The sequence below is a fragment of the Pseudomonas sp. FFPRI_1 genome (assembly GCF_055384485.1).
Window position 1 is genome coordinate 1125001 of sequence record NZ_AP029168.1, and the last position, 112738, is coordinate 1237738.

The window sequence follows — 112738 nt, forward strand, 5'->3', positions numbered from 1 at the left end:
AGGGTGAGGTCGGCAGTTCGAATCTGCCCAGACCCACCAATTTTGTTATGGGGCCATAGCTCAGCTGGGAGAGCGCCTGCCTTGCACGCAGGAGGTCAGCGGTTCGATCCCGCTTGGCTCCACCATAAACTGCTTCTGAAAGCTTAGAAATGAGCATTCACTTTGAATGTTGATTTCTAGTCTTTTGATTAGATCGTTCTTTAAAAATTTGGGTATGTGATAGAAAGATAGACTGAACGTTACTTTCACTGGTAACGGATCAGGCTAAGGTAAAATTTGTGAGTTCTCTTTTAATTAAGAATGCAAATTTTCGGCGAATGTCGTCTTCATAGTATAACCAGATTGCTTGGGGTTATATGGTCAAGTGAAGAAGCGCATACGGTGGATGCCTTGGCAGTCAGAGGCGATGAAAGACGTGGTAGCCTGCGAAAAGCTTCGGGGAGTCGGCAAACAGACTTTGATCCGGAGATGTCTGAATGGGGGAACCCAGCCATCATAAGATGGTTATCTTGTACTGAATACATAGGTGCAAGAGGCGAACCAGGGGAACTGAAACATCTAAGTACCCTGAGGAAAAGAAATCAACCGAGATTCCCTTAGTAGTGGCGAGCGAACGGGGACTAGCCCTTAAGTGGCTTTGAGATTAGCGGAACGCTCTGGAAAGTGCGGCCATAGTGGGTGATAGCCCTGTACGCGAAAATCTCTTAGTCATGAAATCGAGTAGGACGGGGCACGAGAAACCTTGTCTGAATATGGGGGGACCATCCTCCAAGGCTAAATACTACTGACTGACCGATAGTGAACTAGTACCGTGAGGGAAAGGCGAAAAGAACCCCGGAGAGGGGAGTGAAATAGATCCTGAAACCGTATGCGTACAAGCAGTGGGAGCAGACTTTGTTCTGTGACTGCGTACCTTTTGTATAATGGGTCAGCGACTTATTTTCAGTGGCGAGCTTAACCGAATAGGGGAGGCGTAGCGAAAGCGAGTCTTAATAGGGCGTCTAGTCGCTGGGAATAGACCCGAAACCGGGCGATCTATCCATGGGCAGGTTGAAGGTTAGGTAACACTGACTGGAGGACCGAACCGACTACCGTTGAAAAGTTAGCGGATGACCTGTGGATCGGAGTGAAAGGCTAATCAAGCTCGGAGATAGCTGGTTCTCCTCGAAAGCTATTTAGGTAGCGCCTCATGTATCACTGTAGGGGGTAGAGCACTGTTTCGGCTAGGGGGTCATCCCGACTTACCAAACCGATGCAAACTCCGAATACCTACAAGTGCCGAGCATGGGAGACACACGGCGGGTGCTAACGTCCGTCGTGAAAAGGGAAACAACCCAGACCGTCAGCTAAGGTCCCAAAGTTATGGTTAAGTGGGAAACGATGTGGGAAGGCTTAGACAGCTAGGAGGTTGGCTTAGAAGCAGCCACCCTTTAAAGAAAGCGTAATAGCTCACTAGTCGAGTCGGCCTGCGCGGAAGATGTAACGGGGCTCAAACCATACACCGAAGCTACGGGTATCACGTAAGTGATGCGGTAGAGGAGCGTTCTGTAAGCCTGTGAAGGTGAGTTGAGAAGCTTGCTGGAGGTATCAGAAGTGCGAATGCTGACATGAGTAACGACAATGGGTGTGAAAAACACCCACGCCGAAAGACCAAGGTTTCCTGCGCAACGTTAATCGACGCAGGGTTAGTCGGTCCCTAAGGCGAGGCTGAAAAGCGTAGTCGATGGAAAACAGGTTAATATTCCTGTACTTCTAGTTATTGCGATGGAGGGACGGAGAAGGCTAGGCCAGCTTGGCGTTGGTTGTCCAAGTTTAAGGTGGTAGGCTGGAATCTTAGGTAAATCCGGGGTTCTAAGGCCGAGAGCTGATGACGAGTTACCTTTTAGGTGACGAAGTGGTTGATGCCATGCTTCCAAGAAAAGCTTCTAAGCTTCAGATAACTAGGAACCGTACCCCAAACCGACACAGGTGGTTGGGTAGAGAATACCAAGGCGCTTGAGAGAACTCGGGTGAAGGAACTAGGCAAAATGGCACCGTAACTTCGGGAGAAGGTGCGCCGGTGAGGGTGAAGGACTTGCTCCGTAAGCTCATGCCGGTCGAAGATACCAGGCCGCTGCGACTGTTTATTAAAAACACAGCACTCTGCAAACACGAAAGTGGACGTATAGGGTGTGACGCCTGCCCGGTGCCGGAAGGTTAATTGATGGGGTTAGCTAACGCGAAGCTCTTGATCGAAGCCCCGGTAAACGGCGGCCGTAACTATAACGGTCCTAAGGTAGCGAAATTCCTTGTCGGGTAAGTTCCGACCTGCACGAATGGCGTAACGATGGCGGCGCTGTCTCCACCCGAGACTCAGTGAAATTGAAATCGCTGTGAAGATGCAGTGTATCCGCGGCTAGACGGAAAGACCCCGTGAACCTTTACTATAGCTTTGCACTGGACTTTGAATTTGCTTGTGTAGGATAGGTGGGAGGCTTTGAAGCGTGAACGCCAGTTTGCGTGGAGCCATCCTTGAAATACCACCCTGGCAACTTTGAGGTTCTAACTCAGGTCCGTTATCCGGATCGAGGACAGTGTATGGTGGGTAGTTTGACTGGGGCGGTCTCCTCCTAAAGAGTAACGGAGGAGTACGAAGGTGCGCTCAGACCGGTCGGAAATCGGTCGTAGAGTATAAAGGCAAAAGCGCGCTTGACTGCGAGACAGACACGTCGAGCAGGTACGAAAGTAGGTCTTAGTGATCCGGTGGTTCTGTATGGAAGGGCCATCGCTCAACGGATAAAAGGTACTCCGGGGATAACAGGCTGATACCGCCCAAGAGTTCATATCGACGGCGGTGTTTGGCACCTCGATGTCGGCTCATCACATCCTGGGGCTGAAGCCGGTCCCAAGGGTATGGCTGTTCGCCATTTAAAGTGGTACGCGAGCTGGGTTTAGAACGTCGTGAGACAGTTCGGTCCCTATCTGCCGTGGACGTTTGAGATTTGAGAGGGGCTGCTCCTAGTACGAGAGGACCGGAGTGGACGAACCTCTGGTGTTCCGGTTGTCACGCCAGTGGCATTGCCGGGTAGCTATGTTCGGAAAAGATAACCGCTGAAAGCATCTAAGCGGGAAACTTGCCTCAAGATGAGATCTCACTGGGATCTTGAATCCCCTAAAGGGCCGTCGAAGACTACGACGTTGATAGGTTGGGTGTGTAAGCGCTGTGAGGCGTTGAGCTAACCAATACTAATTGCCCGTGAGGCTTGACCATATAACACCCAAGCAATTTGCTTAAGAAGCGAGTTGCGGTGTGTGAAGACGAAACAAACCGAAAGTTTGCGAACACACAAAGCTATTACATACCCAATTTGCTGATACGTCGAAAGACGGCTCAGTACCCGAATTTCTTGACGACCATAGAGCGTTGGAACCACCTGATCCCATCCCGAACTCAGAAGTGAAACGATGCATCGCCGATGGTAGTGTGGGGTTTCCCCATGTGAGAGTAGGTCATCGTCAAGATTAAATTCCGAAACCCCAATTGCGAAAGCAGTTGGGGTTTTGTTTTTGCGCGAGATAAAAGCCGCAGGAGATCGATGCCTCGGGTGACACTGTCCGGCTGCCAGCATCCGGTGACAGTGCTAAGGTTCGGCCCTAGCTTTTTGCATTTTCCAAGGAAGCCGTTATGCCGGACACCTCGTCCCTCAACCCTGGTTTCATGGTGGTTCACGGAAACCGCCTGGACGAGTTGCGCAGCCTGGTAGTCAGCTGGATGCGGCGTTACCCACTGGCGCCCCTGGAGAATGAAATTGCCCTGGTGCAGAGCAATGGCATTGCCCAATGGTTGAAGCTGGCCCTGGCAGAAGACCCGGAAGACGATGACTCCGGCGGTTGTGGCATTGCTGCTGCGGTGGATGTGCAACTGCCAGGCAGTTTCATGTGGCAGCTGTACCGCCTGGTGCTGGGGCGAGACGAGATTCCCCCCAAGTCCCTACTGGATAAAGCCCCGCTGACCTGGCGCTTGATGCGCCTCTTGCCAGCGTTGATCGATGAGCCCCATTTCGAACCGCTGCAGCGCTTTCTGACCCACGACAGTGACCTGCGCAAGCGCTATCAACTGGCGGAGCGCTTGGCTGACCTGTTCGACCAATATCAGGTCTATCGAGCCGACTGGCTGGAGGACTGGGCTGCCGGCCGCCATCAACTGCGCAACGTCCGCGGCGAAGCCAAGGCCCTGACCCCTGCCAACTGCTGGCAAGCCGAGTTGTGGCGGGCGCTGCTTCTGGACGTGGGAACCGAAGGCATGGCCCAGAGCCGCGCCGGAGTCCACCAGCGATTTATCGAACGGATCAACAGCCTGGAGCTGGCTCCTGCCGGCATGCCATCGCGAGTGATCGTGTTCGGCATCTCGTCATTGCCGGCCCAGGCCCTGGAGGCGCTGGCTGGATTGGCCCGTTTCAGCCAGGTGCTGCTCTGCGTGCACAACCCGTGTCGCCATCACTGGGCGGATATCGTCGCGGACAAGGACTTGCTGCGGCATCAGTACAAACGTCAGGCACGCAAGGCCGGCATGCCCCATGCACTGGACCCGCAAACCCTGCACCAGCATGCCCACCCGCTGCTGGCCGCCTGGGGCAAGCAGGGACGGGACTACATCAACCTGCTGGACAGCTACGACGACCCCAACAGCTATCGTTCGGCCTTTCGCGATGGACGGATCGACCTGTTCAGCGAAAACCAGCCCGGCACCATGCTTCAACAGTTGCAGGACGACATCCTCGAACTACGCCCGCTCAACGAAACACGTGAGCGCTGGCCCGAGATCGATCTCCAGCAAGACCAGTCAATCCGTTTTCACATAGCCCACAGCGCCCAGCGTGAAGTGGAAATCCTCCATGACCAACTGCTCGCACGCTTCAGTGCCGAGCCAGGCCTGCGGCCCCGCGATGTGATCGTCATGGTTCCGGATATCGACAGTTATGCCCCCCATATCCGCGCGGTGTTCGGTCAGTTGGAGCGTGATGACCGCCGCTTCATTCCCTTTACCCTGACTGACCAGGGCCAGCGTGGTCGCGATCCGCTGTTGATTGCCGTGGAGCACCTGTTGAAGTTGCCGGACAGCCGCTTCCCGGTCAGTGAGATCCTCGACTTGCTGGATGTGCCGGCATTGCGTGCGCGTTTCGGCGTAGATGAAGCCGACCTGCCGACCCTGCATCGCTGGATCGAAGGCGCCGGCATCCGCTGGGGGATGAATGCCGAGCAGCGCGCCGAACTGGGGTTGCCCCAGGAGCTGGAGCAGAACAGCTGGCGTTTCGGCCTGCGACGGATGCTGCTGGGCTATGCCGTCGGCCGCTCCGATGCCTGTGACGGCATCGAGCCCTATGACGAAATCGGTGGCCTGGATGCAGCCCTGATCGGCCCTTTGGTCGCGCTGCTCGATGCCCTGCAGAGCGCTTACCAGCAACTCACCCAGCCAGCGCTACCCGCACAGTGGGGGGAGCGTTTGCAGCAGTTGATCGAACAGTTCTTCCTGCCCAGCACCGAGCATGATGACTACCTGCTGGGCCAGCTTGAAGACCTGCGGGAAACCTGGCTGGAAACCTGCGAATCGGTGGGCCTGCAAGAGGAGTTGCCGCTGACCGTGGTGCGCGAAGCCTGGCTCGCGGGGCTCGACCAGGGGCGTCTGTCCCAGCGCTTCCTCGCTGGAGCGGTGAACTTCTGCACCCTGATGCCGATGCGCGCCATCCCCTTCAAGCTGGTGTGCCTGCTGGGCATGAACGATGGCGACTACCCACGGGCCCAGCCGCCCCTGGATTTCGACCTGATGGGCAGCGATTATCGTCCTGGCGACCGCTCACGGCGTGAGGACGACCGCTACCTGCTGCTCGAGGCCCTGCTTTCGGCTCGGGACCAGCTCTATGTCAGCTGGGTCGGTCGCAGTATTCGTGACAACAGCGAGCGTCCGGCGTCGGTGCTGATCGGTCAGTTGCGCGATCACCTGGCCAGCGGCTGGCGGCTGCCGGATCAATCGGCTCCGCTGCTGGACGCATTGACTCAGGAGCATCCGCTGCAACCCTTCAGTGGTCGCTACTTCCACGATGACGATGCGCTCTTCAGCTATGCCCGGGAATGGCAGGTCCTGCACCAGGCGCCCCAGGAGACTGGCGCGGTTGAACGGCTGGAGCCCTACATTCAGGACGAGCCCCTGAGCCTGGCTCAATTGCAGGATTTCTTGCGCAACCCGGTGCGGCACTTCTTCAGCCAGCGGCTCAAGGTGTTCTTCGAAGCCATGGAAGCGCCACTGGCAGATGAAGAACCCTTTGTCCTCGACCCCCTGCAACGCTACAGCCTCAGCGACAGTCTGCTGGAAGCCGCACTGAGCAATACCGAGCACGCGGAACAGGCGCTGCAGGCCCAGGCGCAAAGGCTGCAAGCCAGCGGCCTGCTACCCATGGCCGGTTTCGGTGAATGCCTGCAGCGCGAACTGATGGAACCGCTGCCGGACCTGTTGCAGCGCTACCGGCAATTGCTCGAACTGTGGCCAACACCCGTCACCAGCGCCTTGCCGGTCAGCCTGGAGTTGCAGGGTGTGCGCCTGGAAGGCTGGCTGAGCAGCCTGCATCAGCGGGCGGATGGAGGACTGCTGGCAGTGACCACGATTCCCAATGGCATCGGTACCCTCAAGACACGCAAGTGGCATCGCTTGATCAAGCCCTGGATCAACCACCTGCTGGCCTGTGCCAGCGGCTACTCCCTGACCACCGCGCTGGTGGCCAGCGATGACAGCCTGTTGCTGCCTCCGCTGGAGCAGGATTGGGCACGCAAGATCCTCGGCGACCTGTTGCTGGCCTGGCAGTCGGGCATGCGTCAGCCCTTGCCGGTGGCGGTCAAGACCGCCTTTGCCTGGCTTGGCCAGAGCGATCCGGACAAAGCCGCGGCCGCAGCCCGCAAGACCTACGATGGCGATGGCCAGAACAGTGAGGGCGAGCGTCGCCAGAGTCCGGCGCTGGCTCGACAATTTGCTGACTACAACGCCCTGGTCGCCGACGAAACTTTCAGCGCCTGGGCCGAAACGCTCTATCGTCCCCTGCTGGATGCCCCCTGGCGTTCGGCCCTCGGCGAGGAGGCCGGTGCATGACGCAACAAGCTCCCCTGGCCCTGGCCTTCCCCCTGCACGGCAGCCAATTGATCGAGGCCAGTGCCGGTACCGGCAAGACCTTCACCATCTCCGCGCTCTACCTGCGCCTGGTACTGGGACACGGTGGCGAGTCCGCAGGCTTCGGCCGCGAACTGCTGCCACCACAGATTCTGGTGGTGACCTTCACCGACGCGGCCACCAAGGAACTGCGCGAGCGCATCCGCACCCGCCTGGCGGAAGCTGCGCGATTCTTCCGCGATGAAACGGCAGCCCCCGATGGCCTGATCGTCGAGCTGCGCGAACAGTACCCCGCCGAGCAGTGGGCCGCCTGCGCCAACCGCCTGGACATTGCCGCACAGTGGATGGATGAAGCCGCCGTCTCGACCATCCACAGCTGGTGCCAGCGCATGCTGCGCGAGCATGCCTTCGACAGTGGCAGCCTGTTCACCCAGACCTTGGAAACCGATCACAGCGACCTGTTGGGACAAGTGCTGCGCGATTACTGGCGGCTGTTCTGCTACCCGATGCAGGGCGATGCGCTGAACTGGGTGCGCTGCAACTGGGTGGGGCCGGCCGAATTGCTGCCCCGGGTCCGCGCAATGTTCGGTAGCGAGCGTCGAGAGCCATCGGCACAGAGCCCGAGCGAGTTGATCGAGGCTTGCCTGCAGGAGCGCCGTGAAGCCTTGCTGCAGCTCAAGGCGCCTTGGCGCCAATGGGCGCAGGAACTGCGGGATATCTGCCTGCAAGGCGTCGCCAGCAGAAGCGTCGATGGCCGCAAGATGCAGGCCCGCTTCTTCGAGCCCTGGTTCGAGAAGATCACTGCCTGGGCCGAGGATGAGAGCGTCGAGCAATTGGACATCGGCACGGGTTTCACCCGCCTGACTCCCGACGGCATGAGCGAGGCCTGGAAGGGGGAAGCCCCCCGTCACCCGGGGCTCGACGCCATGGCCGGGTTGCAAGCCAGCCTCGACGCCTTGCCCAGCCCCGATGCCGCAGTACTGCAGCATGCCGCGCAGTGGGTCGGTGCGCGTTTCGAAGAAGAGAAACGGCGCCGCGCCGAGATGGGCTTCGACGACATGCTGCTGCGCCTTGACCAGGCCTTGCAGAATGACGCGGGCGAGCGCCTGGCCACGTTGATTCGCGAGCAGTTCCCGGTGGCCCTGATCGACGAATTCCAGGACACCGACCCGGTGCAGTACCGGATCTTTGAAAGCATCTACCGCATCGAGAGCAACGATCCCGAGACCGGGCTGTTCCTGATCGGCGACCCGAAGCAGGCGATCTATGCCTTCCGTGGCGCCGACATCTACACCTACCTGCGGGCGCGTCAGGCCACCAGCGGCCGCCTGCATACCCTGGGTACCAACTTCCGCTCCAGCCAGGCCATGGTCAGTGCGGTCAATCATGTGTTCCTGCAGGCCGAACAACGTCAGCAGGGGCGCGGCGCTTTTCTGTTTCGCCAGGCCGATGGCGAGAACCCGGTGCCGTTCCTGGCGGTGGCTGCCCAGGGGCGCAAGGAGCACCTGCAGGTTGACGGGCAACCGGTGCCGGCGCTGAACTTCTGGCAATTGCCGTCGGACCAGCCTCTGTCCGGTGCCCAGTATCGGCAGCATCAGGCCGCGGCCTGCGCCAGTGCGATTGTCCAGTTGCTCAACGGTGGTCAGCAGGGCCGCAGTGGTTTTGTTCGCGCTGAGCAACCGCTCAAGGGCCTGCTGCCGGCAGATATCGCGATCCTGGTACGCGACGGCAAAGAGGCCCAGGCGGTGCGTGGCGAATTGGCCGCCCGCGGGGTACGCAGTGTGTACCTCTCGGACAAGGACTCGGTGTTTGCCGCCCAGGAAGCCCGGGACCTGCTGGTCTGGCTCAAGGCCTGTGCCGAGCCGGATGTAGAGCGTCCGCTGCGCGCGGCCCTGGCTTCCCTCACGCTGAACCTGCCCCTGGTGGAACTGGAGCGGTTGAACCAGGATGAGCTGGCCTGGGAAGCCCGGGTCATGCAATTTCGCGGATACCGGGCGATCTGGCGCAGCCAGGGTGTATTGCCGATGCTGCGGCGCCTGCTTCACGACTTCCAGCTGCCCCAGGCGCTGATGATCCGCAGCGACGGCGAGCGGGTGCTGACCAACCTCCTGCACCTGTGCGAATTGCTGCAACAGAGCGCCGCTGAACTGGACGGTGAACAGGCCCTGATCCGCCATCTGGGCGAGCACCTGGCGTCGTCCGCTCAGGCGGGGGAGGAGCAGATCCTGCGCCTGGAAAGCGATGAACAACTGGTCAAGGTGGTGACCATCCACAAATCCAAGGGCCTGGAATATCCCTTGGTGTTCCTGCCGTTCATCTGCTCCACCAAGCCGGTGGACGGCAGTCGCCTGCCGCTGCATTACCACGACGCTGCGGGCAAGGCCCAGGTCAGCCTGCGGCCGACGCCGGAGCTGATCGCCCAGGCCGACGAGGAGCGCCTGGCGGAGGACCTGCGCCTGCTCTACGTGGCCCTGACACGAGCCCAGCATGCTTGTTGGCTGGGTGTCGCCGACCTCAAGCGCGGCAACCACAACCGCTCGGTGCTGCACCTGTCGGCCCTGGGCTATCTGCTGGGCGGGGGAGCTAGCTTGCCCGAATCCACCGGGCTGTTGCGCTGGTTGCTGGATGTTCAGCAAGGCTGCGAGGCGATTGGCGTCGGCGAGTTGCCGGCGGCCGACTCTCAGCACTTTCATCCGCCACGCAGTGCCGCCAGCCTGCTGGCTCCGCTGGTTCCGGCCCGGCGCGCGGCAGAGAACTGGTGGATCGCGTCCTACAGCGCCCTGCGTATCAGCGATACCCTGGGCGCCGGCAGCCCCGCGGCACCGGAAGACCCCCAGGCGCAGAAACTCTTCGACGACGAGCGGCTGGACCCCGAAGCCCCCCGGGAAGTGGTCGCCAGCGGCGGTGACATTCACCGTTTTCCCCGCGGACCGAACCCTGGGACCTTTCTCCACGGCCTGTTGGAGTGGGCCGGGGAGGAGGGATTCGCTGCCGCACCGGCGGTACTCGAGGATGCCGTTGCCCGGCGTTGCAACCGCCGCGGCTGGCAAGGCTGGATCCCGACCCTGAGCGACTGGTTGCAGCATCTGCTGCAGACGCCCCTGGCACTGGGCGATGGGCAACCGCCGGTGGTGCTTGGACAGTTGACCCAGTACCGGGTGGAGATGGAGTTCTGGTTCGCCAGCCATAAGGTCGACGTACTCAAGCTTGATGAACAGGTACGTGAGCAGACCCATCAGGGCGCTCCCCGAGTGACCGCCGAGCCGGTGTTGCTCAATGGTATGTTCAAGGGCTTCATCGACCTGACGTTCGAACACCAGGGCCGCTACTACGTGGCCGACTACAAATCCAACTGGCTGGGCGTGGACGACGCGGCCTACACCGAGCAGGCCATGGAACAATCGATTCTCGACAACCGCTACGACCTGCAATACGTACTGTACCTGCTGGCCCTGCACCGGCAGTTGAAGGCGCGGTTGGCCGACTACGACTATGACCGGCACATGGGCGGCGCCTTGTACCTGTTCCTGCGCGGCACTCGCGCCGCCAGCCAGGGCGCCTATTTCGCCCGGCCGCCACGGCAGTTGATCGAGCGCCTCGACCGCATGTTCCAGGGCCAGCCCGAGCCGCCCAAGGCCGAGCCCGCCTGGGAGCAGGGAGTGCTGTTATGACCGAGGACCTGTTTGGCGCATTGGCCGAGCCGTCTGCGCCAGTGCCTGCGTTTGACCTGGCGCCGCTGAGCCGGGCCGAGGACCTGCTGCAGTTGCTTGAGCGCTGGGTCGAGCGGGGCTGGTTGCGTTCCCTGGACCAGGCCTTTGTCGGTTTTCTCCATGAGCTGGACCCAGGGTGCGATCCGCTGGTGCTGATGGCTGCGGCCCTGACCAGCCATCAGTTGGGTCATGGCCATGTCTGCCTGGACCTGTTCGAAACCCTCAAGGAGCCGGATTTTGCCCTGTCACTGCCTCCGGAAGGGGAGGCGCAGGGCGGCGCCCCGGTGCTCCCCTCCCAGGTGCTGGCAGGCCTCGAGGGCGCCCACTGGTGCAAGGTCCTGGCCGGCAGCCGGCTGGTAGCCCTGGCGGCGGATCATGCGGAACATTCCCGGCAGCGTCCCCTGGTGCTGTCGGGCAAGCGCTTGTACCTGAGGCGGTACTGGGCGTATGAGCGGCGCATCGACAATGCCCTGCGCCAGCGCCTGGCCCTGGTCGAGCCAACCCCCGAGAATCTGGCCGGGCGTCTCGACGCCCTGTTCGGTGTGGCCAAGCCCGCAGGCCCTGTCGACTGGCAGAAGCTCGCCTGTGCCTTGGCCACCCGAGGGGCCTTCAGCATCATTACTGGCGGTCCGGGCACCGGCAAGACCACCACCGTGGTACGCCTGCTGGCGCTGCTCCAGGCGCCGGCGGTGGAGGCTCGCAAGCCGCTGCGCATCCGCCTGGCGGCACCGACCGGCAAGGCCGCGGCGCGCCTGACGGAGTCCATCAGCCTGCAGGTGCGTTCGCTGTCGGTGGCGGATGAAGTGCGGGAGATGATCCCCAGCGAAGTGACCACGGTGCACCGCTTGCTGGGCAATCGCCCCGGTACCCGGCATTTCCGCCATCACGCCGGCAACCGCCTGCCCCTGGATGTGCTGGTGGTAGACGAAGCCTCGATGATCGACCTGGAAATGATGGCCAACCTGCTGGATGCCCTGCCGGTGCATGCGCGCCTGGTGCTGCTGGGGGACAAGGACCAACTGGCCTCGGTGGAAGCCGGAGCGGTCCTGGGCGACCTGTGCCGGGACGCCGAAGCCGGCTGGTACAACCCGCAGACCCGTGCCTGGCTGGAAGCCGTCAGTGGCGAGCAGCTTGCTGCCAGTGGCTTGCAGGAGGACACCGGGCACCAGCATCCGCTGGCGCAGCAAGTGGTGATGCTGCGCCACTCCCGGCGTTTTGGTGAAGGCAGCGGGATTGGCCAGCTGGCGCGTTGGGTCAATCAGCAGCAGGCCGATGAAGCCCGGCGCCTGCTGGCGGCCCGCAGCCACGCCGACCTTTATGGCCTGAGCCTCAAGGGCGAACAGGACCGCGCCCTGGAGCGACTGCTGCTGGAGGGCCACGGTGAGGGCCCCCAAGGCTATCGTCACTACCTGAATGTACTGCGCAGCCAACGCCCGCCCGTCGGCACCGCCCTGGAAGACCGGCGCTGGACCGACTGGGCGCGCAACGTCTTGCAGGCCTTCGACCGCTTCCAGTTGCTCTGCGCGGTACGCAAGGGCCCCTGGGGTGTCGAAGGCCTGAACCTGCGGATCACCCAGGCCCTGTTCAAGGCACGGCTGATCGACAGCGACCAGCAATGGTACGAGGGCCGGCCGGTGCTGATGACCCGCAACGACTACGGCCTGGGCCTGATGAACGGCGATATCGGCATTGCCCTGAAGCTGCCGGAGCAGCAAGGGCAAGAGGCGGGGCGCCAGGTGCTGCGTGTGGCCTTCCCGCGCAACGACGGCCAGGGCGGGGTGCGGCTGGTGCTGCCGAGCCGGCTCAATGATGTGGAAACCGTCTACGCCATGACTGTGCACAAGTCCCAGGGCTCGGAGTTCGCCCACACGGCGCTGATTTTGCCCGATGCCCTGAACCCGGTGCTGACCAAGGAGTTGATCTACACCGGCATCACCCGGGCCAAGGATTGGTTCAGCCTGATCGAGCCCCGGGCAGGGGTATTCGAAGAGGCCGTGCGACGCAGGGTCAAGCGGCTCAGCGGGTTGATGCTGGAGCTGGATTGAAACGCATGACTTTGGGATTTTTCCAGCACCGTTTCAGGGCTCTGACCTCGCTGCGATTTCCCCGGCTGTGCTATCGTTGCGGCATCATTTCCGTGAAAAGCAAAGAGAATCCCTGCATGGACGTGGCTGTCTTGAGGACAGAGCGCATTTTGGGGTGGAGGCAGTGTGTACTGTCGACCCTTCTCTGCCTGTTCAGCCTGTTTGCCATTGCCCAGTCGGAGCCGCAAGCCCCGGCCAGCCTGGCCGAGCAGCGAGCCAGGGCGGTGACGCAAGTGGTGCTGGGGATCCTCAGCTACGCTCGCTGGCCGGTAGAGCCGACCCAACTGCGTCTGTGCGTGGTGGGCCCCACTGAATACACCGACGATCTGCTCAAGGGCACCACCCAGGCCACGGGGCGCCCGGTTCTGGTGCGCCGCCTGCTGGCCGGCAACCCGGCGCTCGCCACGGAGTGCGATTCGGTCTATGTCGGCAAACTGACCAATGACGAGCGCACCCACCTGTTCAACTCGTTGACCGGCAAGCCGGTATTGAGCATCAGCGAGGGCGGCGACCAGTGCACCGTCGGCAGCTTGTTCTGCCTGCGGGTCAGCGACAGCCAGGTATCGTTCGAGGTCAACCTGGACTCCGTGGCCCGCAGTGGGGTGAAAATCCACCCCAGCGTGCTGCAACTTTCCCGTCGTCGCCCGGCGGCCCCATGAAACTGTTCAAATCCAACGCCCGCCCGACGCTGCGGTCGGTCATCGGCCGAGGCCACTTGATCGTGGCCCTGCTGGCGATCTCCATGGCCAGCCTGTCCCTGACCTTTCTCGGGGTCCTGGCGTTGCGGGTGTATGCCGATCACAACCTGCACCTGATCGCCCGCTCCATCAGCTACACCGTGGAAGCCGCCGTGGTGTTCAACGACAGCGTGGTGGCCACCGAGGCCCTGGCCCTGATCGCCTCCACCGAGGAGGTGGCCGATGCCAAGGTGTATGACAGCCAGGGCCAGTTGCTGGCCAGTTGGCAACGCCCGGAAAGCGGCTTTCTGACCACCCTGGAAATGCACATCGCCAGCGCGTTCCTGGAAAAACCCATCAGCCTGCCGATCCTTCACCAGGGCCGGGAGATTGGCACCATCAACGTCACCGGCCATGGTGGCAGCTTGTTGCGCTTCCTCTTCAGCGGGCTGGTAGGGATTGTGCTGTGCATCGCCCTGAGCGCCTGGCTGGCGCTGTACCTGGCACGCCGCCAGCTGCGGGGCATCACCGGCCCCCTGCGCAGCCTGGCGGAGGTGGCCCACGCCGCCCGACGCGAACGGGCCTTCGACCAGCGGGTGCCGCCGGCGCAGATTGCCGAGCTGGATAACCTGGGCAACGACTTCAATGCCTTGCTCGATGAGCTGGAGGCCTGGCAGACCCATCTGCAAAGCGAGAATGAAACCCTGGCCCACCAGGCCAGCCACGACAGCTTGACCGGCCTGCCCAACCGGGCATTTTTCGAAGGCCGGCTGATCCGTGCCCTGCGCAGTGCCAACAAGCTCAACGAGCGCATGGCAGTGCTGTTCCTGGACAGCGACCGGTTCAAGGAAATCAACGACAACTTCGGTCACGCAGCCGGTGATGCGGTGCTGGTGGCGGTGGCCACGCGAATTCGTGCGCAACTGCGCGAGGATGATCTGGTCGCGCGCCTGGGCGGTGACGAGTTCGCCGTGCTGTTGAGCCCTCTGCATCGGGTCGAGGATGCCCAGCGCATCGCCGACAAGATCATCAGCAGCATGGAGATGCCGATCCCGTTGCCCGGCAGCCTGTCGATCCTGACTTCCCTGAGTATCGGCATCGCCGTGTACCCGGATCATGGCGCCACTCCAGGCAGTCTGCTGAATGCCGCAGACGCGGCGATGTACCAGGCCAAGCGCGGTGCGCGAGGCGGGCAACACACAGTGGGGGCGGAGCCCCCTATCGTTCAAGTTCAAAACAGGAGCTAATTCCCTTGTTCTCATTGACGCAACGTTCGGTTCGACTGTTCAGCACCCTGCTGTTCATGGCCCTGCTGGCCCTGGCCGGCTGCCAGAGTGTGCCGCCCAAAGGTCTGACCCCGAAACAGATCGCGGTACTGAAACAGGAGGGCTTCGAACTGACGGATGAAGGCTGGGCCTTTGGCCTGTCGGGCAAGGTGCTGTTTGGCAGCGATGTGGAAACCCTGAACCAGGCCAGCACCGAGATCGTCCAGCGCATCGGCAAGGCGCTGCTCAGTGTCGATATCCAGAAGGTTCGGGTCGATGGCCACACCGATGCTTCGGGCAAGGAGGCCTACAACGTGCAGCTTTCCGTACGTCGGGCCAAGAGTGTGGTCAAGGTGCTGACCCAGGTGGGCATGCGCGAAGAGAACATCCAGTTGCGCGGTCTGGGCAGCAGCGAGCCGGTGGCGTCCAACAGCACCGTGGCCGGGCGCACCGAGAACCGTCGGGTATCGATCGTGGTGATTGCCGACTGATCGGTGCCGCGCATCGTCGCGGCTGCCCTCGGCAGCCGCTAGCGGCCCGGAGCCGGCACGTCGCCTATGCCGTCGGGCAGGTTGGGGCCGATCTGGATCATGCCGGCGGACACCCAGGGCACCGTGCTGAACCCCCATTTCAGCGCCCCCCCGGCGTCAGCCAGGTCATAGACCCGGCTTTCACCCAGCAGCCTGCCGTTGCGCGGGTCTACAGGCGATAAAAGCCCGGAACCTCCCAGCGAGCGTACTGGATGGGTTCGGCCGTCGGATCCGGATGGTATTGGGTATGGAACATGCCAGGCAGGATCCGCAAAGGTTTGAATTGCTGGATCCGCTAGCAATCGTTGGGGCTGATCTCGGGAGCGTGAACGGTGCTTGCCAGGCCGGTTTCCCACCACTGGGATGCTGGCCCTAGTCCGGCGCAGGAAACGAGTGCACCTAGGGCGGGCAGTGAGCGCCGGGCGAGTCCTTGCCGTTCGGTTATCCAGATCGGTTGTGCCACGCATCTCGGCTTAGGGGGCGGCGAACTGCATCGTCCGGCTGTCGCCCATGAGCAGTGGCTGATTTTGCTCGGTCACTTGGCGGATGTAATCCCATAGCAGCGTGATGCGCTTCAATTTGCGCAGGTCCTCGCGGCAGTACATCCAGAATTGCCGGGTCAGATTGATCTCCCCGGGCAGTACCGGCAGCAGGCGCGGGTCCTGAGCCGCGAGGAAGCACGGCAGGATCGCCAGGGAGCGCCCTTGCTGCGCCGCCACGTACTGGGCGATGACGCTGGTGCTGCGCAGGTGGGCGCTGGCCCCGGGCACCACATTGGCCAGGTACAGCAGCTCGGAACTGAAGGCCAGGTCATCCACATAGCTGATGAATTGATGCTCGCCCAGATCGGCAGGGCGGCGGATCGGCGGGTGGCGGTCGAGGTACTCCTGGGTCGCGTACAGCTGCAGGCGGTAGTCGCACAACTTGCAGCACACGTAGGGGCCATGTTCCGGTCGCTCCAGGGCGATGACGATGTCCGCCTCGCGCTTGGACAGGCTGATGAAATGCGGCAGCGGCAGGATATCCACCGAGATCGCCGGGTAGTCGTCGAGAAAATGGCTCAACTGCGGAGTGATGAAAAAACTGCCGAAGCCTTCGGTGCAGCCCATGCGCACATGCCCGGAAAGCGCTACGCCAGAACCTGAAACCTGCTCGCAGGCCATGTGCAGGGTGCTCTCGATGGATTCGGCATACCCCAACAGGCGCTGGCCCTCGGCGGTCAGGACAAAGCCGTTGGTGCGGGACTTTTCGAACAGCAGGGTGCCCAGGGCGGTTTCCAGGGAGCCGATGCGTCGCGACACCGTGGTGTAGTCCACCGCCAGGCGCTTGGCGGCGCTGCTGGCCTTGCGGGTGCGGGCCACTTCGAGGAAAAACTTCAGGTCGTCCCAGTTCAGGGTGCTTAGCGAGGTGATGTTTTTTTGCATGATGGACCGGTTTTTATGTGCGTTCTTATTAGGAATTTGCACATCTATACTCCAAAAACCGTCCGATACCAACTCGCGACAGCCCCTCTCTCAAGGCCAGCCAATGCCTTGGTTCCCTGCATAAGAACTCAAGAAGTCAGGAGACCCCATGAACGCATCCCTCAAGCCCGGCGGCACCACCCTGCAACAGGTCAAGTTGCTGATCGACGGTGAATGGGTCGAGTCCCAGACCCAGGAATGGCACGACATCGTCAATCCGGCGACTCAGGAAGTGCTGGCCAAGGTGCCCTTTGCCACCGCCGCTGAAGTCGACGCCGCGATCGCTGCCGCCCAGCGCGCCTTCCAGACCTGGAAACTGACCCCGATCGGCGCGCGGATGCGCATCATGCTCAAGCTCCAGGCTTTGATCCGCGAGCATTCCAAACGCATTGCCGTGGTTCTCAGTGCCGAGCAGGGCAAGACCATCGCCGACGCCGAGGGCGACATCTTCCGCGGCCTGGAAGTGGTGGAGCATGCCTGCTCCATCGGCACCCTGCAGATGGGCGAGTTCGCCGAGAACGTCGCCGGTGGTGTCGACACCTACACCCTGCGCCAGCCGATCGGCGTGTGCGCCGGGATCACCCCGTTCAACTTCCCGGCGATGATCCCGCTGTGGATGTTCCCGATGGCCATCGCCTGCGGCAACACCTTCGTGCTCAAGCCTTCCGAGCAGGATCCGCTGTCCACCATGCTGCTGGTGGAACTGGCGGTGGAAGCCGGGGTGCCGGCCGGCGTGCTCAACGTGGTGCACGGCGGCAAGGAGGTGGTGGATGCCCTGTGCACCCACAAGGACATCAAGGCGGTGTCCTTCGTCGGTTCGACCGCCGTCGGCACTCACGTCTATGACTTGGCGGGCAAGCACGGCAAACGCGTGCAATCGATGATGGGGGCGAAGAACCACGCCGTGGTCCTGCCCGACGCCAACCGTGAACAGACCCTGAACGCCCTGGTGGGCGCAGGCTTCGGTGCGGCCGGCCAGCGTTGCATGGCGACTTCGGTGGTGGTGCTGGTGGGGGCTTCGAAGCAGTGGCTGCCAGACCTCAAGGCCCTGGCGCAGAAACTCAAGGTCAACGCCGGCAGCGAGCCGGGCACCGATGTCGGCCCGGTGGTCTCCAAGCGGGCCAAGGCGCGGATTCTGGAGCTGATCGAAAGTGGCGTGAAAGAAGGCGCCAAGCTGGAGCTGGACGGCCGTGGGATCACTGTCCCGGGCTACGAGCAGGGCAACTTCATCGGCCCGACCCTGTTCTCCGGGGTGACCACCGAGATGCAGATCTACACCCAGGAAATCTTCGGCCCGGTGCTGGTGGTGCTGGAGGTCGACACCCTGGATCAGGCCATTGCCCTGGTCAACGCCAACCCCTTCGGCAACGGCACCGGCCTGTTCACCCAGAGCGGCGCGGCGGCGCGCAAGTTCCAGAGCGAGATCGACGTCGGCCAGGTGGGCATCAACATCCCGATTCCGGTGCCGGTGCCGTTCTTCAGCTTCACCGGTTCCCGCGGTTCCAAACTCGGCGACCTGGGCCCCTACGGCAAGCAAGTGGTGCAGTTCTACACTCAGACCAAGACCGTCACCAGCCGCTGGTTCGACGATGACAGCGTCAACGACGGTGTGAACACCACCATCAGCCTGCGTTGAGGAGCCTGACATGAACATTGCATTTATCGGCCTGGGCAACATGGGCGCGCCCATGGCCCGCAACCTGATCAAGGCCGGCCATCAGTTGAACCTGTTCGACCTCAACCAGAGCGTGCTGGCGGAGCTGGCGCAACTGGGCGGACGCGTCGCAGCCTCGCCCAAGGCCGCCGCCGAAGGCGCCGAACTGGTGATCACCATGCTTCCGGCTGCGGCTCATGTACGCAGTGTGTGGCTGGGTGAAGACGGGGTGCTGGCGGGTATTGGCCGCGGCGTTCCAGCGGTGGATTGCAGCACCATCGACCCGCAGACCGCCCGTGAGGTGGCCGCCGCCGCCGCCAAGCAGGGCGTGGCCATGGCCGATGCGCCGGTATCCGGTGGCACCGGCGGTGCCCAGGCCGGAACCCTGACCTTCATGGTCGGCGCCGGCGCCGAACTGTTCGCCACCCTGCAACCGGTGCTGGCGCAGATGGGCCGCAACATCGTGCACTGTGGCGAAGTGGGCACCGGGCAGATCGCCAAGATCTGCAACAACCTGCTGCTGGGGATCTCAATGATCGGCGTCAGCGAAGCCATGGCCCTGGGGGATGCCCTGGGCATCGATACCCAGGTGCTGGCCGGGATCATCAACAGCTCCACTGGCCGTTGCTGGAGTTCCGACACCTACAACCCCTGGCCGGGCGTGATCGAGACCGCTCCGGCGTCCCGCGGCTACACCGGCGGCTTTGGTGCAGAGCTGATGCTCAAGGACCTGGGGCTGGCCACTGAAGCCGCGCGCCAGGCCCACCAGCCGGTGGTGCTCGGTGCCGTGGCCCAGCAGCTGTACCAGGCCATGAGCCAGCGCGGGGAAGGTGGCAAGGACTTCTCGGCCATCGTCAACAGCTACCGCAAGCCGCAGTGATGCGCTGGCTGTCGGCCGCGACGGCTGTGACGAGGGAGCTTGCTCCCGCTGGTTTGCGCAGCAAACCCAGAGTCGCAGCCGATTGACCTGTGCCGGCGGGCCACCCTGACAGCTGCTCTTGGGGGCCGAGGCCCCCGGGAGCAAGCACCCACGCCACATCACATGGAATGCAGCCCCTTCAGCCGGGGCATTTGCGGGAACCTGCGTCGGGTAGGTTCCCGCTTTTTTTTGCCTGGCTCAGTTCGGCCGGCTGGCAGCGGAGACGGCGGGAGGGTTGAGGCGGGTGTCGAGGCCGAAGCGTTCCTGGATCACCACCTGGTACAGCCCCTTGGCCAGCAGCGGATTGATCAGGATGTTCCAGCTGTGCCGGGACACCGACGAGGGCACCAGCACGAACGGGTGGTCCGCCAGCAACTGGTCGACGAACTTCTGCTGGCCGGCGCTGGGAATCCCCGGCACCAGCCAGTTGGGGTTGGGAATACTGTTTTCATCGAGCCGGTAGATGGCCGACGGGTCCTGGATCAGGGCGCCGGTGAGCACGTGGGGCACGCTGTCCAGGGCGGAAAAGCCCTTGTGCACCGCCACTTCGAGAATCGCTGTGGCGGGGTCGGCGCTGGCGTACACCGCTTTCACTCCCTTGGAATTCCAGCGGCCGCCGCACAGCTCGGCACCGATGCCGCTGTCCCAGCTGTCGGCGTGCCGGGCGGCGTCCAGGCGCCAGAAATGAAGGGTGCTGCTGCCCGGCACCGTGATCACTGATAGACCCCGTATTCCAGGCGGGTGAGGAACTCGTCCACCAGTTCGAAGCCGATGGGGTTGGTCAGCAGGTCCACCGGCTTGTGGCCGTCCAGGCCCATCACCGGCTTGGCCATCCATTCCTGGGCCTCTTCACTGCTGCCGAAGATGTCCTCGGCCTTGGCCAGCACCTGGGCAAAGCGCACCGCGCGGGCGCTCTGTTCCGGGTTCAGCGGCTCGTCAGGGGTTTTCAGGCGCCGATGCAGGGTGCGCTCGGAGAGGCCGATGATCTTGGCCAGGACCTGTTCGTCCTTGAGCATGGGCACCGAGGAGACGAACTTGATGATCGCCGTCAGCGGGATGCCTTCCTCGGTCAGGCGATAGATCGAGATACGGTCGTCAAAGCGTGCCCGGCCACCCAGGAGGATGTCCGAGGACTGCTCTTTCAATACCAGTTTGCCTCGCCGCTTGAGGGCGATGCCGGTGCCTGTCAGCGCAACCATGAGTGCTGCTCCTGCCTTTGCCATTTGGCAGGGATTATATAGACATTTGGCAGAAGGCGCAGAATTGAATCGCAACACGGCAAGGGGAGCCCGGCTGAGGCGGGCTCCCGCTGGTGCTACGCGGCTCAGGCGAAGACGAAGTACTTGCGCACGGTCTCCACCACTTCCCAGGTGCCTTTCATCCCGGGTTCGACCACGAAGATATCGCCGGCCCGCAGGTGGATAGGGTCGCGGCCGTCCGGGGTGATCACGCAGTAGCCTTCCTGGAAGTGGCAGTACTCCCACTTTTCATAGGCCACCCGCCATTTGCCGGGGGTGCAGATCCAGGTGCCCATGATCTTGCTGCCATCCTCGCTGGTGTAGGCGTTGAGGTTGACGGTGTGCGGATCACCTTGGAGTTTTTCCCATTTGCAGGCGTCGAGGACCGGCAGCGGATGGGTATCGCGAAGAACGGTAATGGGTTGCGACATGCTGTGCTCCTAGCGGGCAGAGAACTGAAGCCGCACCCTATAGCGCCCGGCGGGCAGGGGGTTGTCTGTTCTCGACCTCGGGGTATCCAGAAGCGCAGTTGCTCAGTGTGGCGCGCGCCAGGGCAGGCTGGTGGCCGGAGGGCAGGGCGGGGAAATCGGGCCTGCAAGATTCATCCGGCAAAGGCCATTTTATTGGCAGGATGTGCGAAATATCCGAAGCTGCCCGGGTGATTTTGCAAGAATCTTTACCGGTTTCGCTCGTATCATTCAGCTCGGAGTGACCTAAGAGCCGCACGAATGGAAAATACACCACGCTGGTGGGATATCAGCCCGCCCTTGAGTACCGCGACCCCGACCTGGCCGGGCGATACGCCGTTCCAGGAAGAGCGCGTCTGGCAGTTCGGGCCCGAGTGCCCGGTGAACGTCGGCCGGGTGACCCTGTCGCCCCACACCGGTGCCCACGTCGATGCACCCTTGCACTACCGGCCGGACGGCCTGCCCATCGGCGAAGTGTCCCTGGAGCTCTACATGGGGCCATGCCGAGTCCTGCATTGCCTGGGCAGCGGTGCCCTGGTGCAGCCCGAGGATCTGCTCGGGCGCCTGGACAACCTGCCCCCGCGGGTGCTGCTGCGCACTTATCAACAGGCGCCGCTGAGCACCTGGGATCCGCACTTCACCGCCGTCGCCCAAGCCACCGTCGATCTGCTGGCCGGCCTTGGGGTACGCCTGATCGGCATCGACACCCCGTCCCTCGACCCCCAGCAATCCAAGACCATGGATGCTCACAACGCTGTGGCCCGGCATGGCATGGCGATCCTGGAAGGGGTGGTGCTCGATGAGGTTGCCGAAGGCGACTACGAACTGATTGCCCTGCCACTGCGCTTCGCTCACCTGGACGCCAGTCCGGTGCGGGCGATCCTGCGCCCCTTGGCTGATTGATTCCTACAATAAATACACAGCTGGCCGTTCTCCGGCCGTGCTCGCCCCGCTCGGGGCAGCACACCGGCGCACGGTAACCGCTGCCTGAGGCGAGGAGCCCACGCGATGAGCCAATGTCCCTATTCAAGCAACCCCCCGGCGGAATGGCATAACGCCGAGCTGAATTTTTCCGACGCCATGAGCTACGGCGACTACCTGGACCTGGGGCGCATTCTCAGCGCCCAGCATCCACTGTCGCCGGACCACAACGAGATGCTCTTCATCATCCAGCACCAGACCTCCGAGCTGTGGATGAAACTGATGCTGCACGAGCTCAAGGCCGCCCGTGAACATGTGCGCCAGGGCCAGTTGCCCCCGGCGTTCAAGATGCTGGCCCGGGTTTCGCGGATCTTCGACCAACTGGTGCATGCCTGGGCGGTACTGGCCACCATGACCCCTTCGGAATACAAGTCGATCCGGCCGTACCTGGGCCAGTCCTCGGGGTTCCAGTCGTTCCAGTACCGGGAAATCGAATTCATCCTCGGCAACAAGAGCGCGGCCCTGCTGCGGCCCCACGCCCATCGTCCCGAGCTGCTGCAATCGCTGGAAGAGTCGATTGCCACTCCGTCCATGTATGACGAGGCGATTGCCCTGATGGCCCGCAGCGGCCTGAGCATCGATCCCGAGCGCCTGGCGTTGAACAGCACCAGCCCCACCCAGCACGACCCTTCGGTGGAAGCCGCCTGGCGCGAGGTCTACGCCAACCCTTCGGCCTATTGGGACCTGTACCAGTTGGCGGAGAAATTCATCGACCTGGAAGACTCGTTCCGCCAGTGGCGTTTCCGCCACGTGACCACGGTGGAGCGGATCATCGGCTTCCAGCCGGGCACCGGCGGCACCGAGGGCGTGGGATACCTGCGCAAGATGCTCGATACCGTGCTGTTCCCCGAGCTGTGGCGAGTGCGCTCCTCGCTCTGATCAGCAAACGCCCCGCCAGCCGGGGCGTTTTCATTTGCCGGCCGGTCTCTGCACCTCTGACGCCCTACTCTAGGCGCTGCCACAGGCGGCGATCGGCTGCGCCGTAGACGCGCTCTTGAGGCCTGGCAGGTCCGTCGGACCGCGGCAGCGGCTACAGAGATCGTTGGCGAGCGTAGCGCTCTGGGGATAAGGTGGTCGCCTTCGGCGTAATATTTTTACTTCCTACGGCAGACCGCATGGCCCAGACCTTCGAACTTGAAACTCTGAAGATGCAACTCAGCGACCCGGAGTTTGCGCCCCTGGATCTGCATCAGCGCATCCAGCGCGCCTTGCGCGGGCTGATCCTCGATGGCGCCCTGGGCCCGGGGGTGAAGCTGCCGGCGACCCGGGCCCTGGCCAAGTCGCTGGCAGTATCCCGGGACACCGTGGAAAACGCCTATGTGCAGTTGCAGCGCGACGGTTTCATCCTGCGCCGCGAAGGCTCGGGCAGTTATGTCTGCGAAACCATCGGGGCCCAGTTGCGTGGCACGGCCCGCCGGCGCCAGCACCTGCAGGGGCGACCGGACAAGAGTCCGGAGCCGGGAGCGGGCCTGAGCCGGCGTGGCGCGGCGCTGTTGGAGAGGGGCGGCGTCAGCGATCAGCAGGCGGTCACGGCCTTCGCTACCGGGCTGCCGGAAACCCGCAGCTTCCCGGTGGAGGTCTGGGAGCGCCTGCAACGCCAGGCGTTGAAGGATTACCGCGCCAGCGTGCTGCTGCATGGCGATCCCCAGGGGGCGCTGCCCCTGCGCAAGGCGATTGCCGCCTACCTCAATCTGGAGCGCGGGGCCAAGGTGCAGCCCGAGCAGGTCCTGGTGCTGAGCAGTACCCGCCAGGCGCTGTTTCTGTGTGCGCAACTGCTGGTGGACGCTGGCAAGCCGATCCTGATGGAGAACCCGGGCTACTTCGGTGCGCGCAAGGCCTTCGAGGCTGCCGAGGCGCGGATCGTGCCCATAGACGTCGATGCTCAGGGCATCCGCACCGACCTGCTGCGGGCCGACCGCAGTGGCGCCCGGTGCGTCTATGTGACGCCGTCGCACCAGTACCCAACTGGCGCCACCCTGTCCCTGGAGCGCCGGCTGGAGTTGACCCGTTGGGCCGCCGAGCACGATCGGTGGATCATCGAGGACGACTACGACAGCGAGTTCCACTACGACGGCTTGCCCACCGCCTGTGTCCAGGGCCTGGACCCGTTCCGGCGCACGCTGTACATCGGCACCTTCAGCAAGACCCTCTATCCAGGGCTGCGCATGGGCTACATGGTGCTGCCCGCCGAACTGCTGGGGGCCTTCGCTGGCGCTCGCAGCATCATGGACGGGCACACGCCGCAGATCCTCCAGCTGACCCTGGCGCGGTTCATGGAGGAGGGGCACTACAACGCCCATGTGCGGGCCATGCGCAAACTGTATGCGGGGCGCCGGCAGGCCATGCTGGAGGCCGTCGGCCGGCATTTGCAGGGCATCGCCAGGGCCCTGCCACCACCGGGCGGGTTGCAGATCCCGTGCTTGCTGGAGCCCGGCTGGAGCGAGGCGCTGACCCAGCAACGTGCGGCCAGAGCCGGCATCCAGCTGCCGGGGCTCAGCCGGCTTTACGCGGGGGAACAGAAACAGCAGGGTTGGCTATTGGGTTATGCCTCCCTGAGCGCCCATGAGATCGAGACGACAATGGCGCGCCTGGCTCGGGCATTGAGAAAACCCTAGCCCGGACCAGAAGGGCGCCCTGGCGCAGCCGGCTCTTCCTGGCGTCATCAGGGCTTGGCGCGGCCCATCTCCAGGGCGCTGCGTGGCCCCAGGATCACCAGGTGCACGGTCAAGCCAGCGACCAGCCCCCAGAAGGCACCGCCGACACCCAGCAGGCTGACGTTGGCCGCAGTGGCGAGGAAGGTGATCAGCGCGGTTTCCCGGGTGGCCGCATCGGCCATGGCGTTGGCCAGGCTGCCGCCGATCGCCCCCAGCAGCGCCAGGCCCGCCAGGGTGGTGATAAAGGCCTTGGGCAAGACCATGAACAGGGTCGCCAGGGTCACCCCGAAAGTCCCCACCAGCAGGTAGAACACCCCGCAGGCGATACCGGCGATGTAGCGCTTGCCCGGGTCCGGGTGGGCATCCTCGCCGGTGCAGATGGCCGCGGTGATCGCTGCCACGTTGAAGGCGTGGGCGCCAAACGGCGCCATGATCAGCGAGCCCAATCCGGTGACCGTGAGCAGCGGGTTGGCGCTGGTCCGATAGCCGTCATTGCGCAGCACCAGCATGCCCGGCATGTACTGGCCGGTCAGGGTGATGACGAACAGTGGCAGGGCCACGCCGAGCAAGGCCGGCACGGAGAATTGCGGTGCGGTGAACAGCGGGACGGCGAAGCTCAGGTGCACGGTGGAAAAGTCGACCCGTTCCTGGACGATCAGCAGCGCCAGGCCGATGAACAGAATGCCCACCACGGCAAAGCGCGAAGTGAAGCGCCGCAGCACGGCATAGGAGAGCACCAGCACTATCACCAGCAGTGGATCGGCGCTGGCACCGCCAAAGGCATTGATCCCGAATTGCAGCAGGATGCCCGCCAGCAGGCCTGCCGCGATGCCCTTGGGAATCATCCGTACCAGTTTGTCGAAGGCCCCGGACCAGCCCAGGACAATGAACCCCAGGGCCGAAACCAGGTAGGCGCCGATCACCTCGGCATAGGGCGTGAAGGGCATCACCGTGGCCAGGAAAGCCGCCCCGGGTGTGGACCAGGCAGTGATGATCGGCGCCTTGTAGCGCAGGCTCAGCCACATGCCGGAGAGGCCCACGCCCACCGACACGGCCCAGACCCAGGAGGTGGTCTGGGCCGGCGTCAGGCGTGCCAGTTCAGCGGCCTGGAACACCAGGATGAACGTCCCGCCATAGTTCACCAGCACTGAAATCAGTGCTGCCAGGGTGGGTGAGAAAACATCGGCCGCTCTAAGGCCTGCCGCGGGTCTGTTCATAAGCCACTCTCCATCGAGGAACAGGCTCCCTGGCCCAAGCGCCGGGAGAGGCTCGATTCTAGGTAGCGGGTGGACTATTGTTTCAGGCCGCCTTGCTACTTTCTGGCAGACCACTTTAGTGGCGCCGACAAAAAAGCCCGGCCTTGGAAAAGGCCGGGCTTTGAGCGCTGGCGCGAACCTGCTGGTTTAGCGCAGGGCGGGTTGTTGCGTCTTCTTCGACCGGCTCAGGAGGTAGAAGCCTCCAATCACCAGGACCCACACCGGGATTGCGTACACCGAGGCGCGGATCCCGGGAATCATCCACATCACGCCGACGATCATGACCATGAACGCCAGGCACAGGTAGTTGCTCAACGGCGACCAGAAGGCCTTGAACCCCGGGACCACGCCCTGCTCGGCCATGGCCTTGCGAAAGCGCAGGTGGGTCAGGCTGATCAGCGCCCAGTTGATCATCAGCGCCGCCACCACCAGGGCGAACAGCAACTCCAGGGCCTCATGGGGCGCCAGGTAGTTGACCAGCACGCAGAGCAGGGTGATCAGTGCGGAGATGCCCAGGGCCAGGACTGGCACGCCCTGCTTGTTGAGCTTCATCAGCGCTTTGGGCGCGTCGCCCTGTTCGGCCAGGCCGTAGAGCATGCGGCTGTTGCAGTACACGCCGCTGTTGTACACCGACAGCGCCGCGGTCAGCACCACGAAGTTGAGGATCTGCGCTGCCGCATCGCTGCCGATCAGCGAGAAGATTTTCACGAACGGGCTGCTGCTGTAGGCGTCGCCGCCGGCGTTGAGGCTCACCAGCAAGTCGTCCCACGGGTACAGCGAGAGCAGTACGGCCAGGGCGCCGACGTAGAAGATCAGCACCCGGTAGACCACCTGGTTGATGGCCTTGGGGATCACCTTGCGTGGCTCGCTGGCCTCGGCGGCAGTGATGCCCACCAGCTCCAGGCCACCGAAGGAGAACATGATGAAGGCCATGGCCATCAGCAGGCCGCTGCCGCCGTTGGGGAAGAAGCCGCCGTGGGACCAGAGGTTGCTGACCGAGGCCTGGGAGCCGCCGCTGCCGCTGAACAGCATGTAGCAGCCGAGGACGATCATGCCAACGATGGCCACCACCTTGATGATGGCGAACCAGAACTCGGCCTCGCCGAAGAACTTCACGTTCATCATGTTGATCAGGTTGACCAGCACGAAGAACACCGCGGCGCTGACCCAGGTGGGGATCTCCGGCCACCAGAACTGCACGTACTTGCCCACCGCGGTGAGCTCGGCCATGCCCACCAGGACATACAGCACCCAGTAGTTCCAGCCGGCGAGGAAGCCGAAGTAGCCGCCCCAGTACTTGTGGGCGAAGTGGCTGAAGGAACCGGCCACCGGCTCTTCGACAATCATTTCTCCCAGCTGGCGCATGATCAGGAAGGCGATGAAACCGGCAATCGCGTAGCCGAGGATCATCGAGGGGCCGGCGGATTTGAGCACCCCGGCCGAGCCGAGGAAGAGTCCGGTGCCGATCGCCCCGCCCAGGGCAATCAACTGAATATGGCGATTCTTCAAGCCACGCTTGAGTTCACCCTGCTTCAAGGTTTGATCCACTAATTGCGCTCTCTTCTAGTTGTTATCAGGAGCGATCCCGTCGTTTGCGGGACCGGTCGCGGCCATAGGTTGACGGGATCAGATATTACTCTCGGTGAACCGCTCGTAATACAGCTGAACGCGGTTAAGTTGCTGTTCTTGCAGCCAGATCCGGATTGAATCGACCATCGGCGGCGGCCCGCAGACATACAGGTCGGTGTCGGTATCGCGCAACTCGCTGCTGTCGAAGTGCTCGTTGATGTAGCCGCGCTTGCCCGGCCATTCCGGGTCAGCATCGCTGACCACCGGGGTGAAGCGGAACGCCGGCAGGCGCTCGCCGTAAGCCTGGATGCGTTGCAGTTCGCACAGGTCGCGGCTGCTGCGCACGCCGTAGTACAGGTGCACCGGTTGCCGGCAGTCCTGCTCGACGATCTGTTCGAGCATCGCCAGCAGGGCGGACAGCCCGGTGCCGCCGGCCACCAGGATCAGCGGGCGGCTGATCTGGCGCAGATAGAAGGCGCCCAGGGGCGCTTCCAGCTCGATGACGTCGCCCACCTGGCAACGCTCGCGGATGTAGTTGCTCATCACCCCGTCGGGCAGCAGGCGGATCAGGAACTGCAACTGATTGTCCGCTGCCGGCCGGTTGGCGAAGGAGTAGGCGCGGCTGCTGCTGGTGCCGGGGATGCTCAGGCGGGCGTACTGGCCCGGGAGGAAATCCAGTGGCGCCTGACGGCTGCCCAGGTCCAGGTGCAGGATCGCGGTGCTGTCCGACACCTGGCGCACGTCGATCACCGAGCCCTGCAACTGCACCGGGTCGGCGCTGTGGCACAGGCTGGAATCGAAATCGAAATAGAACGCCGCATCCGACTGCACCCGAGTCTGGCAACTGAGCATCTTGCGCTGCTCCAGGTCCTGGGCGGACAAGGCTTCCTCGTCCACATAGTCCTGGCTGTACTGGCCCGACTCGCAGCGGCCCTGGCACGTGCCGCAGACCCCTTCGCGGCAGTCCAGGGGGATCTTGATGCCGTTGCGCAGGGCGGCGTCGAGCAGTATTTCATTGGCTTGCACCGGGAAGAACAGGGTCTTGCCGTCGGCAAAGCTGAACGCGACCTTGTGCGTCATGGGTGAATCCCCGTGGTTCAGAGGTGGTAGAAATCGAGCACCGAGTTGATCGTGTCGTTGAGCAGCAGCACATGCTTGCGCTGGATCAGCCAGCTGTCGCCGTGGGGCTTGAGGTCGTAGGTGGCGTGGCCGTAGAAGTCTTCGGAAGTGGCCAGGCGATAGAACAGCGTGTGCCAGTTCAGGCGCACCTGCAGGTGGCCGTGCTCGCCCTCGGTGATCCGCAGGTTGTTCACCAGGTGCAGGGTGCGCGGCATCGGGATGGTCGAGGCCGCCTTGCCGGTGCGCAGGCGGAACACCCGGTCCTCCAGGCCTGAGCGGTTGGCGTAGTAGATCAGTGACATCTCGCGTTTCGGGTCCTGGGTGTAGACGTGCTCGGAGTCCCATTGCGGCAGGTGGAACTCGCTGTCCACGGCGAACAGCGCCAGGTAGGCGTCCCAGTCCTGGGCATCGCACAGCTCGGACTTGCGGTAGAAGAATTGCTCGATCTGGTACTGCAATTGCGCATTCATGCTCATACCTCACGCAGTTTCAGGGGCTGGCGCTGCAGGCCCTCGAGGAGGAATTTCTGCCAGTTCTGGTGCTGGTTGACGTACAGCCCCTCGTGGGTGATCTCGGTGCCGGTCATGGCCGGCTGGATGCCCAGGTTTTCGCTGTTGGCGGTGGGGCCGGTAACCCAGCGGTGCTGGCCGCGGGAGATATCGCTCCAGCGCTCCAGGCGCCCCTGGAAGCCGCGCTGGGCTTCGCGAAACTCCACCAGGTCGTCGGGTGTGCCCATGCCGGAAACGTTGAAGAAGTCCTCGAACTGGCGGATGCGGTTTTCCCGGTCGGCGTCGCTCTCGCCCTTGACCCCGATGCACTGGCTGATGATTTCGGTCTTGTTCCAGGCGATGGGGCGGATGATCCGCAGCTGCGAGCTGATCTGGTCGAGGAAGAACAGGCTCGGGTAGATGTTCAGGTTGCGTAGGCGGTGCATCATCCACTCGGCCCTGGGCTGGCCGTATTCCTCCACCAGGCGCGGCATGATGCTGGCGTAGCCGGAGCGCACCGCCGGGTTGGGCATCTCGCTGAACAGCACGCTGTGGCCGTTCTCGAAGGCGAACCAGCCGTCGTCGGTGTTGGCGTCGCCGGCGCCGAGCTTGCTGTAGTCCAGGGTCGCGCTGCTGCCGGTGCCGGCGTCGCTGTTGACCTGCTGGCGGTGTTGCACCGTGGCCACGTAGTTGTAGTGCACGGTGCTGACGTGATAACCGTCCAGGCCGTTCTCGTTCTGCAGCTTCCAGTTGCCGTCGTAGGTGTAGGCGGACTTGCCCGGCAGCACCTCCAGTTCACCGCTGGGGGACTGGGCGTTCATCATGTCGAAGAACACCTTGGCATCGCCGAGGAAGTCTTCCAGGGAGTTGTCGGCGGCCACGTCCAGGCTGATGAACACAAAGCCCTTGTAGCTCTCGATGCGTGCCTTCTTCAGGCCGCGGGTCGCCTTGTCGAAACCCTCGTCGTATTCCCCGGGAGCCTTGACCTTCACCAGGCGCCCGTCGCTCTTGTAGCACCAGGCGTGGAAGGGGCAGGTGAAGGTCGACTGGTTGCCCTTGCCGACCCGGGTCAGGGTGGTACCGCGGTGCTGGCAGGCATTGATCAGGGCGTTGAGCCGGCCCTCGCCGTCGCGGGTGATGATCATCGGCTGGCGCCCGGCGCGCAGGGTGATGAAGTCGTGAGGGTTCGCCAGCTCGCTTTCGTGACAGGCGTAGATCCAGTTCTTTTCGAAGATCAGCTCCATCTCCAGGTCGAACAGCTCGGGTTCGGTGAACATCTCCCGGGCGATGCGGAACACGCCCTCGGCGGGGCGAAAGTCCAGGCAGCTGTCGATGAAGCTTTTCCATTGTTCGAGGTTTCTTGCACCACTCATGGGTCGGTACCTTTCTTGTTCAGGCCAGTCGGGTGCATTCATTAGAGAGAGTGGAGGCCTTGGGTGGCTATCCGCTTAGTCGGCCAAGGCCATCCATAAAATTGCCGGGGGAGCGGCCCCGCAGGGAAAGGGCGGCGTTGGGTAGCATCTACCCAGAATCGGGCGGGCGGCTCAGCGGTGGCTGCACGGCGGTGCGCTGATGGGCTAGTGTGAGCACAGCCAGTGAGGACGACAGGGCCTGGTTATCCACTTAGTCGGCGATTGCTATCCACTGGGTTGGCAGCATCGCCGGCTGGCGCAAAACTTGCCCTGTCACACCGGACGCGCCGTCAGAGCGCGCTGAATAAAAATTGCCGTGGGTGCGCCGTGATGAATAGCAAGGCTGATGGGCTGTTGCGCGAAATTCGTATCGATCGCTATGACCTGGAAGGGGCTCGCAGTTGGATGGCGGGCATTTGCGGGCCTCACCGCCTGGTGACCTCGAACCCGGAGCGGATCCGTTTCCACCACAGTGCCAATGTGCTCAGGTCCCGCTCCACGACCCTGGGCATCATCGAGTACGGCACCGATGTCCGGGTGGACATCGAAGACCCCGAACGCTTCAGCAGCTACAGCCTGAGCCTGCCGTTGTGTGGCGAGCAGGAACTGAACAAGGACGGGCGCCGGCTGCGTTCGGACCGCGACCTGGGGGTGATCATCGCCCCCAACGAAAGCCAGGTGCTGGCCATTTCCGGTGATTGCCGCAAGCTCCAGGTGGTGATTTCCCGGCCGGCCATGGGCGAGGCCCTGGAGGCCCTGCTGCAGCGCCCGGTGCAACAGCCGCTGCGCTTCGAGCCCGGGATGGATGCGTTGCACGGTGCGGCCGCCGCCTGGTGGCGCATGGCCCAGCACTTCATTGGCGAACTGGCCCAGGGCAACGAGCTGTATGAGCAACTGGCCTTTACCCGGGAAATCGAAAGCTCGCTGATCAAGGGCCTGATCCTGGCCCAGCCCAACAACTACTCCGAAGAATTGCGCACGATGCTCGGGGTCAAGCTGCCCCATTACCTGGTGCGGGCCCGCCAGTACCTGCATGAGCACGCTCGCGAGGCCTTGCACCTGGAGGACCTGGAGGCCGCCGCCGGGGTTTCGCGCTTCAAGTTGTTCGAGGCGTTTCGCAAGTATTTCGCCCTGTCGCCCATGGCCTATCTCAAGCGCCATCGGTTGAACGGCGCGCGCCAGGAGATTCTCGAACAGGGCGCGGCCCGCAGCATCTCCGAGATCGCCCTGGGCTGGGGCTTCACCCACCTGGGACGGTTTTCCGCCGAGTACCGCAAGCTCTTCGACGAAGCGCCGAGCGCCACCGCCCAGCGCCATCCGGCACGACGCCCGGCGGGTTTCTAGGCCGCAGGCGCAGTGGCTACTTGCGCAGCACCAGGTCCAGCAGGCCGTCCTGTTCCTTGATCTTCTGCAGGACGATTTCCGAGCGGATGTCGGTGACCCCGCTGGCGCGGTTCAGGTGATTGACGATGAAATCCGAGAAGTGCTTGAGGTTGCGTGCCTGGATCCGCAGCACGTAGTTGCTGGCACCGGTGATCACGTAGGCGGCCACCACTTCCGGCCACTGCTGGACCTTGCTGATGAAGGTCTCGTGCCAGCCTTCCACGTCCTGGCGCAGGGACACATGGACGATGGCTTCCAGTTCGATGCCCAGGCGCTCGGCGTTGAGCTGGGCGCGGTAGCCGCTGATGATCCCCTCGGCTTCGAGCATGCGCAGCCGACGCAGGCAGGCCGACGGCGAGAGGGCGACCTTTTCCGCCAGTTCCTGGTTGCTGATGCGCCCGTCCTGTTGCAAAAAGTGCAGGAGGCGCAGGTCGGTGGAGTCGAGGGTCATGGCTGGCATAAATCCGCGTTTTTTATTGGAGGATTAGAATTTTATTCGAGATTAGTACGGGAACGCGCCGCACTTTGCACGAAAATTCTCTACGGCTTCGTTCATTATTTCCTGAGTTTTCGGGTTGCCCAGACCCCGTGCCCACCCCCTGCAAGGCGGGCATGACATTGACCAAGACAGGACCTCCAATGATCAATAAAAACCACTGCCTGACGCTCGATGAACAGGACCCCCTGGCGCCGTTGCGCCAACAGTTTGCCCTGCCCGACGGGGTGATCTACCTCGATGGCAACTCTCTCGGCGCTCGGCCCCTGGCTTCCCTGGAGCGGGCCCGGCAAGTGATCGAGCAGGAGTGGGGCGATGGCCTGATCCGCAGTTGGAACAGCGCCGGCTGGCGTGACCTGCCCCAGCGCCTGGGAGATCGCCTGGCGCCGCTGATCGGAGCCGGGGCCGGCGAAGTGGTGATCACCGACACCACCTCGATCAACCTGTTCAAGGTCCTTAGCGCCGCGGTGCAGGTGCAGGCCGAGCGCGCCCCGCAGCGCCGGGTGATCGTTTCTGAAAGCAGCAACTTCCCGACCGACCTGTACATCGTCGAAGGCCTGACGCAGCTGTTGCAGCGCGGCTATTCCCTGCGCCTGGTGGACAGCCCGGAGCAGATTCCGGCGGCCATCGACCAGGACACCGCGGTGGTCCTGCTGACCCACGTCAACTACAAGACCGGCTACATGCACGACATGCAGGCGCTGACCGGGCTGATCCATGAAGCCGGTGCCCTGAGCATCTGGGACCTGGCCCACTCCGCCGGCGCGGTGCCGGTGGCGCTCAACGACTCCGGGGCCGACTACGCCATCGGCTGCACCTACAAATACCTCAATGGCGGCCCCGGCTCCCAGGCCTTCGCCTGGGTCGCGCCGGCGCTTTGCGACCTGGTCACCCAGCCGCTGTCCGGCTGGTTCGGCCATGCCCGGCAGTTCGACATGGCCACCCGCTATGAGCCCAGCAGCGGCATCGCCCGCTACCTGTGCGGCACTCAGCCGATCACCTCCCTGGCGATGGTCGAGTGCGGCCTGGAAATCTTCGAACAGACCGACATGCAGAGCCTGCGCCGCAAGTCCCTGGCCCTCACCGACCTGTTCATCGAGCTGGTGGAACAGCGCTGTGCCGGTCACGACCTGAAGCTGGTCACGCCCCGCGATCACGCCAAACGCGGCAGCCATGTGAGCTTCGAACACCCCGAGGGCTACGCGGTGATCCAGGCCCTGATCGCCCGGGGCGTGATCGGCGACTACCGCGAGCCGCGGATCATGCGTTTTGGCTTCACCCCGCTGTACACCCGCTTCAGCGAGGTCTGGGACGCGGTGCAGATCCTCGGTGAAATCCTGGATCAAGAAACCTGGGCCCAGGCGCAGTTCCAGGTGCGCCACAGCGTGACCTGAGACGCCGCCGGACCATCCAGCCGCCGGTGGCGGCTGATGGACGGCAACAACCCGCCAGGCGCGGCGCAAGGACATGCCGCCACCTCGAACGACGCGTGCACACAACAATAAAGAGGCACTGAACTTGACCACCACCAACAAGGGTTTCGAAGCGATTTCCAATCGTGAGCAGGGCCTCAGGCGCCAGCTCACCGCAGGCCAGATGAGCATGATCGCCATCGGCGGGGCAATCGGCACCGGGCTGTTCATGGGCAGCGCCTACGCGATCGGCTACGCCGGGCCCAGCGTGCTGCTGAGCTACGCCATCGGCGCCCTGATCACCCTGCTGCTGATGGGCTGCCTGGCAGAGATGACCGTGGCCCATTCCACTTCCGGCTCCTTCGGCGCCTACGCCGAGTTCTACATCAGCCCCCTGGCCGGTTTCCTGGTGCGCTATGCCTACTGGGCGGCCATCGTGCTGGCGGTGGGCGCCGAGGTCACGGCCATTGCCATGTACATGAAGTACTGGTTCGCCAACGTCCCGGAATGGGTGTGGATCATTTCGTTCTCCAGCATGCTGATCCTCCTCAACGCCATCAGCGTGAAGACCTTCGGCAACTTCGAATACTGGTTTTCCACCATCAAGATCGCCGCCATCGTCGGCTTCATCCTGCTGGCGGTGTACGTGGTGTTCGGCTCCGGCAACCCCGACTACGGGGTGCACAACTACAGGGCCCACGGCGGCTTCTTCCCCAATGGTCTGCAGGGCATGTGGATTGCCGTGATCGTGTCGATCTTCAGCTACCTGAGCGTGGAGATGATCGCGGTGGCGGCCGGCGAGGCCGAGGATCCGCAACGGGCGGTGAAACAGGCGTTTCGCGCCACCATCGTGCGCCTGGTGGTGTTCTACCTGCTGACCCTGGCGCTGATGCTGGCCATCGTGCCCTGGGTCCAGGCGGGCAAGGCCCAGAGCCCGTTCGTCACGGTGATGCAGACCATCGGCATTCCCGGGGCCACCGGGGTGATGAACTTCGTGATCCTGATTGCCGCCTTGTCGGCGATGAACAGCCAGCTCTACATCACCACGCGGATGATGTTCAGCCTGTCCCGCGGCGGTTATGCGCCCAAGTCCATGGGCGCCCTGAGCAAGAGCGGGATCCCGCTCAATGCCCTGCTGCTGTCCAGCTCCGGCATCGCCCTGGCGACCCTGATCAACGTGCTGTACCCGGAAAGCTCTTTTGCCCTGATGATGGCGATCTCGATGTTCGGGGCGATCTTCACCTGGTTCATGATCTTCCTCACCCACTACTGCTTCCGCCGCTATCACCAGCGCCACGGCGAGCAGCAGTTGTCGTTCCGCATGCGCCTGTTTCCCTACAGCACGTTGCTGGGGCTGGTGCTGATGGGGGCGGTGATGATCACCACCTTCTTCACCGAGGCGTTCAAGATGACCCTGGTGTTCGGGGTGCCGTTCCTGCTGTTGCTGACCCTGGTCTATTACCTGTGCTTCAGGAAGCCCAGGGCGGTCGCCGCGCTTTCCGAGGTTTGATGCGCCGCTTCCCGGGCAGCCCTACAGGCTGCCCAGGGGGCACTCCTCGCGGGCCTGCTGGAGGTCGGCTTCGAAGCTGCCGAGCCGTGCCTGCAACTGCTGCAGGGCACTGATCTGCAGGTTCAGCTCGTGCCTTTTTGCTGCCACGGCGGCTTGGGCCAGGTCCCAGGGAAATCCCTGTCCCTGATGAGTGGCGAACACTTGCTGCAACTCCCTGAGCTTGAAACCCAGCTGCTGCGCGCACTTGATGAACAGCAACTGCTCGACGCTCTGCTGGTCATAGAGCCGGTAGCGACCCTGGCGCTGTGGGGCCGGCAGCAGGCCGATGGCTTCGTAGTGGCGGATGCTCTTGATCGTGGTTCCGGACAGATGCGCGGCTTGGCCGATGTACATGAAGGCTCCTTTTTCAGTACCGCAGTTGTGTCGCCGGTCAGGGGCGGCGTCGGGCATTATCCGGCAGATTCAGAGCCGGGCAAGGTGTTGCGCCTGCAGCAGCCAGTCCGCCTTGCGTCCCTCGCTGGCGCCGAGCACCGGGCCGAAGGTCAGGGTGCGCAGCGAGCGGATGCCGCAGAAGGCCAGGGTGGTGCGGCGCATCTGCTGCAGGCCGGGCATGCGGTAGAACCACCGGTAGTACCAGGGCGGGGTGTCCATGGTCACCAGCAGGTGGGCGGTGCGGCCCTTGAGCAACTGCTCGGGAAAGGCCTTGCCGGGGCGGTACTTGAAGGCGAAGCCGGGCAGCAGCACGCGGTCGAGAAAACCCTTCAGCAGCGCCGGAATCCCGCCCCACCAGATAGGAAAAACCCAGACCAGATGCTCGGCCCAGAGAATGTCGGCCTGGGCTTTCTGCAGGTCGCTCTCCAGGGGTTGGACCTGCCGATAGCCCTCATGCAGCACCGGGTCGAAGCGCAGGTCGCCGAGTTTCAACTGGCGTACCTCATGGCCGAGCTGTTGCGCCGCCACTACATAGCGCTCGCTGAGCGCCGCGCACAGGCTGTGTTGGGAAGGGTGACCGAGAATCACCAGGATGCGTTTGCTCATTGCCTTGGTCCTTGGGACATAAAGTCCAAGGCTAAAGTCTGCCCCTAGGGGGAGAGTCAAGGCGCCAGCAATGCACGGCACAGGCCCTGGGCATACAGCGGCAGGCTGTCAAAGTCACGGGCGCACAGCAGCAGCCGGCGCCGGGCCCAGGCCTCGCTCAAAGGGCGCGACTGCAGCGCCAGCTCAGGCTGGCGCTGCAGGGCGGCCAGGGGCACCACCGCCAGCCCGGCCCCCCGGGCCACCATGCGCAGCACCGCGTCGAAACCTTCGGCACGAATGCGCAGTTGCATGCGCCGGCCCAGGTGCAGCGCCTGTTCTTCCAGGTACACCGCCAGGGCGCTGTGGCTGGCCAGGCCGACAAAGTCGTGGGCCAGGCTGTCGTTGAAGCTCGGTGCCGGCTGCGCACTCAGGGGATGATCCGCAGGCATCGCCAGCACCAGGGGATCGTCGCGAAAGGCGCGTGTCGCCAGGCCCTGGGTGTCCACCGCGTCGGACACGATGCCCAGGTCCGCCGCGCCCTGGCGCAAGGCGTGGGTGATGCGCTGGCTGGGCAGCTCCTGCAGTTCGATATCCACATGGGGGTGGCCTTGCAGGAAGTCCGCCAGCAACTCCGGCAGGTATTCGCTCAGGGCCGTGGTGTTGCACAGCAGGCGCACCTGGCCCTTGACCCCCTTGGCGTATTCGCCGAGGTCCTGTTGCAGGTGCTCGGCATACCGCAGCAGGGTCCGGGCGTGCTGGGCCAGGGCCTTGCCGGCGGCGGTCGGGCGGATGCCGCGACGCCCGCGCTCGAGGAACTCGATGCCCAGGGACGCTTCCATGGCCCTGATCCGTGCGCTGGCGGCGGCCAGGGACAGGTGGCTGCGAGCGGCCCCGGCGGTGATGTTGCCGGCCTCGAGAATGTTCAGGTACAGCCGCAGGTCGATCAGGTCAAAGTGCATGGGACATCCCCCGGGGAATGGTCTGCCGTAGGAGCCGGCTTGCCGGCGAAGGGGCCCGGGAGTTTTGCACAGGTCCTAGAAACGCCTTCGCTGGCAAGCCAGCTCCTACGGAGGTTATGGGCAACAGGTTTTCGTATGAGCCTATTGCTGTGCAAGAGGCTGGCTCAGTATATGGCAGATTTTCAGGGTCTCGCCCGGGGTGCAGCATAGGCCCATGAACAGCTCACTCGCGTTTTATCAGAACCTAGGATCCGCCCTGTCCCTGCTGGTGATCGGCACCTTCCTGCTGGCCGGCATGGTCAAGGGCGTGATCGGCCTTGGCCTGCCCACCATTGCCATGGGCTTGCTGGGCCTGGCTATGGCGCCGGCGCAGGCTGCGGCCTTGCTGATTATCCCGGCGACCCTGACCAACCTCTGGCAACTGGCCTTTGGCGGGCATTTGCCAGCCTTGCTCAAGCGCCTGTGGCCGATGCTGCTGGCGATTTTCGTGGGCACCGGCGCCGGTTCCCTGTGGCTGGGGATCGAGGGCGGGCAGTGGGTGGTGCGGGCGTTGGGGGCGGCGTTGCTGTTGTACGCCTTGAGCGGCCTGTGGCTGCCGACCCTGCGGCTGGCGCCGTCCCGGGAACGCTGGCTGGCGCCGCTGTGCGGCCTGGTTACCGGGGTGATCACTTCGGCCACCGGCGTCTTCGTGATCCCGGCGGTGCCCTACCTGCAGGCCCTGGGCCTGAACAGGGATCAGCTGGTGCAGGCCCTGGGGCTGTCGTTCACCGTCTCGACCCTGGCCCTGGCGGCCGGCCTGCTGTGGCGCGGCGCCCTGGGCGGGGCCGAGCTGGGGGCTTCACTGCTGACCCTGGCCCCGGCGCTGCTGGGCATGTGGCTGGGGCAATGGCTGCGCCAGCGCATCAGCGCCCTGCTGTTCAAGCGGGTGTTCTTTGTCGGCCTGGGCCTGCTGGGCGGGCACTTGCTGATCAGCGGCTAGGCGCAGAAGGGCTGAGCATGTCGATCTGGCGGATCTCGAAGTCCTGCTCCAGGTAGTCCATGCGGGAGTCGAGGAACTGCCGCATGTGCGGCAGGCTGGAGTGCTGGTCCAGGGCAGCCTGGGAGGCCCAGACCTCATAGAAGATGAACCGGCTCGGGTCCTGGCGGTCGCGCAGCATGTGGTATTCGATGCAACCGGCTTCGGCGCGGCTGGCAGCCACATGGCCGAGAAAGAACGCTTCGAAGGCTTCGGCGCGCTCGGGGCGGGTCTTGGCGTGGAGGATGAAGGCCTGGGGCGTGGTCATGGGGCGAATGCTCGTGGTGGCAATAAGAGGCGAAAATTCTAAGGCAACAATCCGTGGTCGATTCGTGCGTTTGAGTCAAATGTATTTTGAACAACCCGGGCTTATTCCCGAGGCCGTCCATCGTTAACCTGCCGCCATCGTTTTCAATCTTTGCGACCCGCCAAGGCCTGGGTGCCGGCAGGTCCTACCCGATGAGGCTGGATCATGAAAAAAGTATTGCTGCTCAATGGCGCGAAACAGTTCGCCCACTCCGATGGCCGCTACAACGCCACCCTGCATGACACCGCCCTGGCGGTATTCGACCGTGGCGGCGTGGAGGTCAAGGTCACCTCTATCGATGAGGGTTATGACATCAAGGAAGAAGTGGCCAAGTTCCTCTGGGCCGACGTGATCATCTACCAGATGCCCGGCTGGTGGATGGGCGCCCCGTGGATCGTCAAGAAGTACATCGACGAAGTCTTCACCGAAGGCCATGGCAGCCTCTACGCCAGCGACGGCCGGACCCGTTCCGACGCCTCGCAGAAGTACGGCAGCGGCGGCCTGATCCAGGGCAAGCATTACATGCTCTCGCTGACCTGGAATGCCCCGCAGCAAGCGTTCGACGACCCCAGCGACTTCTTCGAGGCCAAGGGCGTGGACGCGGTGTACTTCCCCTTCCACAAGGCCAACCAGTTCCTCGGCATGACCGGTCTGCCGACCTTCCTCTGTGTCGACGTGATGAAACGCCCGAACATCGAGGGCGATGTGCAGCGTTACGAGGAACACCTGAAGGCGGTGTTCAATCTCAAGGGCTGAATCCGGCTACTATTGAGTGCCTTCAAACCAGGTGTGGCCAGAGCGCGGGATGGCTCCCGCCTCGCGTCAGCCGCGTTGCCTGCAGAGCTGTCCGGCCGCGGACAGCGTGCCGGCAGGTTTGGGCGCAGCGCCCACGCCACAGCCATGCACCGCTGATGAGAGGACTCATGTGAAAGCCAGATCCGACGAACTGCAGGTCTTTGTCTGCGTCATCGAGTGCGGTTCGATCTCCGCCGCCGCCGAGCAGTTGGCCCAGACCCCTTCGGCCGTCAGCCGCACCTTGTCGCGGCTTGAAGCCAAGCTCGACACCACGCTGATCAACCGCACCACGCGGCGCATGGACCTGACTGAAGAGGGGCGCTATTTCTTCGAGCAGGCCAAGCTGATCCTCGACCAGATGGACGAACTGGAAGAGCGCTTGTCCTCGCGCCAGCGCAACCCCGCGGGCCGCCTGCGAATCAACGCGGCGTCGCCCTTCATGCTGCATGCCATCGTTCCCTACGTGGCCGAGTTCCGCAGCCTGTACCCGGATATCCAGCTGGAACTCAACAGCAACGACCTGATCATCGACCTGCTGGAGCAGAGCACCGACATCGCGATCCGCATTGGTGTGCTGGCGGACTCGACCCTGCACGCCCGCTCCCTGGGTTGCAGCCCCCTGCATATCCTGGCCAGCCCGGCCTACCTGGCCCGCCATGGCACGCCGCACAGCGTGGCGGAACTGGCTGGCCACACCCTGCTGGGGTTCACCCAGACCGAGACGCTCAACCATTGGCCGTTGCGGCATGTGCATGGTGATCGCTGGCAGATCCAGCCGGGCATCAGCGCGTCCAGTGGCGAAACCCTGCGTCACCTGGCGCTGGAAGGGCAGGGCATTGCCTGCCTGTCGCATTTCATGACTGTCGACGACATTCGTGCCGGGCGCCTGCAACCGCTGCTGGCCTCGTTCAACAGCGGCTATCGCCAACCGATCAACGCGGTGTACTACCGCAACTCGCAACTGGCCCTGCGCATCCAGTGCTTCCTGGATTTCATCCAGGCCAAGCTGGCGGACTACGCCAGCCCCGAGTTCCAGGGCTGAAGACCCCGGTCCCCGCCGGCCGCGGCCCCCTCTGGCAACCGATGCCTTGTAGGAGCCGGCTTGCCGGCGAAGAGGCCCCCGAGTTTTGCACAAATCCAGAAATCGCCTTCGCTGGCAAGCCAGCTCCTACGGTGGCCGCCCGCAGCGGATCCCTCTGGCAACCGATGTCTTGTAGGAGCCGGCTTGCCGGCGAAGAGGCCCTCGAGTTTTGCGCAAGTCCCGAGATCGCCTTCGCTGGCAAGCCAGCTCCTACGGTTTCGGTGGCCGCATGCAGCGGATCCCTCTGGCAACCAATCCCTCGTAGGAGCCGGCTTGCCGGCGAAGAGGCCCTCGGGTTTTGCGCAAGTCCCGAAATCGCTTTCGCTGGCAAGCCAGCTCCTACGGTCATCCATGTTGGTGGGTTGGGACGGGTGTACTGCGTTTGGTGATTGCTCAAACCCAGGTTCCGGGCCTATGTTCTTGCCGTTCAATAACAAGAAAAGGAAGGACCTCATGCGCATCCTGTTATTCAAGACCCTGGCCCTGACGGCCGCCATCGCCGCCAGCAGTTCGGCCTTCGCCGTGACCCTGGAAGGCGGGGCGGTGGCGGCACCCAACCAGTACGGCGCCGAGGTCGCGGCGCAGATCCTCAAGAAAGGCGGCAATGCGGTGGACGCCGCAGTGGCCACGGCTTTCGCCCTGGCCGTGACCTACCCCGAGGCCGGGAATATCGGCGGTGGCGGTTTCATGACCATGTTCATCGACGGCAAGCCGTACTTCCTCGACTACCGGGAAACCGCGCCCAAGGCCGCGACCCGCGACATGTACCTGAACGAGAAGGGCGAGGTGATCGAGAACCTGAGCCTGGTGGGCGCTCGCGCCGCCGGCGTGCCGGGTACGGTGATGGGCCTGTGGGAGGCTCACCAGAAGTTCGGCAAGCTGCCGTGGAGTGAGTTGATCACCCCGGCGGTGGGTTATGCGAAGAACGGTTTCAAGGTCGCCGACAAGCAGTACCAGTACCGCGAAGATGCGCTGAAGCTGTTCAACGGCACCACCAACTTCGGTGACTACTTCGGCAGCATGAAGCCCGGCGAAACCTTCCGCCAGCCCGAGTTGGCGGCGACCCTGGAGCGCATCGCCGACCAGGGCGCCAAGGAGTTCTACAGCGGCAAGACCGCCGACCTGCTGGTGGCCCAGATGCAGGCCGACAAGGGCCTGATCACCAAGCAGGACCTGCAGGACTACAAGGTCCAGTGGCGCCAGCCGCTGCAGGTGACATTCCGTGGCAACACCCTGTACACCGCGCCGCCGCCCAGCTCCGGCGGGGTCGCCCTGGCGCAGTTGATCAGCATCAAGGAAGCGCGCGCCGCCGACTTCAAGGGCGTTGAGCTGAACTCGGCCAAGTACATCCACCTGCTGGCGGAAATCGAAAAGCGCGTGTTCGCCGACCGCGCCGACTACCTGGGCGATCCGGCGTTTTCCGAAGTGCCGGTCCAGCAACTGACCGACCCCGCGTACCTGAAAAAACGCGCCGCCGAGGTCAATCCGAATGCCATCTCGCCCACCGAAAATGTGCGCCCGGGGCTTGAGCGGCACCAGACCACCCACTTTTCCATCGTCGATGCCCAAGGCAACGCCGTGAGCAACACCTACACCCTGAATTGGGACTACGGCAGTGGCGTGGTGGTCAAGGGGGCGGGCTTCCTGCTCAACGACGAGATGGACGACTTCAGCGCCAAGCCCGGCGTGGCCAATGCCTTTGGCGTGGTGGGCGGGGACGCCAATGCCATCGCCCCGGGCAAGCGCATGCTGTCGTCCATGAGCCCGAGCCTGGTCACCCGTGACGGCAAGGTCACCCTGGTGCTGGGTACGCCGGGTGGTTCGCGGATCTTCACCTCGATCTTCCAGGTGCTGAACAACCTCTACGACTACCAGTTGCCTCTGGAAAAGGCCGTGGCCGCGCAGCGCGTGCACCATCAGTTGCTGCCCAAGGACACGATTTACTACGACGCCTACGCGCCGCTCACCGGCAAAGTCGCCGACCAGTTGAAAACCATGGGCTACACCCTGGAAGACCAGGGCTGGGAAATGGGCGATATCCAGGCGATCCGAGTCAACGGCACGCAGCTGGAAACCGCTTCCGACCCTCGCGGTCGGGGTGTCGGCCAAGTGGTCAAGTAAGCTTCTGACGCAGCACACAGCAGCCCCTCGCCCAGATTCTTGCGTGGCGAGGGAGCTTGCTCCTGCCGGAGTGCATGGCACTCCCTAAACCGATCTGGCCCGCACGCCGCCATTTACCTCCCCCCGACGTTTACCCAGCCCGCGCTTCCACAACCCTCCATCAGTCGACACTGGCCGTCACCAGCCCGATTCCGTACCATGCGCCGCCTGTTTTTTTGCCATCCCCTGCGACCGCTCCTGCCGGTCCGCGTAGTAGGTCACTCATGAACGCAAAACGTCTGCGAGCCGATGTCCTGGCCGGGCTCACCACCTCCTTCGCCTTGCTTCCCGAGTGCATCGCCTTTGCCCTGGTAGCCCACCTCAATCCGCTGATGGGCCTGTACGGCGCCTTCTTCATCTGCACCCTGACCGCCCTGTTCGGTGGCCGCCCGGGGATGATTTCCGGGGCCGCCGGCTCGATGGCGGTGGTGATCGTCGCCCTGGTGGTGCAGCACGGGGTGCAGTACTTGCTGGCTACCGTATTGCTGGGGGGGCTGATCATGGTCGCCTTTGGCCTGTTGTGCCTGGGCAAACTGGTGCGCATGGTGCCGCACCCGGTGATGCTGGGCTTCGTCAACGGCCTGGCGATTATCATTGCCTTGGCCCAGCTGAAGCATTTCAAGAGTGGCGAGCACTGGCTCAGCGGCCAGCCGCTGTACCTGATGGGTGGCCTGGTGTTGCTGACCATGGCCATCGTCTATCTGTTGCCGCGGCTGACCCGGGCGGTGCCACCGGCCTTGGTGGCGATCCTCGGGGTGGGCCTGCTGGTGTACCTGCTGGGCCTGCCGACCCGCATCCTGGGGGACATGGCCCATATCGCCGGTGGGCTGCCAAGCTTGTCCCTGCCGGACCTGCCCTGGACCCTGGAAACCCTCGGCATCATCGCTCCCTATGCGTTCCTGATGGCGATGGTTGGCCTGCTGGAAACCCTGCTGACCCTCAACCTCACCGATGAGATCACCGAGCGCCGTGGCTACCCGGACCGCGAATGCGTGGCCCTGGGCGCGGCCAACATGGTCTCGGGCGCCTTTGGCGGCATGGGCGGCTGCGCGATGATCGGCCAGACCGTGATCAACCTCAGTTCCGGCGGCCGTGGGCGTTTGTCGGGAGTGGTGGCCGGTGGGCTGATCCTGCTGTTCGTCCTGTTCCTGTCGCCGCTGATCGAGCACATTCCCCTGGCGGCGCTGGTGGGGGTGATGTTCGTGGTCTCCCAGCAGACCTTCGCCTGGGCGTCCTTGCGGGTGATCAACAAGGTGCCGCGCAGCGATGTGCTGGTGATCCTGGCGGTCACCGCGATCACCGTGTTCACCGACCTGGCCACCGCGGTGCTCTGCGGCATCGTCATCGCCGCCCTCAACTTCGCCTGGCAGCAGGCGCGGGAGCTGTACGCCGACAGCCACCTGGAGGCCAACGGCAGTAAGCACTATCTGCTGCACGGCACCCTGTTCTTTGCCTCCACCACGGCGTTTCTCAACCAGTTCGACCCGGCCGGCGACCCGCAACGGGTAACCGTCGACTGCCGGCACCTGAGCTTTGTCGACTACTCGGCCATCGCCGCCCTGAAGACCCTGCGTGAGCGCTACGCCAAGGCTGGCAAGCAACTGCGGGTGCTGCACCTGTCGGAGCGCTGCAAAACGTTGCTCAAGCGTGCCCGGGTACAGCACGACTGAAGGCTATGGGATCGGCCGCCCTTGGGCGGCCGTGGATGAAAATACGCCCTACCGATTTTCATAAGCCGAGCGGTTTCTTAGCTGTTTGCGACATCGCCTGCCTCGTTACGAAAATTAGTTTCACTTGGTTTGAACATCACTCTGTTAAGTGATTAATGAATTTCACAACCATTCGAAAGTGACGCTGTTTTCAAGGAGGACGCCATGGCTCCCGCAACGGGTTACTGGCTGCTGGGCTACGCCGCAGTCGCCATCATCGCGCTGATCGTGTTGATCGCTCGGTACCGGCTCAACCCCTTTATCGTCATCACCCTGGTGTCGGTGGGTCTGGCGCTGATGGCCGGCATGCCGCCTTCCGGGGTGGTCGGCGCCTACGAGGCGGGGGTTGGCAAGACCCTGGGGCATATCGCCCTGGTGGTGGCCCTGGGCACCATGCTCGGCAAACTCATGGCCGAATCCGGCGGTGCCGAGCAGGTGGCGCGCACCCTGATCGACCGCTTCGGCGAGCGCAACGCCCATTGGGCCATGGTCTGCATCGCCTTCCTGGTGGGGCTGCCGCTGTTCTTCGAGGTGGGCTTCGTGTTGCTGGTGCCAATTGCCTTCACCGTGGCCCGGCGGGTTGGGGTGTCACTGCTGATGGTGGGCCTGCCGATGGTCGCCGGGCTGTCGGTGGTGCATGCCCTGGTGCCGCCGCACCCCGGGGCGATGCTGGCGGTGCAGGCCTATCAGGCATCGGTGGGGCAGACCCTGCTGTACGCGATCCTGATTGGCGTGCCCACGGCGATCATCGCCGGGCCGGTGTATGCGCGGTTTATCGTGCCGCACATCCACCTGCCGGCAGAGAACCCGCTGGAGAAACAGTTCATCGCCCGTGAGCCGCGCCTGCGCCTGCCGAGTTTCCGCCTGACCATGGCCACCATCCTGCTGCCGGTGGTGCTGATGCTGATCGGCGGCTGGGCCAACCTGCTGGCCGAGCCCGGCACCGGCCTCAATCAGTTCCTGCTGTTTATCGGCAACTCGGTGATCGCCCTGCTGGTGGCCACCCTGGTGAGCTTCTGGACCCTGGGCCTGGCCCAGGGCATGAACCGCGAGTCGATCCTCAAGTTCACCAACGAGTGCCTGGCGCCCACCGCCAGCATCACCCTGCTGGTGGGGGCCGGCGGAGGCCTCAACCGGATCCTCATCGACTCCGGGGTGACCGAGCAGATCGTCGGCCTGGCCCATGAGTTCCAGTTGTCGCCGCTGTGGATGGGCTGGTTGTTCGCGGTGCTGATGCGGGTTGCCACCGGTTCGGCCACCGTGGCCCTGACCACCGCCTCGGGGGTGGTGGCGCCGGTGGCCGTGGGCCTGGGTTATCCCCATCCGGAGCTGCTGGTGATCGCCACCGGCGCCGGCTCGGTGATTTTGTCCCACGTCAACGACGGCGGCTTCTGGCTGGTGAAGGAATACTTCAATATGACGGTCATTCAAACCTTCAAGACCTGGACCGTGCTGGAGACCCTGATCTCGGTGATTGCCTTCGGCCTGACCCTGGTCCTCGCGGAGTTTTTGTAGATGGACATCCTGTACCAGATCCGCTCGTGCCTGGACTCCCTGAGTGCCGGGGAGGGGCGGATCGCCCGGCTGATGCTGGACGACGTGGGGTTTGCCGCCTCCGCCAGCCTCGACGAATTGGCCCAGCGGGCCGATGTCAGCGCCGCCACCCTGTCGCGCTTCGCCCGCAGCGTCGGCTGTCGTGACCTGCGCCAACTGCGCCTGCAACTGGCCCAGGCCAGCGGGGTGGGCAGCCGTTTTCTCGACCCGGCCGGGGCCCCCGAGCAGTCCGGCTTCTACCGGCAGATCGTCGGCGATATCGAGTCGGCCCTGCACCAGCACCTGGCCGGTTTCCACGAGACGCAGTTCGCCGATGCGGTGCGCCTGCTGGGCCGGGCGCGGATGATCCATGCCTTCGGCACCGGCGGCTGCTCGACCCTGTGCAGCGATGAGCTGCAAGTGCGCCTGGTGCGTCTGGGTTATTCCATCGCCGCCTGCCACGACCCGGTGATGATGCGGGTGACCGCTGCCGCACTGGGGCCGCAGCATGCGGTGATCGCCTGTTCCCTGACCGGGATTACCCCCGAGCTGCTGGAGGCCGTGACCCTGGCCCGCAGCTACGGCGCCGGGATCCTGGCCATCACCCTGCCGGATTCGCCCCTGGCGCAACTGGCGGATGTGGTGTTGCCGCTGCATAGCGCCGAGACCTCGTTCATCTACAAACCCACCGCTGCGCGCTACGGCATGCTGCTGGCCATCGACGTCCTGGCCACCGAGCTGGCCCTGGCCCTGCCGGACGACAACCAGGAGCGCCTGCGCCGCATCAAGCTGGCCCTGGACCATTACCGTGGCGGTGACGACTGCCTGCCCCTGGGAGACTGATATGCGCTACGACACGCTGATCCGCAACGCCTTGATCATCGATGGCAGCGACCGCCCGGGCTACCTCGCCGACCTGGCCATCGACGATGGCCGTATCCAGCGCATCGGCGACCTGTCCGACGCCACGGCCCGGGAACAGATCGATGGGCGCGGGCGAGTCCTGGCCCCGGGCTTCATCGATGTGCACACCCATGACGACACCGTGGTGATTCGCCAACCGCAGATGCTGCCCAAGCTCAGCCAGGGGGTGACCACGGTGATCGTCGGCAACTGCGGGATCAGCGCCTCGCCGGTGACCCTCAAGGGCGATCCGCCGGACCCGATGAACCTGCTGGGCGAGCGGTCGATGTTCGCCTACCCGCGCTTTCGCGATTACCGCGCGGCGGTAGAGGCGGCCCGCCCGGCAGTGAATGTGGCGGCGTTGGTGGGGCACACGGCGCTGCGCAGCAATCACCTGGCGGATCTGTACCGCACCGCCCGTACCGAGGAGATCGCGGCCATGCGCGAACAACTGCGCGAGAGCCTGGAGGACGGTGCCCTGGGCCTGTCCACCGGGCTGGCCTACGCCAGCGCCTTCTCGGCCGAAACCGATGAAGTGCTGCAACTGGCCCAGGAGCTGACGGCCTTTGGCGCGGTGTACACCACCCACTTGCGCAGCGAGTTCGAACCGGTGCTGGAGGCCATGGACGAAGCCTTTCTGATCGGGCGTTCGGCTCGTGCGCCGGTGATCGTCTCGCACCTCAAGTGCGCCGGTGCCGGCAACTGGGGGCGCAGCCCACAGCTGCTGGCGGCCCTGGAGCAGGCGGCGCAGGATCACCCGGTAGGCTGCGACTGCTATCCCTACGCCGCCAGTTCCTCGACCCTGGACCTCAAGCAGGTCACCGATGCCTACCGCATCACCGTGACCTGGTCCACGCCGCACCCCGAGCAGGGTGGTCGCGACTTGAGCGAGATCGCCGCCGATTGGGGCGTCAGCCTGCTGGCCGCCGCCGAGCGCCTGCAACCGGCAGGGGCGGTGTACTACGGCATGGATGAGAACGATGTGCGCCGCATCCTCGCCCATCCGCTGTCGATGATCGGCTCCGATGGCCTGCCGGAAGACCCCTTCCCCCATCCTCGTTTGTGGGGCGCCTTCCCCCGGGTGCTGGGGCATTTCAGCCGCGACCTGGGCCTGTTCCCGCTGCACACCGCGGTGCACAAGATGACCGGGCTTTCAGCCGCACGCTTCGGCCTGCAGCAACGGGGCGAGATCCGTGAAGGGCACTGGGCCGACCTGGTGCTGTTCGACCCGGCTCGGGTGCGTGACGTGGCGGACTTCAAGGCCCCGCAACAGGCCGCGGAAGGAATCGACGGGGTCTGGGTCAACGGTGTGTGCAGTTATGCCGCGGGGCAGGCCAACGGTCAGCGCCGGGGCCGCTTTCTTGCCCGTGAGGGGGATCTGCGCCAGGGGTTTGCCAGGGCCCACTGAAGGCGTGATCTGGGTCACGATAGTGGCGTATTGACATTAAAGAATCCCGGGCTGGCGCCGAAGTGCTGACATCAATGGCCGTTACAGTCGGCCTTTTCCAGTCAGGGAGTCGCCCCATGAGCTTTGGCAAAACCACCCCCATCCTGCGGATCTTCGATGAAGCCAAGGCTCGGGAGTTTTACCTCGATTTCCTGGGCTTCTCCCTGGACTGGGAGCACCGCTTCGAAGCCGATTTCCCGCTGTACATGCAAGTGTCACGGGGCGAGTGCGTGCTGCACCTTTCGGAGCATCATGGCGATTGCTCGCCAGGGGCTGCGCTGCGTATCGAAACCGATGAACTGGAAGCCTTCCAGCAGCAATTGCTGGCCCAGCAGTACCGTTTTTCCCACCCGCAGATCCAGGCCATGCCCTGGGGCAGCCAGGACATGACCATCAGCGACCCGTTCGGCAATCGGCTGGTGTTCACCAACGCAATCAGCGTCTGACGGGTTTCAGGCCTTGCCAGAGGCCTGGGCGGCCTGGCGGAACTGCCCCGGAGTCAGCCCGGTGCGACTCTTGAAGCTGCGGTGAAATGAGCGCGGCTCGGTAAACCCCAGGCAATCGGAAATCCCCTGGATCGACAGCTCGCTGTGTCGCAGATGGTGCTCGGCGAGTTCCTGGCGCAGGTCATCGAGGATCTGTTGATACGAGGTGCCGGCCTGCTGCAACTGGCGTTGCAGGGTGCGTACCGACAGCGACAGGTGCTCCGCCACCTGTTCCTTGCGCGGCAGGCCGTCCTTGAGCAACTGGCGCAATACGTTGTGCACCTGCAGCGCCAGGGGCGCATCGGCCAGCGAGGCCATCATCGTCTGGGCATGATCTTCCAGGGTCCTGAGCAGGCGGGCATCGGCCTGTCGCAGCGGCAGTTGCAGGTACTCCAGCGGGGCCACCAGGGCCGAGCAGGGCTGCTGGAACAGCACCGGGCAGCCGAACAGGGCCTCGTACTGGGCCACCTGAGTGTTCTGCGGCAAGGGGTGTTCGAACCAGACTGCACGGGGGGACATGGCTGAGTCGGCGATCCAGCGGGCATACAGCAGCCAGGAAGCGAGCACGTTTTCCACCAGGTGCCGGCGAATGTCCGGGCGCTGGTGGCGACAGCTCCAGATCAGTCGCACTTCCCCTTCCAGCAGTTCGGCACGGCTGGTGCCCATGTCGCCCACCAGTTTTTCGAACGGCATGATGCGGCCCATGGCTTCGCCCAGGGTTGCGCAGTTCATGGTGATGTAGCCCAGCACGTTCCAGGAGCTGGGTTTGACGAAGCGCGCTGAATTGAGGCCGAACAACGGGTCGCCGGAGTGCAGGCAGAAGTAGTCCAGCAAGCGTTCGTGGACTTCCATCGGCAGGCGCAGGCTGGTGTCGTTGAGCTGTTCGGGTTCAATCCCGGCGGCCGCCAGCGCCGGAGCGGTGGCAATACCCAGTTGCTCGGCGTAGAGCAGGTACTTGAGCAGGGGCGGGAGCGAAGTAAAACCGAGGCTGGGCATGAACGGGTTCCTGGTGACTAATCCTTCGGACAGCAGGACGGAGACCGGGAAAGGTAAGGGCAAACCTTGAGTCCTGTAAATGCTTCGCCGTTGCCCGTAGGGCTATTGAGGCAAACGCTGGACCGGGCGGAAAAGCAATCGCTTGCTCCCGCAGGACTGCGCAGCAGTCGTATTGGTAGGCTGCTTTGTGCTGGCAAGCCGGAGGGAGGCGGACCGCGTAGCGCCTTTCGCTGGCAAGCCAGCTCCTACGGAACCCTGTAGGAGCCGGCTTGCCGGCGAAGGGCACGCTGCAAATCAGACGCGGAAGTGGCTGACCATCATCTGCAACTGGCCGCCCAGGCGGGCCAGCTCGACGCTGGCGGCGGCGGTTTCATCGCTGGCGGCGGCGGTCTGTTCGGACACGTCGCGCACGTTGATGATGCTGCGGCTGATCTCTTCGGCCACGGCGCTCTGCTGCTCGGCAGCGGCGGCGATCTGCTGGTTCATCGACTGGATGTTGGACACGGTGCGGGTGATGCTTTCCAGCGAGGCACCGGCCTTGCGGGTCAGGTCGACACTGCTGTCGGTCAGGCTGCGGCTGTTGTTCATCACCGTGGCCACTTGCTGGGTGCCATTCTGCAGGCCGGCCACCAGTACTTCGATCTCTTCGGTGGACTTCTGGGTGCGCTGGGCCAGGGCTCGCACTTCGTCGGCAACCACGGCAAAACCACGGCCGGCTTCACCGGCACGGGCGGCTTCGATGGCGGCGTTCAAGGCCAGCAGGTTGGTCTGTTCGGCCACGGCCTTGATCACGTCCATGACGCTGCCGATCTTGTCGCTTTCCTGTTGCAGCACGGTCATGGCGTCGGTGGAACGTACCACCTCGCTGGCCAGGCGCTCGATCTGTTCGATGGCCTGGGCCACCACCTTGTCGCCCTGGCGGGCTTCGCCGTCGGCGGCGGCCGCAGCTTGGGAGGCTTCTTCGGCGTTGCGCGCGACTTCCTGCACGGTGGCGGTCATCTCGTGCATGGCGGTGGCCACCTGGTCGGTCTCGACTTTCTGGCTGTTGACCCCGGCGCTGGTTTCTTCGGTCACGGCGGACAGTTCTTCGGCGGCGCTGGCGATCTGGGTCACGCCATCACGGATGCCGCTGATCAGCTCGCGCAGGGTCACGCCCATGCGTGCGATGCCTTGTTGCAGCACGCCCAGTTCATCGCGGCGGGTGACCCGCAGGTCCTGGGTCAGGTCGCCGGAGGCGATGCGCTCGACCACGGCCAGGGTTTCACGCAACGGGCGGGTGATCTGCCGGGTGATGATCACCGCGGCCAGGACGCCCACCAGCAGTGCCAGCAGGGTGCTGATCATCTGCAGGCTGCGGGCCTGGGTGCTCTCGATGTCGCGGCGGTCCAGCTGGATCTGGTACAGGGCGTCACTGCGGTTGACGATGTCGGCGCCCTGGTCGGTCATTTCCTTGCGCGCCTCTAGGGCGCTGGTGAAGGCGACCTTGAAGGCCTGCAGCGAGCTGCGGTAGCCGCTCAGGGCGGTTTCCAGCTGTTGCAGGGCATCGCGCTGGGTGCTGCTGAAATGGGACTTGAGCTGATCCATTTCGGCAATCGCAGCGTTGAGCTGGGTGACGGCTTTCTGCTCGGTGTCCGGGTTGTTGGTGGTGACGTAGCCGCGCACTTCATAGCGCGCCAGCTGGAAGGCTTCCTTGGCCTGGGTGATGGCCTGGAACTGCTCGAAGCGCTCGTCGCTCAGGGGCAACTGCTTGACCCAGGAGTTGATCCCGTTGATCAGGTCATTGGCGCGTTCGGCGTTCTGGTTCATCGCCAGGCGCGCAGCGTCACCGGTGCGGTAGGCGTTGCGCATCTTGTTCAGCGAGTCCTGATAGGCGCTGATGGTCGCGCCCAGGCCTTGCAGAAGCTTGATGTTTTCCGGGCTCTGGAACGAGGCCAGGAGCTTTTTCTGCTGGGCGCTGAAATCGTCCAGGGTGTTCTGCACGCCTTGGGCGGCGGTTTCGTCGCCGTTGGCCAGCATGTACTGCAGGCGGGTGACCCGCAGCTTGGTCAGGCCGCTGTTGAGCTGGGTGATGTCGCTCATCCAGTTGCTGCGGTCAATCAGGCCGCCCAGGCTGGTCCAGCCGGTCAGTGCAAGGACGGTGGTCAGGGCCAGGACCAGGCCGAAACCCAGGCCCAGCTTGAGGTTGACGCTTATGTTGGCAAACCAACTATTCATTGAAATTCCTCCAGGAACGTAGCGCTTCTTGATCTAAGTTGGCTGGAAGATTGTTGTTGTTGGTGCCCAGCAAGGTGTTTTGTAGGGGGTGTATCGGCGGGATGTGCCATAGCTGAAACGATTTCGTCGGCATTGCGCCAAGACAATGTTTCAGGCTTTGACGGCTATTTTGCGGGATGGGCCACCGCACCGTTGAGCTTTTTTTCACATTCATTTCACCGGCGCCCCACGTCCGTGCTCCTAGAGTCTGCCCGGTCGATGCCCAAGGCATCGGACAGCGCTCGATTGTCATCAGGTTTCTGTAGCCTGGATCAGAGCGGCTCATTTCACCGGATCAATCTCAACAAGGGGCTGCGGCACTGTGACCACACCACTGGTTTCCACGCTGGTCAAACGCTCGACGATGACGAGCGGCCTGAAGCGTTACAAGCGTTTCCTGGCACTGTTGCTGGGCGGTGTGCTGCTGATTCCCCTGAGCTTGTGGCTGTTCCGGCCGGCGGCGGTGCCCGACCTGGCCCACGGTAACCTGGCCGGGGTCCAGGCGTTGCGGGCCGGCTGGGCCAAGGGCGACATCATCGTCCTGGTGCGTCATGTGGAGCGTTGCGATCGTTCCAAGGCTGCCTGCCTGGGCCCTGCCGATGGCATTACCGACCGTGCCCGGGAGGTGGCGGTGGGCCTGGGTGCGCAGTTCGAGCAACTGGGCCTGGACCGTGCCGATATCTACAACAGCCCGCTGACCCGGACCGCGCAGACCGCAAGCTATATGTTCAGCAAGGTCAGCAGCGGCGATGGCTGGCTGTACAACTGCAAGGGCAGCATGCTGCGTGACGCACTGGCGCATAAGGTGGCCGGGCGCAACCTGGTACTGGTGACCCACAGTGAGTGCATGGACGCGCTGGAGAAGGAACTGAAGCTGGCGACCCCGACCCTGGGGTACGGCGCTGCTCTGTTCGTTTCCACCGATACCCTCAATGGCGCGCCGAAGATGCTCGGCATGATCGAGGCCAGCGACTGGCGCTCGGTCAATCTCAAGCCTTGAACCCTGTCCGGCGCTCCGGGCTGGCCGTCGCGGTCAGCCGGGCGGGTCATGCCCCGCAGCTCAGGGCGCCAGCAGGTCGGGGTCGCCGGGCGGATTGCCGGCCGGCGCGAACGTCGCAGGGGCAGGCCCTTCGTTGATCCGCTGTGGGCTGATCAGGTTGGTGAATTCCTCGATCAGGCGCTGGATCGCCTCCGGCGGCTGGCAGTCGCGAAACTCCATGCTGATCTGCACTTCGTCGGGGTCGCGCTCGTGGCCTTCGCGCTTGCCGTTGCCGAAGGTGACGAAAAACTTCTCGCTCTGCAGCTCGCCGTTCTCCAGGTCGTGGCTGGCCTTCTGCAATTCGGTGGCTTGCATGCGCACCGACAGGTCGACGGTCATCTTGTGCAGGGCCAGGCCCTTGGGCGAGACCAGGGCGATCAGCGGCACATTGATGATGTGGTCATCGTTGAGTGCCACCTCGACCATCTTGGCCTTCATCGGCGTGCCCAGGTCGTCGACGTTGTAGTCGAAGAACTGGTCGAACAACTTGATGTACTGCTGGGCGATCAGGTTGTGAGTGGCCGCGGCGGCCTGGTGCATGCCACGGGTGATGTGGCTCAGGTCGCTGGCGGACATGGGCTCCTTGCTGCGGGAAAAAAAAGCCATGGATCACGCTCCTTGTTCGGTGGCTGGAGTGCCCCGCCGTGAAGGCGGGGCGGGCTGGAGGGGGCTAGGGGGCCGTGGTGATCAACCGTTGGTGCCGTCTTTCTTCTCGGCCGCGGCATCAGGCATTTTCAGCGCGTTGGCAGTCGGCAGCTTGTCGGTGTCGGTCGGTTGCGTGCCAGGCAGCCGCACAGGCTTGGTGGCGGCGTCGGTGAGGAAGTCGATGACCCGCATCAGGGCTTCCGGTGGGTCCTGGCGGACGATCTTGGTGCTGATGGCGTAGCGTGCGCGGGTGTCGGTCTTGCGGGTCTGGGTCGATTTGTGGCTCGCCGCGCCCTTGACCGAGACGCTGAACGGGCCCCAGCCCATCTTCGCTTCGAAACTGCCGGAGGCTTCGGTGCTGCTGGTGTCCTCGGCCATCTGGCTGATGGTCAGCTCGAACTCGATCGAACCTTCCTCGATGGTGATGTTGGGGTGACTGATGGCCGCCAGCAGCGGGATGCGCATCGACTTCTTCACCGTGCCCTTGTAGACGCCCTGCTCATCCACCAGGGTTTCGTCGTAGTCGAACTGCACCGAAACCGCCTGGCCGTTCTGGATGCACACGCCCATCAGGAAGTCCGCGTAGGCTCTGCTCGCGGCGACCTGCGCCTGGATCATTGCCATCAGTGGGCCGGTGATCATCTTGTCCAGGGGCAGGGCGGCAATCACACCGCCGATCAAGCCCTTATCGATATCTGGCATGGTCTTTCTCCTTGTTCTTCGTTGCGCGAGATGCGCCCCTGCACATTAGGAAAACCGTTGCGAGCTGTTCAGCGGGAATCGATTACCGGGGAGTGTTGGCTTCCAGGCGGCGGATGTTGCCGATCTGTCGCAGGCTCAGGCCGTATTTGTCGGCCAGCACGCTGCGGGAAATGCCCCCCAGGCTTTCCAGCTGGATGTGCTGGTTGCGGATCTGCCGGCAGAAGTGGTCGGCCTTGGGGATCTCCAGGGCCAATCCGGCGAAGCGCTCGATCAGGGCCTTGAGGGCATCGGGAGGCAGGATCAGGGCCAGGGACGTGCGTTCGGCGTGCTTGGGAATGTATTTGGGGCGGCCGCCATATTCGCGGGTGAGGTGGTAGGCATTCTCCAGGCCGATGCAGTCGATGAGGGCCTGGAGCGAGTGGGGCAGTTGGCGTACATCGATAAGACTGAGGTCGTTCACGTCCATTTGTTACCTCCTTGGAATTATGGATACGGCTGGTTTGATCCTAAGGAGATGTTTCGTCCCTTGTTCAGTGGGAAATATGCCCCTTGTTAAGGGGAACTATTACAGCCTGATGTTGTATCGGTCGCGGGTGTTGCACTGGTTTTTCTTCAACTGGATGAGGAAATTCCCATGTCACGCTATTCGATTGATTTCAATTTCATCGCGGCCCTTGAAGGTGGTGCCATGACAAAGGGGTATGTGCCCGATGCCCAGAACAGCAAGAGCGGGGTCACGGTGGGCACCGGTTTCGATCTGGGACAGCGCAGGCTCACGGACTTGCAGGCGCTCAACCTGCCCGCGGATCTGGTGCGGCGCTTGAGCCCCTACCTGGGCCTGACCGGGACCAAGGCCCTGGACCGCCTCGTTGAACAACCCTTGAGCATCAGCGCCGCCGAGGCCGAGTTGATCGACGAGGCGTACAAGACGCCCTTCGTCAATCGCCTGGCAGCTGACTATGTCCAGGCCAGCGGGGTGGATTTCGCCCAGTTGCCGGCGCCGATGCAAACCGTGATCGCCTCGGTGGCCTTTCAGTACGGCAACCTGGCCAGCCGCACGCCGAAGTTCTGGGCCCAGGTGGTGGCCCGCGACTGGAAGAGTGCCCTGGCCAACCTGCGCAACTTTGGTGACAGCTACGGCACCCGCCGGCGCAAGGAGGCTGACCTGCTGAGCTCGCAGGTCAAGGGATGAACAGCGCCGCCCGGGGCATTGCATTGGCCCGGGCGGCCGGTTCGGGCTCAGGTGCAGGGCTGGGCGAGCAGCAGGCTGACACTGCCCATGGGGCCTGGGTCATTGGTGGGGCTGGTGCTGGGCAGGGTGCGCCAGTCCACCAGCAGGCACAGGGCCTTGACCGATTGGTTGGCGACACTGCCGATGGGCCCGGCGAATTCATAGCGGTACAGCGCCTGGGTAGTGGCCTGTGCTTGAACGCTGGTGGCGTTGCCCAGTGTGGTACGGACCATGTCCGGCAGTTTGTCCTGGCTGACGGTGAAGCGCGGTTGGTTGCCCTGCTGGATAAATGCCCCACTCTCGCGAGAGCGTTTCCACAGTTGCTGCCATTGGTTGCTGCCGGCGGATTTCTCCAGGGTAACGGCGTAGGCCTTCAGGGTTTCGGGGGCGGTCCTGGTGGTTTCCAGGGCCTGCGCGGCGCTGGCAAACAGGCTCAGGCCGATGATCAATGAGCGCAGAGTCAAACAGGTGCGCCCCAGTTGGTGCAGCAGCACCCGGGCCGGTGACGAGCGCTCGGCCCGGTTGCTGGCGAACAGTGCGAGGAATGTCGGAACGCTGCTCAGGTCCGGCTGGCGCAGGTGGCGGCCGGCATCGTCGAAGCGCTTCCGGGCGACGGCCTGGCCCAAGGGGGAGGTGGTAGCGGTGATGGTCATGCCTGACTCCTTTTAGAGGAATGCCCGTCGTTGGGCAGGAGTCATGGTTTCAAGTGCGCTGGACGGGTATCAGCGGGAAAGGGTTCAAGGGGCATTGGGGATGGGCATTTTTAGTGTGCGCAAGTAAAGTGCCGGCGCCCGAGAAATGAATCCCGGGCGCTTTTTCCATGGAGTTACGTCGTGAAGCACATCAGCAAAGTGGTTGCCTCTGCCTGCCTCGGCCTGGTCCTTGCGGGCTGCACCGGCACCCCGATGAAAACCCAGCAGTTGGATAGCAGCCAGTACACCGTCATCGGTCACAGTGAAGGCAGCGCCACCGGCATCATGCTGCTGGGCATGTTCCCGATCCAGCAGAACAACCGTTTCGTCCGCGCCCAGACTGCGGCGATCGAGGCCAAGGGCGGTGACGCCCTGATCAACACCCAGGTCCAGGAAAGCTGGTTCTGGGCCTGGGTCCTGAACGGCTACACCACCAAGGTTTCCGGTGATGTGGTCAAGCTGAAGAACCCGCAGTAACCCGATACCGGGTGGGGCCTGGTGCTGGCCCCGGCGATGCAAGCGGCCGCTGATTCAGCGGCCGTTTTTTTTGCCTTCAGCCGGCGGGTGCCAGGTTGACGAAGTAGTAGGCCTGGCGACCGACCATCATCACCTTCTGCACCTGCAGGGGCGGCTTGGGGGCCTCGGCTCCGCCGAGCACCGCCATGTGCTGTGGCGACTCGGCGAGAAAGGCTTGTAGCTGCGCCTCGGTCTGCAGGTCCTTGAGCAGGCTCTGGATGTAGAACACGCTGGCGCCGCCAATCCGCTCGTTGGCCTGATACAGGGCTAACTGATGACCGCTGGCCTGCAACGTCATGATCTGGTCGGTGACCGGCACGAACGACAGTTCGCGGTCCGCTTTCGGCGCGACCCATTGGGCGTTCGCCAGGTACCCGCAGATCACCAGGCCCATGACGGCAATCACCAGCCCCTTGCGCTGACGCCCGACGGCGCTCCAGAACCCGGAGCCCGCTGCCCGCTCGGCGAGGCGCTGATAGAGCACCGCGCCGTACTCCGCCGCCAGCACCGCGGCGGCCGGGGTCAGCGACATCAGGTACACCGTGCGCTTGCTCGAGGCCAGGCACAGCAGGGTGAATTGCGCCACCAGCCAGAGGCTGAAAAACAGCAGGTAGCGGTTCTTCACCAGGCTTTTACGGAAATGCCACAGGCCCAGGTAGACCAGGATGTTCCAGGGCAGGAAGGCCTGGGGCAACTTGGCCAGGTAGTAATAGAAAGGTTCGTAGTGCCCGGCTTCGACAAACGAGCCATCGAAGCGCCCGACGCTGTTGGTCCACAGTACTTCGCCCAGGGCCTGCAGGCCGCCGCGCTGGTAGAGCACGGCCAGCCAGATCGCCAGGGGCACCAGGCCCAGCAGGGTCAGGAGCCCGGGACGCAACCAGTGAGCCAGGGTGAAGCGCTTTTCGATCAGGCTGTCGGCCAGCAGGTAGGCGAAGATCACCACTCCGGGCATGGCCAGGCCCAGCACGCCCTTGCTCAGGGTCGCGATGGCGATCCCGACGGCGAACGCCAGCCAGGCCAGCGGCGCCGGTTGCTGTTCGGCCTGGCGCCGCTGGGCCTGGAAGAACGCCAGCAGGGCCAGGGTCACCCCCAGGCTCAGTAGCGCGTCTTCACCCACGCCGCGCACGTTGCTCCAGTAGCTGGCCATGGTCGCCAGCATCAGCCCGGCGACCGCGGCCAGGGTGGCGGGACGGCCAAAGCGCCGGAGCATGGCGTACAGCAGCAGCACACTGAACAGCCCGGCAAAGGCCGAAGCCAGGCGCACCGCCAGGGGCGTGCCGCCGAAGGCGCGGATGGCCCCGGCGTCGAGCCACAGGCTCAGCGGTGGTTTTTCCAGGAACGGCGTGCCGAACAGCCGTGGCGTGACCCAGTCATCGTCCAGGTGCATTTGCATGGCGATCCCGGCGACCCGAGCCTCGGTGGAGCCTTGCAACTGATGATTGCCCAGGGCGAAGAAGAACAGCAGGCAGGTCAGCAGGAACAGCAGCGGAGCGGGTCGTGACATGAATTGTGCGCCGGCAGATCGATGGGCGCAGCCGGAAGGCCGCGGGCAAGCCCGAAAGTATACGGAGGCAAGTCTTAACGAATTGTGAACAAGCAGGGGGAAAGAGTGAGGATTTTCCCCGGACGCCGAAGTTAGCCCATTGCCTGCTGATAGGCGGCCACCGCGTGCGGGAACAACTGCTCATAGAGGGGATAGCCGATGCCCAGCACGGTGATCTCGATGGCGTCGGCGCCGCACTCGGCACTGTAGTCCTGAATGCTCACGCCCATGGCCGGAACGGGCTGGTCGAGGTGATGGACCTGTAGTTGCAACTCGACCTGGGCCGCTGCCGTCAGTGCCCGCACCCGCTCCTGGAGCGCAGCATAGGCCGCTGCAGGGATGAATTGGCCGAAGGCCACGCCCATGGGCGGGTCGGCCGATTCCAGGGCCGACCAGCCGAGCAGGGTCGAGCCCTGGTACACCTTGAACCTTGGGCGAGCATCCGGATGAGTTGGCATGGGGCGACCTGTGGTGGTGGGGAAGGGAGGGCTAGCCGAGGGCACTTTCCTGCTGGCGTCGGCTGATGCGCCCGCGGCCCCAGGCGGACAGCGCCTCGATCACCGGTTGCAGCGATCGCCCTTCTGCGGTCAGGCGATATTCCACCCGCGGCGGCACCTCGGCGTACACCGTGCGCGACACCAGGCCGGCGGCTTCCAGGTCTCGCAGTTGCTTGGTCAAAAGGCGTTGTGAGATCCCCGGCAGGCGGCGTTGCAATTCGTTGAAACGCAGGAACTCGTTGGCCAGCAACTGATGCAGGATCACGCCTTTCCAGCGGCCGTCGATCAGGTCCAGGGTCACCTCCACCGGGCAGCCTGGAATGTCCTGATAGTGCTTGTTCTTCATTGCCTGGCGACCCTTTTGCGTAGCTGGTACGCAAAAGTACCCTACTTGTGCGGGCAGGGCATGAGGGATTTAAGTGTGCGCTTTGCCTCGTCAAGGAAGCTCTGCAATGAAGGCCATCGTCTACCTCAAAGGTTCGCACCTGTCTGATCCTCACGCCCTCTGCGAGGTGCAACTGGAGCCGCCGCCACTGGAACCGCATGACCTGCTGGTGGCGGTCGAGGCGGTGTCGGTCAACCCTCTGGACACCAAGGTCCGCGCCGGCAAGGTGGCGGTGCCCGACGGCGTGCGGAGCCTGGGCTGGGACGCCAGTGGCGTGGTTCGCGCGGTGGGCAGCGCGGTGACCCTGTTCGCCCCCGGGGATGCAGTGTTCTATGCCGGCACCTTCACCCGGGATGGCGCCAATGCCGAGCTGCACCGGGTGGACGAGCGCCTGGTGGGGCACAAGCCGACCAGCCTGTCCTTCGCCCAGGCGGCCGCCATGCCCCTGACCTCACTGACTGCCTGGCAATTGCTCTTCGAGCGCCTGGGCCGGGTGCCTGGTGAGCTCTCTGAACAAGGCACGCTGTTGGTTGTCGGCGGTGCCGGTGGCGTGGGCTCGGTGCTGATCCAGCTGGCCCGCAGGCTGACCGGCATGACCGTCATCGCCACGGCTTCGCGGCCGGACAGCCGCCAGTGGTGCCTGGACCTGGGGGCCCATCAGGTGCTGGACCATTCCCGTTCGCTGGTGGAACAACTGGCCGCCCTCGACCTGCCGCCGGTGACCCACATTGCCGCCCTGAGCCACACCGAACGGCACTATGCCGAGCTGGCCCAGATCATCGTGCCCCATGGCCATATCGCGCTGATCGACGATCACGACTGCTTCGATGCGGTGCCGCTCAAGGCCAAGAGCGTGTCCCTGCACTGGGAGATGGTATTCACCCGCGCGCTGTTCCAGACCCCGGACATGATTGAGCAGCACCACATCCTCAACCGGCTGGCGCAGTTGCTGGACCAGGGCCTGATTCGCAGCACCTTGAGCGAGGTGTTCAGCCCCTTCACTGTCGACAACCTGCACCGGGCCCATGCCCGCGTCGAGCAGGGCGGTTTGCTGGGCAAGGTGGTAGTGGCCCGCGCCGCCCAGCCCAGCGCCTCCTTGTAAGCGCTGGCTGGGTCGGCATTGATTGGGCGCTGGCTTGGTAGGAGCTGGCTTGCCAGCGAAGGCGTCATCCCGTCTGGCGCCGGGCCGGAGGGCCTCTTCGCCGGCAAGCCGGCGCCGACGTGAGGAGTGGCAGGGAGGGCTGATCAGCGCAAGTGGCGCCCGCTGCGCCACCAGAAGATACCTCCCAGAAAGGCCCCCGAGCAGCCGAACAATGGCGCCAGCGGCAAGTAGCGCGACAGCCCTTCGGGTTCTTCCTCGGCTGGATCGGAATAGAAGCTCGACGGGGCCAGGCTTGCCACCACGGGAATGGTCGGCATCGCCGCCAGTGCACCGCAGAACAGATAGATCAGCACATTACGCCAGGCAAAGCGCTGGGCCAGCCAGAAGAACAGGGCACAGGGCAGCGCCGTGACAATGCCGATCAGCACACCACTTGCGATCAGGGTCACCAGGCCCACGAACAGCACCTGGGGGACGATGGCCCAGCGCAGCGCCCCGGCGCTGGTCAGCATCCCCAGCATCAGCAGTACCGCCAGGACCATGGCCAGGGCCGTGGCGCCAATGAAGTAGGCGGCAAACCAGTCTTTAGGTTGCACGGTGCGAAGGGCTGGAGTTTTTGCGGGCATGGGAGACATCGCTTCTTGAGGTGAGTGACAAGGCTGGGATCGTGGGCGCTTGCTTCGCCGGCAAGCCGGTTCCTACAGGAGGGAGTCAGCGCAGGTGCCGCCCGCTGAGCCACCAGAACATCGCTCCCAGAAAGGCCCCGCAACCAGCGAACAAGTGGGCCAGCGGCAAATAGCGCTCAAGGATGTTGACGCCGTGCGGGAGGTTGAAAAAGCCGGGAGACAGGCTCACCACCATGGGAATGGCGGGCAGGGCCGCCAGGGCTCCGCCCACCAGGTAGATCCACAGGTGGCGCCAGGTGAAACGCTGGGCCAGCCAGAAGAACAGGATGCAGGGCAGGGCGGCAACGACGCCTATGACCACCACGCTCACTAGCAGCACCACCACGCTGAAAGTCAGCGCGCTGGCCAGCTCGCTCCACGGGTCCCGGCTGCTGAGCTGCACTATCAGGTTGATCAACAGCGTCAGGACCACGGCCAGCGTCGCGACGCTGATGAAATAGGTGGCGACCCAGTCAGCGGGTTGAACGGTACGAAGAGGTGTGGACGGCTGGGACATGGTGGCAATGGCTTCTAGCTGAGGATGACCGGGCCCAGGCTATCGGCAGGCAGGCTGTTTGATTGTGGAGTTTGCGTGGTTTTTTCGCGGTGAGTGTTCAGGGGGGATGACGCTGTGACAGGAAATCCCTTATACAGGCTGCGGCCCATCGGCAGTCCACGGGCCCTGTTTGCACCCCCACCCAGAAGGAGATGGACATGTTCAAGTTCCTGACTATGACCGAGTTGCCTCATACCCCTGCGCATCGTGATTCAGGCTCCGTCAGCGGAGCGATCAATGCCTGGGAGCTGAAAAATCGGGCTCTCAATACCAAGGGGTTTGTCACATGTCCAAAGAATTACTCGGAGTTTCTGCTGTAGGGCTGATGGTGCTGGGCGAGTTCTGCGCCATCTACAGTGAAGTGGTGGTGGCGCGGCTGGCCCATTCCGGCAACACCTCGGGTGCCGAACTGGCGTTGCCGGTGCTGATCATGTGCCTGGGCGGTATCTGCCTGCTGGCGGCCTACTGGCTGGGCTATGTGGCGGTGGGTGACATCTGGATCATTACCGTGGTCTCGGTGACGTCGCTGCTGCTCCTGGAGCCGCTGGTGATCTGGGCGCTGTTCCAGCAGGCGCCCGGGCGCGGTGCCTTGATCGGCTTCTGCCTCGGCGCGCTGGGGATGTTGTCCGCCGTGTTCCTCTAGCACGGCCTCGCTCAGGCTCGGGTCCTTCAGGCCCGGGCCCGGGCAAAGTAGCGGCTGGGCGTCTCGCCCAATACCTTGCGAAACACGCTGCTGAACGCACTCGGGCTGCTGTAGCCGAGGTCGCTGGCGACCCGGGTCACGGCCTCGCCATGGCCCAGGCGCACCACCGCCGCCAACAGGCAGGCCTGCTGGCGCCACTCGACGAAGCTGATGCCGGTGTGCTGGCGGAACAGCCGGGTGAAGGTACGGCGGCTCATGCCGGCGCGCTCGGCCATTTCATCGATTCCCAATTCCAGCGACGGTTGCTCCAGCGCCTCGCGGCAGGCCCTGGCCAGCCGTGGTTCGTCGGGGAGTGGAGCATTGAGGGCCAGGGCCGGCATGGCGGCGACTTCATGCAGCAGCAGGTTCATCACCTGGCCCTGCACGCTGTCCGGGGCGTAGAGCGCCGGAATGGCCGTGGCCCGCAGCAGCAACTGGCGCAGCAGCTCGGACACCTCCCGCACCTGGCAGTGCTCCGGCAGGCCCAGGCGCTTGGCCGCCCGGGGCCGCACATAGGTGTTGAGCATGGTCACCGGCCCGCTCATGTGCATGGCATGGGGCACTTCGGCCGGCACCCAGATGGCCCGCTGCGGCGGCACCACCCAGTTGCCCTGGTCGCTGAAGACGCTGATCACCCCGGTGGCCGCATAGGCGAATTGCCCGCGCCGGTGCTGGTGCTCGGCGAAGTACAGGCCGTCGGGGTAGTCGACGGCGGTGACCACCACATCCCGGGGGGTATTTTCGTAAGGATCGATATCGATAGGCTGCATGGCCCGAATCTACTGATAGTTGACCTGATACTGCAAGCGGGCCATGCCCCGCTGGGGCGATAGTTCGGCCCCGGCCGGGGATTTGCCCGTGGCCGCCTGTCCTGGACCGCGCGACATGCAGAAAAAACACCTGTTCCTGGCCTTGCTGGTGACGGCCTTGTGGGGCTTGAACTTTCCCATCACCAAACTCGGCCTGGCCAGTATCGATCCGTTGCTGCTCACCGCCCTGCGTTTCACCCTGGCGGCGCTGCCCTGGGTGTTCCTGGTGCCGCGCCCGCCGGTGGCGTTCGGCTGGCTGGCGGCCTACGGGCTGATTTTCGGCGTGGCCATGTGGGCGTTGATCAATCTCGGGATCGATCAGGGTGTGGCGCCGGGTACGGCGGCGTTGTTGATTCAGTTCAGCGCCTTTTTCTCCCTGGGCTGGGGCGTGCTGCTGTTCGGCGAGCGCCTGCGCCTGCAACAGGTGCTGGCCACGGCCATCGCCCTGTGGGGGCTGCTGCGGATCATCGGCGACAGCCCCGGGCACGCCACCAGCCTGGGTTACGCCCTGCTGCTGGTAAGTGCGTTCAGCTGGAGTGTGGGCAACGTCATTATCAAGCGCTGCGGGGTGCGGCAGGTGTTCGCCTTCGTGGTCTGGGCCAGCCTGTTTGCGCCGTTGCCGTTGCTGGCCCTGACCTGGCTGAGCCATGGCAGCGCGCCGTTTCTGCAACTGGCCGGGCAAGTGTCCGTCAGCGCGGGCTTGTCGCTGATGTTTCAGGTCTATGCCGCAACGCACTTTTGTTACTGGGGCTGGAACTTGTTGCTGCGTGAGTACCCAGTCTCCCGGGTGGCGCCCCTGTCGCTGCTGATCCCGGTGTTCGGCATGGCCGGTTCGGTGCTGATCCTGGGGCAGCGGGTGAGTGTGGAGGATGGCATTTCCATGGGCCTGATCCTGCTGGCACTGGCGGTGGGGCAGTTCGACTGGCGCCGTTTTCCTTTCCCGCGTCGTGGTGCCCTGTAGCCGCTGCCGCAGGCTGCGCAGGCAGGGATCTTGTGGCCACCAGGCGAGGCCCTGCGGGCCTTTGCCCAGCTTCGCGGGCTCGGCAGCGACGACAGTCGGCTGCGCGGTGCGGGTTTTTTATCCCTGTTCAGGCACCGTTCAGGGGCTGCGCGCGCAACATGTTCAGCCTTATGCCTCGCCTTGGGTGCGGCGCTTTCTGGTGGGGCGAAGATGGTTCGAGAAACGCGTTTCGGGATTGAGGCCTGGGGCATTTACCTGGTGGCCCTGCTGCTGTTCACCTTTGGCATCTGGGACGAGCAGCCCCAAGGCTTCGACGGTCGCTGGGCGCTGTTTCTGCAGGAGATGTTCCGCCACGGCGCCAGCCTGTTCCCCACCACCTACGGCCAGCCCTACCCGGACTACCCGGGCACCGCGACCTTGTTCAGCTACCTGTTCGCCCAGGCCTTCGGCGCGCCCAATCACCTGGCCAATATCCTGCCCACCGCGTTGGCCTCGGCCGGGGTGCTGGCCCTGCTATATCGCCTGCTGGCGCCTTCAGGGCGGACCTGGGCGTTGCTCGCGGTATTGCTCACGGCGCTGACCAGCCAGCTGTTGGACAAGTCCCGCTCGGTGTGCCTGGACCAGATGGTGTCCCTGCTGTGCCTGGGGGCTTTCTACCTGCTGCACAGCGGCGAACAGTCGGGCGCCCGGTGGCGGCTGTGGGCGGTGCTGCCACTGCTGGTGCTGGCCTTTGCCATTCGCGGGCCCCTGGGGCTGGTGGAAGTCTGCGGGGTGGCCTGCACCTACTGGCTGCTGGGGGACAGCCGCACCCGTGAGGCACGCCGGACCCTGATCAAACGGGTGCTCGCCTATGGCGCCAGTGGCCTGATATTGCTGGCCGGCTGCTGGTGGCTGCTGATGCAACTGGCCTACATCAGCGGTGGCGACGATTTCGTCCGCCAGGTCTACAACATGCAGGTGGTTGGGCGCCTGGATGAAAGCGGCGAGCCGTTCTACTTCTACTTCCAGCTGGCGCTGTACCGCTACTTCCCGGTGGTGCCCCTGGCCCTGGCGACGCTCTGGGTATTGCGCCGGCAGTGGGCGCAACGCCATGTGAACCCGCAACTGCGCCTGGTGCTGCGGTTGGGGGCTTGTGGCCTGATGGTCCTGCTGGGGCTGTCGGTGCCGCACTTCAAGCGGGCCTATTACATCCTGCCCATGGTGCCGATGTTCGCTGCGGTGGCGGCCTATGGTTTGCTCTTGGGGCGGGGTTGGCTGGGCAAGGTGCGCAGCGCCTACCTGTGGCTGGTGGGATTGCTGCCGGGGCTGTGCATCCTGGTGCTGTTCGTCTTGCGCCACAGCTGGCACAAGCACGGTTACTGGCCGCCGGTGTCGATGCCGTTGCTGATCGCGATCTTTGTCGTGCTGCAGCTGCTGGCGCTGTATGGCTGGCGCAAGACCCTGGGCAGTTTCGGGCGGCGCCTGGTGCTGCTCAGCGCTCTGGCCCTGGCGGCGCAATGGACGCTGCTGGTGGCAGTGGTGGACCCGGCCAAGGACCTGCAGTTCGACACCAGGGCCTTCGTTTCCCAGGTGGAGCAGTTGCGCCAGGCGAGCCCCGGGCCGTTGGTGTTCTTCAACCTCGGCCAGGACACCTGGGCGGTGCGCTACATGATGAACCTGGACCACGACGAGCAGCCGCTGTTTGTCAGAGGTGACGACCCGGGGCACCTGGACGCATTGCCCCATGATTCCTGGGTGATCATCGCGCACAAGGACCGGGGGCTGCTGGATAACACCTCCCTGGAGAACCAGCTGCCGGTGTTCGAAGGGCGGCTCAATGACAATTCCTGCTTGGTGTTCCAGTTGCAGTAAGTCCTTGGCAGCGAGCGAGGCGGGCCGTATTTTTGGCCACTGTCATCAGCGCGAAAACCAGGGAGTGGTCATGGAGTGTCAGGTTCGTCCGGCCGTAGCGGCCGATGCTGCACGGGTCAGCCAGGTGATCCTGGCGGCCCTGCTCACCAGCAATGCCCAGGATTACCCCGCCAGTGTGATCGAGCGGGTCAAGGCCAGTTTCACCACCGATGCCGTGCGCCAGCTGATGCAGCGCCGGCAGATGTTCGTCGCCCTGGTGGATGGGGAATTGCTGGGCACCGCGAGCCTCGATGGGCGTGCGGTGCGTTCGGTGTTTGTCGACCCGGCGCACCACGGTCATGGCCTGGGCCGACAGCTGATGGCGGCGGTCGAGCAGGCGGCGCTGGATTCGGGCTTGACCTCGCTGGTGGTGCCCTCGTCGGTCACCGCCGAAGGCTTTTATGCGCGCCTGGGCTTTGTCCGGGTACGCGAGCACTACGAAGGCGAGGAGCTGACGCTGATCATGGAGCGGACCCTGGTGGCCGCAGCGACCGGGCCAGGGTCGGCCTGATTCAGGCCTTTTGCGCCGCAATCACCAACACTTCGATGCGGTAGTGGGGTTTGGCCATCGGCGCCTGCACGCAGGCCCGCACCGGTGCCTGGACGCCTTCCAGCCAGGCATCCCAGAGCTGATTCATGGCCGGGTAATCGGCCATGTCCTTGAGCCAGATCTGCGCGCTGAGCAGGTGGCCCTTGTCGGTGCCGGCCCTGGCCAGCACGGCGTCGATCTGTTGCAGAACGTCCAGGGTCTGGGCGCGGATATCCCCTTCGATCAATTGCGAAACCTGGCCGGCCAGGTAGACGGTCTGGTTGTGGATGACGGCTTCGCTGAAGCGTGGTGTGGTGCCGATTCGCTGGATGGGTGAGGTCATGTCGAGGTCCATGGGTTCAAGGGTGGAAAGGTCAGTTGTTGTCGCTCAGGCCGGCACCGGCGCCCAGCAGGCGCGAGGCTTCGGAGGCCGGCACGTAGGTGCGGGCGGCGAGGTGGTCGAGGTCGTGCTGGGGGCTGTCGCCCAGGTCCGGAATGCTGCCCGCCAGAGGCTTGCCGAGGGCGCCAGCAGGAGCCACACAGGCGCAGCGCACCCGGGCGGCGGTGGCGGCGCCAAGGTTCTGCGGGTGCATCAGCCAGGCTTCGCCCGTGGGGGAAAACTTCAGGCTGCAGCCATCCCAGGACAGCTCCAGCCACAGGCCGAGCTGGCGCGCAGTGGCGCTGGCAAAGGGCAGCAGCAGTTGCGGGTGCGCCACCTGCCGGAGTTCGATGCGACCGTTGCTGCGCAGCAGGTGGGCGTGGTCGCTCAGGGTCGCCCCGGCGATCAGCGGGCACAGGGCATGCCCCGGCACTTGCCAGGGCTCGGCGCTGACATCGGGGGCCAGTTGCTGGTAGGCACAGCCGTCATTCTGCTGCAGCTGCGTGGCCAGCAACCCCGGGCCGTCGAGGCCGTGGGCCGAGAGCCAGCGCGCGGCCTTGCCGGCTTCCTCCGCCAGGCCCCAGGACAGCCCGGCACCGCGGGCGGCTTTCTTGCACAGGCTTTCAATTTCATTCAACGAGGCATGCACGGCGCTGCTCCTGGCTGTCGAGGTTGGGGTAGGACCAGTCGTCCGCCGCCACCCGCCCCAGTTCATGGGGGAAGGGCGCGTTCTGGTAGAGGGTGATGCGCACCCAGCGATCCGAGCGCGGGTCGAAGTGGGTGGCGCCGAAGAACGACAGCTTGCAGCGCAGCAGGTCGATGGGCAGCAGCGCCTGGTCGATCAGGTTGTCCTGGATGTCGGCGTAGGGAAACGCTGGCGCCAGTTGCACCCGGCGCAGGCTGTGGCGGTGTTCCGGATGCCGCAGGAGGAAGCTGGCGACGCTTTGCGAGTCGCTCCAGCCCGGCAGGGCGGCCTGCAACTGGGCGATGTCCCGGGCCACTGCCAGGGGCTGTTCCAGGTCCTCCCCGGGTTCGGCAAAGCGCTGGCCGATCCGCGGTTCGAGTTTTTCCTCGGAGACGTACCAGAACAGCGCCCGGCTGGCTTCGCTGGAAAAGTCGATGGCCGCGACCCAGGCATAGTGTTCGTCGAGTATCTGCCGCAGGCGGCCGATGCTCATGCTGCCGTCGAGGCTGAAGCTGGCTTGCTCATCGGCCTGCATGTCGGCGCCCAGCTCATCCACCAGGTGCCCGTAGGGTTCCAGCAGCAGCGACACCAGGCACTCCTGGGCTTCCAGCGACAGCGCGCCCTCGGCCCAGCGATAGAGTTGGTCCCAGGGTGAATCCTGTTCCAGGACGCCGCTGGCGATGCGTTGCTGCAGGCGTTGCAGGTCGCCTTGCAGTTGCAGGATGCGGCCGTGTTGCAGTTCGTGTTCGGAATGCCAGTGGCCGATGCCGGCCTGGGCCCGGGCGAGGAACTCGACGAACAGCTGACGTTCCCCGGCCGTTGGCTGGCGCACGGCGCGCACCCGTTGCAGGGCGGTTTCCCGGGCCTGTACCCAGTTGTTCAGCAGCACCGGATGGTTGAGCAGGAACGGCGCCATGCCCAGGCCCGTGGAGTTGCCGATGCCCAGGCGTCGGCGCAACTCCGGCTCCAGGGTCACCGCCTGCTGGGGCGCCCGGGCCTGGGCCAGGTGTTCCACCAGATCCAGGGTAAAGGCGCGGATCAGGAACACGGTGAGCATTTCCGCCTGGAAGGGCGCCGCCAGTTCGGCGCGATTGGCAATGCTTTCGCGGTCGGCGGCGCCGAACTTGCCGCTGCCGTAGACCGCGGTGGTGCGCATCAGGTAGCCGACTTCATCGATGAATTCGCGCTGCGGCTGGTGGCCGGCGGCCAGGGCCTCGATCACATGTTCGAACAGCCGCACCGAGCGGTTGGCCCGGGCCATGCACAGCTCGCGGGAGGAAATGCGCCCGGCTTCCTGCTTCGGCACATTGGCCTCCAGGAGGGCCAGGTCGGCGGCATCGGGGATGCCGTCGAACAGGGCGAAGGTGGCGTCCCAGGCGGTGGCAATCACCCGGTCCGAGCGCAGTGCCGGGTCCAGGTCATGGGCGAAGGCCACCAGGCTGTAGCTGCGTTCGGGGCCGGTGGCGGTGTACACCGCGCGGCCCACGCCCTGGCTGTCGAGGGTCCACAGCGGGCGCTGGAACTGCCAGTTTTCCGCCTTGAGGCGGCGCAGCAGTTGGCGCATGAACGACAGCCGGGACTGGTGGAAGGCCCCTAGGCGCGCCGCCTTCATCACGCTGGCGGGTGGTCGCAGGTTCATTCAGAGCACCCCCTGTTCGCGGGCCATTTGCCGGGCGATGCGGATCGCATCCCAGACGGCCGGGAGGATCAGCAGCGACACCGGCACCGCCGTGATCACGATAAACGACTGCAAGGCACTGATGCCGCCCTCACCGAGGGTAATCAGGGTCGCCCCCACCAGGCCCATGCCGGCACCCCAGAACACCCGCAGCCAGGCCGGGGATTCGTCGTGGTTGCTGCTGATGGCCATGGCCACGGTGTAGGACATGGAGCCGGCGCTGGTGACCACCGAAAAGAAGCTGAGGAACAGGAACAGCGCCGAAATCAGGTTGGGCAGCGGCATCGACTGGGCCACCCCGAGCAGCAGCGCTTCAGGCTGCACGCCGTGGCTGATCACACTGCCCGGCGACTGCAATTCGATACCGATCCCGGTGCCGCCCACCAGGGTGAACCAGAGCATGGTGATCAGCGGTGCGGCCACCGACATCAGGGTGATCACTTCGCGGATGCTGCGCCCGCGGGAAACCTTGGCCACGTAGATGCCCATCATCGGCGCGTAGCCGATGAACCAGCCCCAGTAGAACAGGGTCCAGCTGTTGAGCCAGGCGTTGTCGTCGCGGTACAGGGCGGTCTGGAAGAAGCTGGTGATGTGCACCGCCAGGCTCTGGGCCAGGGTTTCGCTGAGGAACAGGGTGGGGCCGAAGATGAACAGGAACGCCGCCAGGCCCAGCATCAGCCATACGTGGACCTTGCTCACCAGGCGCAGGCCGCCCAGGCCCACCACGCAGGACAGGGTGTAGATCACCGTCACCGAGAGAATCACCATGGCCTGGACCATGATGGTGTTGGGCACGCCCCACACCGAGTGCAGGACAAAGGCAATCTGCAGGCCGAGAAAGCCCACCGGGCCAATGGTGCCGGCCACCACCGCGATGATCGCCGAGGCATCGGCAAACACCGCGATCGGGCCCTTGAGGGCGCGCTCGCCCAGCAGCGGATAGAGCAGGGTGCGCGGCATCAGCGGCAGGTTCTTTTCGTGGTGCAGGTACATGTAGACCACGGTCAGCAGGCTGCCGAGCACCGCCCAGGCCATGAAGCCCCAGTGCAGGAACGACTGGGACAGCGCCGCCACGCCGGCGGCGTCGGTCTTGGCCACGGCGCCGAAGTACGGCGGTGGGGCGATGAAATGCATCATCGGTTCGGCGGCGGCCCAGAAGGCGCCGCCTCCGGCCAGCAGGGCGCACATGATCATCGACACCCAGTTGAAGGTGCTGATGCTGGGCTTGGACCCGACGCCGCCCAGGCGTACCCGGCCCAGGCGGGTGAAGCCGATGTACAGGCTGGCGCCGAAGGTCGCCAGCATCAGCACCTGCCAGTACAGCCCGAAGTAGTGGGTGCTCCAGGTGAAGGCGTGGCCGATCAGGCTGGAAAGGGTGTTCAGGTCTATCAGGGCAATGACCAGGAACAGCAGGAAGAAACCTCCGCTGATCCAGAAAATCGACCAGTCGAGGGTTCCATCGGCGCGGCTGTGCAGCGAGCGGGTGTCGATCCCCGCTTTGATTTCGCCTGGAATTTCCATGGTGCCTCCGTGTTGCGTTGTCGATCGCTAATAATTGTTATGGGCGCATTTGTTGTTGTTAGTGCGTGGCGATGACCCTGTTCAGGCCGGACGTCAGGACAATCAGGAAACAGTCGGGGGCCTCAGACCGCGATCTCGTGAGGGTGGACGGCGGCACCTGCCTGGGCCTTGGCCGGGATGAAGTTGTTCTCGAAGAAGCGCAGCCAGTTGCCGCCCATGATGGCGCCGACTTCCTGGGCGCTGAAACCCACGCTGTGCAGGCCCGACTCGATGTTGTGGAAGTCGCGGTTGTCGCGGAACCAGGTCGGCTGGTCGGGGAAGCCCGGTTGCGCCTTGGAGCCTTCGCCGTAGTCGACGTCCAGGGTCCAGCGGCCGACGCGCATCCAGTCCACCACGCTGTTGGGCTGGTCCTGGCACAGGTCGGAACCCAGGCCCAGGTGCTCGACGCCCATCAGCTCGGCGGTGCGCGCGATCATGTCGCAGAAGCTCTGCACGCTGCAGGCGCTCTTGTCCTTGAGGTGGTGCGGGTACAGCGAGAAGCCGAACATGCCGCCGCTCTGGCCCAGGGCCTTGAGCACGGTGTTCGATTTGTTGCGCAGCGCCGCGTGCCAGAACGCCGGGTTGGCGTGGGTGATGGCGATCGGGCGCTCGGAGTGCTCGATGGCTTCCAGGGTCGAGCGCTCGGCGGAGTGGGACATGTCCACCACCAGGCCGACCCGGTTCATCTCCCGCACCACCTGCTTGCCCATGCGGGTCAGCCCCGGGTCTTCCTGTTCATAGCAGCCGGTGGCCAGCAGCGACTGGTTGTTGTAGGTCAGCTGCATGAAGCGCGCGCCGAGGCTGTGCACCACTTCCACCAGGCCGATGTCGTCCTCGATGGGCGAGGGGTTCTGGAAACCGAAGAAGATCGCGGTGCGCCCGGTCTGCCGCGCCAGGGCGATATCGCTGGCCCACTTGCCGTGCAGGATCAGGTGCGAGTAGCGCTGGAACCTGCGGTTCCAGGCTTCGATATTGGCCACCATTTCACGGAAGGTCTCGTGGTAGGCGATGGTCACGTGCACCGCATCGACGCCGCCTTCGCGCATCTGCTGGAAGACCTTTTCCGACCAGTTGTCGTACTGCATGGCGTCGATGCGCGGGCCGCGGCCGGCGAAGGTCTGGGGCAGGCTCATAGCGGTGCCCCGGCGGCGATGTAGCCGGTCTTCACATGGGTGTAGAACTCCACTGCCGAGCGCCCTTGCTCGCGCGGGCCGTAGCTGGAGTCGCCACGACCGCCGAAGGGCACGTGGTAGTCGGTGCCGGCGGTGGGCAGGTTGACCATCACGCAGCCGACCCGGGCGTTGCGGCGGAAGTGGCTGGCGCGGGCCAGGGAGCGGGTCATGATGCCGGCGGTAAGGCCGAAGCGGGTGTCGTTGACCAGGCTCAGGGCCTCTTCGTAGCTGCCGGCCTTGATCACGCAGGCGATGGGTGCGAACAGCTCTTCGCGGTTGATGCGCATGGCATTGCTGCCGCCAATGAACAGCGCCGGTGCCTGGTAGTAGCCCGGGGTTTGCAGCTCCAGGCGCTGGCCGCCGGTGAGCAGTTCGGCGCCTTCCTGCTGGCCCAGTTGCAGGTTCGCCAGGTTGGCCTCCAATTGCGCGGCGCTGGCCACCGGGCCGATCTGGGTGCCGGCTTCCAGGGCATGGCCGACCTTCAGCGCCTGGGTCGCCGCCAGCAGTTTTTCCACGAAGGCATCGTGGATGCCTTCATGCACGATCAGCCGCGAGGAGGCGGTGCACTTCTGCCCGGTGCCGCCAAAGGCGCCATTCACCGCGCAGCTCACCGCCAGGTCGAGGTCGGCGTCGTCCATCACCGCCAGGGCGTTTTTCGAGCCCATCTCCAACTGCACCTTGGTCAGGTTGGCGGCGGCCGAGGCGGCGATGCCCTTGCCCACGTCCACCGAGCCGGTGAAGGAAATGGCGCTGATGCCCGGGTGCTCGATCAGCGCCTGGCCGATCTCGGAACCGGCGCCCATCACCAGGTTGAACAGGCCCTTGGGCAAGTCCTGGCGGGCGATGATCTCGCTGAGAATCACCGCGCTGGCCGGGGTCAGGTTGGCCGGTTTCCATACTACGGCGTTGCCGAAGGCCAGGGCCGGGGCGATCTTCCAGCAGGCGGTGGCCATGGGGAAGTTCCATGGCGAGATGATCGCCACCACACCGATGGGCTCGCGGCGGATATCGATCTCGATGCCGTCGCGCACCGAGTCGGCGGTCTGGCCCAGCTGGCGCAGGGTTTCCGCGGCGTAGTAGGTGAAAAACTGCCCAGCGCGGTACACCTCGCCGGCGCCCTCGGCCATGGGCTTGCCTTCTTCCCGGGACAGGGTCTTGCCGATGTCCGCGGAGCGTTGCATCAGCTCCTGACCGATGGCCATCAGCACCTTGTAGCGCTGCTCGATGCCGCTGCGGGCCCAGATGCGCTGGGCCTCGCCGGCGGCGGCAATGGCACTGTCCAACTGCGCCCGGGAGGCCTGGGCGTAGAGACCGATCAGGTCGCGGGTGTCGGACGGGTTGCGATTCTCGATCTCGCTGGCGCCCTTGAGCCATTGGCCGGCGATGTAGTTGTGATGGTTGTCGCTCATGAAATCCTCCAGGGCGGCACGCCAGGCGGGGCGTTGCCTTTGTGCGGTTCTGGGAGGATTATGAGTCGGCCTTGTGTTAAGTAAATCTAATAATTTTTAAGCTTGTTTAAGTAAAATTTAAGCTTTGCCTTTGCCAGCAGGACGCGCCGCCATGAGCATCAAGATCTCCAACCTGCAGTTTTTCGTCGCGGTTGCCACCAGCCAGAGCCTGACCCAGGCCGCCCAGCGCCTGCACCGCACACCGGCGGCGGTGTCGCTGTCGCTCAAGCAGCTGGAAGAAGAACTGGGCGGCGCGCTGTTCGAAGGCGAACGTAAGAACCAGCTCAGCCCCCTGGGGCGTTTCGTGTTGCTGGAAGCCCAGCGCGAACTGGCGCATTTCGACCGCACCATCAGCACCATCAAGACCTACGCCAAGGCTGAGACCGGCCTGGTGCGGGTGGCGGCGGTGCCGTCCTTCGCCATCACCCTGCTGCCGCCGCTGCTCAAGCAATTCCATGAACAGCACCCGCAGTTCCACCTGGATATCCGCGACATGGATTCCGAGCGAGTGGTGCAAGCGGTGCTCAGCGGCGAGGTGGACATCGGCATCGGCACCGTACCGGCGAGCATCCCCAACATCGACCAGGACTTCCTGTTCTCCGACGCCTTCTGCGTAGTCTGCGCCAGCGACAACCCTCTCAACCGCCTGGCGCGACCGCTGCGCTGGAGCGACCTGGACGGGCAGCACTTCATCAACAGCGGCCTGGGGGCCGAGATCAACGCCGCCGAATTCCGGCACATCCGCGACCACTCGACCCTCAGCGTCAGAAACACCACCTCGTTGCTGGCCCTGGTGGCCCAGGGCATGGGCGTGACCTTGCTACCGGAGTTGCTGAGCCGCTCGGCGGCGGGGGACCAACTGAACTTCCTGCGCCTGGAAGACCAGCGCATCGTGCGCTCGGTGAGCGTGATCACCGCCCCGCGAGAAACCCTCAACCATGCGTCCTACACCTTCCTCAAGGCGCTCAAGGGCAGTCGGTTTGCCTGAACCGTGCGCCATCTTGTAGGAGCGAGCTTGCTCGCGATGGACGTCAACGATAACGCCGGTTCGCTGAGGGAACGCGGCGCTCTCGGGAGTTTCGCGAGCAAGCTCGCTCCTACAACGCCGGGTTGAACTCAAGGCACCGTGGATACATCCCGGGTGCCTACGCCACCACCACCCGCCGTGGGCGCAGCCAGCCAATCACCACCGCAGCAATCAGCAGGAACCCCAGGTAGCCGAAGAACGGATACACCTGCCCCACCAAGCTGATAAAGCCCACCAGGCTGCCGACAAACGCCAGGGCGCCGGCGGCGATGGAGCCGAGGCGGAACTGTCGGGTGCCCGCCGGAAACAGCCGCGCGGAGAAGGAGTACAAGGTGCCCACGGCGGTGTTGAGGATCATGCAGAAGATGATCAGCGCCATCAGCAATCCAAGCGCCGGGGAGACTTCGCTGGCGATCGACAGCATGGGCATCGGCAGGTCCGCCACGCTGTTCAGGCGCGACAGCAGGCCCAGGCTCATCACCAGCATCAGCAGGCCCAGCAGCGCGCCGCCGAAAATGCCGCCCCACATTGCCTGTTTCTCGCCCTTGGCTGCGCCGCCCATGATCGCCAGGATCGGCACCCCCGCCACGATGTTGTAGGACACATAGAGCAAGGCGCCCAGCAGCCAGTGGCTGGCGCCGGCTTCTTGCTTGGCCGCCAGTTGATTGAGTTCACCGAAGCTCAGGTCGCGGGTGGCGGCGCCATACAGGGCCACGCCTACCGCGGTGACGATCAGGAAGGGCGTCACCGCGCCGATCATGCCGATGACCTTGTGCACGTCCAGGCATACGATGGCCACCACGATCAGGGTCACCAGCACGCTGCCGGCAATGGCCGGAATGCCGAACTGCTGCTCCAGCAGGGCGCCGCCGCCGGCCAGCATCACCACGGTCACGGCGAACATGAAGAAGGTGATCATCAGGTCCACCAGCGCCCCCAGGTGCTTGCCGCACAGGGCTTGCACCACGTCCTTGTGCGATGCCGCCCGCAGGCGGCTGCCCATGCTGGCCAGGGCCATGCCGAGGAAGGTGAACAGCGCCGCGCTGACCACCGCGCCCGCCAGGCCCCAGGCGCCGAAGTCGACGAACATCAACAGCAGTTCACGACCGGAGGCGAACCCCGCACCGACAATCACACCGACGAAGGCGCCGGCGATCTTCAGACTTTCTTGCATGACGATTAGCCTCGATTTGTTGTTGTTATGTGGGGTGGACGGCCGCGTCATCTATTGGCGTGGCGGTCCTGGGCATCGCACTTGAGGGCTGGGGCGGGTGACTCAGTTTTCGCCGACCCAGGCCTGGACTTCGATCTCGATATCGACCCCCAGCGCCAGTTGGGCGCTGACGGTGGAGCGCACCGGGAAACCGTTCTTGAAGTGGCGCTGGTAAACCTCGTTGAAGCCGGCGAAGTGCTGCATGTCGGTGAGCCAGACGGTGCTTTTCACCACCTGGTCGAAGCTGGCGCCGCACGCGGCCAGGGTCTCGCCGATGCGCGCCATGGCGGCTTCGGTCTGCACGCGGATGTCGCCGTGCACCACTTCGCCTTCGGCGCTCATGGGCACCTGGCCGGAGAGGAACAGAAAGCCGCCAACGCGGATCGCCCGGGAGAAGGGGTAGGGCAGGTGGCTGGGGTAACGCTGGATATCAGTGGACATAGCAAGGGCCTCGTGGGCTGGGTGGGTTAACGCAAGCGAGCGGGGGCCAGGGCCTGGGCATCGACGCCCTGGCTCAGCAGTTCTTCGGGGACCGGGTGGCCCAGCAGCAGGGCGCAGGCCAGTTGCGAGACGCCGGCCGCCGACTGGATGCCGTAGCCGCCCTGGGCGGCGAGCCAGAAAAAGCCTTCGCAGCTGTCGTCCCAGCCCACCACCAGATCGCCGTCAGCGACGAAGGAGCGCAGGCCGGCCCAGCTGTGGCGCGGGCGGCGGATGCTCAGGGAAGTGACGTTCTCGATATGGTAGATGCCAGTGGCGATGTCCAGTTCTTCGGGCATCACGTCCTGGGGCGGCACTGGGTCGGCATTGGCCGGGGAGCCGAGCAACTGGCCGGCATCGGGCTTGAAGTAGAAGCTTTCGTCGATGCCGATCACCGCCGGCCAGCGGCTGAAGTCTTCATCCGGCGGGCCATCGAAAGTGAAGGCGCTGCGCCGGCAGGGTTGCAGGCCGATGGGGGCCACGCCGCATAGCTGGGCCACCTCATCGACCCAGGCCCCGGCAGCGTTCACCAGATTGCGCGCCTGCAGGGAACGGCCATCGCTGAGTGTGAGGTTCCAGTGGCGGTCTTCGCGGCTGGCTTCGACGATGTGCGTGTCGCACTCCAGCTGCCCCCCGGCCCGGCGCATGGCCCGCAGGAAGCCCTGGTGCAGGGCGTGCACGTCCAGGTCCTGGGCGGCGGTTTCCAGCATCGCCCCGGCAACGGCGTCGGGGCGCAGGCAGGGCACCAGGGCCCGGGCCTGCTCGGCCGTGATCAGGCGCACGTTGGCGGAGCGGGCGCGGGTTTCGTCGTAGGTCTGCTGCAACTGGTCCAGCTGTTCCTCGCTGGCGACGTACAGGCAGCCGCGAGGTTCCATCAGCGGGTGTTCGCAGAAACCCTGCGGCGGCCGCTGGTAGAAAGTCCGGCTGGCGCGAGTCAGGGCCTGGATCTGCGGAGTGCCGTAGGCCTCCATGAACATCGCCGCAGAGCGCCCGGTGGAGTGATAGCCCGGCTGCGATTCACGTTCCAGCACCAGCACGCTGGCCTGCCCGGCCAGCCGATAGGCCAGGGAAGCACCGGCAATACCGGCGCCGATGATGACGAAGTCGAAGCATTGGGTGTCGTGCATGCCGGGGTTCCTGAATCGCTGGAAAATGACAAAGGTTAAAATTCTCACATACGAGAAATGTAAGATATGAGAATTTTCCAGTCAACCCGGGGTCCTGGGTTAATATTTCGCCACGTGCCCCGGCCAGCGTCGCGGTTACCCTTATTTGCCTGACAGAGAGCCCCAATGAGTTCCGACCGAGCCCAGCCCGCCTCGAGCTCCCACGCCCATCCACTGATCGACCGAACCCAGGTTGGCGCCCGCCTGCGGACCATTCGCAAAAACCAGAAGCTGACCCTCAAACAGCTCTCGGAACGCTCCGGCGTCGCGCTGTCGACCCTGTCGAAAATGGAACTGGCCCAAGTCTCGGTCAGCTACGAAAAACTCGCCGCCGCGGCCCGCGCCCTGGGCGTCGACATTGCCCAGCTGTTCACCCCGGCGCCGAACCTGATCCAGACCGGCAGCGCCCAGGTGCAACCGACCGTGGTCAGCACCACCATCGCCGACGCCCCCGGCTACAGCACCGGCAACTACGACTACCATCCCATGGCCGGCGACTTCCCCGGACGCAGCATGACCCCCATGTACGCGCGGATTTTCGCCCGCGAGCTGCAGCAGTTCGAGGACTACATCCGCCACCCCGGGCAGGAATTCGCCCTGGTGCTGTCGGGGCGGGTGCGGATTCAGTTCGAGACCGGAGAGGCCGTGAGCATCGGCTCGCAGGAGACCGCCTACTTCAACAGCAGCATTGGCCATATCTACCTGGCGGAAGGGGATGAGGATGCGGAAGTGATGGTGGTGATGTCGGAGCGCTGACGCCCCTGATCATCCAGCAACAGCGCGACAGGTCCAGCTGCCGCGCCGTGCTGTCGTCGAGCGTTTGCGCACGTTGGGCAGTAATGCCATGTCGATATGTGCGTCCCTGGCGGTGTAGAGGATGGTCACGCGCTCACTGTCTAAGTACCGCGTCGGGAAAAGTTTGCGTGGCATAGGGCTTTCGGAATTAAAAGCGATTGGAGCTGAAGGTAATCAGAGCTGTTGTGCAAAGCTCGGATTGTATTTGGCGCAGTTCAAATTCTGATCCTCGCCAGCATATCTTCGCCGTCTGCATCCATACCAACCTCGACAAACCCGAAACTGGAGTAAAACCCTTTAGCTACGATGTTGTTGGGGTTGTAGCAAATTTCAATTTCTTGCAAATCTGCGATCTGTTTTATTTCATGTAGGGCGAGGCCCAGCGCTACTCTACCGATGGATTTCTGCTGATGTTGTTTGTCCACCATAAAGCGCCAGATAGAAACTTTGCCTTTCGACTCTCGCACCCACATAAAAAAGCCTACAGGCTCTCCATCCGCGATTATGGCTCGTGTGAAGTAACCTGGGTTGTACGCAGCCTCAACGAGCGACCAGGTATTACTTGCCACGTAGTCTTCCTGCTCTTCAGTGACCTCCAGTTCACAAATCGCCTCATAATTTTCTTGGGTTATTGGGGTAAGTGAGATTTTCATAAGGTCTCCTCAACTGGGGTGTTGATAAGGCTCAATTAACTTTCACGGGCATTCAGTTCTTCCTGCGCCTACGCCAGCAGCGCGGCGAAAAGTTCGGCGCTGGCCTGCGGCAGGCTTCGCACTCTAGCTGTTGCAGTTCGTGGCAGTGCTGGGGCAGCGGGGGATTCCGGCTAGCTCTCCGTGCAGCTCCAAGTAAGGTTTGCATTCCTCTCTGGCGTTCGTGCGGTATACGTTGTCACCCGGCTGGGTCCGTCGGTCGTTGCCGCCGTACACCGGTATCTTCGGTCTGTGTCCTTACTCTTTTGTATGGTCCAGCCATTCTTGGTAGGTGATACGGCTAATGTGTTCTGTCCGATAGTCTTGGAGGAACTGGTTGTATTTGTTTTCTTCCGTGTGATGAAAGCGAAAGCCACACTTCGATTGAGCAGCATAGGACTGGATGTTGTTGGCGAAGTAACCACACCAAAGTGCTTTGAGATTCAGGTTTTCAAAGGCGTGTCGCATCACTTCACGTACCGCTTCCGGAATCAGGCCTTTGCCCCAGTACGGCACGCCGATCCAGTAGGCGATTTCCCCTTCCTGCTCACTGATTTCAAAATTGCTGTTGCTGCCTATGAGAATGCCCACACAACCAACAGCACGACGATTTTCCTTCAATTCGACCGCGTACACCTCGGGGTGATTGAAGACCGTACGGATGATATCGGCACTGTTCTCCACACTGGTGTGGGGGGGCCAGCCTGCGATGGGACCGACTCGGACGTCTTTGGCATATTCGTATAGGTCGGCGGCGTCTGCGTCCTGCCAGGGGCGCAGCAAGAGTCGTTCTGTTTTAAGTGTCATGTCCTGTACCCGAATGGATTGGTTCGTTCGGGACAGAGTATTGGGAGTCAGATCATCGGTACACGCCAGTACCTCGGCGTTTTCGGTACTTTTAGAAACAGCTACGCCAAGCGGTGATACGATTTTGGCTCTTGTTTGTTCTAGCGCTGGGTCACTATGCATCACATTCCGAAACTTTCCGCTCCTGACGACTCGATGCCGATGGGCGAGACCACGCTAGCGGAAGGGCAAGGTTTGCCGCTCTCCTTCGGCCATGCTTACTTGACGTTGCTGGTATGCCTCTGCGGTAGTGCCCACTTCACGCTTAACTTCAAAGAGCATGCGGTTAGGCGCGGTGATTTGATGCTGCTGGCTGAGGACACTATTGCCTTGCTCAAACGTCGCTCGCGCCGCTTCAAGGTGTTTTTCTGCCTCATGCCGAAAAGTTTTGCAGCGGAGGTTGCCTACCCGCTACCCAATACCTTGTTCGTATTTCTGCATGACCATCCTCATTGCACTCCATCCAAGGACGACATGCCGCTGATCGAGGGATGGGTGACGCAGATGCGGAACATTGCGCAGACCTGTCCCACTTACCAACGCATCATGTTGCGCAATCAGCTGCAGAACCTCTTTCTGAAAATAGCCGAGCAACTTCCAGCCAACCAGATAGAAAACAGGGGATTCAGCCGGAAGGAAATGCTCAGTTGGCGCTTCTGGGAATTGATAGGCAAACACTGCATCCGCCACCGAGATGTGAAGTTCTACGCCGACGCACTGAATATCACGCCGTTCTACCTGTCGCAGTTGACCAAAGCGTTTTTCAATGACACTCCCAAGGGGTTGATCGATCGGCAGGTAACCTTGGAGATCAAGGCTCTTCTTTCATACAGCGACTTGGCCATTGGCCGTGTGGCCGACGAACTGAACTTCGTCGATGCGTCTTACTTGTGTCGCTACTTCAAGCGCCAAACGGGAATTTCGCTCTCCCGTTATCGTAAGCACAAGAGAGAGGAGAGAGGTAGGACTGACCTGCAATCGAAATAGAGAATGGAAGGCGCACTAGGGAAAAGGTTTCACTCCTAGATACAACACTGATTCCAGCACGCCATCGGTTGTCCATAGGACGAAGCCAATTTCATCAGAAGCTGACCCTACAACAGCTCTCGGAACGCTTCGGCGTCGCACTGTCGACCCTGTCGAAAATGGAGCTGGCCCAGGTCTCGGTCAGCTACGAAAAACTCGCCGCCGCGGCCCGCGCCCTCGGCGTCGACATCGCCCAGCTGTTCACCCCCGCGCCGAACCTGATCCAGACCAGCAGCGCCCAGGTGCAACCGACCGTGGTAAGCACCACCATCGTCGACGCCCCTGGCTACAGCACCGGCAACTACGATTACCACCCCATGGCCGGCGACTTCCCCGGACGCAGCATGACCCCCATGTACGCGCGGATCTTCGCCCGCGAGTTGCAGCAGTTCGAGGATTACATCTGCCACCCCGGGCAGGAATTCGCCCTGGTGTATGCTGAAGTTTTTGGGTGACTCACTGGTGCTCCAGAAATTTGGTGCGACAGCAGCGTGTAAAGTGAGTCACCTTCACAAAAGTTATTTATCTGTGTCTCTCTGTATAAAGCTTCATATAACTCCCTGTGGAGAAACAAGGTTGCATGCTAATGGCGGCTCTGAAATGACGCAGCGATAGAGGCTGTGAAATGGAACGCCTGATAAATGAGCCGGTAATGATGTTTTGTTTTTAGTTGTTGTTTTGTTTATCAAGGGCTTTATGTGCGGGAGTGGCTCGTGTGTGGCGCTTTTTATGCAATTGTTCGATGGAGTTACGCATGGTCGGCCAATCGAGAAAGGCGCGTCGTTCGTAATACAACGGCTGCTGGTGCGGAGGTTGATCCAGTCGTTGTCTGTTTACAGGTTGCAAATATTGAGCACCCTGGAATAGATAATGGCTGCTCACAAACGGGAATAAGCCGAGCCAAGTACGCCACTGAGAGGGATAGGAGAGGCATAGTCTTATATATCGAAGGCGATTTCGCCAAGCAATCGGCTGTCGTTCAATAGGGCCATTTTCCGGAAGTGGTGACAGTACACGGAAAAAAGGACCAAGGCAGTTCCGAGCATTATAAAGTGAATATTGCCAGATTTTTGGCGTGTTTGTGCGTGCCATGAGTGATTCAACGACTATAGCGTGCAGCAGATCATGATCAGGATGACCGCCTTCCCAAGCAGGCACAAAACAGGCTTGTATAGTTGGGTGTTCGTTGATGAAGCAATCAACCCAGTCTGCCAATACGGCAACATGGTTATGCAGTTGACCATCACCGATTGATAACTGACGACCTATGAATAGAATGTCACGGGCTTCAATGCCTAGCTTTTGAAGGACCGCTAAAGACTCACGATCCCGACGATTCGAGTCGGCGGTGGCAGCACCATCGGTGACGTAAATACAGCGCACCCACTGGCCTGTGCTTAGTTCGTGTTCAATTTGGTGAAATACCCCAAACTCGTCATCTTGGTGGGCCATAAAAAATATAGAAGCTGATCTCATGCACTGATCTTCCCTGGGCATCAAGGTATATCGATTGTTTCGAGGTTGAGGAAGCTTATTTTTTTCAGGAAAGCATTGTTCCTTTCCTTGTTATCGGTAAGGAATCTGTAACCAAAACTTCTAGGTTCGAATAGAAAACCAGGTACTTTTATAAAGAAAGCTCCAGGTCGATAGGCTGACAGTGTAATCACAAGTCCAGGGCTAGAAGAGTACAAACCATCCCTGCCGAGGAGATTCGCCAGGAAAGGTTTCTTTCTGGTAAACCAGCCGTCGGCTGGCCTTGCCAGTTTCCATAGACCATTTTCTTTGGTTGGTTTTCTGAGGAGGCGCCAGAAAAATGGAATTGCTACATATAGGTGAAGGTTTCCATTAAGGGTCCAACCCAGGCCTCGTTCCCGTATTTTTCTAATGTTGTTGTTGGGGTAGCCACAAACTACATATATATCCTCCTCAAGAAAAGATTTGTATAGCCGTTTCCCAAGGATTACAGATGAGCCTTTTTGGGTTCCATCGGACATGGTATCTGTAGAAAGAAAAACAGCGGAGTCTTCGTGGCTTAATCTTAGACCGCAATACGCTGCTACCATGGTGCCATTTTTTATGGAGTAGCAAATTCTTGAGTCGTTTAATTGGTATTTTTGAAATACACGACTGGCATTTTTATCGGAGCCTCCGAAACACCTCTGGAATAATGATATCCATTGCGAAGTGAAAACTTCGGAAAAATCACTACCCTTGCTTATATAAATTCCGTCGTCCAATGAAAAGCTCATATGGCACATTGCTCCTTTTTAGTCTTTAGTAACTTTCTTTTCTCAAGCGCGAGTAGATAACATCGCCGGCTATTGTGAGCGGGGCTGGCAAGGCCGATGCCGTCGTTAGAAACATAAAGAAGTGCACTGCTCACGAATGACTCCGGATGAGCAGAAATCATGCAAGCAATCGTTTCAAGTGAAAAAATGGAAACTGTTCTGCAACTAGGACTTTGAAATTGTTTTCTTGCCTATCTTTAGGCGCGCTTAAGAATCTGGAGTAAATTTTGCACGTTTCCACTATTAGCCCTCCTAGGTTTTTATAGTGGCAATCACCAATGGTCTTGCTTGATCCGAATATTATAAGATTCATTGATTTTACTTAAAAAATTAATTATGGATCTTGCCTGTTGGTGTTGTTGCTCCAGCTTAAAGTTTTCCTTGCAGGTAAACTCTTGCATTAAGCGGCGCAGAAATTTCCTCATCATAAACTGCGGGAAAAGGCGCGTCATCCTATTTGCCCTCCAATCTCCAGCATCTTGTTCCATTTTCAGTGCCGCAGAAGGCATTGAAAATCTAGGCTTCACCCTCTGCTGGGCCGTGAGGGCGTCTCGAAACCTATTCGCAACTGTCCAGAGTAGTCTCCTCAAGACGAAAGACCGAGTGTATCGGACTGCCCAGTCGCCGATGGGGCTGATAGGTGCGATCAAACAGCCCACCCTGCAATCTTTGCCTCTCTTATTGGAGCACTGCAGGCTTGGCGCTTCTGCGAGCAGCTAATTCTCAGACGTAAGCGCCATATATCCAGACATGCTCATCGACTGGCCAAATCGGCTAAATGTAAATCTTTGGATTGAAGCCTACAAATTGTTTGAGCAAGTTCGGCTCTTCTTTATTGATGATGGCCCATCAACCGCCCTAGTGCAGGGTGTTTAGTGGGTGGTTGCCACAATGCGGTAAGCACCTTCAACCCAGATGCCTGTAGCAGCGCCACCAAGTAGACCTGTCTAGCTATGGCAAAGTGACAGCGTTGAAGTCTCCGCGTGACGGCGTCGAGGAGTGTGCCGCTGTAGTGCTAGCCCTTACTTCTAGCCAGGCCAGCTTCATGACCGGGCAGGTTCTTTGGAGGCCACATTGGCGGGTCGTGAATGGATACAGTGGAGTTGACGAGTTGGATACCGGCAGCGGTATAACGATGTTCTGAAAACACCCGTTGATGACAACAAGAGGTGGCTCGATGCTAGGCAACCTGACCGATATTGACCTGCGCATGTTGCGGATCTTCTGCACCATCGTGGAGGCCGGCGGCTTCACCGCGGCGCAGGTGCGCCTCAATACCAGCCTGTCGCGCCTTAGCGTGTTGGTCCGGGACCTGGAGGTGCGCCTGGGCTATTCGCTGTGCAAGCGCGGCAAGAGTGGGTTTCAACTGACCGAAGAGGGCGAGGAGACTTACGCCGCCGCGCAAGAACTGTTCAGTAACATCGGCCAGTTTCGCCAGCGAACCGCGGTGCTGAATGGCCGCCTGCGTGAGTCGTTGCATATTGGTACGGTGGACAGTCTCCTCTCCATCGATCACAGCCCGTTGCCGGCGGTCATTGCGCGTATGCGAAAAGCCTTGCCGGAGATCCATGTCAATCTTCATGTCATGCGGCCCGATGAACTCGAGCAGGCCGTCTTGGAAGAACGCCTGCAAGCGGCCATTGGTGCCTTTCACCACCGTCTTTCCGGGCTTCATTACCTGCCATTGTTCGAAGAGGAGCAGAATCTCTACTGCGGCGAACACCACCCGTTCTTCCTGCGTTCGGATTCAAGCGTGAGCGTTGAAGAACTCAGTGCGGCGGACTATGTCGACCGTGGTTACGTGGCTGAAAATCGCCGCCCGGGCGAATTGCAGTTCGCCAATTCCGTGGGGGCTTTTTCCATGGAGGCAATTGCCTTGCTGCTGTTTTCCGGCACCTACATAGGCTACCTGCCGACCCACTTCGCGGCGGCCTGGGCTGAGCGCGGCAAGCTGCGCCCGATCATGCCGGAGCGCCTGGCCTATGGCTCGGCATTCCATTGCATCACTCGCCAGGGACTGGAGCAGAAAGCGTCTATGACGGAGTTTCTCGATACGTTGACGTTACACTGCCGGACGCATTTGGGAACTGGTTGTTGATGTGTTTGTTCTGGCGATGAGGGGGGGCAGCACTGGCTAACTGAAAGCCGGCGCCCGACGGGAGGTTTTCACCGGGCACAAAAAAGGCACTTGCGATAAACGCCAAGTGCCTGATTTGTAACGCTTGTTTGGTGGAGCCGGGGGGATTTGAACCCCCGTCCGCCAGTACTCCGCTGTCGGTACTACATGCTTAGCCGTGTCTATTGAGTTAACCCTCAGCGACCCGACGGGCAGGGTGCTTTGGGCGAGTTGTGTAAGTTTTAGCCGCTTCGTCCACAACGTACTGCACGGCGATTCTGTTCTATATGACAATCACTTTGGGTTTACAGACATCCCCTGGTGATTGCTGGACCCGAAGGTACCAGAAGGGAAGGGCTAAGGCTGCTTACGCAGCGAGAGCGTATTCCCCGTAGGTTTCGTCATTGGCAACTATAGGAAGTTGCAACAGTGGATTTACGAGTTCTGTTACCAACTCGGCATGCACCTAAAGTTTCGCAACCGGCGTCGAATCCTAAACGGCCCCGAACCTGTTGTGCATAACCAACAGGTGAACAGAGTCTACGCTAACCGAGGCCAGAAGGCCAACCCGAAGGTTGGCCTTCAGCGGCCGCTTACTGATCGCCCTTGGTATTGTTCTGCAATTTCTGGATCGCCTGGGTGGTCAGGGAGATGCAGTTCTTGGTGCCTTGCTCGGTGCCCTTGGCCTGTTCGGCGGTGGCTTGCTGCACCGTGGCGTCGATGTCGCTGCTCAGGTCCGAGCTCATGGCTTCGGTGCTGACCTTGGCATCCTTGATCTTTTGCAGGTTGATCTGGCACAGGTCCTCTTGCCCGGCAGCAAACACCGGGGAGGCCAGCATCGCGGCGGTAATGAACAGTCCAGCCAGTGCGGAACGCTTCATGGTTATCTCCTTGATCGCGGGGGCTCGGTGCTGCCGGTCAACAGGGCCGGCTGCCGAGTGGGGCTAAGCCCTTTTTGCGGGCCTAGAAAATGGACTGTAGCCGTGCGCTGGGGTTCTGTTTTTTTTTCGAAGAAATGAAAAAGCCAGGGGCGCCTTCTGCCAGGCACAAGAAAGGGGCGAAAACGCCCCTTTTTTCCCGGATCGATGGCTCAGACCACCTTGGCCCGGGTCACCCGATCCACCAGGTACACCAGCCCGTGATAGTCGATCCCGCCATGCTGGCTGAGGCCGATTTCACAAGTGCGGCTGGTGGAGATGCCTTCGCTGCAATACTGCACCGCATCCTTGAGGCTGCGCAGGGAGTGGGCATTGAGCTCCGGGGTGGTGAAGCCCTTGTCGCCGGCGAAACCACAACAGTGGATGCCTTCAGGGATCACCACGTTGTTGCTGCAACGCCGGGCCAGTTCGATCAGCGCCTGGCTTTCGCCCAGGTGCTGGGTGCTGCAGGTGACGTGCACCGCGATGGGCGCTTCTTGCGGGGTGAACTCCAGGCGCTCCAGCAGGTGGGTGCGGATGAAGCGCACCGGGTCGTAGAGGTCCAGGCGTACATCCCCCAGGTCCTGCACCAGGCGCAGGGTGCAGGGGCTGGTGTCGCAGTAGATCGGGTCGAGGCCGCCACGGCTGGCGTGGAGCAGGGCGCCGATCAGTTCCTGGCGCTTGTCTTCGGCTTGGGTGGCGTAGCCCTTGGAGGCGAACGGCTGGCCGCAACAGAGGTTGTCCAGGTTGTCCGGCAACACCACTTGGTAGCCGGCCTTTTCCAGCAGGCCGCGGGTCTTCTCGTAGAGCGAGCTCTGTTCCTTGTCCCCCGCCGCCGGCCCCATGACCCGGGACACACAGGCCGCCAGGTATACCACCCGCGGGCGCGCGTCGCTGACGCTCGGGCTGAAGCGGATGGCCTTTTCCGGCTGCGGCATGGCGTTGTTCCACTGCGGCACCTGGCCCTTGGACAGTCGCGTCAGGCTCGCCGACAACTTGCTCAGGCGTGGTGCCCCCAGGAGCATGCGCGCGCCGTTGGCCACGTGCAGGGTGAAGCGCGCGCCCTGCAAGGTGGTGGCGAAGTGCGAGCCGAGCCAGTCGGCGGTGCCGTTGTGGGTGGCGTGTTCACTGCGCAGCTTCTTCACCAGCTCACCGGTGTTGATGCCCACTGGGCAGCGCTGGGCGCACAGGCCGGTGGCGGCGCAGGTGTCGATGCCCTGGTACTGATAAGCCGCCTCCAGCTCGGAGGTGTCGATGCCGGCCCGTTTGCGTGCCTGGATATCACGCCAGATGACGATGCGCTGGCGCGGGCTCAGGGTCAGCCCCTTGGACGGGCACACCGGCTCGCAGAAACCGCACTCGATGCACTTATCCACAATCTCGTCGGCCGCCGGCAGCGGCTTGAGGTGCTTGAGGTGGATCTGTGGGTCTTCGCTGAGCACCACGTCCGGGTTGAGGATGGCGTTGGGGTCCAGCAGGCGCTTGAGCTGCCACATCAACTGGTAGGCGTCGCTGCCCCACTCCAGCTCGACGAAGGGCGCCATGTTGCGCCCGGTGCCGTGCTCGGCCTTCAGCGAGCCGCCGAACTCCACCGCCACCAGTTGCGCCACGTCGTCCATGAACGCCTGGTAGCGATTCACTTCCTCGCTGCTGTTGAAGCCCTGGGTGAAGACGAAGTGCAGGTTGCCCTCCAGGGCGTGGCCGAACAGGATCGCTTCGTCGTAGTGGTGCTTGTCGAACAGCTCGATCAGGCGATTGACGCCGATGGCCAGCTGTTCCACGGGGAAGGTCACGTCTTCGATGATCACCGTGGTGCCGGTCTTGCGCACCGCGCCCACCGCCGGGAAGGTGTCCTTGCGGATCGCCCAGAGTTTGGCGTTTTCCTGCGGGTCTTCGCTGAAATCCACCTGCTTTTCCACCGGGAAGGCGGCCAGGGAACTCATGATCTGCGCGAGTTGCTCGTGCAGCAGCGACGAGGACGCAGCGCGGGATTCGATCAGCAGCGCGCAGGCGTTGGCCGAGAGCTGTTGGACGAAGGCTGGCATGCCGGGCTTGTCCTGCACCGAGCGCAGGCTGCGGCGGTCCAGCAGTTCCACCGCCGACACCGGCTGGCTCTTGAGCACGGTCACCGCGTTGCAGCAGGTGTCCACATCGGGAAAGACGATCAGCGCCGAGGCCTTGTTCGGGTGGTCGATCACCGTGTCGTAGGTCACCGCGCTGATAAAGCCCAGGGTGCCCTCGGAACCCACCAGCAGGTGGCTGAGGATCTCCAGCGGTTCATCGAAATCCACCAGGGCATTGAGGGACAGGCCGGTGGTGTTCTTCAGCCGGTATTTGTGGCGGATCTTCGCCGCCAGCTCGCTGTTGGCGCGGGTGCTGCGGCCCAGTTCGGCCAGGCGCTCCAGCAACGGGCCATGGCTGGCGCGGAAGGCGCTGACGCTGGCGGCGTCCTCGGTGTCCAGGCGCGTGCCATCGGCCAGTACCAGACGGATGCCGGCCAGGGTGTGGTAGGTGTTCTGCGCGGTGCCGCAGCACATGCCGCTGGCATTGTTGGCGACGATGCCGCCGATCTTGCAGGCGTTGATCGAGGCCGGGTCGGGGCCGATCTTGCGCCCGAAAGGCGCCAGCCAGGCATTGGCCTGGGCGCCGATCACCCCGGGTTGCAGGCGGATCTGCGTACCCTGGTGGCGAATCTCCTTGCCGTTCCAGTTATCCCCCAGCACGATCAGCACCGAGTCGCTGATGGCCTGCCCGGAAAGGCTGGTGCCCGCGGCGCGGAAGGTCACTGGCACCCGGTCACGCTGGGCCAGTTGGAGCAGGGCGACCACTTCATCTTCGGATTCGACGCGGATCACCAGCTTGGGGATCAGTCGGTAGAAGCTGGCATCGGTGCCGAAGGCCAGGGTCGAGAGCGGGTCGTCGAAACGCCGCTCCTGAGGGATCAGTTGCTGGGCATCACGCAGAAAAGCGGCCGGTAGGCTCATTGGTCCTCCAGGATCAGCACCACCAGGTCTTTCGGGCCGTGGGCGCCGTAAGCCAGGACTTGCTCGATATCCGCGGTCTTCGATGGGCCGGACACCAGCAGCGCGTTGGTCGGCATGCCGGCGGCCCAGTTCATCTGTTGCTGCACCTGATAGAAGTTGTCGCGGATCTCACTGGCCTTGAGCAGGGCGAAATGCACCGGCGGCACCAGGCTCATCAGCCGCGGCTCTTCCCGGGTTGGCCACATGATCAGGCTGCCGGTGGCGGCGATAGCCCCCAGGGTGCCGGTGAGGCTGGCCGGGGTGTCGTTGAACAGCTCGGCTTTCCATTCTTCCACCGGCCGGTCGTAGGCCTTGAGCGCCGGCAGTTGCGGGTGCTCGGCCCAGTACTGGGTGACCCGCTGGCCGTGGGGCGTGCTCGGGGCGATCAGCAGGCTGGGCAGCTGGCGCTCCTGCAGCAGGCGAGCCAGCAGCTCTGGCCAGGCGGCCTCGGTGCTCAGGTGGATTTCGGTGTGCACCGCCTCCATCTGTTTACGCAGTTGCGGGATGCGCTGTTCAGCCGTGTAGGTGTAGGGCTCGGTAACCAGCGCCTCGTCAAAGTTATCCACAATCGGCGTGGTGCCGGTCAGGCTGTTGCGCAGCTTGGCGAGGATCTTGTGTTTCGCGCTCATCAGCGGTCTCCCTGCTTGTCCAGGTGCTCACGGGCCAGGTCATGCAGCGACCGGGCGGCGGGTTTCGGCGCGCTGTGGTTTTGCGTCCAGGGGCCGACCTTGCTCGGGGTGAGGGCGCGCAGCCGGGTGGCCGCCAGGGTGAACAGGCGATACAGGGTCGGCGAGCTGTTGAGGCGGGCCCAGGCGTTCCAGATGAAACGCTCCTTGCGCGAGTACTTGCTGCCCTGGCCGCGCATCACTTGGTGGGGGCTGTCCGGGGCCTTGACGTTCTCTTCCCGCAGGCGTCGCAGCAGCGCCGGGATCGGGATCTTCACCGGGCACACTTCGCCACAGGCGCCGCACAGTGACGAGGCGCTGGGGTGGTCCGGTACCTTGGCCAGGCCGACCATGTGCGGGGTGATGATCTTGCCGATCGGCCCCGGGTAGACCTCGCCGTAGGTGTGGCCGCCGACCCGGGTGTAGACCGGGCAGTGGTTCATGCAGGCGCCGCAGCGGATGCAGTTCAGGGTCTGGCGCAGTTCGCTGTCGGCAAACGCTTGGCTGCGGCCGTTGTCCAGCAGCACCAGGTGCACTTCCTGGGGGCCGTCCAGCTCATGCTCTTTGCGCGGGCCGGAGATCATGTTGACGTAGGTGGTGATGGGCTGGCCCAAGGCCGAGCGGGTCAGCAGCGACAGCAGCGGGACCACGTCCCGCAGGTTCTCGACGACTTTCTCGATCCCGGTGACGGCGATGTGCACCGGCGGCACGGTGGTGGACATGCGCCCGTTGCCTTCGTTTTCCACCAGCAGCAGGGTGCCGGTCTCGGCCACGGCGAAGTTGACGCCAGAGACGCCGATATCGGCTTCGAAGAATTTCTGCCGCAAGACCTTGCGACCGATCTGAATGAGTTGGTCAACGTCCTTGGTGTACTCCACGCCGAGTTTGTCGTGGAACAAGGACGCGACCTGACCGGCATTCTTGTGGATCGCCGGCATAATGATGTGTGAAGGCTTCTCGTGGTCGAGCTGGACGATGAACTCGCCCATGTCCGACTCAAGGCATTCAATGCCTTGTTCAGCGAGGACATGGTTCATTTCCATCTCTTCGCTGACCATCGATTTGCCCTTGATCACTTGCCGCGCCTCGTGAGCGCGGATGATCGAGAGGACGATGCCATTGGCCTCGTCCACCGTTTCCGCCCAGTGCACTGTCACACCGTTGCGGGTCAGGTTCTGTTCCAGGCGCTCGAGCAAGTCGGGCAGCTTGGACAACGCCCGGGCGCGAATCGCGTTGCCCAGGGCGCGCAGGTGTTCTCTTTCGTGGGCATCGCTGAACGAGGCCGCACGCTTGGCCATGAGTGAATCCATGGCACTGCGAAAGTTGTTTCGCAGTTGCTTGTCACCCAGGGCCTGGTGGGCCCGGGTACGAAAATCGTCCGCCACCGTAGTGGTCGGAATCAGCTCTGGGGTGCTCATTGCGCACCTCCAGTCCGTTGCCAGAGGAAGCTCGCCAGGTGCTGGCCGCGCAATGCCTCTTGCTGTTTCTCCAGGGCGCCGTTGATGTTCATCAGGCAGCCGCAGTCGGCACTCAGTACCTGGTGGGCGCCGGATTCCTTCAGCGCGCGGGTCTTGTCCGCGACCATGGCGCCGGAGATGTCCGGCATTCGGACGCTGAAAGTCCCGCCAAAGCCACAGCATTCGCTTTCGTGGCTGTGTTCTACCCGTTCCACGTTGCTCAGCTGTGACAGCAACTCACGGCCGTGCAGGTGGGTGTTCATTTCCCGACGTGCCGAGCACGAGGTGTGCAGCGCCACCTTGACCGGCGCGCCGCTGTCCTTGAGTTGCACCTTGCACACGTGCAGCAGGAACTCGGCCAGCTCATAGGTGCGGGCGGCCAGGGCCTGCACCTGTTGCAGGGTTTCGGGCTCGTCCTTGAATAAGTCCGCGTAATGCTCGCGCAGCATGCCTGCGCAGGAACCCGACGGCACCACCACCGGATAGTCACCGGCAAACAGCGCCAGTTGCGAGCGGGCCACGGTGCGCGCCTGCTCGGTGTAACCCGAGGTGTAGGCCGGTTGTCCGCAGCAGCTTTGCCCTTGCGGGTAGTCCACGCGAATGCCTTCGCGCTCCAGCAGGTGAATCGCGTCCATCCCGGCTTCGGGATAGAACAGGTCGACCACGCAGGTGCCGAACAGGTAGACCCGCGACGGTTTCGTGCTGGGGTACTGCCGGGGTTCGGCCAGCGGCGGTGCGACACGGGTCGCATTGGGCACGGCGTTGTAGAAAAGCTCGCTCATCAGGCGTGTCTCCGGGTGGTCCCGGTTATTCGTCCGTCGAGGCGGCTGAAAGATAAACCAGCAAGCTTTCAGCAGCCTTGCAGACCGGGTGGTGAATGACTGACGCCGCGGGTGAGGGCGGCGTCGGTTCCATCGGTGTCGCAGGTGTTGCTTAGTGCACCAGCATGCCGGTGAACCAGTAGGCCTGGGCCAGGGTGATCAGACCGACAATAGTGGCAAAGAACAGACTGTGCTTGAGGGTGAAGCGGAACAGGTCCGATTCCTTGCCCACCAGGCCGGTGGCGGCGCAGGCTACGGCGATCGATTGTGGCGAGATCATCTTGCCGGTCACGCCGCCGCTGGTGTTGGCCGCGACCAGCAAGGTGTCATTGACCCCGATCTGGTGCGCGGTGGTGGCCTGCAGCGAGCTGAACAGGGCGTTGGACGAGGTATCGGAACCGGTGAGGAACACTCCGAGCCAGCCCAGGAACGGCGAGAAGAACGGGAACGCCGCGCCGGTGGCCGCCAGAACCAGGGCCATGGTCGAAGACATGCCCGAGTAGTTGGTGACGAAGGCGAACGCCAACACCATGCCGATGGACAGGATCGGCCAGCGCAGCTCGTAGAAGGTCTCTTTCAAAGTGGTCAGACCAGTTTTGAAATTGATCTTCAGCACCAGCATGGAGATCAGCGCCGAGAAGAAGATCGCCGTGCCGGTGGCCGAGATCGGGTCGAGCTTGAACACCGCAGGGATGGCCGTTGGCGTGGTCACGATCGGCGCCATCTTGATCACCATCTGGTCCAGGTGCGGGATGGCGAAGTTGAATACCCAGGCGTACATCGAGCCGCCGGCGGCGAACATCGCCTTGAAGGGCTTGAGGGTCCAGATGGTCACCAGCACGGTGAGGATCAGGAACGGCGACCAGGCCTTGAAGATCTGGCCCAGGCTGTAGGGCGAGGCCTGGGTCTGGCGTGGCTGGCCGAAACCGCCGGCGCTGGCGGTGATGGCGACGCCGGAGGTGGCGCCGGCAATCTGCGCGCCGGCGGTGCGCTTGGGCTGCCAGATTTTCAGGAACAGGGTCAGGGAGATCAGGCTGGCCAGGGCCGAGGTGATATCCGGCAGTTCCGGGCCGATGAAGTTCGAGGTGAAGTACTGGGTGACGGCGAAGCTCAGGCCGGCTACCAGCGCGGCTGGCCAGGTTTCTTTGACACCGCGCATGCCGTCCATCATGAACACCAGCCAGAACGGCACGAACAGCGACAGCAGCGGCAGCTGGCGGCCGGTCATGGCGCCGATCTTGAAGGCGTCGATGCCGGTTACCTGGCCGGCGACGATGATCGGAATCCCCAGGGCGCCGAAGGCCACCGGCGCGGTGTTGGCGATCAGGCACAGGCCGGCGGCGTACAGCGGGTTGAAGCCCAGGCCCACCAGCAGGGCGGCGGTGATCGCCACCGGTGCGCCAAAGCCCGCCGCTCCTTCAAGGAAAGCGCCGAAGCAGAAGCCGATCAGTAGCACTTGCAGGCGCTGGTCGTCGGTGATCGACAGCACCGAGCTGCGGATGATTTCAAACTGGCCGCTCTTCACGGTCAGCTTGTAGAGGAACACGGCGGCGACAATGATCCAGGCGATGGGCCACAGACCGTAGGCAAATCCATAGCCAGCGGCAGCGAGGGCCATGTCGGCGGGCATCTGGAAGGCGAAGATCGCCACCAGGATCGACAAGGCCAGGGTGATACTCCCGGCGACGTGTCCTTTGAGGCGGAACACGGCCAGAGCCAGGAAGAAGAACACGATCGGGATGACGGCGGCGAGGGCGGACAGGCCGAGGCTGCCAAGCGGGCTATAGAGCTGTTGCCAGGTTTGCATAATGGGGTGGCCCCTAATTGTTGTTGGTCAGGCACTGCTAGCGTCTTGGTTAATTGGTAATACCAATTTACAATCGCTGTTGGCTAGGGTAAAAGCCTTGTGCTCGGTGTGTCAATTTGCCGCCCTAAAACTTTTGTCGAATGCGCTATGTGGCGGCCATCTGATGGGTACAAATGGCTGCGTTCTGCCAGGTGTTGGCGCGCCGTGAATAGGCCAGAATAGAGCCCCCCGGCGAAGGGTCGGGAGGGTGGAGAGTGAGTGATGGGCTTTGATCAGATACGCCAGCGCCGTTTGTCCGACGATATCGTCGAGCGGCTGGAAGGGATGATTCTCGAAGGTACCTTGAAGGCCGGTGAGCGGCTGCCTGCCGAGCGCGCCTTGGCCGAGCAGTTCGGTGTCTCCCGGCCCTCACTGCGCGAGGCGATCCAGAAGCTCACGGCCAAGGGGCTGCTGATCAGCCGCCAGGGTGGTGGCAACTATGTGGTGGAATCCCTGGGCTCGACCTTCAGCGATCCGTTGCTGCACCTGCTGGAAAACAACACCGATGCCCAGCGCGACCTGCTGGAATTCCGCCATACCCTGGAAGCGTCCTGTGCTTATTACGCGGCGTTGCGGGCGACGGCGGTGGATCGCGAGCGGCTGACTCAAGCCTTCGAGGAGTTGCAGGATTGCTACTCACGTTCCGACGATGTCAGCCGTATCGAGGAGGGGGCGGCGGATGCCAAGTTTCACCTGGCAATTGCCGAGGCCAGCCACAACGCGGTGTTGCTGCACACCATTCGCGGGCTGTTCGACCTGCTCAAGCGCAACGTGGTGACCAACATCGGCGGCATGTACAAGCAGCGTACGGAAACCCGCGACATGCTGATCAGTCAGCACCGCGACCTGTACCAGGCGATTATCGAAGGGCGAGCCGAAGAGGCGCGGGAAATCTCCAGCCGGCACATTCTCTATGTGCAGGAAGTGCTGGAAGAAGTGCGTCAGGAAGTGCAGCGAGTGGCCCGGGCCGAACGGCGCAAGGGCATATAAGGCAAATCGCCGGCAAGCGAGCTTCTACCAGGGTGTTGTAGGAGCCGGCTTGCCGGCGAAAGCGACCTCAAGGCAGGAAGATCAGTCTTCCTTGCCCTTGGTCCGCACCGCACGCTGCAGTTCGCGATCGGAATCGCGCTCGCGTTCGGTATGGCGCTTGTCGTATTCCTTCTTGCCCTTGCCCAGTGCGATTTCACACTTGATCAGGTGCTTGCTCCAGTAGAGCGAAAGGCATACGCAGGCGTAACCCTTCTGCTGCACGGCGGCAAACAGCTTTTCCAGCTCACGCTGGTTGAGCAGCAGCTTGCGCGAGCGCGTCGGGTCGGCGATGACGTGGGTGCTGGCGGTGGTCAATGGCGTGAAGTGGCTGCCGAGCAACCAGGCTTCACCATCCTTGAGCAGCACATAACTGTCGACCAGCTGTGCCTTGCCTGCACGCAGACTCTTTACTTCCCAGCCAGCCAGGACCATGCCGGCCTCGAACCGATGTTCGATGAAGTAATCGTGTCGCGCCTTTTTGTTTTGCGCGATGGTCCCTGTTGGGTGTTTCTTCTGTTTAGCCATAGGGGCGGCATTATAGGGAGTTGCGCGCGCGTCGGCTACGGTGACGCAGCGTGCTTGAGCAGGTTGATTGAATCCCGGACAATGCGGCCTCTTTTTTTTCGGTTGGGCGTGTTAACGATGTCGACAGACAGGGTCTCTGTCCACGGCGGCTGGGCAAGCCGCTGGGTCTTTATACTCGCTGCAACTGGTTCGGCCGTGGGCCTGGGGAGCATCTGGAAGTTCCCCTACATGGTTGGCGTCTATGGCGGTGGCGCTTTTGTCCTGGTGTTTCTGGCGTGCATTGCGCTGATCGGTTTGCCGGTGATGCTGGCGGAAACCCTGATCGGCCGGCGCGCGCGCCAAAGCCCGGCGAATGCCTTGAAGGTGCTGGCGCTCGAGGCGGGGCACTCGGCCAAGTGGTCCTGGGGCGCCTTTGCCGGAATGATCACCGCATTGCTGATTCTCTCCTTCTATAGCGTAGTGGGTGGCTGGTCCCTGGACTACATCATCGACATGGGGCGCGGCGATTTTCAGGGCGTTACGGCGGATCAGGTCGGGGCTTATTTCTCTGCGGTGACGGCGGATCCCTGGCGCCTGACGCTGTGGCACACCCTGTTCATGCTGTTGTCGGCCTGGGTGATTGCCAAGGGAGTCGTGGCTGGGCTTGAGCGCAGCCTGCGGATCATGATGCCGCTGCTGTTCGTGATGCTGCTGGTGCTGCTGGGCTACAGCATGACCACCGGGCACTTCATGCAGGGCCTGCATTTCATGTTCGATTTCAGCCTGGACCGGCTGCTGGACGGATTGCTGCCGGCCATGGGGCATGCGTTCTTCTCCCTCAGCGTGGGGGTCGGCTCGATCATGATCTACGGCGCCTACATGCCCAAGCATTCGTCCCTGTCCGGCACTGTGGTGGGGGTGGCGCTGCTGGATACCTTCGTTTCCCTGGTGGCAGGGATGGCGCTATTTCCCATCGTGTTTGCCGCAGGCCTGAACCCCAGCGAAGGGCCCGGGCTGATGTTTATCAGCCTGCCCTTTGCGTTCGGCAATGTGGCGTTCGGCCAGCTTATGGGCGTAGTGTTCTTTATCCTGGTGGCGATTGCGGCGTGGAGTTCGGCCATCTCCCTGCTGGAACCGATGGTGGCTTATCTCGTCGAGAAGACTAAAATCCGCCGCGGCTGGGTGACATTCTGGCTGGCGTTCAGCTGCTGGTTCGTGGGATTGGGGACGGTGTTCTCCTTCAACATCTGGCAGCAGGCGAAATTTTTCGTGAACGATGGTGGCGTTTTTCACCTCTACCGGTGGGGCGCGGCCGGCGGTCTGGACTTCTTTGGCGTGATCGACTTCTTCACCTCGCGGATCATGTTGCCTCTTGGCGGTTTGTGCTTCGTGGTATTTGCAGGTTGGGTGATGGGCCGTGAGGCAGTTCGTGATGAACTGTCGCTACGTAGCCCGCTGTTATTCGCTCTGGCCTTGTTTTTGATGCGCTATGTGGCGCCCGTCGGCATTCTTGTGGTGTTTGCCGCCCAGTTGTGGAAATGAAGCTCACATGACGACCCATATTCAACGTTCGGCCCTGCTGCCTTATCCGGCGCAATTCCTGTATGACCTGGTCAATGATGTGGCTCGGTACCCGGAATTTCTGCCTTGGTGTTCTTCGGCTGAAGTGCTGGAAAGCAGTGACGAGCGGATGCGTGCCAGTTTGGCAGTGGCCAAGGGTGGAATGAGCCAGCGCTTTGTCACGCGCAACAATCTGGTGCCGGGGCAGTCGATCGAGATGAACCTGGAAGAAGGGCCATTCAATCAGTTGCACGGTGTGTGGGTGTTCAAGCCGCTGGGTGAAAAGGCCTGCAAGATCAGTCTCGACCTGTCCTTCGACTACGCGGGCCCCTTGGTCCGTGCGACCTTGGGGCCGCTGTTCAACCAGGCGGCGAATACCCTGGTGGATGCGTTTTGCCAGCGGGCCAAGCAACTGCATGGCTGAGTCGCTGATTGCCATCGAGGTGGTCTACGCGGCGCTCGATCGCCAGTTGCTGGTCAGTGCGCAGGTGCCCCAGGGTTCGACCCTGCGTGGGGCGTTGCTGGTCTCATCTATAGGGGAGCGGTTTCCCGAGCTGGATCTGGCGACCTGTCCCGTGGGGATCTTCGGCAAACAGATCGCTGAGCCTGAGCAACATTTGCTCCAGGCGGGGGATCGAATCGAAATCTATCGTCCGTTGCTGGCCGACCCGAAAGAGGTTCGACGTTTGCGTGCGCTCAAGGCGGCGGAGGCGCGCAAGCGCGAGCAGTGATGGATTGCGACAGGCAATAAAAAGCCCGGGTATGCCCGGGCTTTTTTATTTCGCCACAATTTATTCTGGCGAAGTGTCCAGCGGTTCCGGCGTCGGTACTGGAACGGTTTTCACGCCGTCCACATCCTTCTGGATTTGGTCCAGCAGCGAGCCAGGCTTGGCCGGCTTCTCTGCTTTTGGCTTCTCGACGTTCTCGGCAGGCGCGTTGACAGTATTAGCGCTGTCCTTGCCCAGCAGGGCTTCGTCGCGGCTTACGCCGGGCATGAAGTCGCCGGCCAAGCTGACCAACTGGTCGTTGCCGTTGAAGATCAGGCTCACGCGTTCCTGTTGGCGTTCACCGCCACCAGGCTGCAGGCTGTAGAGATAATCCCAGCGATCGGCATGGAACGTGTCGGTCAGCAGAGGGTTGCCCATGATAAACCGTACTTGCCGTCGGGTCATTCCGGGGCGCAACTGGTCTATCATGTCCTGCGTGACGACATTGCCCTGCTGGATGTCGATTTTGTAAACCCCGGGGAATGAACAACCGGCGAGTGCGAGCAGTCCCACGAAGGTGAAACTGGTTAGCAAGAGCTTGGTGTTTTGCATCGGTGGGCGACTTCCACTATCTTGGCTGGGACAACGTAAACCCCGATCATACCCGCATTAAGAGAAGCTGCGAAGCAGCATCGGCGAGAAAGCTGACCATGGTTGAAAATAGCGAACTACGTAAAGCCGGCCTCAAAGTGACTCTGCCACGAGTCAAAATTCTACAAATGCTCGATTCCACCGAGCAGCGGCACATGAGCGCTGAGGATGTCTACAAGGCGCTGATGGAAGCTGGTGAGGATGTGGGTCTGGCCACGGTTTACCGTGTACTGACTCAATTCGAAGCAGCCGGACTGGTGGTGCGCCATAATTTTGATGGCGGTCACGCTGTATTCGAACTGGCGGATGGCGGTCACCACGACCATATGGTCAACGTGGAGTCTGGTGAAGTGATCGAATTCTTCGACGAAGAAATCGAAAAGCTTCAAAAGGCGATTGTCGAAAAGCACGGTTTCGAGTTGGTGGATCACAATCTTGTGCTGTATGTGCGCAAGAAGAAGTAAGCCCCTCACGCGACGTTTATCGTCGTGAAACGATCGAAGGCGGCCCTAGGGTCGCCTTCGTGTTTTGTGCCTATATAAAAGAAGCGCCGAAGGCTCAGGCCTTGGCGGTCACCACCATTTTCTTGGCGTGGGCCAGGGACTCCTTGGTCAGGTCGATGCCGCCGAGCATCCGCGCCACCTCCTCGACCCTCTCATTCTTGCCCAGCTTGGATACCGCGGTATGCGTGGCATCGCTGCCTCGCACCTTGTGTACGAACAGGTGCTGGTGCCCCTGGGCGGCGACTTGCGGCAAGTGGGTCACGGTCAATACCTGGCCACGTTCGCCAAGGCGGCGCAGCAACTGGCCGACGATCTCGGCTGTCGGGCCGCCAATCCCCACGTCCACTTCGTCGAACACCAATGTGGGAACCCGCGAGGTCTGCGCGGTGATGACCTGGATCGCCAGGCTGATACGTGACAGCTCACCCCCGGAAGCGACTTTCGCCAGGGCCTTGAGCGGTTGCCCGGGGTTGGCACTGACCAGCAGTTCCACCTGCTCCAGGCCGTTGGGCAGCAATTCATCGCTGCTGTTGGCGCGCAGTTCGATGGTGAAACGCCCGCCGGGCATGCCCAGGCGCTGGATTTCCTGCTCCACCGCGCTGGCCAGGCTGGTCGCGGCTTGCTGGCGCAATTGGCTCAGCTCCTGGGCTTTCTCCTGATAGTGACGAGCGAAGGATTGCAGCTCTTCGCCCAGTCGTTCGATGGATTCGTCATTGGCGTCCAGAGTCTCGATTTCATCCAGCAGGGTTTGCTGCATGGCGGCGAGTTCGAAGGGCTGGATGCGATGCTTGCGCGCCAGGGTATAGATGGCGTCGAGGCGTTCTTCGAGCTGTTGCAGGCGTGCCGGATCGGCGTCGAAGTGGTCGAGGAAGCGATTCAGCTCGCCCATGGCTTCTTCGACCTGGATCTGCGCGCTGGCCAGCAGGTTGGTGGCCTCGCCCAGGGAGCCGGATGAGTTGCCGATGCTCGACAGGCGGTTGAGGCTGACGGTCAGAGCATTGAGGACGTTGCCTGAATCACTTTCGCTGCATTGCTCCACCACCTGGCGGCAGATGCCCAGCAGGGTTTCGGCGTTGGTCAGGTTCTTGTGTTCCTGCTCCAGCTGTTCGAGTTCGTTTTCCCCCAGGCCGAGGTTCTCCAGTTCTTCCAGCTGGTAGCTGAGCAACTGGTGACGAGCGCGTTGCTCATCGCCGGAGTTGGACAGGCGCTCCAGCTCCTGGCGGGTCTGGCGCCAGCGTTGGGCGGCCAACTGAACCTGGCGGGCGAGATCGGTGGCGCCGGCATATTCATCCAGCAGGCGACGATGGGTATCGGTCTTGAGCAGTGACTGGTGCTCGTGCTGGCTATGGATATCGATCAGCAGCTCGCCCAGGGCCTTGAGATCGCCAAGGGGGCAGGGCGTACCGTTGATATAGCCGCGGGAACGTCCTTCGGCAGTAATGACCCGGCGCAGGATGCATGGGCCATCGCTATCGAGGTCACGCTCGGCCAGCCAGGTGCGGGCTTCGGGGATATCCGCCAGATCGAAGGTGGCGAGGATGTCGGCCTTGTCGGCTCCTGGTCGTACCACGCCACTGTCGGCACGATCGCCCAGGGTCAGGCCGAGCGCGTCGAGCATGATCGACTTGCCGGCGCCGGTTTCGCCGGTAATGACGCTCATCCCGCGATCCAGTTCCAGATCCAGGTGTTCGACGATGGCGTAATTATGTACGGACAGGTGCACCAACATTAAGGCCGCTCCCAAACTAGATGTCTGGTTATTTATACAGTGTTTTGTTTCTGCCTGACAATGCTTTCCCTTAGCTCGATTCGCTTGGCTGTCTTGGGTTTTTAGTGCGTTCGAGCATGTCTGTTGAGCGGGTTTCCATGCCGCTGATGAGTTTTGCCACGGTTGCGGACTTGAACCCTGAAAATGCGACCCCATATAGCTGGGCAGAAGAGTGAGCCCGGCTCACAGACGATATTGAAAGGAGAATTTCATGGCTGACGAACAGACGCTGGATACGCAAAATCTAGACGCCAATCAGGCTCCCGAGGCTTCGGGTGAAGACCTGGTGGCTCGTGTACAAGTGCTCGAAGAGCAACTGGCTGGTGCGCAGGATCAGGCTTTGCGTGTTGCGGCCGATCTGCAGAACGTCCGCCGCCGCGCCGATCAGGACGTGGAGAAGGCCCACAAGTTCGCTCTCGAGAAGTTTGCCGGCGACCTGCTGCCGGTGATCGATAGCCTGGAGCGCGGCCTGGAGTTGTCGAATCCGGATGACGAAAGTATTCGTCCGATGCGTGAAGGCATCGAGCTGACCTTGAAGATGTTCCACGACACCCTCAAGCGTTATCAGCTGGAAGCCATCGATCCTCATGGTGAGCCGTTCAATGCTGAACAGCATCAGGCGATGGCCATGCAGGAAAGCGCGGATGTCGAGCCCAATAGTGTTCTGAAGGTGTTCCAGAAGGGCTATCAGCTCAATGGTCGCCTGCTGCGCCCGGCCATGGTCGTGGTCAGCAAGGCGCCTGCACCGGTTTCGCCTTCGATTGACGAGAAGGCTTGAAAACGGCTGTAGAGCCCCCATTTATCAGTCAAGCGTTTAAGTGCTACCGCAGTTTGCCACCACAGCTGCGGCATCCAAATCCAAAGTTCCGGGAGAGTTAACATGGGCAAGATTATCGGTATTGACTTGGGGACCACCAACTCGTGCGTCTCCATTCTTGAAAACGGCAACGTAAAAGTTATCGAAAACGCTGAAGGCACGCGTACTACGCCGTCGATCATCGCGTACGCCAACGATGGCGAGATTCTGGTAGGTCAGTCGGCCAAACGTCAGGCTGTTACCAACCCGCACAACACCCTGTACGCGGTAAAGCGTCTGATCGGTCGTCGTTTCGACGAAGAAGTTGTGCAGAAAGACATCCAGATGGTCCCTTACAAGATCGTCAAGGCTGACAACAATGACGCCTGGGTTGAAGTGAACGGCCAGAAAATGGCTCCGCCACAGATCTCGGCTGAAATTCTCAAGAAGATGAAGAAGACCGCCGAAGACTACCTCGGTGAAGCAGTGACCGAAGCGGTCATCACTGTTCCGGCCTACTTCAACGACAGCCAGCGTCAAGCGACCAAGGACGCCGGCCGCATCGCGGGCCTGGACGTGAAACGTATCATCAACGAACCAACCGCAGCCGCTCTGGCCTACGGTATGGACAAGGCCAAGGGCGATCACACCGTGATCGTTTACGACCTGGGCGGTGGTACTTTCGACGTCTCGGTGATCGAGATCGCTGAAGTCGATGGCGAGCATCAGTTCGAAGTTCTGGCCACCAACGGCGATACCTTCCTGGGTGGTGAAGACTTCGACATCCGCCTGATCGACTACCTGGTCGACGAGTTCAAGAAAGAAAGCGGCATGAACCTCAAGGGTGACCCGCTGGCCATGCAGCGTCTGAAAGAAGCTGCCGAGAAAGCCAAGATCGAGCTGTCCTCGAGCCAGCAGACCGACGTCAACCTGCCGTACATCACTGCAGATGCCACCGGTCCTAAGCACCTGAACGTGAAGATCTCCCGCGCCAAGCTGGAGTCGCTGGTCGAAGACCTGGTTCAGCGCACCATCGAGCCTTGCCGCATCGCTCTGAAAGACGCTGGTATCGACGTTGGCGCGATCAACGACGTGATCCTGGTCGGCGGCCAGACTCGCATGCCGCTGGTGCAGAAGACCGTTACCGACTTCTTCGGTAAAGAAGCGCGTAAAGACGTCAACCCTGACGAAGCGGTAGCCATGGGTGCTGCTATCCAGGGCGCGGTATTGGCCGGTGACGTGAAAGACGTGCTGTTGCTGGACGTAAGCCCGCTGACCCTGGGTATCGAAACCATGGGTGGCGTGATGACTGCGCTGATCGAGAAAAACACCACGATTCCTACCAAGAAATCCCAGGTGTTCTCGACTGCCGACGACAATCAGGGCGCGGTGACCATTCACGTGCTGCAGGGCGAGCGCAAGCAAGCCGCGCAGAACAAGTCCCTGGGCAAGTTCGACCTGGCTGACATTCCACCCGCTCCACGTGGTGTGCCGCAGATCGAAGTGACCTTCGACATCGACGCCAACGGCATTCTGCACGTCGGCGCGAAAGACAAGGCTACCGGCAAGACTCAGTCGATCGTGATCAAGGCTAACTCCGGTCTGTCGGATGAAGAAATCCAGCAGATGATTCGTGACGCTGAAGCCAACTCGGAAGAGGACCGCAAGTTCGAAGAGCTGGCCACTGCCCGTAACCAGGGTGATGCGCTGGTGCACTCGACTCGCAAGATGGTGGCTGACGCCGGTGACAAAGTGACCGCCGAAGAGAAGACCGCCATCGAGGCTGCCGTGGTTGCCCTGGAAGCCGCTGTAAAAGGCGATGACAAGGCTGCCATCGACGCCAAGGTCGAGGAGCTGTCGAAAGTCTCGGCGCCAGTCGCCCAGAAGATGTACGCCGAACAGGCTCAGCCTGCTGAAGGCGCGGCGCCACACGCCGAGTCTGCTGAAAAAGCCGACGACGTTGTCGACGCCGAGTTCGAAGAAGTAAAAGACCACAAGTAATGGCTTGTTGGTCGGCCGGTTGACTGCCTTCAGGCGGTGACTGGTAGGATGTCGCCGCGCGGGAGCTTGCTCCCGCGTTGGCGTGTCTGGAGTCAGCGAATTATTGACGGCGTGCAGCCTAGATTTGTGCGCTGGCGGTCGGGTCGGAGAAGCTCCTGCTTTCCGGCTGCGAAGACCGCAATCAGCGGCCCGTGAGCGGGTCGTCCATCCAAGTCCAGGATCGTTGAATTGACGTGAGTTGGGTCCGGGCCTGTATTGGGGCTCAGCGAGTTTGGCAGGGCTCAGGAGAGGTTTGTCGGACGTCCTTAAGAGTGCAAAGACTTATGGCAAAGCGTGACTATTACGAAGTGTTGGGTGTGGAGCGAGGCACCAGTGAGGCCGAGCTGAAAAAGGCTTACCGCCGCCTGGCGATGAAGCATCACCCGGACCGTAATCCCGGCGACAAAGCGTCGGAAGATATGTTCAAGGAGGCCAACGAGGCCTACGAGGTCCTGTCCGATTCCAGTAAGCGTGCGGCGTACGACCAGTACGGCCATGCCGGTGTCGACCCAAGCATGGGCGGCGGCGGTGCCGGCTTTGGCGGGCAGAACTTCTCTGACATCTTTGGTGATGTCTTCAGTGATTTCTTCGGTGGCGGTCGCGGTGGTTCCCGTGGCGGCGCGCAGCGCGGTAGCGATCTGCGTTACACCCTGGAGTTGAACCTGGAAGAGGCGGTACGTGGTACCACGGTGAATATCCGTGTGCCGACGCTGGTCAACTGCAAGCCGTGTGATGGCTCGGGTGCCAAGAAAGGCTCGTCGCCTGTCACCTGCCCGACCTGTGGCGGTATTGGCCAGGTGCGCATGCAGCAAGGCTTCTTCTCCGTGCAGCAGACCTGCCCGCGCTGCCATGGTCAGGGCAAGATCATTTCCGATCCGTGCGAGTCGTGCCATGGCGAAGGCCGGGTCGAAGAGTACAAGACGCTATCGGTGAAAGTGCCGGCCGGTGTCGATACCGGCGACCGCATCCGCCTGTCCGGCGAGGGCGAGGCGGGCACTCAGGGTGGCCCTACCGGCGACCTGTATGTGGTGATCAATGTGCGTGAGCACTCGATCTTCCAGCGCGATGGCAAGCACTTGTTCTGTGAGGTGCCTATCAGCTTTGTTGATGCGGCCCTGGGTGGCGAGCTGGAAATTCCTACCCTGGACGGTCGGGTCAAGTTGAAGATTCCTGAGGGGACTCAGACCGGCAAGCAGTTCCGGATTCGCGGCAAGGGCGTTGCTCCGGTACGCGGTGGTGGTGCTGGCGACCTGATGTGTCGGGTTGCGGTGGAGACGCCGGTTAATCTGAGTCGTCGTCAGCGCGAACTGCTGGAGGAGCTGCGTGGTTCGTTGGATGGCGACAATTCCCATTCGCCGAAAACCACCGGCTGGTTCGAGGGCGTCAAGCGCTTCTTCGGCGACCTGTAAGGAGTAACGCATGCGACGTATAGCAGTGATGGGTGCCGCAGGGCGCATGGGCAAGAACCTGGTCGAGGCGGTGCAGCAGCGTTCTCCGCTCTCTGGGCTGACGGCGGCGATCGTGCGTCCGGGCAGCTCTCTGGTGGGGGCGGATGCCGGTGAGCTGGCGTCCCTGGGGCGGCTCGGCGTGCCGTTGTCCGATAGCCTGGAAAAGGTAATCGATGAGTTCGACGTGCTGATCGACTTCACTCTGCCGGACGTGATGCTCAAGAACCTGGCGCTCTGCCGCAAGGCGGGCAAGGCCATGGTGATCGGTACCACGGGGTTGGGGGCCAAGGAAAAGCAACTGCTGGCCGAGGCGGGCAAGGAGATTCCCATCGTCTTTGCCGCCAACTTCAGTGTCGGGGTCAATCTGTCGCTCAAGCTGCTGGACATGGCGGCGCGGGTGCTGGGCGATGATGCGGATATCGAGATCATCGAGGCCCATCACCGGCACAAGATCGATGCGCCATCGGGCACCGCCCTGCGCATGGGTGAAGTGGTGGCCAGTGCCTTGGGTCGCGACCTGCAGCAGGTCGCGGTCTATGGGCGTGAAGGCCATACCGGAGCACGCGCACGTGAAACCATCGGCTTCGCCACGGTCCGTGGCGGTGATGTGGTGGGGGATCACACGGTGCTGTTCGCCACCGAGGGTGAGCGTCTCGAAATCACCCACAAGGCTTCCAGTCGGATGACGTTCGCCAAGGGGGCGGTGCGTGCCGCTTTGTGGCTGGCTGGTCGCGAGGCCGGGCTGTACGACATGCAGGATGTGCTGGAACTGCGTTGAGATGTATCTGAAACGGGGCTGAAGCCTTGCTTGGGCCCCGTCTCGAACCGCTAAGCGATGTTCTGTCGCATTCTCCCGCCTTTAAGGCTCATTAGCGGTGGACCGAAAAAGCCTTTTTCTGTAAGCTACAGCTTTAGTGTGTCCACTAAAAGCGCGCAGATAATTCGACGAAGAAGCGGGGTGACGTGTCTATACGTCATTCCGCTTTTTTGCAACCTGCGATCGCCCCTTCATGCTTTATTTACGGGAGGTCTTCTTGACTAAGCCAGCCATACTCGCCCTTGCTGATGGCAGCATTTTTCGCGGCGAAGCCATTGGAGCCGACGGTCAAACCGTTGGTGAGGTGGTGTTCAACACCGCAATGACCGGCTATCAGGAAATCCTTACTGATCCTTCCTACGCCCAACAGATCGTTACCCTGACCTACCCGCACATCGGCAACACCGGCACCACGCCGGAAGATGCCGAATCCAACCGCGTCTGGTCGGCTGGCCTGGTGATTCGCGATCTGCCGCTGGTTGCAAGCAACTGGCGTAACACGATGCCCCTCTCCGATTACCTGAAAGCCAACAATGTAGTGGCGATCGCCGGTATCGATACTCGTCGCCTGACCCGCATCCTGCGTGAGAAAGGCGCGCAGAACGGCTGCATCATGGCGGGGGACAACATTTCCGAAGAGGCGGCAATCGCAGCTGCGCGTGGCTTCCCGGGCCTGAAAGGCATGGACCTGGCGAAAGTCGTCAGCACCAAGGAAAGCTACGAGTGGCGTTCGACTGTCTGGGACCTGAAAACCGACAGTCACGCAACCATCGATGCTGCGGATCTGCCTTATCACGTCGTGGCCTATGACTACGGTGTCAAGGTGAACATCCTGCGCATGCTGGTGGAGCGCGGCTGCCGTGTCACCGTGGTGCCAGCCCAGACACCGGCCAGTGACGTGTTGGCGCTCAAGCCCGACGGCGTGTTCCTGTCCAACGGCCCGGGCGATCCCGAGCCTTGCGACTACGCGATCAAGGCGATCAAGGAAGTGCTGGAAACCGAGATCCCGGTATTCGGTATCTGCCTGGGGCACCAACTGCTGGCCCTGGCCTCTGGCGCCAAGACCCTGAAAATGGGTCACGGCCACCACGGTGCCAACCATCCGGTCCAGGACCTGGATACCGGCGTGGTCATGATCACCAGCCAGAACCACGGTTTTGCAGTGGATGAAGCCACCCTGCCAGGCAACGTCCGGGCGATCCACAAATCGCTGTTCGACGGCACCCTGCAAGGTATCGAGCGTACCGACAAGAGCGCGTTCAGCTTCCAGGGGCACCCTGAGGCGAGCCCGGGCCCGAACGATGTGGCGCCGCTGTTCGATCGCTTCATCAACGAGATGGCCAAGCGACGCTAAGCGCTCGCCTTGAAAATGTAGCGAGCGCCTGAGGGTGGTCCCGGCAAGTCCGGTGGAATCCCCTCGGGTGCCTCAGAGAATGTTCAAGACGGCTTGCCGACTGACCTGCGGATTTGAGTGACAACCCATGCCAAAACGTACAGACATTAAAAGCATCCTGATTCTTGGCGCTGGCCCGATCGTAATCGGCCAGGCCTGTGAATTCGACTACTCCGGCGCCCAGGCCTGCAAGGCCCTGCGCGAAGAGGGTTACCGGGTCATCCTGGTGAACTCCAACCCGGCGACCATCATGACCGACCCGGCCATGGCCGACGCCACCTACATCGAGCCGATCAAGTGGCAGACCGTTGCCAAGATCATCGAAAAGGAGCGTCCGGACGCTCTGCTGCCAACCATGGGCGGCCAGACCGCACTGAACTGCGCCCTGGACCTGGAGCGCGAAGGCGTTCTGGAGAAGTTCGGCGTAGAGATGATCGGTGCCAACGCCGACACCATCGACAAGGCTGAAGACCGCTCGCGTTTCGACGCCGCCATGAAGTCCATCGGCCTGGCGTGCCCGCGCTCGGGTATCGCCCACAGCATGGAAGAGGCCAATGCGGTCCTCGACAAGCTGGGCTTCCCTTGCATCATCCGTCCGTCCTTCACCATGGGCGGCACCGGTGGCGGTATCGCCTACAACCGCGAAGAGTTCGAAGAAATCTGCGCCCGTGGTCTGGACCTGTCGCCGACCAAGGAACTGCTGATCGACGAATCCCTGATCGGCTGGAAAGAGTACGAGATGGAGGTGGTCCGCGATAAGAAGGACAACTGCATCATCGTCTGCTCCATCGAGAACTTCGACCCGATGGGCGTGCACACCGGTGACTCGATCACCGTGGCTCCGGCACAGACCCTGACCGACAAGGAATACCAGATCCTGCGTAACGCCTCCCTGGCGGTACTGCGCGAGATCGGCGTGGAAACCGGCGGCTCCAACGTGCAGTTCGGCATCTGCCCGGACACCGGGCGCATGGTCGTGATCGAGATGAACCCGCGGGTATCCCGCTCCTCGGCACTGGCTTCGAAAGCCACCGGCTTCCCGATCGCCAAGGTCGCGGCCAAGCTGGCTGTGGGCTACACCCTGGACGAGCTGTCCAACGACATCACCGGCGGCAAGACTCCAGCCTCTTTCGAGCCGTCCATCGACTACGTCGTGACCAAGCTGCCACGCTTCGCCTTCGAGAAGTTCTCCAAGGCCGACGCGCGCCTGACCACCCAGATGAAGTCGGTGGGTGAAGTCATGGCCATCGGCCGGACCTTCCAGGAATCCCTGCAGAAAGCCCTGCGTGGCCTGGAAGTGGGCGTTTGCGGCCTGGATCCGAAGCTCGACCTGAGCAATCCGGAAAGCATGAACGTGCTCAAGCGCGAACTGACCGTGCCGGGCGCCGAGCGTATCTGGTACGTGGCTGATGCCTTCCGTGCCGGCATGACCGTCGAGCAGATCTTCGGCATGAACATGATCGACCCTTGGTTCCTGGTGCAGATCGAAGACCTGATCAAGGAAGAAGAGAAGGTCAAGACCCTGGGTCTGTCGGCCATCGACCGCGACCTGATGTTCCGCTTGAAGCGCAAAGGCTTCTCCGACCAGCGTCTGGCCAAGCTGCTGGGTGTGACCGAGAAGAACCTGCGTACCCATCGCCAAAAACTGGAAGTGTTCCCGGTCTACAAGCGCGTTGATACCTGCGCCGCCGAGTTCGCCACCGACACCGCCTACCTGTACTCGACTTATGAAGAAGAGTGCGAAGCCGCACCTTCGAGCCGCGACAAGATCATGATCCTGGGTGGCGGTCCAAACCGTATCGGCCAGGGCATCGAGTTCGACTACTGCTGCGTACACGCGGCTCTGGCGCTGCGCGATGATGGTTACGAAACCATCATGGTCAACTGCAACCCGGAAACCGTTTCCACCGACTACGACACTTCGGATCGCCTGTACTTCGAGCCAGTGACCCTGGAAGACGTGCTGGAAATCGTCCGTGTCGAGAAGCCAAAAGGCGTGATCGTGCAGTACGGCGGTCAGACTCCGCTGAAACTGGCGCGTGCCCTGGAAGCCGCCGGCGTACCGATCATCGGCACCAGCCCTGACGCTATCGACCGTGCTGAAGACCGCGAGCGCTTCCAGCAGATGGTCGAGCGCCTGAACCTGCGTCAGCCGCCAAACGCCACCGTGCGCAGCGAAGACGAAGCGATTCGTGCTGCTGCCAAGATCGGTTACCCGCTGGTGGTGCGTCCGTCCTATGTGCTGGGCGGCCGGGCGATGGAAATCGTCTACGAAGAAGAAGAGCTCAAGCGCTACCTGCGTGAAGCGGTGCAAGTGTCCAACGACAGCCCGGTGCTGCTGGACCACTTCCTCAATTGCGCCATCGAGATGGACGTGGACGCGGTCTGCGACGGCACCGACGTGGTGATCGGTGCGATCATGCAGCACATCGAGCAGGCCGGTGTTCACTCCGGTGACTCCGCGTGCTCCCTGCCGCCGTATTCCCTGCCGTCCCATATCCAGGACGAGATGCGCGAACAGGTCAAGAAAATGGCCCTGGAACTGGGCGTTGTCGGTCTGATGAACGTTCAGCTGGCGCTGCAGGGCGAAGACATCTACGTGATTGAGGTCAATCCACGTGCTTCGCGTACCGTGCCGTTCGTTTCCAAGTGCATCGGTGTCTCCCTGGCGATGATCGCGGCCCGTGTGATGGCCGGCAAGACCCTGAAAGAGCTGGGCTTCACCAAGGAAATCATTCCGAACTTCTACAGTGTCAAGGAAGCGGTATTCCCGTTCGCCAAGTTCCCGGGCGTCGATCCGATCCTCGGCCCGGAAATGAAGTCCACCGGTGAAGTGATGGGCGTGGGCGACACTTTTGGCGAGGCCTTTGCCAAAGCCCAGATGGGTGCCAGCGAAGTGCTGCCGACTGGCGGCACTGCCTTCATCAGCGTGCGCGACGACGACAAACCTCTGGTTGCAGGCGTAGCCCGTGATCTGATCAACTTGGGCTTCGAAGTGGTCGCTACTGCGGGCACCGCCAAGCTGATCGAGGCGGCCGGCCTGAAAGTGCGTCGCGTGAACAAGGTGACCGAAGGTCGCCCGCACGTGGTCGACATGATCAAGAACGACGAAGTCACCCTGATCATCAACACCACCGAAGGTCGTCAGTCGATTGCTGACTCTTACTCCATTCGTCGTAACGCCTTGCAGCACAAGATCTACTGCACCACCACCATTGCTGCTGGCGAAGCTATCTGTGAAGCGTTGAAGTTCGGTCCTGAAAAAACCGTGCGTCGCTTGCAGGATCTACACGCAGGATTGAAGGCATGACCAAATACCCAATGACCGTCCAGGGCGCTCGCGCCCTGGAAGAAGAGCATAACCACCTGACCAAGGTCGTGCGTCCGAAGCTCAGCCAGGACATCGGTACGGCCCGCGAGCTGGGTGACCTGAAGGAAAACGCTGAATACCATGCTGCCCGCGAGCAACAGGGTATGGTCGAGGCGCGGATTCGGGATATTGAAGGGCGCCTGCAGAACTCGGTGGTCATCGATGTCACGTCGATTCCTCATACCGGCAAGGTGATCTTCGGCACCACGGTGGAGATCGCCAACGTCGAAACCGACGAAAGCGTGACCTACCAGATCGTTGGTGAGGACGAGGCTGATATCAAGCTTGGTAAAATCTCTGTCGGTTCGCCGATTGCTCGCGCCTTGATCGCCAAGGAAGAGGGTGATGTGGTGGCAGTCAAAACGCCAGGCGGCGTTATCGAGTACGAGATTGTCGAAGTCCGTCACATCTGAAAGAAGGCGCCCGCTGCATGCGGGCGCCATGCTTTGGCAGCTGACCCAGATGTTGTGGGTCGGCGGCTTGTGGTTACTGCATATTGGCATGCTGCCCGTTTTGGGGCAGATAGGCCTTGCTCCGTTGCTGATCGATGAGATTTCATCGATGCTCAGTGCGCTTCTGGTGGGTTTTTCGGCGGCGTGCCTCGTTCTTCAGGTGCTGATATTGACCCAGTCCGAAGGCTTGAGGAGTTTGTGGCGGGATATTCGGGGGCAACTGCTGTTGATGGCGATGTACGCGTGTGCGATGTATTTCATCGTGCGCTTTTTTTTGCCGGAGGCTCAGCGCTGGCAGTTGTTCAGCTATCTGATCCTGGGGTTTTCCGGTCTGCTGCTGGTGTTGCAGCCGGTGCCGGGATGGGGTGGCAGGGTGCGCCAGGCACACCCTTGACCCGGGTCGACGTCAGTGGAAACGATGGACGTTCGACAATTGCTTGTTTACCTTGGCGTTCTTGCGGTAGATCAACGCCATCTTGCCGATGACTTGCACCAGATCCGCTTTGCCGGCCTTGCACAGTTCGGCAATGGCTTCCAGGCGCGACTCGCGCTCGAGGATGTTGAGCTTGATCTTGATCAGCTCGTGATCGCTCAAGGCGCGTTCAAGTTCGGCTAGCACACCTTCGGTCAAACCGTTGTCAGCCACAGTCAATACTGGTTTCAGATGGTGGCCAATGGATTTGTACTGTTTCTTCTGCTCTTGAGTGAGCGGCATAATCTGACCCCTGCGTCTGATCTTGTAAAAAGCGGCGGCCAGTTTACCCGAGCGAGTCCGGGACCGCCCAGTTAATCACGACCCGTTTTATTTTGAGGTGGCCCGTGGCCCGTTCCAAAACCAGCCAGAACTGGCTGAAAGAGCATTTCAACGACCCATTCGTCAAGATGGCGCAAAAAGATGGGTACCGTTCCCGTGCCAGCTACAAGCTGCTGGAGATCCAGGAAAAGGACCGCCTTATCCGCCCTGGAATGAGTGTTGTCGACCTTGGCGCCGCCCCCGGGGGCTGGTCGCAGGTGACCAGTCGTCTGATTGGTGGGCAGGGGCGATTGATTGCGTCCGATATCCTGGAGATGGACAGCATCCCCGATGTGACCTTTATCCAGGGCGATTTTACTGAAGACGCAGTGTTGGCGCGGATTCTCGAGGCTGTCGGAAATTCCGAGGTTGACCTTGTGATTTCCGATATGGCCCCCAATATGAGTGGGTTACCAGCCGTAGATATGCCGCGAGCGATGTTCCTGTGTGAGTTGGCACTGGATCTTGCGGGTCGGGTACTGCGTCCGGGTGGTGATTTCCTGATCAAGATCTTCCAGGGTGAAGGTTTCGATGAGTACCACAAGAGCGTTCGGCAGATGTTCGACAAAGTGCAGATGCGCAAGCCGACCTCTTCCCGTGACCGTTCTCGGGAGCAATACCTGCTGGGACGCGGTTTCCGTGGCCGCAGTGAGTGAGTAAGAGTTTTGACTGGGGCGATAGGATTTTCGTATTTCGTCCCGTCGGATTAAGCGCATATTGTGTAGTCTAAGTTTCACATAGGGTTACAGACAGCGCCTGCCAGAGCTGTAAGTAATGTAGTAAGTTAGGCCGGTGAATATCATGCGAAGCGCGCGCCAGTAGCGGAGCTTGCTTCAGAGGGTAGTTAATTGAACGACATGGCAAAGAATCTGATCCTTTGGTTGATCATCGCGGCTGTCCTGGTGACGGTGATGAACAACTTCTCCAGCCCTAACGAGCCGCAGACCCTCAACTATTCCGACTTCCTCCAGCAAGTTAAGGATGGCAAGGTCGAGCGCGTAGCCGTTGATGGCTATGTGATTACCGGCAAGCGCAACGATGGTGACAGCTTCAAGACCATCCGCCCGGCTATTCAGGACAACGGCCT

At 62.5% G+C, this 112738-nt stretch carries 101 protein-coding genes, 2 tRNA genes, 2 rRNA genes, 1 other RNA gene and 2 pseudogenes (2 of these 108 running past the window's edge); 56 read left to right on the forward strand and 52 right to left on the reverse strand.

Annotated elements, in window-relative coordinates; all coding sequences use genetic code 11:
- The 10 genes from ACZ5BO_RS04980 to yfiB all read left to right on the forward strand — a co-directional run.
- Positions 1-39, forward strand: a tRNA-Ile gene (locus ACZ5BO_RS04980) (it extends 38 nt beyond the left edge of the window).
- A gap of 10 nt (positions 40-49) precedes the next feature.
- A tRNA-Ala gene (locus ACZ5BO_RS04985) sits at positions 50-125 on the forward strand.
- A 233-nt stretch (positions 126-358) separates the two neighbouring features.
- Positions 359-3250: ribosomal RNA gene (locus ACZ5BO_RS04990) — 23S ribosomal RNA — on the forward strand.
- Between the two features lie 135 nt (positions 3251-3385).
- Positions 3386-3501, forward strand: a 5S ribosomal RNA gene (rrf, locus tag ACZ5BO_RS04995).
- A 163-nt stretch (positions 3502-3664) separates the two neighbouring features.
- The gene (gene recC, locus ACZ5BO_RS05000; protein ID WP_464698544.1) at positions 3665-7117 is read left to right on the forward strand and encodes an exodeoxyribonuclease V subunit gamma; all 3453 of its coding nucleotides are present in this window, start codon (positions 3665-3667) and stop codon (positions 7115-7117) included.
- Entirely contained in the window at positions 7114-10806 is a 3693-nt protein-coding gene (recB, locus tag ACZ5BO_RS05005; protein ID WP_464698546.1) for an exodeoxyribonuclease V subunit beta, read from the forward strand. Before recC ends, recB begins: the two co-directional genes overlap by 4 nt.
- On the forward strand, positions 10803-12890 hold the full coding sequence (recD, locus tag ACZ5BO_RS05010) for an exodeoxyribonuclease V subunit alpha (protein ID WP_464698548.1): 2088 nt from the start codon (positions 10803-10805) through the stop codon (positions 12888-12890). The genes recB and recD overlap by 4 nt, the downstream gene beginning before the upstream one ends.
- A 116-nt stretch (positions 12891-13006) precedes the next feature.
- Positions 13007-13588, forward strand: coding sequence for a regulatory sequestration protein YfiR (yfiR, locus tag ACZ5BO_RS05015; RefSeq protein WP_025131503.1), 582 nt, complete (start codon positions 13007-13009; stop codon positions 13586-13588).
- Positions 13585-14853 carry a diguanylate cyclase DgcN/YfiN gene (dgcN, locus tag ACZ5BO_RS05020; RefSeq protein ID WP_025131502.1) on the forward strand — a complete coding sequence of 423 codons (1269 nt, stop codon included), beginning with the start codon at positions 13585-13587 and terminating at the stop codon, positions 14851-14853. The genes yfiR and dgcN overlap by 4 nt, the downstream gene beginning before the upstream one ends.
- Before the next feature lie 5 nt (positions 14854-14858).
- Entirely contained in the window at positions 14859-15362 is a 504-nt protein-coding gene (gene yfiB, locus ACZ5BO_RS05025; protein WP_025131501.1) for an outer membrane lipoprotein YfiB, read from the forward strand.
- Between the two features lie 512 nt (positions 15363-15874).
- On the opposite strand, the gene ACZ5BO_RS05030 is transcribed toward yfiB, so the two are convergent.
- Entirely contained in the window at positions 15875-16825 is a 951-nt protein-coding gene (locus ACZ5BO_RS05030; protein WP_025131500.1) for a LysR family transcriptional regulator, read from the reverse strand.
- A 148-nt stretch (positions 16826-16973) separates the two neighbouring features.
- Between ACZ5BO_RS05030 and ACZ5BO_RS05035 the strand changes: the two genes are divergently transcribed.
- Entirely contained in the window at positions 16974-18500 is a 1527-nt protein-coding gene (locus ACZ5BO_RS05035; RefSeq protein WP_464698552.1) for a CoA-acylating methylmalonate-semialdehyde dehydrogenase, read from the forward strand.
- A gap of 10 nt (positions 18501-18510) precedes the next feature.
- Positions 18511-19398: a 3-hydroxyisobutyrate dehydrogenase gene (gene mmsB / locus ACZ5BO_RS05040; protein ID WP_025131498.1), complete on the forward strand. Its 888-nt coding sequence runs from the start codon at positions 18511-18513 to the stop codon at positions 19396-19398.
- A gap of 237 nt (positions 19399-19635) precedes the next feature.
- Here the strand turns inward: mmsB and ACZ5BO_RS05045 are convergent, their stop codons facing one another.
- The 3 genes from ACZ5BO_RS05045 to ACZ5BO_RS05055 form a co-directional block, all read right to left on the reverse strand.
- The gene (locus ACZ5BO_RS05045) at positions 19636-20154 is read right to left on the reverse strand and encodes an RES family NAD+ phosphorylase (protein ID WP_025131497.1); all 519 of its coding nucleotides are present in this window, start codon (positions 20152-20154) and stop codon (positions 19636-19638) included.
- The gene (gene parS / locus ACZ5BO_RS05050; protein WP_025131496.1) at positions 20151-20636 is read right to left on the reverse strand and encodes a type II RES/Xre toxin-antitoxin system antitoxin; all 486 of its coding nucleotides are present in this window, start codon (positions 20634-20636) and stop codon (positions 20151-20153) included. The genes ACZ5BO_RS05045 and parS overlap by 4 nt, the downstream gene beginning before the upstream one ends.
- 125 nt (positions 20637-20761) lie before the next feature.
- Positions 20762-21106 carry a cupin domain-containing protein gene (locus ACZ5BO_RS05055; RefSeq protein WP_011059115.1) on the reverse strand — a complete coding sequence of 115 codons (345 nt, stop codon included), beginning with the start codon at positions 21104-21106 and terminating at the stop codon, positions 20762-20764.
- Between the two features lie 297 nt (positions 21107-21403).
- Between ACZ5BO_RS05055 and kynB the strand changes: the two genes are divergently transcribed.
- From kynB to pdxR, 3 genes are all read left to right on the forward strand, one after another.
- Positions 21404-22045 carry an arylformamidase gene (gene kynB, locus ACZ5BO_RS05060; protein ID WP_464698556.1) on the forward strand — a complete coding sequence of 214 codons (642 nt, stop codon included), beginning with the start codon at positions 21404-21406 and terminating at the stop codon, positions 22043-22045.
- Between the two features lie 105 nt (positions 22046-22150).
- Complete coding sequence (gene kynA, locus ACZ5BO_RS05065; RefSeq protein ID WP_025131495.1) at positions 22151-23002, forward strand: tryptophan 2,3-dioxygenase; 852 nt, start codon at positions 22151-22153, stop codon at positions 23000-23002.
- Between the two features lie 236 nt (positions 23003-23238).
- On the forward strand, positions 23239-24738 hold the full coding sequence (gene pdxR, locus ACZ5BO_RS05070) for a MocR-like pyridoxine biosynthesis transcription factor PdxR (protein ID WP_464698559.1): 1500 nt from the start codon (positions 23239-23241) through the stop codon (positions 24736-24738).
- Positions 24739-24785: 47 nt separating this feature from the next.
- Here pdxR and ACZ5BO_RS05075 read toward each other — a convergent pair whose 3' ends face one another.
- The 5 genes from ACZ5BO_RS05075 to antA form a co-directional block, all read right to left on the reverse strand.
- A complete protein-coding gene (locus ACZ5BO_RS05075) occupies positions 24786-25994 on the reverse strand; it encodes a benzoate/H(+) symporter BenE family transporter (protein WP_464698561.1) in 1209 nt (402 codons plus the stop codon).
- A 186-nt stretch (positions 25995-26180) separates the two neighbouring features.
- Positions 26181-27581, reverse strand: coding sequence for an amino acid permease (locus ACZ5BO_RS05080; protein WP_464698563.1), 1401 nt, complete (start codon positions 27579-27581; stop codon positions 26181-26183).
- A gap of 78 nt (positions 27582-27659) precedes the next feature.
- On the reverse strand, positions 27660-28682 hold the full coding sequence (gene antC / locus ACZ5BO_RS05085; RefSeq protein WP_025131491.1) for an anthranilate 1,2-dioxygenase electron transfer component AntC: 1023 nt from the start codon (positions 28680-28682) through the stop codon (positions 27660-27662).
- 17 nt (positions 28683-28699) lie between these two features.
- A complete protein-coding gene (gene antB / locus ACZ5BO_RS05090; protein WP_025131490.1) occupies positions 28700-29191 on the reverse strand; it encodes an anthranilate 1,2-dioxygenase small subunit in 492 nt (163 codons plus the stop codon).
- 2 nt (positions 29192-29193) lie between these two features.
- Positions 29194-30582 carry an anthranilate 1,2-dioxygenase large subunit gene (gene antA, locus ACZ5BO_RS05095; RefSeq protein WP_025131489.1) on the reverse strand — a complete coding sequence of 463 codons (1389 nt, stop codon included), beginning with the start codon at positions 30580-30582 and terminating at the stop codon, positions 29194-29196.
- Positions 30583-30951: 369 nt separating this feature from the next.
- Here antA and ACZ5BO_RS05100 point away from each other — a divergent pair, with 369 nt between their 5' ends.
- Positions 30952-31965: an AraC family transcriptional regulator gene (locus tag ACZ5BO_RS05100; protein ID WP_464698566.1), complete on the forward strand. Its 1014-nt coding sequence runs from the start codon at positions 30952-30954 to the stop codon at positions 31963-31965.
- Between the two features lie 16 nt (positions 31966-31981).
- Here the strand turns inward: ACZ5BO_RS05100 and ACZ5BO_RS05105 are convergent, their stop codons facing one another.
- Positions 31982-32455: an Lrp/AsnC family transcriptional regulator gene (locus ACZ5BO_RS05105; protein ID WP_025131487.1), complete on the reverse strand. Its 474-nt coding sequence runs from the start codon at positions 32453-32455 to the stop codon at positions 31982-31984.
- Between the two features lie 188 nt (positions 32456-32643).
- Between ACZ5BO_RS05105 and kynU the strand changes: the two genes are divergently transcribed.
- Together kynU and ACZ5BO_RS05115 are read left to right on the forward strand one after the other, a co-directional pair.
- Positions 32644-33894, forward strand: a complete 1251-nt coding sequence (gene kynU / locus ACZ5BO_RS05110; RefSeq protein ID WP_025131486.1) for a kynureninase — start codon at positions 32644-32646, stop codon at positions 33892-33894.
- Positions 33895-33967: 73 nt separating this feature from the next.
- The gene (locus ACZ5BO_RS05115; protein ID WP_464698569.1) at positions 33968-35422 is read left to right on the forward strand and encodes an amino acid permease; all 1455 of its coding nucleotides are present in this window, start codon (positions 33968-33970) and stop codon (positions 35420-35422) included.
- Between the two features lie 21 nt (positions 35423-35443).
- On the opposite strand, the gene ACZ5BO_RS05120 is transcribed toward ACZ5BO_RS05115, so the two are convergent.
- The 3 genes from ACZ5BO_RS05120 to ACZ5BO_RS05130 form a co-directional block, all read right to left on the reverse strand.
- The gene (locus ACZ5BO_RS05120; RefSeq protein ID WP_025131484.1) at positions 35444-35815 is read right to left on the reverse strand and encodes a MerR family transcriptional regulator; all 372 of its coding nucleotides are present in this window, start codon (positions 35813-35815) and stop codon (positions 35444-35446) included.
- 69 nt (positions 35816-35884) lie between these two features.
- Complete coding sequence (locus ACZ5BO_RS05125; RefSeq protein ID WP_025131483.1) at positions 35885-36460, reverse strand: NAD(P)H-dependent oxidoreductase; 576 nt, start codon at positions 36458-36460, stop codon at positions 35885-35887.
- Between the two features lie 56 nt (positions 36461-36516).
- On the reverse strand, positions 36517-37398 hold the full coding sequence (locus ACZ5BO_RS05130) for a LysR substrate-binding domain-containing protein (RefSeq protein WP_464698571.1): 882 nt from the start codon (positions 37396-37398) through the stop codon (positions 36517-36519).
- Between the two features lie 214 nt (positions 37399-37612).
- Here ACZ5BO_RS05130 and ACZ5BO_RS05135 point away from each other — a divergent pair, with 214 nt between their 5' ends.
- Positions 37613-38377 (forward strand): sulfite exporter TauE/SafE family protein, encoded by a 765-nt coding sequence (locus tag ACZ5BO_RS05135; protein WP_025131481.1) that lies wholly within the window; start codon positions 37613-37615, stop codon positions 38375-38377.
- Here the strand turns inward: ACZ5BO_RS05135 and ACZ5BO_RS05140 are convergent.
- Positions 38367-38681, reverse strand: coding sequence for a putative quinol monooxygenase (locus ACZ5BO_RS05140; RefSeq protein ID WP_464698574.1), 315 nt, complete (start codon positions 38679-38681; stop codon positions 38367-38369). The genes ACZ5BO_RS05135 and ACZ5BO_RS05140 overlap by 11 nt on opposite strands.
- 204 nt (positions 38682-38885) lie before the next feature.
- Here ACZ5BO_RS05140 and mdaB point away from each other — a divergent pair, with 204 nt between their 5' ends.
- From mdaB to ACZ5BO_RS05180, 8 genes are all read left to right on the forward strand, one after another.
- Positions 38886-39476 (forward strand): NADPH:quinone oxidoreductase MdaB, encoded by a 591-nt coding sequence (gene mdaB / locus ACZ5BO_RS05145; protein ID WP_464698576.1) that lies wholly within the window; start codon positions 38886-38888, stop codon positions 39474-39476.
- 169 nt (positions 39477-39645) lie between these two features.
- Positions 39646-40557, forward strand: coding sequence for a LysR family transcriptional regulator (locus ACZ5BO_RS05150; protein WP_025131478.1), 912 nt, complete (start codon positions 39646-39648; stop codon positions 40555-40557).
- A 492-nt stretch (positions 40558-41049) separates the two neighbouring features.
- Positions 41050-42717 (forward strand): gamma-glutamyltransferase, encoded by a 1668-nt coding sequence (gene ggt, locus ACZ5BO_RS05155; RefSeq protein ID WP_025131477.1) that lies wholly within the window; start codon positions 41050-41052, stop codon positions 42715-42717.
- A 263-nt stretch (positions 42718-42980) separates the two neighbouring features.
- Positions 42981-44426, forward strand: coding sequence for a SulP family inorganic anion transporter (locus ACZ5BO_RS05160; RefSeq protein WP_464698578.1), 1446 nt, complete (start codon positions 42981-42983; stop codon positions 44424-44426).
- Between the two features lie 204 nt (positions 44427-44630).
- Positions 44631-45980: a GntT/GntP/DsdX family permease gene (locus ACZ5BO_RS05165; protein WP_025131475.1), complete on the forward strand. Its 1350-nt coding sequence runs from the start codon at positions 44631-44633 to the stop codon at positions 45978-45980.
- Positions 45981-46841: a MurR/RpiR family transcriptional regulator gene (locus ACZ5BO_RS05170; protein ID WP_464698580.1), complete on the forward strand. Its 861-nt coding sequence runs from the start codon at positions 45981-45983 to the stop codon at positions 46839-46841.
- A gap of 1 nt (position 46842) precedes the next feature.
- The gene (locus ACZ5BO_RS05175; RefSeq protein WP_464698582.1) at positions 46843-48309 is read left to right on the forward strand and encodes an N-acyl-D-amino-acid deacylase family protein; all 1467 of its coding nucleotides are present in this window, start codon (positions 46843-46845) and stop codon (positions 48307-48309) included.
- 116 nt (positions 48310-48425) lie between these two features.
- Complete coding sequence (locus ACZ5BO_RS05180) at positions 48426-48794, forward strand: glyoxalase superfamily protein (RefSeq protein ID WP_025131472.1); 369 nt, start codon at positions 48426-48428, stop codon at positions 48792-48794.
- 6 nt (positions 48795-48800) lie between these two features.
- Here the strand turns inward: ACZ5BO_RS05180 and gliR are convergent, their stop codons facing one another.
- The 4 genes and pseudogenes from gliR to ACZ5BO_RS05200 form a co-directional block, all read right to left on the reverse strand.
- Entirely contained in the window at positions 48801-49829 is a 1029-nt protein-coding gene (gliR, locus tag ACZ5BO_RS05185) for an AraC family transcriptional regulator GliR (RefSeq protein WP_464698584.1), read from the reverse strand.
- A gap of 294 nt (positions 49830-50123) precedes the next feature.
- Positions 50124-50987 (reverse strand): methyl-accepting chemotaxis protein, encoded by an 864-nt coding sequence (locus tag ACZ5BO_RS05190; RefSeq protein WP_464701188.1) that lies wholly within the window; start codon positions 50985-50987, stop codon positions 50124-50126.
- Between the two features lie 42 nt (positions 50988-51029).
- A pseudogene (locus ACZ5BO_RS05195) lies at positions 51030-51908 on the reverse strand (methyl-accepting chemotaxis protein); the annotation flags it as partial.
- 127 nt (positions 51909-52035) lie between these two features.
- Positions 52036-52368 (reverse strand): hypothetical protein, encoded by a 333-nt coding sequence (locus tag ACZ5BO_RS05200; protein WP_464698586.1) that lies wholly within the window; start codon positions 52366-52368, stop codon positions 52036-52038.
- Positions 52369-52446: 78 nt separating this feature from the next.
- Between ACZ5BO_RS05200 and pmrG the strand changes: the two genes are divergently transcribed.
- Positions 52447-53082, forward strand: a complete 636-nt coding sequence (gene pmrG / locus ACZ5BO_RS05205; RefSeq protein WP_051586118.1) for a lipopolysaccharide core heptose(II)-phosphate phosphatase PmrG — start codon at positions 52447-52449, stop codon at positions 53080-53082.
- A gap of 60 nt (positions 53083-53142) precedes the next feature.
- Here the strand turns inward: pmrG and ACZ5BO_RS05210 are convergent, their stop codons facing one another.
- The 3 genes from ACZ5BO_RS05210 to ACZ5BO_RS05220 all read right to left on the reverse strand — a co-directional run bounded on the left by ACZ5BO_RS05210 (position 53143) and on the right by ACZ5BO_RS05220 (position 54934).
- Positions 53143-53727: a DUF2589 domain-containing protein gene (locus ACZ5BO_RS05210; protein ID WP_025131468.1), complete on the reverse strand. Its 585-nt coding sequence runs from the start codon at positions 53725-53727 to the stop codon at positions 53143-53145.
- An 81-nt stretch (positions 53728-53808) separates the two neighbouring features.
- Positions 53809-54468: a DUF2589 domain-containing protein gene (locus ACZ5BO_RS05215; protein WP_025131467.1), complete on the reverse strand. Its 660-nt coding sequence runs from the start codon at positions 54466-54468 to the stop codon at positions 53809-53811.
- A gap of 82 nt (positions 54469-54550) precedes the next feature.
- Complete coding sequence (locus ACZ5BO_RS05220; protein WP_025131466.1) at positions 54551-54934, reverse strand: hypothetical protein; 384 nt, start codon at positions 54932-54934, stop codon at positions 54551-54553.
- Positions 54935-55102: 168 nt separating this feature from the next.
- Between ACZ5BO_RS05220 and ACZ5BO_RS05225 the strand changes: the two genes are divergently transcribed.
- The gene (locus ACZ5BO_RS05225; protein ID WP_464698589.1) at positions 55103-55660 is read left to right on the forward strand and encodes a pesticin C-terminus-like muramidase; all 558 of its coding nucleotides are present in this window, start codon (positions 55103-55105) and stop codon (positions 55658-55660) included.
- A 47-nt stretch (positions 55661-55707) separates the two neighbouring features.
- Here the strand turns inward: ACZ5BO_RS05225 and ACZ5BO_RS05230 are convergent, their stop codons facing one another.
- A complete protein-coding gene (locus ACZ5BO_RS05230) occupies positions 55708-56352 on the reverse strand; it encodes a hypothetical protein (RefSeq protein ID WP_464698591.1) in 645 nt (214 codons plus the stop codon).
- 180 nt (positions 56353-56532) lie between these two features.
- Between ACZ5BO_RS05230 and ACZ5BO_RS05235 the strand changes: the two genes are divergently transcribed.
- Entirely contained in the window at positions 56533-56868 is a 336-nt protein-coding gene (locus ACZ5BO_RS05235; RefSeq protein ID WP_025131463.1) for a hypothetical protein, read from the forward strand.
- 76 nt (positions 56869-56944) lie between these two features.
- Here the strand turns inward: ACZ5BO_RS05235 and ACZ5BO_RS05240 are convergent, their stop codons facing one another.
- The 3 genes from ACZ5BO_RS05240 to ACZ5BO_RS05250 form a co-directional block, all read right to left on the reverse strand.
- Positions 56945-58411: an ArnT family glycosyltransferase gene (locus ACZ5BO_RS05240; RefSeq protein WP_464698593.1), complete on the reverse strand. Its 1467-nt coding sequence runs from the start codon at positions 58409-58411 to the stop codon at positions 56945-56947.
- 131 nt (positions 58412-58542) lie between these two features.
- Positions 58543-58908: a hypothetical protein gene (locus ACZ5BO_RS05245; RefSeq protein ID WP_177330325.1), complete on the reverse strand. Its 366-nt coding sequence runs from the start codon at positions 58906-58908 to the stop codon at positions 58543-58545.
- Positions 58909-58939: 31 nt separating this feature from the next.
- Positions 58940-59293, reverse strand: a complete 354-nt coding sequence (locus ACZ5BO_RS05250) for a winged helix-turn-helix transcriptional regulator (protein ID WP_025131460.1) — start codon at positions 59291-59293, stop codon at positions 58940-58942.
- Positions 59294-59399: 106 nt separating this feature from the next.
- On the opposite strand from ACZ5BO_RS05250, the gene ACZ5BO_RS05255 reads away from it, so the two are divergent.
- On the forward strand, positions 59400-60434 hold the full coding sequence (locus ACZ5BO_RS05255; RefSeq protein WP_464698595.1) for a zinc-binding alcohol dehydrogenase family protein: 1035 nt from the start codon (positions 59400-59402) through the stop codon (positions 60432-60434).
- Between the two features lie 143 nt (positions 60435-60577).
- Here the strand turns inward: ACZ5BO_RS05255 and ACZ5BO_RS05260 are convergent, their stop codons facing one another.
- A complete protein-coding gene (locus ACZ5BO_RS05260; protein WP_029978720.1) occupies positions 60578-61060 on the reverse strand; it encodes a hypothetical protein in 483 nt (160 codons plus the stop codon).
- Positions 61061-61145: 85 nt separating this feature from the next.
- On the reverse strand, positions 61146-61616 hold the full coding sequence (locus tag ACZ5BO_RS05265) for a hypothetical protein (protein ID WP_029978717.1): 471 nt from the start codon (positions 61614-61616) through the stop codon (positions 61146-61148).
- Between the two features lie 197 nt (positions 61617-61813).
- Between ACZ5BO_RS05265 and ACZ5BO_RS05270 the strand changes: the two genes are divergently transcribed.
- Together ACZ5BO_RS05270 and ACZ5BO_RS05275 are read left to right on the forward strand one after the other, a co-directional pair.
- On the forward strand, positions 61814-61975 hold the full coding sequence (locus ACZ5BO_RS05270) for a hypothetical protein (protein WP_177330324.1): 162 nt from the start codon (positions 61814-61816) through the stop codon (positions 61973-61975).
- Positions 61976-61980: 5 nt separating this feature from the next.
- Positions 61981-62298 (forward strand): hypothetical protein, encoded by a 318-nt coding sequence (locus ACZ5BO_RS05275; RefSeq protein WP_011059155.1) that lies wholly within the window; start codon positions 61981-61983, stop codon positions 62296-62298.
- A gap of 26 nt (positions 62299-62324) precedes the next feature.
- Here the strand turns inward: ACZ5BO_RS05275 and ACZ5BO_RS05280 are convergent, their stop codons facing one another.
- Entirely contained in the window at positions 62325-63107 is a 783-nt protein-coding gene (locus ACZ5BO_RS05280; protein ID WP_464698597.1) for an AraC family transcriptional regulator, read from the reverse strand.
- A 115-nt stretch (positions 63108-63222) separates the two neighbouring features.
- On the opposite strand from ACZ5BO_RS05280, the gene ACZ5BO_RS05285 reads away from it, so the two are divergent.
- From ACZ5BO_RS05285 to ACZ5BO_RS05295, 3 genes are all read left to right on the forward strand, one after another.
- Positions 63223-64107: an EamA family transporter gene (locus ACZ5BO_RS05285; protein WP_464698599.1), complete on the forward strand. Its 885-nt coding sequence runs from the start codon at positions 63223-63225 to the stop codon at positions 64105-64107.
- A gap of 210 nt (positions 64108-64317) precedes the next feature.
- Positions 64318-65958: an ArnT family glycosyltransferase gene (locus tag ACZ5BO_RS05290; protein ID WP_464698601.1), complete on the forward strand. Its 1641-nt coding sequence runs from the start codon at positions 64318-64320 to the stop codon at positions 65956-65958.
- 70 nt (positions 65959-66028) lie between these two features.
- Positions 66029-66508, forward strand: coding sequence for an N-acetyltransferase family protein (locus ACZ5BO_RS05295; RefSeq protein ID WP_464698603.1), 480 nt, complete (start codon positions 66029-66031; stop codon positions 66506-66508).
- A 1-nt stretch (position 66509) separates the two neighbouring features.
- Here the strand turns inward: ACZ5BO_RS05295 and ACZ5BO_RS05300 are convergent, their stop codons facing one another.
- From ACZ5BO_RS05300 to ACZ5BO_RS05325, 6 genes are all read right to left on the reverse strand, one after another.
- Positions 66510-66869, reverse strand: a complete 360-nt coding sequence (locus ACZ5BO_RS05300) for a RidA family protein (RefSeq protein ID WP_464698605.1) — start codon at positions 66867-66869, stop codon at positions 66510-66512.
- Positions 66870-66900: 31 nt separating this feature from the next.
- Positions 66901-67554 (reverse strand): DUF3726 domain-containing protein, encoded by a 654-nt coding sequence (locus ACZ5BO_RS05305; protein ID WP_464698607.1) that lies wholly within the window; start codon positions 67552-67554, stop codon positions 66901-66903.
- On the reverse strand, positions 67535-69229 hold the full coding sequence (locus tag ACZ5BO_RS05310) for a hypothetical protein (protein ID WP_464698609.1): 1695 nt from the start codon (positions 69227-69229) through the stop codon (positions 67535-67537). The genes ACZ5BO_RS05305 and ACZ5BO_RS05310 overlap by 20 nt, the downstream gene beginning before the upstream one ends.
- Positions 69230-70789, reverse strand: coding sequence for a BCCT family transporter (locus ACZ5BO_RS05315; RefSeq protein WP_464698611.1), 1560 nt, complete (start codon positions 70787-70789; stop codon positions 69230-69232).
- Positions 70790-70911: 122 nt separating this feature from the next.
- Positions 70912-71961, reverse strand: coding sequence for a membrane dipeptidase (locus ACZ5BO_RS05320; protein ID WP_025131449.1), 1050 nt, complete (start codon positions 71959-71961; stop codon positions 70912-70914).
- On the reverse strand, positions 71958-73409 hold the full coding sequence (locus tag ACZ5BO_RS05325) for an aldehyde dehydrogenase family protein (RefSeq protein WP_464698613.1): 1452 nt from the start codon (positions 73407-73409) through the stop codon (positions 71958-71960). The genes ACZ5BO_RS05320 and ACZ5BO_RS05325 overlap by 4 nt, the downstream gene beginning before the upstream one ends.
- 151 nt (positions 73410-73560) lie before the next feature.
- Here ACZ5BO_RS05325 and ACZ5BO_RS05330 point away from each other — a divergent pair, with 151 nt between their 5' ends.
- Positions 73561-74436, forward strand: coding sequence for a LysR family transcriptional regulator (locus ACZ5BO_RS05330; protein ID WP_025131447.1), 876 nt, complete (start codon positions 73561-73563; stop codon positions 74434-74436).
- A 157-nt stretch (positions 74437-74593) separates the two neighbouring features.
- Here the strand turns inward: ACZ5BO_RS05330 and ACZ5BO_RS05335 are convergent, their stop codons facing one another.
- From ACZ5BO_RS05335 to ACZ5BO_RS05345, 3 genes are all read right to left on the reverse strand, one after another.
- Positions 74594-75649: a YkvI family membrane protein gene (locus tag ACZ5BO_RS05335; RefSeq protein ID WP_464698615.1), complete on the reverse strand. Its 1056-nt coding sequence runs from the start codon at positions 75647-75649 to the stop codon at positions 74594-74596.
- A 102-nt stretch (positions 75650-75751) separates the two neighbouring features.
- Positions 75752-76129 (reverse strand): RidA family protein, encoded by a 378-nt coding sequence (locus ACZ5BO_RS05340; RefSeq protein WP_464698617.1) that lies wholly within the window; start codon positions 76127-76129, stop codon positions 75752-75754.
- Between the two features lie 26 nt (positions 76130-76155).
- The gene (locus ACZ5BO_RS05345; RefSeq protein ID WP_464698619.1) at positions 76156-77292 is read right to left on the reverse strand and encodes an NAD(P)/FAD-dependent oxidoreductase; all 1137 of its coding nucleotides are present in this window, start codon (positions 77290-77292) and stop codon (positions 76156-76158) included.
- Positions 77293-77457: 165 nt separating this feature from the next.
- Between ACZ5BO_RS05345 and ACZ5BO_RS05350 the strand changes: the two genes are divergently transcribed.
- Positions 77458-78087, forward strand: coding sequence for a helix-turn-helix domain-containing protein (locus ACZ5BO_RS05350; protein ID WP_464698621.1), 630 nt, complete (start codon positions 77458-77460; stop codon positions 78085-78087).
- A gap of 254 nt (positions 78088-78341) precedes the next feature.
- On the opposite strand, the gene ACZ5BO_RS05355 is transcribed toward ACZ5BO_RS05350, so the two are convergent.
- On the reverse strand, positions 78342-78779 hold the full coding sequence (locus tag ACZ5BO_RS05355; RefSeq protein ID WP_464698623.1) for a GNAT family N-acetyltransferase: 438 nt from the start codon (positions 78777-78779) through the stop codon (positions 78342-78344).
- Positions 78780-79073: 294 nt separating this feature from the next.
- Entirely contained in the window at positions 79074-79622 is a 549-nt protein-coding gene (locus ACZ5BO_RS05360) for a GNAT family N-acetyltransferase (protein WP_464698625.1), read from the reverse strand.
- Positions 79623-79778: 156 nt separating this feature from the next.
- Between ACZ5BO_RS05360 and ACZ5BO_RS05365 the strand changes: the two genes are divergently transcribed.
- Entirely contained in the window at positions 79779-80648 is an 870-nt protein-coding gene (locus ACZ5BO_RS05365; protein ID WP_464698627.1) for a helix-turn-helix domain-containing protein, read from the forward strand.
- 47 nt (positions 80649-80695) lie between these two features.
- Positions 80696-81121, forward strand: a pseudogene (locus tag ACZ5BO_RS05370) (helix-turn-helix domain-containing protein); the annotation flags it as partial.
- Positions 81122-81353: 232 nt separating this feature from the next.
- Here ACZ5BO_RS05370 and ACZ5BO_RS05375 read toward each other — a convergent pair.
- A complete protein-coding gene (locus ACZ5BO_RS05375; protein WP_464698629.1) occupies positions 81354-82163 on the reverse strand; it encodes a PIG-L deacetylase family protein in 810 nt (269 codons plus the stop codon).
- A gap of 20 nt (positions 82164-82183) precedes the next feature.
- Complete coding sequence (locus ACZ5BO_RS05380) at positions 82184-82936, reverse strand: hypothetical protein (RefSeq protein ID WP_464698631.1); 753 nt, start codon at positions 82934-82936, stop codon at positions 82184-82186.
- A 1216-nt stretch (positions 82937-84152) separates the two neighbouring features.
- On the opposite strand from ACZ5BO_RS05380, the gene ACZ5BO_RS05385 reads away from it, so the two are divergent.
- Complete coding sequence (locus ACZ5BO_RS05385) at positions 84153-85073, forward strand: LysR family transcriptional regulator (RefSeq protein WP_464698633.1); 921 nt, start codon at positions 84153-84155, stop codon at positions 85071-85073.
- 129 nt (positions 85074-85202) lie between these two features.
- On the opposite strand, the gene ssrA is transcribed toward ACZ5BO_RS05385, so the two are convergent.
- The 7 genes from ssrA to ACZ5BO_RS05420 all read right to left on the reverse strand — a co-directional run bounded on the left by ssrA (position 85203) and on the right by ACZ5BO_RS05420 (position 93781).
- Positions 85203-85596, reverse strand: a transfer-messenger RNA (tmRNA) gene (gene ssrA / locus ACZ5BO_RS05390).
- Positions 85597-85684: 88 nt separating this feature from the next.
- Positions 85685-85972, reverse strand: coding sequence for a hypothetical protein (locus tag ACZ5BO_RS05395; RefSeq protein WP_019095638.1), 288 nt, complete (start codon positions 85970-85972; stop codon positions 85685-85687).
- A 209-nt stretch (positions 85973-86181) separates the two neighbouring features.
- Positions 86182-88992 (reverse strand): FAD-binding and (Fe-S)-binding domain-containing protein, encoded by a 2811-nt coding sequence (locus ACZ5BO_RS05400; protein WP_464698635.1) that lies wholly within the window; start codon positions 88990-88992, stop codon positions 86182-86184.
- Entirely contained in the window at positions 88989-89660 is a 672-nt protein-coding gene (locus ACZ5BO_RS05405) for a LutC/YkgG family protein (protein WP_464698637.1), read from the reverse strand. Before ACZ5BO_RS05405 ends, ACZ5BO_RS05400 begins: the two co-directional genes overlap by 4 nt.
- Positions 89660-91114: a LutB/LldF family L-lactate oxidation iron-sulfur protein gene (locus tag ACZ5BO_RS05410; protein WP_115581575.1), complete on the reverse strand. Its 1455-nt coding sequence runs from the start codon at positions 91112-91114 to the stop codon at positions 89660-89662. Before ACZ5BO_RS05410 ends, ACZ5BO_RS05405 begins: the two co-directional genes overlap by 1 nt.
- Entirely contained in the window at positions 91111-91935 is an 825-nt protein-coding gene (locus tag ACZ5BO_RS05415) for a (Fe-S)-binding protein (protein WP_025131434.1), read from the reverse strand. The genes ACZ5BO_RS05410 and ACZ5BO_RS05415 overlap by 4 nt, the downstream gene beginning before the upstream one ends.
- A gap of 151 nt (positions 91936-92086) precedes the next feature.
- Entirely contained in the window at positions 92087-93781 is a 1695-nt protein-coding gene (locus ACZ5BO_RS05420) for a lactate permease LctP family transporter (protein ID WP_025131433.1), read from the reverse strand.
- A gap of 261 nt (positions 93782-94042) precedes the next feature.
- On the opposite strand from ACZ5BO_RS05420, the gene ACZ5BO_RS05425 reads away from it, so the two are divergent.
- Complete coding sequence (locus ACZ5BO_RS05425; protein WP_025131432.1) at positions 94043-94810, forward strand: FCD domain-containing protein; 768 nt, start codon at positions 94043-94045, stop codon at positions 94808-94810.
- Between the two features lie 81 nt (positions 94811-94891).
- Here ACZ5BO_RS05425 and smpB read toward each other — a convergent pair whose 3' ends face one another.
- A complete protein-coding gene (gene smpB / locus ACZ5BO_RS05430; protein WP_025131431.1) occupies positions 94892-95374 on the reverse strand; it encodes an SsrA-binding protein SmpB in 483 nt (160 codons plus the stop codon).
- A gap of 117 nt (positions 95375-95491) precedes the next feature.
- On the opposite strand from smpB, the gene ACZ5BO_RS05435 reads away from it, so the two are divergent.
- The 3 genes from ACZ5BO_RS05435 to ACZ5BO_RS05445 are packed head-to-tail and all read left to right on the forward strand — an operon-like array spanning position 95492 to position 97644.
- Positions 95492-96895, forward strand: a complete 1404-nt coding sequence (locus tag ACZ5BO_RS05435) for a sodium-dependent transporter (RefSeq protein ID WP_025131430.1) — start codon at positions 95492-95494, stop codon at positions 96893-96895.
- A 7-nt stretch (positions 96896-96902) separates the two neighbouring features.
- A complete protein-coding gene (locus ACZ5BO_RS05440; protein WP_464698640.1) occupies positions 96903-97337 on the forward strand; it encodes a type II toxin-antitoxin system RatA family toxin in 435 nt (144 codons plus the stop codon).
- On the forward strand, positions 97330-97644 hold the full coding sequence (locus ACZ5BO_RS05445) for an RnfH family protein (RefSeq protein WP_464698642.1): 315 nt from the start codon (positions 97330-97332) through the stop codon (positions 97642-97644). Before ACZ5BO_RS05440 ends, ACZ5BO_RS05445 begins: the two co-directional genes overlap by 8 nt.
- A gap of 60 nt (positions 97645-97704) precedes the next feature.
- Here the strand turns inward: ACZ5BO_RS05445 and ACZ5BO_RS05450 are convergent, their stop codons facing one another.
- Positions 97705-98232, reverse strand: a complete 528-nt coding sequence (locus ACZ5BO_RS05450; RefSeq protein WP_025131427.1) for an outer membrane protein assembly factor BamE — start codon at positions 98230-98232, stop codon at positions 97705-97707.
- Positions 98233-98330: 98 nt separating this feature from the next.
- On the opposite strand from ACZ5BO_RS05450, the gene fur reads away from it, so the two are divergent.
- Positions 98331-98735, forward strand: a complete 405-nt coding sequence (fur, locus tag ACZ5BO_RS05455; RefSeq protein ID WP_011059185.1) for a ferric iron uptake transcriptional regulator — start codon at positions 98331-98333, stop codon at positions 98733-98735.
- A gap of 94 nt (positions 98736-98829) precedes the next feature.
- On the opposite strand, the gene recN is transcribed toward fur, so the two are convergent.
- Positions 98830-100503 (reverse strand): DNA repair protein RecN, encoded by a 1674-nt coding sequence (gene recN / locus ACZ5BO_RS05460; RefSeq protein WP_464698644.1) that lies wholly within the window; start codon positions 100501-100503, stop codon positions 98830-98832.
- A gap of 250 nt (positions 100504-100753) precedes the next feature.
- On the opposite strand from recN, the gene grpE reads away from it, so the two are divergent.
- The 8 genes from grpE (at position 100754) to ACZ5BO_RS05500 (ending at position 111252) form a co-directional block, all read left to right on the forward strand.
- Positions 100754-101320: a nucleotide exchange factor GrpE gene (grpE, locus tag ACZ5BO_RS05465; protein ID WP_025131425.1), complete on the forward strand. Its 567-nt coding sequence runs from the start codon at positions 100754-100756 to the stop codon at positions 101318-101320.
- Between the two features lie 102 nt (positions 101321-101422).
- Positions 101423-103339, forward strand: coding sequence for a molecular chaperone DnaK (dnaK, locus tag ACZ5BO_RS05470; protein WP_464698646.1), 1917 nt, complete (start codon positions 101423-101425; stop codon positions 103337-103339).
- Positions 103340-103662: 323 nt separating this feature from the next.
- Positions 103663-104787, forward strand: coding sequence for a molecular chaperone DnaJ (gene dnaJ / locus ACZ5BO_RS05475; RefSeq protein WP_025131423.1), 1125 nt, complete (start codon positions 103663-103665; stop codon positions 104785-104787).
- A gap of 10 nt (positions 104788-104797) precedes the next feature.
- A complete protein-coding gene (gene dapB, locus ACZ5BO_RS05480; RefSeq protein WP_025131422.1) occupies positions 104798-105604 on the forward strand; it encodes a 4-hydroxy-tetrahydrodipicolinate reductase in 807 nt (268 codons plus the stop codon).
- 256 nt (positions 105605-105860) lie between these two features.
- Entirely contained in the window at positions 105861-106997 is a 1137-nt protein-coding gene (carA, locus tag ACZ5BO_RS05485) for a glutamine-hydrolyzing carbamoyl-phosphate synthase small subunit (RefSeq protein WP_025131421.1), read from the forward strand.
- Between the two features lie 127 nt (positions 106998-107124).
- The gene (carB, locus tag ACZ5BO_RS05490) at positions 107125-110346 is read left to right on the forward strand and encodes a carbamoyl-phosphate synthase large subunit (protein WP_025131420.1); all 3222 of its coding nucleotides are present in this window, start codon (positions 107125-107127) and stop codon (positions 110344-110346) included.
- Positions 110343-110819 carry a transcription elongation factor GreA gene (greA, locus tag ACZ5BO_RS05495; protein ID WP_025131419.1) on the forward strand — a complete coding sequence of 159 codons (477 nt, stop codon included), beginning with the start codon at positions 110343-110345 and terminating at the stop codon, positions 110817-110819. The genes carB and greA overlap by 4 nt, the downstream gene beginning before the upstream one ends.
- A gap of 28 nt (positions 110820-110847) precedes the next feature.
- Positions 110848-111252 (forward strand): hypothetical protein, encoded by a 405-nt coding sequence (locus ACZ5BO_RS05500; protein WP_025131418.1) that lies wholly within the window; start codon positions 110848-110850, stop codon positions 111250-111252.
- A 12-nt stretch (positions 111253-111264) separates the two neighbouring features.
- On the opposite strand, the gene ACZ5BO_RS05505 is transcribed toward ACZ5BO_RS05500, so the two are convergent.
- The gene (locus tag ACZ5BO_RS05505) at positions 111265-111573 is read right to left on the reverse strand and encodes a YhbY family RNA-binding protein (protein ID WP_007920867.1); all 309 of its coding nucleotides are present in this window, start codon (positions 111571-111573) and stop codon (positions 111265-111267) included.
- Positions 111574-111677: 104 nt separating this feature from the next.
- Here ACZ5BO_RS05505 and rlmE point away from each other — a divergent pair, with 104 nt between their 5' ends.
- On the forward strand, positions 111678-112307 hold the full coding sequence (gene rlmE, locus ACZ5BO_RS05510; RefSeq protein ID WP_025131417.1) for a 23S rRNA (uridine(2552)-2'-O)-methyltransferase RlmE: 630 nt from the start codon (positions 111678-111680) through the stop codon (positions 112305-112307).
- Positions 112308-112508: 201 nt separating this feature from the next.
- Positions 112509-112738: the beginning of an ATP-dependent zinc metalloprotease FtsH gene (gene ftsH, locus ACZ5BO_RS05515; protein WP_029978716.1), read on the forward strand. 1675 nt of this gene lie beyond the right edge of the window; the window shows 230 of its 1905 coding nt (coding positions 1-230); its start codon is at positions 112509-112511; its stop codon lies off the right edge, out of view.

Coding starts and splice junctions, on each gene's coding strand:
- ACZ5BO_RS05120 (WP_025131484.1), bottom strand. CDS start 35,815: ATGTACATCGGCCAAGCCGCGCATCTGTCCGGAACCACGATCAAGAGC.
- ACZ5BO_RS05365 (WP_464698627.1), top strand. CDS start 79,779: ATGCATCACATTCCGAAACTTTCCGCTCCTGACGACTCGATGCCGATG.
- recC (WP_464698544.1), top strand. CDS start 3,665: ATGCCGGACACCTCGTCCCTCAACCCTGGTTTCATGGTGGTTCACGGA.
- ACZ5BO_RS05030 (WP_025131500.1), bottom strand. CDS start 16,825: ATGCAAAAAAACATCACCTCGCTAAGCACCCTGAACTGGGACGACCTG.
- antB (WP_025131490.1), bottom strand. CDS start 29,191: ATGAATGCGCAATTGCAGTACCAGATCGAGCAATTCTTCTACCGCAAG.
- kynU (WP_025131486.1), top strand. CDS start 32,644: ATGATCAATAAAAACCACTGCCTGACGCTCGATGAACAGGACCCCCTG.
- ACZ5BO_RS05440 (WP_464698640.1), top strand. CDS start 96,903: ATGACGACCCATATTCAACGTTCGGCCCTGCTGCCTTATCCGGCGCAA.
- ACZ5BO_RS05280 (WP_464698597.1), bottom strand. CDS start 63,107: ATGCAGCCTATCGATATCGATCCTTACGAAAATACCCCCCGGGATGTG.
- ACZ5BO_RS05405 (WP_464698637.1), bottom strand. CDS start 89,660: ATGAGCGCGAAACACAAGATCCTCGCCAAGCTGCGCAACAGCCTGACC.
- ACZ5BO_RS05215 (WP_025131467.1), bottom strand. CDS start 54,468: ATGCCAGATATCGATAAGGGCTTGATCGGCGGTGTGATTGCCGCCCTG.
- ACZ5BO_RS05075 (WP_464698561.1), bottom strand. CDS start 25,994: ATGAACAGACCCGCGGCAGGCCTTAGAGCGGCCGATGTTTTCTCACCC.
- ACZ5BO_RS05285 (WP_464698599.1), top strand. CDS start 63,223: ATGCAGAAAAAACACCTGTTCCTGGCCTTGCTGGTGACGGCCTTGTGG.
- ACZ5BO_RS05115 (WP_464698569.1), top strand. CDS start 33,968: ATGCCGCCACCTCGAACGACGCGTGCACACAACAATAAAGAGGCACTG.
- ACZ5BO_RS05425 (WP_025131432.1), top strand. CDS start 94,043: ATGGGCTTTGATCAGATACGCCAGCGCCGTTTGTCCGACGATATCGTC.
- ACZ5BO_RS05290 (WP_464698601.1), top strand. CDS start 64,318: ATGGTTCGAGAAACGCGTTTCGGGATTGAGGCCTGGGGCATTTACCTG.
- mmsB (WP_025131498.1), top strand. CDS start 18,511: ATGAACATTGCATTTATCGGCCTGGGCAACATGGGCGCGCCCATGGCC.
- dnaK (WP_464698646.1), top strand. CDS start 101,423: ATGGGCAAGATTATCGGTATTGACTTGGGGACCACCAACTCGTGCGTC.
- grpE (WP_025131425.1), top strand. CDS start 100,754: ATGGCTGACGAACAGACGCTGGATACGCAAAATCTAGACGCCAATCAG.
- kynB (WP_464698556.1), top strand. CDS start 21,404: ATGGAAAATACACCACGCTGGTGGGATATCAGCCCGCCCTTGAGTACC.
- ACZ5BO_RS05320 (WP_025131449.1), bottom strand. CDS start 71,961: ATGAGCCTGCCCCAGACCTTCGCCGGCCGCGGCCCGCGCATCGACGCC.
- dnaJ (WP_025131423.1), top strand. CDS start 103,663: ATGGCAAAGCGTGACTATTACGAAGTGTTGGGTGTGGAGCGAGGCACC.
- carB (WP_025131420.1), top strand. CDS start 107,125: ATGCCAAAACGTACAGACATTAAAAGCATCCTGATTCTTGGCGCTGGC.
- ACZ5BO_RS05210 (WP_025131468.1), bottom strand. CDS start 53,727: ATGGCTTTTTTTTCCCGCAGCAAGGAGCCCATGTCCGCCAGCGACCTG.
- ggt (WP_025131477.1), top strand. CDS start 41,050: ATGCGCATCCTGTTATTCAAGACCCTGGCCCTGACGGCCGCCATCGCC.
- ACZ5BO_RS05160 (WP_464698578.1), top strand. CDS start 42,981: ATGAACGCAAAACGTCTGCGAGCCGATGTCCTGGCCGGGCTCACCACC.
- ACZ5BO_RS05420 (WP_025131433.1), bottom strand. CDS start 93,781: ATGCAAACCTGGCAACAGCTCTATAGCCCGCTTGGCAGCCTCGGCCTG.
- recN (WP_464698644.1), bottom strand. CDS start 100,503: ATGTTGGTGCACCTGTCCGTACATAATTACGCCATCGTCGAACACCTG.
- ACZ5BO_RS05105 (WP_025131487.1), bottom strand. CDS start 32,455: ATGACCCTCGACTCCACCGACCTGCGCCTCCTGCACTTTTTGCAACAG.
- ACZ5BO_RS05230 (WP_464698591.1), bottom strand. CDS start 56,352: ATGACCATCACCGCTACCACCTCCCCCTTGGGCCAGGCCGTCGCCCGG.
- ACZ5BO_RS05435 (WP_025131430.1), top strand. CDS start 95,492: ATGTCGACAGACAGGGTCTCTGTCCACGGCGGCTGGGCAAGCCGCTGG.
- ACZ5BO_RS05410 (WP_115581575.1), bottom strand. CDS start 91,114: ATGAGCACCCCAGAGCTGATTCCGACCACTACGGTGGCGGACGATTTT.
- yfiR (WP_025131503.1), top strand. CDS start 13,007: ATGGACGTGGCTGTCTTGAGGACAGAGCGCATTTTGGGGTGGAGGCAG.
- ACZ5BO_RS05250 (WP_025131460.1), bottom strand. CDS start 59,293: ATGAAGAACAAGCACTATCAGGACATTCCAGGCTGCCCGGTGGAGGTG.
- antA (WP_025131489.1), bottom strand. CDS start 30,582: ATGAGTGGTGCAAGAAACCTCGAACAATGGAAAAGCTTCATCGACAGC.
- recD (WP_464698548.1), top strand. CDS start 10,803: ATGACCGAGGACCTGTTTGGCGCATTGGCCGAGCCGTCTGCGCCAGTG.
- ACZ5BO_RS05385 (WP_464698633.1), top strand. CDS start 84,153: ATGCTAGGCAACCTGACCGATATTGACCTGCGCATGTTGCGGATCTTC.
- ACZ5BO_RS05055 (WP_011059115.1), bottom strand. CDS start 21,106: ATGTCGCAACCCATTACCGTTCTTCGCGATACCCATCCGCTGCCGGTC.
- ACZ5BO_RS05300 (WP_464698605.1), bottom strand. CDS start 66,869: ATGACCTCACCCATCCAGCGAATCGGCACCACACCACGCTTCAGCGAA.
- ACZ5BO_RS05100 (WP_464698566.1), top strand. CDS start 30,952: ATGAATAGCAAGGCTGATGGGCTGTTGCGCGAAATTCGTATCGATCGC.
- ACZ5BO_RS05450 (WP_025131427.1), bottom strand. CDS start 98,232: ATGCAAAACACCAAGCTCTTGCTAACCAGTTTCACCTTCGTGGGACTG.
- gliR (WP_464698584.1), bottom strand. CDS start 49,829: ATGCCCAGCCTCGGTTTTACTTCGCTCCCGCCCCTGCTCAAGTACCTG.
- ACZ5BO_RS05380 (WP_464698631.1), bottom strand. CDS start 82,936: ATGAGCTTTTCATTGGACGACGGAATTTATATAAGCAAGGGTAGTGAT.
- ACZ5BO_RS05360 (WP_464698625.1), bottom strand. CDS start 79,622: ATGACACTTAAAACAGAACGACTCTTGCTGCGCCCCTGGCAGGACGCA.
- ACZ5BO_RS05130 (WP_464698571.1), bottom strand. CDS start 37,398: ATGCACTTTGACCTGATCGACCTGCGGCTGTACCTGAACATTCTCGAG.
- ACZ5BO_RS05330 (WP_025131447.1), top strand. CDS start 73,561: ATGAGCATCAAGATCTCCAACCTGCAGTTTTTCGTCGCGGTTGCCACC.
- dapB (WP_025131422.1), top strand. CDS start 104,798: ATGCGACGTATAGCAGTGATGGGTGCCGCAGGGCGCATGGGCAAGAAC.
- parS (WP_025131496.1), bottom strand. CDS start 20,636: ATGGTTGCGCTGACAGGCACCGGCATCGCCCTCAAGCGGCGAGGCAAA.
- ACZ5BO_RS05200 (WP_464698586.1), bottom strand. CDS start 52,368: ATGAGCCGCTCTGATCCAGGCTACAGAAACCTGATGACAATCGAGCGC.
- pmrG (WP_051586118.1), top strand. CDS start 52,447: ATGACGAGCGGCCTGAAGCGTTACAAGCGTTTCCTGGCACTGTTGCTG.
- ACZ5BO_RS05340 (WP_464698617.1), bottom strand. CDS start 76,129: ATGTCCACTGATATCCAGCGTTACCCCAGCCACCTGCCCTACCCCTTC.
- ACZ5BO_RS05345 (WP_464698619.1), bottom strand. CDS start 77,292: ATGCACGACACCCAATGCTTCGACTTCGTCATCATCGGCGCCGGTATT.
- ACZ5BO_RS05140 (WP_464698574.1), bottom strand. CDS start 38,681: ATGACCACGCCCCAGGCCTTCATCCTCCACGCCAAGACCCGCCCCGAG.
- ACZ5BO_RS05325 (WP_464698613.1), bottom strand. CDS start 73,409: ATGAGCGACAACCATCACAACTACATCGCCGGCCAATGGCTCAAGGGC.
- ACZ5BO_RS05350 (WP_464698621.1), top strand. CDS start 77,458: ATGAGTTCCGACCGAGCCCAGCCCGCCTCGAGCTCCCACGCCCATCCA.
- ACZ5BO_RS05240 (WP_464698593.1), bottom strand. CDS start 58,411: ATGTCACGACCCGCTCCGCTGCTGTTCCTGCTGACCTGCCTGCTGTTC.
- greA (WP_025131419.1), top strand. CDS start 110,343: ATGACCAAATACCCAATGACCGTCCAGGGCGCTCGCGCCCTGGAAGAA.
- ACZ5BO_RS05445 (WP_464698642.1), top strand. CDS start 97,330: ATGGCTGAGTCGCTGATTGCCATCGAGGTGGTCTACGCGGCGCTCGAT.
- smpB (WP_025131431.1), bottom strand. CDS start 95,374: ATGGCTAAACAGAAGAAACACCCAACAGGGACCATCGCGCAAAACAAA.
- ACZ5BO_RS05335 (WP_464698615.1), bottom strand. CDS start 75,649: ATGCAAGAAAGTCTGAAGATCGCCGGCGCCTTCGTCGGTGTGATTGTC.
- ACZ5BO_RS05225 (WP_464698589.1), top strand. CDS start 55,103: ATGTCACGCTATTCGATTGATTTCAATTTCATCGCGGCCCTTGAAGGT.
- ACZ5BO_RS05255 (WP_464698595.1), top strand. CDS start 59,400: ATGAAGGCCATCGTCTACCTCAAAGGTTCGCACCTGTCTGATCCTCAC.
- ACZ5BO_RS05395 (WP_019095638.1), bottom strand. CDS start 85,972: ATGAAGCGTTCCGCACTGGCTGGACTGTTCATTACCGCCGCGATGCTG.
- ACZ5BO_RS05310 (WP_464698609.1), bottom strand. CDS start 69,229: ATGAACCTGCGACCACCCGCCAGCGTGATGAAGGCGGCGCGCCTAGGG.
- ACZ5BO_RS05165 (WP_025131475.1), top strand. CDS start 44,631: ATGGCTCCCGCAACGGGTTACTGGCTGCTGGGCTACGCCGCAGTCGCC.
- ACZ5BO_RS05260 (WP_029978720.1), bottom strand. CDS start 61,060: ATGCCCGCAAAAACTCCAGCCCTTCGCACCGTGCAACCTAAAGACTGG.
- ACZ5BO_RS05170 (WP_464698580.1), top strand. CDS start 45,981: ATGGACATCCTGTACCAGATCCGCTCGTGCCTGGACTCCCTGAGTGCC.
- ACZ5BO_RS05355 (WP_464698623.1), bottom strand. CDS start 78,779: ATGAAAATCTCACTTACCCCAATAACCCAAGAAAATTATGAGGCGATT.
- ACZ5BO_RS05125 (WP_025131483.1), bottom strand. CDS start 36,460: ATGAGCAAACGCATCCTGGTGATTCTCGGTCACCCTTCCCAACACAGC.
- ACZ5BO_RS05035 (WP_464698552.1), top strand. CDS start 16,974: ATGAACGCATCCCTCAAGCCCGGCGGCACCACCCTGCAACAGGTCAAG.
- ACZ5BO_RS05295 (WP_464698603.1), top strand. CDS start 66,029: ATGGAGTGTCAGGTTCGTCCGGCCGTAGCGGCCGATGCTGCACGGGTC.
- antC (WP_025131491.1), bottom strand. CDS start 28,682: ATGACGCACAAGGTCGCGTTCAGCTTTGCCGACGGCAAGACCCTGTTC.
- ACZ5BO_RS05375 (WP_464698629.1), bottom strand. CDS start 82,163: ATGAGATCAGCTTCTATATTTTTTATGGCCCACCAAGATGACGAGTTT.
- ACZ5BO_RS05135 (WP_025131481.1), top strand. CDS start 37,613: ATGAACAGCTCACTCGCGTTTTATCAGAACCTAGGATCCGCCCTGTCC.
- kynA (WP_025131495.1), top strand. CDS start 22,151: ATGAGCCAATGTCCCTATTCAAGCAACCCCCCGGCGGAATGGCATAAC.
- ACZ5BO_RS05415 (WP_025131434.1), bottom strand. CDS start 91,935: ATGAGCGAGCTTTTCTACAACGCCGTGCCCAATGCGACCCGTGTCGCA.
- fur (WP_011059185.1), top strand. CDS start 98,331: ATGGTTGAAAATAGCGAACTACGTAAAGCCGGCCTCAAAGTGACTCTG.
- ACZ5BO_RS05180 (WP_025131472.1), top strand. CDS start 48,426: ATGAGCTTTGGCAAAACCACCCCCATCCTGCGGATCTTCGATGAAGCC.
- ACZ5BO_RS05220 (WP_025131466.1), bottom strand. CDS start 54,934: ATGGACGTGAACGACCTCAGTCTTATCGATGTACGCCAACTGCCCCAC.
- pdxR (WP_464698559.1), top strand. CDS start 23,239: ATGGCCCAGACCTTCGAACTTGAAACTCTGAAGATGCAACTCAGCGAC.
- ACZ5BO_RS05175 (WP_464698582.1), top strand. CDS start 46,843: ATGCGCTACGACACGCTGATCCGCAACGCCTTGATCATCGATGGCAGC.
- ACZ5BO_RS05500 (WP_025131418.1), top strand. CDS start 110,848: ATGCTTTGGCAGCTGACCCAGATGTTGTGGGTCGGCGGCTTGTGGTTA.
- mdaB (WP_464698576.1), top strand. CDS start 38,886: ATGAAAAAAGTATTGCTGCTCAATGGCGCGAAACAGTTCGCCCACTCC.
- recB (WP_464698546.1), top strand. CDS start 7,114: ATGACGCAACAAGCTCCCCTGGCCCTGGCCTTCCCCCTGCACGGCAGC.
- dgcN (WP_025131502.1), top strand. CDS start 13,585: ATGAAACTGTTCAAATCCAACGCCCGCCCGACGCTGCGGTCGGTCATC.
- ACZ5BO_RS05275 (WP_011059155.1), top strand. CDS start 61,981: ATGGTGCTGGGCGAGTTCTGCGCCATCTACAGTGAAGTGGTGGTGGCG.
- ACZ5BO_RS05315 (WP_464698611.1), bottom strand. CDS start 70,789: ATGGAAATTCCAGGCGAAATCAAAGCGGGGATCGACACCCGCTCGCTG.
- ACZ5BO_RS05245 (WP_177330325.1), bottom strand. CDS start 58,908: ATGCCAACTCATCCGGATGCTCGCCCAAGGTTCAAGGTGTACCAGGGC.
- ACZ5BO_RS05270 (WP_177330324.1), top strand. CDS start 61,814: ATGTTCAAGTTCCTGACTATGACCGAGTTGCCTCATACCCCTGCGCAT.
- ACZ5BO_RS05190 (WP_464701188.1), bottom strand. CDS start 50,987: ATGGGCGTGACCCTGCGCGAGCTGATCAGCGGCATCCGTGATGGCGTG.
- ACZ5BO_RS05400 (WP_464698635.1), bottom strand. CDS start 88,992: ATGAGCCTACCGGCCGCTTTTCTGCGTGATGCCCAGCAACTGATCCCT.
- ACZ5BO_RS05265 (WP_029978717.1), bottom strand. CDS start 61,616: ATGTCCCAGCCGTCCACACCTCTTCGTACCGTTCAACCCGCTGACTGG.
- ACZ5BO_RS05505 (WP_007920867.1), bottom strand. CDS start 111,573: ATGCCGCTCACTCAAGAGCAGAAGAAACAGTACAAATCCATTGGCCAC.